The 112,229-nt window shown below is 65.1% G+C and carries 104 protein-coding genes and 2 tRNA genes; 60 read left to right on the forward strand and 46 right to left on the reverse strand.

Features of this window, described 5'->3' with window-relative positions; all coding sequences use genetic code 11:
* Window positions 1-319: XdhC family protein (locus tag U5768_RS16560; protein WP_322031498.1), on the forward strand; the 319-nt coding region annotated here is incomplete at its 5' end.
* A 19-nt stretch (window positions 320-338) separates the two neighbouring features.
* Here the strand turns inward: U5768_RS16560 and U5768_RS16565 are convergent.
* The 3 genes from U5768_RS16565 to U5768_RS16575 form a co-directional block, all read right to left on the reverse strand.
* Window positions 339-1,751 (reverse strand): DUF308 domain-containing protein, encoded by a 1,413-nt coding sequence (locus U5768_RS16565; RefSeq protein ID WP_322031499.1) that lies wholly within the window; start codon window positions 1,749-1,751, stop codon window positions 339-341.
* Window positions 1,752-1,956: 205 nt separating this feature from the next.
* Entirely contained in the window at window positions 1,957-2,085 is a 129-nt protein-coding gene (locus U5768_RS16570; RefSeq protein ID WP_322031500.1) for an MFS transporter small subunit, read from the reverse strand.
* A gap of 13 nt (window positions 2,086-2,098) precedes the next feature.
* Entirely contained in the window at window positions 2,099-3,499 is a 1,401-nt protein-coding gene (locus U5768_RS16575; protein WP_322031501.1) for an OFA family MFS transporter, read from the reverse strand.
* Between the two features lie 450 nt (window positions 3,500-3,949).
* Here U5768_RS16575 and U5768_RS16580 point away from each other — a divergent pair, with 450 nt between their 5' ends.
* Window positions 3,950-5,908, forward strand: coding sequence for a DUF3857 and transglutaminase domain-containing protein (locus U5768_RS16580; protein WP_322031502.1), 1,959 nt, complete (start codon window positions 3,950-3,952; stop codon window positions 5,906-5,908).
* Window positions 5,909-5,923: 15 nt separating this feature from the next.
* On the opposite strand, the gene U5768_RS16585 is transcribed toward U5768_RS16580, so the two are convergent.
* Together U5768_RS16585 and U5768_RS16590 are read right to left on the reverse strand one after the other, a co-directional pair.
* Entirely contained in the window at window positions 5,924-6,955 is a 1,032-nt protein-coding gene (locus U5768_RS16585; protein ID WP_322031766.1) for a serine/threonine protein kinase, read from the reverse strand.
* Between the two features lie 156 nt (window positions 6,956-7,111).
* Window positions 7,112-7,324 carry a hypothetical protein gene (locus U5768_RS16590; RefSeq protein ID WP_042265489.1) on the reverse strand — a complete coding sequence of 71 codons (213 nt, stop codon included), beginning with the start codon at window positions 7,322-7,324 and terminating at the stop codon, window positions 7,112-7,114.
* A gap of 549 nt (window positions 7,325-7,873) precedes the next feature.
* Between U5768_RS16590 and U5768_RS16595 the strand changes: the two genes are divergently transcribed.
* The 5 genes from U5768_RS16595 to U5768_RS16615 all read left to right on the forward strand — a co-directional run bounded on the left by U5768_RS16595 (window position 7,874) and on the right by U5768_RS16615 (window position 15,734).
* The gene (locus tag U5768_RS16595; RefSeq protein WP_322031503.1) at window positions 7,874-11,056 is read left to right on the forward strand and encodes an efflux RND transporter permease subunit; all 3,183 of its coding nucleotides are present in this window, start codon (window positions 7,874-7,876) and stop codon (window positions 11,054-11,056) included.
* A gap of 10 nt (window positions 11,057-11,066) precedes the next feature.
* The gene (locus U5768_RS16600; RefSeq protein WP_322031504.1) at window positions 11,067-12,311 is read left to right on the forward strand and encodes an efflux RND transporter periplasmic adaptor subunit; all 1,245 of its coding nucleotides are present in this window, start codon (window positions 11,067-11,069) and stop codon (window positions 12,309-12,311) included.
* Window positions 12,308-13,837, forward strand: coding sequence for an efflux transporter outer membrane subunit (locus U5768_RS16605; RefSeq protein WP_415913919.1), 1,530 nt, complete (start codon window positions 12,308-12,310; stop codon window positions 13,835-13,837). The genes U5768_RS16600 and U5768_RS16605 overlap by 4 nt, the downstream gene beginning before the upstream one ends.
* 141 nt (window positions 13,838-13,978) lie before the next feature.
* Complete coding sequence (locus U5768_RS16610; RefSeq protein WP_322031505.1) at window positions 13,979-15,220, forward strand: MFS transporter; 1,242 nt, start codon at window positions 13,979-13,981, stop codon at window positions 15,218-15,220.
* A 328-nt stretch (window positions 15,221-15,548) separates the two neighbouring features.
* Window positions 15,549-15,734 (forward strand): hypothetical protein, encoded by a 186-nt coding sequence (locus U5768_RS16615; RefSeq protein ID WP_322031506.1) that lies wholly within the window; start codon window positions 15,549-15,551, stop codon window positions 15,732-15,734.
* Between the two features lie 165 nt (window positions 15,735-15,899).
* Here U5768_RS16615 and mgrA read toward each other — a convergent pair whose 3' ends face one another.
* Entirely contained in the window at window positions 15,900-16,943 is a 1,044-nt protein-coding gene (gene mgrA / locus U5768_RS16620) for an L-glyceraldehyde 3-phosphate reductase (protein ID WP_322031507.1), read from the reverse strand.
* Window positions 16,944-17,208: 265 nt separating this feature from the next.
* On the opposite strand from mgrA, the gene U5768_RS16625 reads away from it, so the two are divergent.
* Window positions 17,209-17,415 (forward strand): DUF3185 family protein, encoded by a 207-nt coding sequence (locus tag U5768_RS16625; protein ID WP_322031508.1) that lies wholly within the window; start codon window positions 17,209-17,211, stop codon window positions 17,413-17,415.
* Between the two features lie 22 nt (window positions 17,416-17,437).
* Here the strand turns inward: U5768_RS16625 and U5768_RS16630 are convergent, their stop codons facing one another.
* Window positions 17,438-18,199 (reverse strand): phytanoyl-CoA dioxygenase family protein, encoded by a 762-nt coding sequence (locus U5768_RS16630; protein WP_322031509.1) that lies wholly within the window; start codon window positions 18,197-18,199, stop codon window positions 17,438-17,440.
* A gap of 462 nt (window positions 18,200-18,661) precedes the next feature.
* Here U5768_RS16630 and U5768_RS16635 point away from each other — a divergent pair, with 462 nt between their 5' ends.
* Entirely contained in the window at window positions 18,662-19,030 is a 369-nt protein-coding gene (locus tag U5768_RS16635) for a hypothetical protein (protein WP_322031510.1), read from the forward strand.
* Window positions 19,031-19,161: 131 nt separating this feature from the next.
* Here U5768_RS16635 and metK read toward each other — a convergent pair whose 3' ends face one another.
* Window positions 19,162-20,352, reverse strand: a complete 1,191-nt coding sequence (metK, locus tag U5768_RS16640) for a methionine adenosyltransferase (protein ID WP_322031511.1) — start codon at window positions 20,350-20,352, stop codon at window positions 19,162-19,164.
* A gap of 261 nt (window positions 20,353-20,613) precedes the next feature.
* Here metK and U5768_RS16645 point away from each other — a divergent pair, with 261 nt between their 5' ends.
* The 9 genes from U5768_RS16645 (at window position 20,614) to hslU (ending at window position 30,096) form a co-directional block, all read left to right on the forward strand.
* Complete coding sequence (locus U5768_RS16645; protein ID WP_322031512.1) at window positions 20,614-21,501, forward strand: lipid A biosynthesis lauroyl acyltransferase; 888 nt, start codon at window positions 20,614-20,616, stop codon at window positions 21,499-21,501.
* Window positions 21,502-21,559: 58 nt separating this feature from the next.
* A complete protein-coding gene (dapF, locus tag U5768_RS16650) occupies window positions 21,560-22,438 on the forward strand; it encodes a diaminopimelate epimerase (RefSeq protein WP_322031513.1) in 879 nt (292 codons plus the stop codon).
* Between the two features lie 121 nt (window positions 22,439-22,559).
* On the forward strand, window positions 22,560-23,243 hold the full coding sequence (locus U5768_RS16655) for a DUF484 family protein (protein ID WP_322031514.1): 684 nt from the start codon (window positions 22,560-22,562) through the stop codon (window positions 23,241-23,243).
* A 56-nt stretch (window positions 23,244-23,299) separates the two neighbouring features.
* Window positions 23,300-24,202, forward strand: coding sequence for a tyrosine recombinase XerC (gene xerC, locus U5768_RS16660; RefSeq protein ID WP_322031768.1), 903 nt, complete (start codon window positions 23,300-23,302; stop codon window positions 24,200-24,202).
* A gap of 60 nt (window positions 24,203-24,262) precedes the next feature.
* Window positions 24,263-25,477: a class I SAM-dependent rRNA methyltransferase gene (locus tag U5768_RS16665; RefSeq protein WP_322031515.1), complete on the forward strand. Its 1,215-nt coding sequence runs from the start codon at window positions 24,263-24,265 to the stop codon at window positions 25,475-25,477.
* 220 nt (window positions 25,478-25,697) lie between these two features.
* Window positions 25,698-26,789 carry a GTP-binding protein gene (locus U5768_RS16670; RefSeq protein WP_322031769.1) on the forward strand — a complete coding sequence of 364 codons (1,092 nt, stop codon included), beginning with the start codon at window positions 25,698-25,700 and terminating at the stop codon, window positions 26,787-26,789.
* 626 nt (window positions 26,790-27,415) lie between these two features.
* Window positions 27,416-27,835, forward strand: a complete 420-nt coding sequence (gene dksA / locus U5768_RS16675; RefSeq protein ID WP_322031516.1) for an RNA polymerase-binding protein DksA — start codon at window positions 27,416-27,418, stop codon at window positions 27,833-27,835.
* Window positions 27,836-28,173: 338 nt separating this feature from the next.
* A complete protein-coding gene (hslV, locus tag U5768_RS16680; protein ID WP_158756664.1) occupies window positions 28,174-28,710 on the forward strand; it encodes an ATP-dependent protease subunit HslV in 537 nt (178 codons plus the stop codon).
* Between the two features lie 36 nt (window positions 28,711-28,746).
* Complete coding sequence (gene hslU / locus U5768_RS16685; RefSeq protein WP_322031517.1) at window positions 28,747-30,096, forward strand: ATP-dependent protease ATPase subunit HslU; 1,350 nt, start codon at window positions 28,747-28,749, stop codon at window positions 30,094-30,096.
* An 87-nt stretch (window positions 30,097-30,183) separates the two neighbouring features.
* Here hslU and U5768_RS16690 read toward each other — a convergent pair whose 3' ends face one another.
* Together U5768_RS16690 and U5768_RS16695 are read right to left on the reverse strand one after the other, a co-directional pair.
* Window positions 30,184-30,726 carry a response regulator transcription factor gene (locus tag U5768_RS16690; protein ID WP_028203192.1) on the reverse strand — a complete coding sequence of 181 codons (543 nt, stop codon included), beginning with the start codon at window positions 30,724-30,726 and terminating at the stop codon, window positions 30,184-30,186.
* Window positions 30,727-30,744: 18 nt separating this feature from the next.
* Entirely contained in the window at window positions 30,745-32,184 is a 1,440-nt protein-coding gene (locus U5768_RS16695; protein ID WP_322031518.1) for an ATP-binding protein, read from the reverse strand.
* 117 nt (window positions 32,185-32,301) lie between these two features.
* Between U5768_RS16695 and U5768_RS16700 the strand changes: the two genes are divergently transcribed.
* Window positions 32,302-33,963, forward strand: a complete 1,662-nt coding sequence (locus tag U5768_RS16700; RefSeq protein ID WP_322031519.1) for a hypothetical protein — start codon at window positions 32,302-32,304, stop codon at window positions 33,961-33,963.
* Here the strand turns inward: U5768_RS16700 and U5768_RS16705 are convergent.
* Complete coding sequence (locus U5768_RS16705; protein WP_322031520.1) at window positions 33,953-34,189, reverse strand: cysteine-rich CWC family protein; 237 nt, start codon at window positions 34,187-34,189, stop codon at window positions 33,953-33,955. The genes U5768_RS16700 and U5768_RS16705 overlap by 11 nt on opposite strands.
* Window positions 34,190-34,546: 357 nt before the next feature.
* Between U5768_RS16705 and argB the strand changes: the two genes are divergently transcribed.
* The 8 genes from argB to U5768_RS16745 all read left to right on the forward strand — a co-directional run bounded on the left by argB (window position 34,547) and on the right by U5768_RS16745 (window position 42,259).
* Window positions 34,547-35,446 carry an acetylglutamate kinase gene (argB, locus tag U5768_RS16710; RefSeq protein ID WP_233878880.1) on the forward strand — a complete coding sequence of 300 codons (900 nt, stop codon included), beginning with the start codon at window positions 34,547-34,549 and terminating at the stop codon, window positions 35,444-35,446.
* A 51-nt stretch (window positions 35,447-35,497) separates the two neighbouring features.
* A complete protein-coding gene (locus U5768_RS16715; protein ID WP_322031521.1) occupies window positions 35,498-36,244 on the forward strand; it encodes a pyrimidine 5'-nucleotidase in 747 nt (248 codons plus the stop codon).
* Between the two features lie 47 nt (window positions 36,245-36,291).
* Entirely contained in the window at window positions 36,292-36,978 is a 687-nt protein-coding gene (gene slmA / locus U5768_RS16720; protein WP_322031522.1) for a nucleoid occlusion factor SlmA, read from the forward strand.
* 61 nt (window positions 36,979-37,039) lie between these two features.
* Window positions 37,040-37,630 (forward strand): HdeD family acid-resistance protein, encoded by a 591-nt coding sequence (locus U5768_RS16725; RefSeq protein WP_322031523.1) that lies wholly within the window; start codon window positions 37,040-37,042, stop codon window positions 37,628-37,630.
* A 297-nt stretch (window positions 37,631-37,927) separates the two neighbouring features.
* Window positions 37,928-39,073, forward strand: a complete 1,146-nt coding sequence (gene metX / locus U5768_RS16730) for a homoserine O-succinyltransferase MetX (RefSeq protein WP_322031524.1) — start codon at window positions 37,928-37,930, stop codon at window positions 39,071-39,073.
* Complete coding sequence (gene metW / locus U5768_RS16735) at window positions 39,070-39,678, forward strand: methionine biosynthesis protein MetW (RefSeq protein ID WP_112170109.1); 609 nt, start codon at window positions 39,070-39,072, stop codon at window positions 39,676-39,678. The genes metX and metW overlap by 4 nt, the downstream gene beginning before the upstream one ends.
* A gap of 80 nt (window positions 39,679-39,758) precedes the next feature.
* Window positions 39,759-41,165 carry an AmpG family muropeptide MFS transporter gene (locus U5768_RS16740; protein WP_322031525.1) on the forward strand — a complete coding sequence of 469 codons (1,407 nt, stop codon included), beginning with the start codon at window positions 39,759-39,761 and terminating at the stop codon, window positions 41,163-41,165.
* Window positions 41,162-42,259, forward strand: coding sequence for a M48 family metallopeptidase (locus U5768_RS16745; RefSeq protein WP_322031526.1), 1,098 nt, complete (start codon window positions 41,162-41,164; stop codon window positions 42,257-42,259). The genes U5768_RS16740 and U5768_RS16745 overlap by 4 nt, the downstream gene beginning before the upstream one ends.
* A 30-nt stretch (window positions 42,260-42,289) precedes the next feature.
* Here the strand turns inward: U5768_RS16745 and U5768_RS16750 are convergent, their stop codons facing one another.
* The 5 genes from U5768_RS16750 to gatC form a co-directional block, all read right to left on the reverse strand.
* The gene (locus tag U5768_RS16750) at window positions 42,290-43,069 is read right to left on the reverse strand and encodes an exodeoxyribonuclease III (protein WP_322031527.1); all 780 of its coding nucleotides are present in this window, start codon (window positions 43,067-43,069) and stop codon (window positions 42,290-42,292) included.
* Between the two features lie 63 nt (window positions 43,070-43,132).
* Window positions 43,133-43,969 carry a PPK2 family polyphosphate kinase gene (locus U5768_RS16755; protein WP_322031528.1) on the reverse strand — a complete coding sequence of 279 codons (837 nt, stop codon included), beginning with the start codon at window positions 43,967-43,969 and terminating at the stop codon, window positions 43,133-43,135.
* Between the two features lie 114 nt (window positions 43,970-44,083).
* Window positions 44,084-45,559: an Asp-tRNA(Asn)/Glu-tRNA(Gln) amidotransferase subunit GatB gene (gatB, locus tag U5768_RS16760; protein ID WP_322031529.1), complete on the reverse strand. Its 1,476-nt coding sequence runs from the start codon at window positions 45,557-45,559 to the stop codon at window positions 44,084-44,086.
* Window positions 45,556-47,070 (reverse strand): Asp-tRNA(Asn)/Glu-tRNA(Gln) amidotransferase subunit GatA, encoded by a 1,515-nt coding sequence (gene gatA / locus U5768_RS16765; RefSeq protein WP_322031530.1) that lies wholly within the window; start codon window positions 47,068-47,070, stop codon window positions 45,556-45,558. Before gatA ends, gatB begins: the two co-directional genes overlap by 4 nt.
* Window positions 47,071-47,264: 194 nt before the next feature.
* On the reverse strand, window positions 47,265-47,564 hold the full coding sequence (gatC, locus tag U5768_RS16770) for an Asp-tRNA(Asn)/Glu-tRNA(Gln) amidotransferase subunit GatC (RefSeq protein ID WP_028203206.1): 300 nt from the start codon (window positions 47,562-47,564) through the stop codon (window positions 47,265-47,267).
* Between the two features lie 430 nt (window positions 47,565-47,994).
* Here gatC and U5768_RS16775 point away from each other — a divergent pair, with 430 nt between their 5' ends.
* The 5 genes from U5768_RS16775 to rodA all read left to right on the forward strand — a co-directional run bounded on the left by U5768_RS16775 (window position 47,995) and on the right by rodA (window position 54,636).
* Window positions 47,995-49,038 (forward strand): rod shape-determining protein, encoded by a 1,044-nt coding sequence (locus tag U5768_RS16775; protein WP_004189550.1) that lies wholly within the window; start codon window positions 47,995-47,997, stop codon window positions 49,036-49,038.
* 191 nt (window positions 49,039-49,229) lie between these two features.
* Window positions 49,230-50,387: a rod shape-determining protein MreC gene (gene mreC, locus U5768_RS16780; protein ID WP_322031531.1), complete on the forward strand. Its 1,158-nt coding sequence runs from the start codon at window positions 49,230-49,232 to the stop codon at window positions 50,385-50,387.
* Window positions 50,387-50,899 carry a rod shape-determining protein MreD gene (gene mreD, locus U5768_RS16785; RefSeq protein ID WP_322031532.1) on the forward strand — a complete coding sequence of 171 codons (513 nt, stop codon included), beginning with the start codon at window positions 50,387-50,389 and terminating at the stop codon, window positions 50,897-50,899. The genes mreC and mreD overlap by 1 nt, the downstream gene beginning before the upstream one ends.
* A gap of 101 nt (window positions 50,900-51,000) precedes the next feature.
* Entirely contained in the window at window positions 51,001-53,460 is a 2,460-nt protein-coding gene (gene mrdA, locus U5768_RS16790) for a penicillin-binding protein 2 (RefSeq protein WP_322031533.1), read from the forward strand.
* A 9-nt stretch (window positions 53,461-53,469) separates the two neighbouring features.
* Window positions 53,470-54,636 (forward strand): rod shape-determining protein RodA, encoded by a 1,167-nt coding sequence (gene rodA / locus U5768_RS16795; protein WP_322031534.1) that lies wholly within the window; start codon window positions 53,470-53,472, stop codon window positions 54,634-54,636.
* A 95-nt stretch (window positions 54,637-54,731) separates the two neighbouring features.
* On the opposite strand, the gene U5768_RS16800 is transcribed toward rodA, so the two are convergent.
* The 10 genes from U5768_RS16800 to rsmB form a co-directional block, all read right to left on the reverse strand.
* Complete coding sequence (locus U5768_RS16800) at window positions 54,732-55,430, reverse strand: tetratricopeptide repeat protein (protein ID WP_415913930.1); 699 nt, start codon at window positions 55,428-55,430, stop codon at window positions 54,732-54,734.
* A 26-nt stretch (window positions 55,431-55,456) separates the two neighbouring features.
* Window positions 55,457-56,239, reverse strand: coding sequence for an HpcH/HpaI aldolase family protein (locus tag U5768_RS16805; RefSeq protein ID WP_322031536.1), 783 nt, complete (start codon window positions 56,237-56,239; stop codon window positions 55,457-55,459).
* Window positions 56,240-56,466: 227 nt separating this feature from the next.
* Window positions 56,467-56,910, reverse strand: coding sequence for a 6-carboxytetrahydropterin synthase QueD (gene queD / locus U5768_RS16810; RefSeq protein ID WP_254319394.1), 444 nt, complete (start codon window positions 56,908-56,910; stop codon window positions 56,467-56,469).
* Between the two features lie 31 nt (window positions 56,911-56,941).
* Window positions 56,942-57,574: a 7-carboxy-7-deazaguanine synthase gene (gene queE / locus U5768_RS16815; RefSeq protein ID WP_322031537.1), complete on the reverse strand. Its 633-nt coding sequence runs from the start codon at window positions 57,572-57,574 to the stop codon at window positions 56,942-56,944.
* A 147-nt stretch (window positions 57,575-57,721) separates the two neighbouring features.
* Entirely contained in the window at window positions 57,722-58,453 is a 732-nt protein-coding gene (gene queC / locus U5768_RS16820) for a 7-cyano-7-deazaguanine synthase QueC (protein WP_322031538.1), read from the reverse strand.
* Between the two features lie 225 nt (window positions 58,454-58,678).
* Window positions 58,679-58,754 (reverse strand) — tRNA-Phe (locus tag U5768_RS16825).
* Window positions 58,755-58,861: 107 nt separating this feature from the next.
* The gene (esaR, locus tag U5768_RS16830) at window positions 58,862-59,566 is read right to left on the reverse strand and encodes a response regulator transcription factor EsaR (RefSeq protein ID WP_322031539.1); all 705 of its coding nucleotides are present in this window, start codon (window positions 59,564-59,566) and stop codon (window positions 58,862-58,864) included.
* Window positions 59,567-61,981, reverse strand: coding sequence for a PAS domain-containing sensor histidine kinase (locus tag U5768_RS16835; RefSeq protein ID WP_322031540.1), 2,415 nt, complete (start codon window positions 61,979-61,981; stop codon window positions 59,567-59,569).
* Window positions 61,971-62,564 carry a DUF4390 domain-containing protein gene (locus U5768_RS16840; RefSeq protein ID WP_322031541.1) on the reverse strand — a complete coding sequence of 198 codons (594 nt, stop codon included), beginning with the start codon at window positions 62,562-62,564 and terminating at the stop codon, window positions 61,971-61,973. The genes U5768_RS16835 and U5768_RS16840 overlap by 11 nt, the downstream gene beginning before the upstream one ends.
* Window positions 62,561-64,078: a 16S rRNA (cytosine(967)-C(5))-methyltransferase RsmB gene (gene rsmB / locus U5768_RS16845; RefSeq protein ID WP_322031542.1), complete on the reverse strand. Its 1,518-nt coding sequence runs from the start codon at window positions 64,076-64,078 to the stop codon at window positions 62,561-62,563. The genes U5768_RS16840 and rsmB overlap by 4 nt, the downstream gene beginning before the upstream one ends.
* A 227-nt stretch (window positions 64,079-64,305) precedes the next feature.
* Here rsmB and U5768_RS16850 point away from each other — a divergent pair, with 227 nt between their 5' ends.
* Window positions 64,306-65,487: a hypothetical protein gene (locus U5768_RS16850; protein WP_322031543.1), complete on the forward strand. Its 1,182-nt coding sequence runs from the start codon at window positions 64,306-64,308 to the stop codon at window positions 65,485-65,487.
* Window positions 65,488-65,532: 45 nt separating this feature from the next.
* On the opposite strand, the gene htpX is transcribed toward U5768_RS16850, so the two are convergent.
* The 4 genes from htpX to def form a co-directional block, all read right to left on the reverse strand.
* Window positions 65,533-66,387, reverse strand: coding sequence for a zinc metalloprotease HtpX (htpX, locus tag U5768_RS16855; protein ID WP_322031544.1), 855 nt, complete (start codon window positions 66,385-66,387; stop codon window positions 65,533-65,535).
* Between the two features lie 130 nt (window positions 66,388-66,517).
* The gene (locus tag U5768_RS16860; protein ID WP_322031545.1) at window positions 66,518-67,168 is read right to left on the reverse strand and encodes a LysE family translocator; all 651 of its coding nucleotides are present in this window, start codon (window positions 67,166-67,168) and stop codon (window positions 66,518-66,520) included.
* 121 nt (window positions 67,169-67,289) lie between these two features.
* Window positions 67,290-68,285, reverse strand: a complete 996-nt coding sequence (fmt, locus tag U5768_RS16865) for a methionyl-tRNA formyltransferase (RefSeq protein ID WP_322031546.1) — start codon at window positions 68,283-68,285, stop codon at window positions 67,290-67,292.
* 65 nt (window positions 68,286-68,350) lie between these two features.
* Window positions 68,351-68,854: a peptide deformylase gene (def, locus tag U5768_RS16870; RefSeq protein WP_322031547.1), complete on the reverse strand. Its 504-nt coding sequence runs from the start codon at window positions 68,852-68,854 to the stop codon at window positions 68,351-68,353.
* Window positions 68,855-69,135: 281 nt separating this feature from the next.
* On the opposite strand from def, the gene dprA reads away from it, so the two are divergent.
* The 3 genes from dprA (at window position 69,136) to U5768_RS16885 (ending at window position 73,785) form a co-directional block, all read left to right on the forward strand.
* Window positions 69,136-70,377: a DNA-processing protein DprA gene (gene dprA / locus U5768_RS16875; RefSeq protein ID WP_322031548.1), complete on the forward strand. Its 1,242-nt coding sequence runs from the start codon at window positions 69,136-69,138 to the stop codon at window positions 70,375-70,377.
* 104 nt (window positions 70,378-70,481) lie between these two features.
* Complete coding sequence (locus U5768_RS16880; protein ID WP_322031549.1) at window positions 70,482-70,859, forward strand: thioredoxin family protein; 378 nt, start codon at window positions 70,482-70,484, stop codon at window positions 70,857-70,859.
* 268 nt (window positions 70,860-71,127) lie between these two features.
* Window positions 71,128-73,785, forward strand: coding sequence for a DNA topoisomerase III (locus tag U5768_RS16885; protein WP_322031550.1), 2,658 nt, complete (start codon window positions 71,128-71,130; stop codon window positions 73,783-73,785).
* A gap of 114 nt (window positions 73,786-73,899) precedes the next feature.
* Here U5768_RS16885 and U5768_RS16890 read toward each other — a convergent pair whose 3' ends face one another.
* On the reverse strand, window positions 73,900-75,009 hold the full coding sequence (locus U5768_RS16890) for a LysR family transcriptional regulator (protein WP_322031551.1): 1,110 nt from the start codon (window positions 75,007-75,009) through the stop codon (window positions 73,900-73,902).
* A gap of 325 nt (window positions 75,010-75,334) precedes the next feature.
* Entirely contained in the window at window positions 75,335-77,185 is a 1,851-nt protein-coding gene (locus U5768_RS16895) for a phosphoenolpyruvate carboxykinase (GTP) (RefSeq protein WP_322031552.1), read from the reverse strand.
* A gap of 438 nt (window positions 77,186-77,623) precedes the next feature.
* Between U5768_RS16895 and U5768_RS16900 the strand changes: the two genes are divergently transcribed.
* The gene (locus U5768_RS16900; RefSeq protein WP_322031553.1) at window positions 77,624-78,637 is read left to right on the forward strand and encodes a D-2-hydroxyacid dehydrogenase family protein; all 1,014 of its coding nucleotides are present in this window, start codon (window positions 77,624-77,626) and stop codon (window positions 78,635-78,637) included.
* Window positions 78,638-78,683: 46 nt separating this feature from the next.
* On the opposite strand, the gene U5768_RS16905 is transcribed toward U5768_RS16900, so the two are convergent.
* Together U5768_RS16905 and U5768_RS16910 are read right to left on the reverse strand one after the other, a co-directional pair.
* Window positions 78,684-79,562 (reverse strand): patatin-like phospholipase family protein, encoded by an 879-nt coding sequence (locus U5768_RS16905; protein ID WP_322031554.1) that lies wholly within the window; start codon window positions 79,560-79,562, stop codon window positions 78,684-78,686.
* A 48-nt stretch (window positions 79,563-79,610) separates the two neighbouring features.
* Window positions 79,611-80,015 carry a PaaI family thioesterase gene (locus tag U5768_RS16910; protein ID WP_322031555.1) on the reverse strand — a complete coding sequence of 135 codons (405 nt, stop codon included), beginning with the start codon at window positions 80,013-80,015 and terminating at the stop codon, window positions 79,611-79,613.
* A 196-nt stretch (window positions 80,016-80,211) separates the two neighbouring features.
* Between U5768_RS16910 and U5768_RS16915 the strand changes: the two genes are divergently transcribed.
* Together U5768_RS16915 and U5768_RS16920 are read left to right on the forward strand one after the other, a co-directional pair.
* Window positions 80,212-80,287, forward strand: a tRNA-Lys gene (locus U5768_RS16915).
* A gap of 163 nt (window positions 80,288-80,450) precedes the next feature.
* The gene (locus U5768_RS16920; protein WP_322031556.1) at window positions 80,451-81,380 is read left to right on the forward strand and encodes a hypothetical protein; all 930 of its coding nucleotides are present in this window, start codon (window positions 80,451-80,453) and stop codon (window positions 81,378-81,380) included.
* A gap of 21 nt (window positions 81,381-81,401) precedes the next feature.
* Here the strand turns inward: U5768_RS16920 and U5768_RS16925 are convergent, their stop codons facing one another.
* Entirely contained in the window at window positions 81,402-81,659 is a 258-nt protein-coding gene (locus tag U5768_RS16925; RefSeq protein WP_322031557.1) for a hypothetical protein, read from the reverse strand.
* A gap of 316 nt (window positions 81,660-81,975) precedes the next feature.
* Between U5768_RS16925 and U5768_RS16930 the strand changes: the two genes are divergently transcribed.
* Window positions 81,976-82,296, forward strand: a complete 321-nt coding sequence (locus U5768_RS16930; RefSeq protein ID WP_322031558.1) for a hypothetical protein — start codon at window positions 81,976-81,978, stop codon at window positions 82,294-82,296.
* A gap of 11 nt (window positions 82,297-82,307) precedes the next feature.
* Here the strand turns inward: U5768_RS16930 and U5768_RS16935 are convergent, their stop codons facing one another.
* On the reverse strand, window positions 82,308-82,502 hold the full coding sequence (locus tag U5768_RS16935) for a hypothetical protein (RefSeq protein WP_322031559.1): 195 nt from the start codon (window positions 82,500-82,502) through the stop codon (window positions 82,308-82,310).
* A gap of 328 nt (window positions 82,503-82,830) precedes the next feature.
* On the opposite strand from U5768_RS16935, the gene adh reads away from it, so the two are divergent.
* The 3 genes from adh (at window position 82,831) to U5768_RS16950 (ending at window position 85,417) form a co-directional block, all read left to right on the forward strand.
* Entirely contained in the window at window positions 82,831-84,351 is a 1,521-nt protein-coding gene (gene adh, locus U5768_RS16940; RefSeq protein ID WP_322031560.1) for an aldehyde dehydrogenase, read from the forward strand.
* A gap of 102 nt (window positions 84,352-84,453) precedes the next feature.
* Window positions 84,454-84,834, forward strand: a complete 381-nt coding sequence (locus U5768_RS16945) for a DUF779 domain-containing protein (protein WP_322031561.1) — start codon at window positions 84,454-84,456, stop codon at window positions 84,832-84,834.
* 103 nt (window positions 84,835-84,937) lie between these two features.
* A complete protein-coding gene (locus U5768_RS16950) occupies window positions 84,938-85,417 on the forward strand; it encodes a GyrI-like domain-containing protein (RefSeq protein WP_322031562.1) in 480 nt (159 codons plus the stop codon).
* 464 nt (window positions 85,418-85,881) lie between these two features.
* Here U5768_RS16950 and gyrB read toward each other — a convergent pair whose 3' ends face one another.
* The 3 genes from gyrB to dnaA all read right to left on the reverse strand — a co-directional run bounded on the left by gyrB (window position 85,882) and on the right by dnaA (window position 91,399).
* Window positions 85,882-88,353, reverse strand: coding sequence for a DNA topoisomerase (ATP-hydrolyzing) subunit B (gyrB, locus tag U5768_RS16955; protein ID WP_322031563.1), 2,472 nt, complete (start codon window positions 88,351-88,353; stop codon window positions 85,882-85,884).
* A gap of 113 nt (window positions 88,354-88,466) precedes the next feature.
* Window positions 88,467-89,570, reverse strand: a complete 1,104-nt coding sequence (gene dnaN, locus U5768_RS16960) for a DNA polymerase III subunit beta (protein WP_028203240.1) — start codon at window positions 89,568-89,570, stop codon at window positions 88,467-88,469.
* Between the two features lie 263 nt (window positions 89,571-89,833).
* Complete coding sequence (dnaA, locus tag U5768_RS16965; RefSeq protein ID WP_322031564.1) at window positions 89,834-91,399, reverse strand: chromosomal replication initiator protein DnaA; 1,566 nt, start codon at window positions 91,397-91,399, stop codon at window positions 89,834-89,836.
* A 425-nt stretch (window positions 91,400-91,824) separates the two neighbouring features.
* Between dnaA and rpmH the strand changes: the two genes are divergently transcribed.
* The 4 genes from rpmH (at window position 91,825) to yidC (ending at window position 94,602) form a co-directional block, all read left to right on the forward strand.
* A complete protein-coding gene (rpmH, locus tag U5768_RS16970) occupies window positions 91,825-91,959 on the forward strand; it encodes a 50S ribosomal protein L34 (protein WP_026120950.1) in 135 nt (44 codons plus the stop codon).
* A gap of 91 nt (window positions 91,960-92,050) precedes the next feature.
* Window positions 92,051-92,572, forward strand: a complete 522-nt coding sequence (gene rnpA / locus U5768_RS16975) for a ribonuclease P protein component (RefSeq protein WP_415913920.1) — start codon at window positions 92,051-92,053, stop codon at window positions 92,570-92,572.
* A 92-nt stretch (window positions 92,573-92,664) separates the two neighbouring features.
* Entirely contained in the window at window positions 92,665-92,895 is a 231-nt protein-coding gene (yidD, locus tag U5768_RS16980) for a membrane protein insertion efficiency factor YidD (protein ID WP_042266160.1), read from the forward strand.
* A gap of 30 nt (window positions 92,896-92,925) precedes the next feature.
* The gene (gene yidC / locus U5768_RS16985; RefSeq protein ID WP_322031565.1) at window positions 92,926-94,602 is read left to right on the forward strand and encodes a membrane protein insertase YidC; all 1,677 of its coding nucleotides are present in this window, start codon (window positions 92,926-92,928) and stop codon (window positions 94,600-94,602) included.
* A 133-nt stretch (window positions 94,603-94,735) separates the two neighbouring features.
* Here yidC and U5768_RS16990 read toward each other — a convergent pair whose 3' ends face one another.
* On the reverse strand, window positions 94,736-95,155 hold the full coding sequence (locus tag U5768_RS16990; RefSeq protein ID WP_322031566.1) for a transcriptional regulator: 420 nt from the start codon (window positions 95,153-95,155) through the stop codon (window positions 94,736-94,738).
* A gap of 376 nt (window positions 95,156-95,531) precedes the next feature.
* Between U5768_RS16990 and mnmE the strand changes: the two genes are divergently transcribed.
* The 5 genes from mnmE (at window position 95,532) to U5768_RS17015 (ending at window position 99,670) form a co-directional block, all read left to right on the forward strand.
* On the forward strand, window positions 95,532-96,932 hold the full coding sequence (gene mnmE / locus U5768_RS16995; RefSeq protein ID WP_322031567.1) for a tRNA uridine-5-carboxymethylaminomethyl(34) synthesis GTPase MnmE: 1,401 nt from the start codon (window positions 95,532-95,534) through the stop codon (window positions 96,930-96,932).
* A 226-nt stretch (window positions 96,933-97,158) separates the two neighbouring features.
* The gene (locus tag U5768_RS17000) at window positions 97,159-97,470 is read left to right on the forward strand and encodes a DUF4148 domain-containing protein (RefSeq protein ID WP_322031568.1); all 312 of its coding nucleotides are present in this window, start codon (window positions 97,159-97,161) and stop codon (window positions 97,468-97,470) included.
* Between the two features lie 368 nt (window positions 97,471-97,838).
* The gene (locus U5768_RS17005) at window positions 97,839-98,033 is read left to right on the forward strand and encodes a hypothetical protein (protein ID WP_322031569.1); all 195 of its coding nucleotides are present in this window, start codon (window positions 97,839-97,841) and stop codon (window positions 98,031-98,033) included.
* Between the two features lie 144 nt (window positions 98,034-98,177).
* Complete coding sequence (locus tag U5768_RS17010; protein WP_322031570.1) at window positions 98,178-98,414, forward strand: hypothetical protein; 237 nt, start codon at window positions 98,178-98,180, stop codon at window positions 98,412-98,414.
* A gap of 230 nt (window positions 98,415-98,644) precedes the next feature.
* The gene (locus tag U5768_RS17015) at window positions 98,645-99,670 is read left to right on the forward strand and encodes a S1C family serine protease (RefSeq protein ID WP_322031571.1); all 1,026 of its coding nucleotides are present in this window, start codon (window positions 98,645-98,647) and stop codon (window positions 99,668-99,670) included.
* Window positions 99,671-99,703: 33 nt separating this feature from the next.
* On the opposite strand, the gene U5768_RS17020 is transcribed toward U5768_RS17015, so the two are convergent.
* From U5768_RS17020 to U5768_RS17030, 3 genes are all read right to left on the reverse strand, one after another.
* Entirely contained in the window at window positions 99,704-100,072 is a 369-nt protein-coding gene (locus tag U5768_RS17020) for an ecotin precursor (RefSeq protein WP_322031572.1), read from the reverse strand.
* 120 nt (window positions 100,073-100,192) lie between these two features.
* Complete coding sequence (locus tag U5768_RS17025) at window positions 100,193-100,357, reverse strand: hypothetical protein (protein ID WP_167334410.1); 165 nt, start codon at window positions 100,355-100,357, stop codon at window positions 100,193-100,195.
* A 194-nt stretch (window positions 100,358-100,551) separates the two neighbouring features.
* Window positions 100,552-101,178 carry a LysE family translocator gene (locus tag U5768_RS17030; RefSeq protein ID WP_322031573.1) on the reverse strand — a complete coding sequence of 209 codons (627 nt, stop codon included), beginning with the start codon at window positions 101,176-101,178 and terminating at the stop codon, window positions 100,552-100,554.
* A gap of 452 nt (window positions 101,179-101,630) precedes the next feature.
* On the opposite strand from U5768_RS17030, the gene sap1 reads away from it, so the two are divergent.
* Window positions 101,631-101,972, forward strand: coding sequence for a surface attachment protein Sap1 (gene sap1 / locus U5768_RS17035; RefSeq protein ID WP_322031574.1), 342 nt, complete (start codon window positions 101,631-101,633; stop codon window positions 101,970-101,972).
* Window positions 101,973-102,246: 274 nt separating this feature from the next.
* Window positions 102,247-102,801 carry a YaeQ family protein gene (locus U5768_RS17040; RefSeq protein WP_322031575.1) on the forward strand — a complete coding sequence of 185 codons (555 nt, stop codon included), beginning with the start codon at window positions 102,247-102,249 and terminating at the stop codon, window positions 102,799-102,801.
* Window positions 102,802-102,826: 25 nt separating this feature from the next.
* Here U5768_RS17040 and U5768_RS17045 read toward each other — a convergent pair whose 3' ends face one another.
* Complete coding sequence (locus U5768_RS17045; protein WP_322031770.1) at window positions 102,827-103,237, reverse strand: VOC family protein; 411 nt, start codon at window positions 103,235-103,237, stop codon at window positions 102,827-102,829.
* A gap of 421 nt (window positions 103,238-103,658) precedes the next feature.
* Here U5768_RS17045 and ada point away from each other — a divergent pair, with 421 nt between their 5' ends.
* The 5 genes from ada (at window position 103,659) to U5768_RS17070 (ending at window position 109,392) form a co-directional block, all read left to right on the forward strand.
* Window positions 103,659-104,846: a bifunctional DNA-binding transcriptional regulator/O6-methylguanine-DNA methyltransferase Ada gene (gene ada / locus U5768_RS17050; RefSeq protein ID WP_322031771.1), complete on the forward strand. Its 1,188-nt coding sequence runs from the start codon at window positions 103,659-103,661 to the stop codon at window positions 104,844-104,846.
* Between the two features lie 5 nt (window positions 104,847-104,851).
* Window positions 104,852-105,862 carry a DNA-3-methyladenine glycosylase family protein gene (locus U5768_RS17055; RefSeq protein WP_322031772.1) on the forward strand — a complete coding sequence of 337 codons (1,011 nt, stop codon included), beginning with the start codon at window positions 104,852-104,854 and terminating at the stop codon, window positions 105,860-105,862.
* A gap of 200 nt (window positions 105,863-106,062) precedes the next feature.
* Entirely contained in the window at window positions 106,063-107,685 is a 1,623-nt protein-coding gene (gshA, locus tag U5768_RS17060) for a glutamate--cysteine ligase (protein WP_322031576.1), read from the forward strand.
* A 241-nt stretch (window positions 107,686-107,926) separates the two neighbouring features.
* Window positions 107,927-108,409, forward strand: coding sequence for a hypothetical protein (locus tag U5768_RS17065; RefSeq protein WP_322031577.1), 483 nt, complete (start codon window positions 107,927-107,929; stop codon window positions 108,407-108,409).
* Between the two features lie 263 nt (window positions 108,410-108,672).
* Window positions 108,673-109,392 (forward strand): OmpA family protein, encoded by a 720-nt coding sequence (locus U5768_RS17070; RefSeq protein WP_322031578.1) that lies wholly within the window; start codon window positions 108,673-108,675, stop codon window positions 109,390-109,392.
* Window positions 109,393-109,468: 76 nt separating this feature from the next.
* Here the strand turns inward: U5768_RS17070 and U5768_RS17075 are convergent, their stop codons facing one another.
* Together U5768_RS17075 and U5768_RS17080 are read right to left on the reverse strand one after the other, a co-directional pair.
* Window positions 109,469-111,025, reverse strand: a complete 1,557-nt coding sequence (locus tag U5768_RS17075) for a DHA2 family efflux MFS transporter permease subunit (RefSeq protein WP_322031579.1) — start codon at window positions 111,023-111,025, stop codon at window positions 109,469-109,471.
* A gap of 120 nt (window positions 111,026-111,145) precedes the next feature.
* Complete coding sequence (locus U5768_RS17080; protein WP_322031580.1) at window positions 111,146-111,670, reverse strand: MarR family transcriptional regulator; 525 nt, start codon at window positions 111,668-111,670, stop codon at window positions 111,146-111,148.
* A 227-nt stretch (window positions 111,671-111,897) separates the two neighbouring features.
* Between U5768_RS17080 and U5768_RS17085 the strand changes: the two genes are divergently transcribed.
* Window positions 111,898-112,101, forward strand: coding sequence for a hypothetical protein (locus U5768_RS17085; RefSeq protein WP_322031787.1), 204 nt, complete (start codon window positions 111,898-111,900; stop codon window positions 112,099-112,101).
* The last annotated feature ends 128 nt before the right edge of the window (window positions 112,102-112,229 follow it).

Here is a 112,229-nt window from a genome sequence, read left to right on the forward strand (position 1 = left end):
GAAGCTCGACGACCTCGCGCTGATGGAAGCGCTCAAGACGCCCGCGTTCTACGTGGGCGCACTGGGCTCGCGGCGCAACAACGCGGCGCGTCGCGAACGGCTCAAGGAGTTCGATCTGAGCGAAGCGGAACTCGCGCGGCTGCACGGGCCGGTGGGCATTTACATCGGCAGCCGCACGCCGCCTGAGATCGCGGTGTCGATTCTCGCGGAAGTCACGGCGGCGAAAAACGGCGTGTCGCTGCCGACCATTCTCCAGGTGGAGGGCGCGAAGGCCGCGCGCGAACAGGCGGCGGGAGCGGGATCGACATGCGATGTGTGAAGACGCTTCGCCGCAGCTTTCACGCGTGAGGCGAGCGCCCGTCGTGGTCGGCCCCGCGCTTGCGTTCCCGCTCGCGCTCGCGCCTGCGCTCCCCTCTTAACATCGACGCGCGCAGCGACCTGAGCATGCGCGTCCATCCCGAAGGACGCGGGTCCGCCAGCATGCTCAGCGCGCGTGCATAGTCGAGCGTGAGCCCCGGCGTCCACGCCATCGTCTGGCCGCGTTTGCGCACCTGCGCCGCCACCCACAGTTCCGGCGTCGTGAGCATGCGCGCGAACGCGAGCCAGCCGTGGCCCCACACACGCGGCGTCGCGCCTTCCAGCGCCGCCTCCAGCGCGTGCGAAACCGTGCTCGAGCAATTGCGATGCGTGAGGTTATAGGTCGTGTCCTCGCGATAACGCTGCCAGAAGCTTTCGAGCCGAAGCGGATCGTAGTTGCGGATGCGCACCTGACGCGTGGAAGGACACCACGCCTGCGACTCCGTCACGTAGTCGGGCTGGAAGTGGCCCGGCACGTCGTTCTCGCGCGTCGCGCGCAGCGTGCGCGTGAATTCGTTGGGAGAACGATCGATTTCCACGGCCGGATAAAGGCTGATGTACACGCGCTCCGGCGATTCGAGCGCCGCGTGACCCGTGGAAATCACGCCGTCGCGATCGACGGCGGCAATATAGCGGTCGATGAGCGGCTGGCGCCGCGCCTCGGCTCTCGAACTGCCCACTGGCGTCCATACGTGCACCGTGAGCGCGCGCTCGTGCGGCGCGGGAGGCCCGTCGAACACGGTTTGCGCGAGCGCGGACGCATGGCCTTTGGCCGAGTTCGCCGCGCCCGCCGCGCTCGCCGCGAGCGCAGCCGCGCCGCCCTGCGCCGCCGCCGGGTTCACGGTGAGCCGGCGCGCTCGCAAGGCGAGCAGCAGCAGGTTCCAGCCCGCGAACATCAAAATGAGTCCGAGGCAGTACGGAACCGTGCCTTTGTAGTGCGTGGGATAAGGCTGGTAGAAAAAAATGGCGATGGCGATCTGCAGCGCGCCGCCCGCCACCGCGAGATGCCACGTGCGATAGCGCACGACCCAGGCCGAGGCGATCTGCAGCAGGCCGTCAGCGAGAAAGAGCGTGGCGAACACCATCGAAAGAATGAACGACGCGTGCCGGTAGCCCGAAAGCACGAGCACCGCCGTCATGCAAAACCCGACACCCTTCACATAGCGCAACGTGCGCTGGCCGCCCATGCCGGTCCATGCCACCGCGAGCGTGGCGAGACCTTCGATCAGCAGCAGCCACGCAAACGGCGCGATAGGGAAATACAGCACGCCGTCCAGCGCGTCGATGAATAGCGCCGCGCCCACGAGCGCGCTCGCCACGCCGGCGGCCATCACGCCGCGCCAGCGCTCGCGCAGATACTCCACACCCAGCAGGATCATCATGATCCGCACCATCGCCCGTCTCCGGCAACCGCGTACGAAACGCATCGTACTGCGGCGCGCCGAGGCTTTGCCCTGAACGTGCGCGGCGGATATCGCTGCGAGCGGGCCAGCAGGCGCGCGCCCAAAAAAACGCGGGCCGCGACTCGCGTCGGCGGCCCGCAGCACGGGTTTGCGATGGGCGGCTCGCGCCGCCTCGCCTCACTTCAACGTCGAGGCGTCAGCTAAACAGCTTCAGCGCCTGCGCGAGCGTGTTGGTCACGCCCCACGCGAGCGGCACCAGCACGTAGAGCCAGAAGACCGCCATCAGCGCCTTGTTCGACGATTTCTGGGCTGCTTGATCAGACATTGCGCGTTCCTCCTTATTTACCGGCGGCGAGTTGCGTCTCGCTCATGTGGTGCTTCGCGTCCACGCGGCGCACGAGCAGATTGCAGATGAAACCGATCACGAGCAGCGAAGCCATGATGTGCACGGTCATCGTGTAGGCGTCGGCCTTCGCCACGCCGTGCGCGACCTGATAGGCGCGCACGTAGTTCACGAGCACGGGGCCCGCCACGCCAGCCGCGGCCCATGCGGTCAGGAGACGGCCGTGAATGCCGCCGACGAACGCCGTGCCGAACATGTCCGCGAGATACGCGGGCACGGTCGCGAAGCCGCCGCCGTACATCGAAAGGATCAGGCAGAACGCGAGCACGAACAGCACGATGTTGCCGCTCTGCGCGAACTGCGGCACCGCGTAGTACAGGAGCGCGCCGAACACGAAGAAGATGAAGTACGTGTTCTTGCGGCCCACCCAGTCGGAAGCCGAAGCCCACACGAAGCGGCCGCCCATGTTGAAGAGCGACAGCAGGCCGACGAAACCGGCTGCGGCGCCCGCAGTCACGGTGTCCTTGAAGCTTTCCTGGATCATCACCGAGGCCTGGCTCAGCACGCCGATGCCCGCCGTCACGTTGAGGAACAGCACGAGCCAGATCAGGTAGAACTGCGGCGTCTTGAGCGCCTGGTCGATGTGCACGTGCTGGTTCGACACGAGCTTCTTCGCCACGACCGGCGGCGTCCAGCCCGCGGGCTTCCAGTCGGGAGCCGGCACGCGGATCGCGATGGCGCCGATCGTCATCGAGATGAAGTACGCCACGCCGAGCACCACGAAGGTTTGCGCGACGCCCACGCTCGTGTCGCTCGCGAAATGCTTCATCAGCATGACGGAGAGCGGCGCGGCGATCATCGCGCCGCCGCCGAAGCCCATGATCGCGAGGCCCGTTGCCATGCCGCGGCGGTCCGGGAACCAGCGGATCAGCGTCGAAACCGGCGACACGTAGCCGAGGCCGAGCCCGATGCCGCCAATCACGCCGTAGCCGAGATAGAGCAGCACGATCTGATGCAGATACACGCCGAGCGCGGAAACGAGGAAACCGCCGCCGAAGCAGCACGCGGCGGTAAACATCGTGCGGCGCGGCCCCACGCGTTCGAGCCACTTGCCGCCGAACGCGGCGGAAAGCCCGAGAAACACGATGGCCAGCGAGAAAATCCAGCCCAGCGTGGTGAGCGACCAGTCATCTGGCGCGGACTGCGTCACGCCGATCACCTTCGTGAGCGGCGCGTTGAACACGGAAAACGCGTAGGCCTGGCCGATGCACAGGTGCACGGCCAGCGCGGCGGGTGGCACCATCCAGCGCGAAAAGCCCGGTGGGGCGACGGTCGCCTCTTTGGAAAAGAAAGGTGCGCTTTGCGCACCGCGCGTCGAATCTGCAACGCTGCTCATGGGATCTCCCGAATCGACCAGAGGTTGAGAGCGTCGGGGAAAACGCTCGCTCTGGTCCCATCCAAAATGGCTGTTGGTAGGCGTGGTCTGACGTGTTCTTTTATGCGTAAACGCAAAGAACACTTATTTGCCGCTTGACGGCTGCACGAACCTTAGACCCCAGACGCCACCTTGGCAATATGATGTAAACATACATATGCCCTTCAGCGGCCCGCGCGCCGCCATTCCCGGTCGATTGTTGCGTGCGCAGCAAAGCGGTGGCGACGCCCCATATCGGCACGAAAAACGGCCCGAGCGGAGGTTCGTTGCGCAGGCCCGCATTTAGACTCAATGCTCCATACAGGGCCTGCCGCGGGCGGTGTGCGGCCCATCCGCTTGACAAGCGGAGAGCATGACTTTTAAGTGGCAGAAGTAGCGCCCATCCGCGACCCGACACCAGCCGAGCCCCCCATGCGCCCCGCCTTCACTCTTTGCCTAGCCGTGCTCGGCCCCGTCACGGGGACCTTCGCCGCCGACCTGCGCCCGGGCGTGGCGCAACTCACGCCGGTGCCTCTCGAAGCGAGCGCGCTCAACCCGGCGGGCAACGCCGCGCAAGCGCCCTACACCAACGAATCGGAAACGCAGACCTTCACCGTCAATGCGGACGGCTCGTACACCAAGCTCGATTCGCTCACGCTGCGCGTGAACACCGAGGCCGGCATCGCGCGCGCGGGGCAGTATTACGTGTGGTTCAACCGTGAGATGGCCCACGTGGACATACTGGAAGCGTGGACCGAAGACGCCCATGGCGGGCGTCACGACGTGCGCCCCGAGCAGATTCGCGACGTGCAGGAAGTGCGCTCGTTCGACGCCCCGATGTTCCAGGACGTGCAGGACAAGGTGATCGTATTCCCGGCCGTGGAGCCGGGCGCGCGCGTGCATCTCACGTGGCGCAAGATCCAGCGTGTGCCGCTCGTGCCCGGCTGGTTCAGCGACTTCACGCCGCCCGACCTCGCGCCCACGCACAACTTCCGCGTGATCTACGACCTGCCCGCGAAAGTGCCGCTCTATGCCGACGCGCGCGGCTTCACCGTACTGCCGCCCGCCACGTTGAACGGCCGCACGCGCTACGAATACCGTTACGACAAGTCGAATTTCCAGCGCCTCGAATACGGCTCGGTGGCCTATGTGAGCTACGGCGACCGGCTGATGGTGTCCACCTTTCCCGATTACGCGGCCTTCGCGAAGGTCTATCGCGAGGCCGCCGAGGACCCGAGCGCGCGCGATGCGGCCATCGTGCGTCTCGCGCAGACGCTCACGGCGCGCGACGACACGCCGCGCGCCAAGGCGCAAACGCTCTACGACTGGGTGCGCCGCAACATCCGCTACGTGGCGATGAACATCGGACGCGGCGAGATCGTGCCGCACCGCGCCACCGACGTGCTCGCGAACCGCTACGGCGACTGCAAGGACCACGTCGCGCTCTACGGCGCGCTGCTCGACGCCGTGGGCATTCGCAGCACGCCCGCGCTCGTGAACAGCGGCACGGTTTACACGCTGCCGGGCGTGCCCGGCTTCGGCGTGATCAATCACGTCATCACCTGGCTGCCCGATCTGCAGATGTTCGCCGACTCCACGGCGAGCAACATCGAATTCGGCTATCTGCCCTCGACGGACATGGACCGCGAGGCCGTGCTCGCCGGCGACGGCACGCAGGTCCGCACGCCCGCCACGGCCACGACCACGCGCGAGAGCGATCTCGACATCACGGTTGCGCCCGACGGCTCGGCGCGCTTCATCTACCGCTTGCAGGCCGAGGGCTGGTCGGCCGAACAGACGCGCAGCGCGCTGCGTCTCCAGACGCCCGCGCAGCGCGAGGAGTCGCTGCAATGGGAACTGCGCAACGCGAACCTGCGCGGCAACGCCACGCTCGCCTCCAGTCCGCTCGACGCCACGGCGGGCCCGCTCGTGCTCACGCTAACGGGCACGTTCGACGGCTTCGTCGATCCCGAAATGACGACGCCGGTGCCCACGCTCACGAGCTTCGTCGGCGGGCTCGACGCGAATCTGCGCTACTGGCTCGGCGAATCGCGGCGCACGCAGCCCTTCGTATGCCGCAACGTGGTCGTGACCGAGCGCACGCGCATCGTGCTGCCGCCGGGCATGCGCGTGCTCGACGTGCCCATGGCGCAGCACGCCGGCAACCGTTTCGTGGATTTCAGTTCGCAGTACGCGCTCGACACGCAGGCGAACGTGCTGCGCGTCACGCGTACGGGTCAAACGCATTTCGCGAGCGACGTGTGCAGCGCCGACGATTTCGCACAGATGCGCCCCGCGTTCGAGACGATGGCGCGCGACCTGCGCGCGCAATTGATCGTCAAGCCGCCGGTGCAGGGCGCGTTGGCGGGTAGTCCGGCAAACGCGCAGTGAACCCGCGCGCGCCGTTCACACCGGCCAGAGCGGCCCTTCCTGCATCGCGCCGATCTGCTCGCGTAGTTCGAGAATGCGCTCTTCCCAGTAGCGCTGCGTGTTGAACCACGGGAAGGCCGCGGGAAACGCGGGGTCGTGCCAGCGGCGCGCGAGCCACGCCGAATAGTGGATGAGGCGCAGCGTGCGCAGCGCTTCGACGAGATGCAGCTCGCGCGGTTCGAATTCGCAGAAGTCCTCGTAACCGGCGAGCAGATCCGCCATCGCACGCGAGGCGCCCGCGCGATCGCCCGGCAGCAGCAGCCATAAATCCTGGATAGCGGGACCCATGCGGCTGTCGTCGAAGTCGACGAAATGCGGGCCCGCATCGGTCCAGAGCACGTTGCTCGGATGGCAGTCGCCGTGCAGGCGCAGCGAACGCACGTCGCCCGCGCGCTCGAATGCCGCCTCCACGCCTTCGAGCGCAAGCGTCACGGCGGCCTGCCACGCCGCGCGCACGTCGGGCGGCACGAAGCCATGTTCGAGCAGATACGCGCGCGGCTCGTAGCCATAGGTCTGGATGTCGAGCGCCGGGCGCGCGCGATAGGGCTCGGTTGCGCCCACCGCATGAATGCGTCCGATGAAGCGGCCCAGCCATTCGAGCGTGTCGCTGCGGTCGAGATCGGGCGCGCGGCCGCCGCGGCGCTCGAAAAGCGAAAAGCGAAAACCGTCGAACTCGTGCAGCGTGCGTCCTTCGAAGGAGAGCACGGGCACGGCCGGAATCTCGCGCGCGGCGAGTTCGGCGACGAAGGTGTGTTCTTCGAGGATGGCCTCGTCGCTCCAGCGCGCGGGGCGATAGAACTTGGCGATGAGCGGCGGCCCGTCTTCCACGCCCACCTGGTACACGCGATTCTCGTAGCTGTTGAGCGCGAGCATGCGGCCGTCCGTGCGGCGGTTGGCGGGGATCAGCACGCCATCGACGGCGTCGAGCACGCACTCGGGCGTGAGGCGCGCGTAGGGCGCGGCTTGCTGCTCGCCGGGATCGCCGGGGCCGGAAAGCTGGCCGCGCATGGGAGAAGGATCGTCGTTCATATCCGCAATTGTGCCTCTTGCGGAGACGGCCTGCGAGCCCGCGGTGCGCGCGACGGACACGACAACGCAAATGCGCCGCGCACAACCGTGCGACGAGACGCGGCGCGCCTCGTCAGCGTATCGAAGCGCCCCGGCTCAGTGGAGCTGCGCGCCGGCCGGCATGACGTGCTCGCCCGTATCGATCAGATCTTCGAGAAAAAAGGGCTCGGTGTTGAGTTGCGCCGACGAGCCAGGCTCCCCGGCATACCAGGTGACCATCGCCATGTCGCCGAGAATGCGCATCACGATGCCGCGCGCGCCCTGTGGCACGGCGATATGAACGGAACGGACGATAGAACCGATTTGCATGATGTTTCCCCGTTACCTCGCTACCTTCGCCGGCTTCCTCGAGGGAAGACCGGTCGGCATGCTGACCAAAAAACCGATGCGCACCGACGGTTGCGCGCGCATCCAAACCCGCCCCGGAAGACCCGCTTTTTTCCGCGCGCTCAAGCACGGCCGGACCGAGGCTTCCCCATTGTTGCCTGTTTGAGCGCGTGAGCAAAGCGAAAAAATAGGGGGGAGTATCAACAGCGTCCCGCTTTGGTTCGCCGCTTGTTCGCTGCTTTTGTTCGCGCTTTTGTTCGTACTGTTCGCGCAACTTACGAAAGGCTGACTGTAACAGATGGTAAACCCCATTCTCCGCGCCATTGCCAGGGCAGTCCCTGAAAAAGTACGCTGATGCATGGTGACTGGCGCTATAGTCCTGTCCGATCCGTGCGGCCATAGACGCCCGGCGCGGCACAGGCGAAGCCCTCAGGCGCGCCGCCACGATACCGATAACCTGAACGCTCGCCACCGCGGCCGGACCAGCCGCGCGAGCCACACTCCGCCACCAGCGAAGGAACCCGCCGTTCCATGTGGATCGTTCGACTCGCGCTCAAGCGCCCGTACACGTTCGTCGTGCTCGCGTTGCTGCTCTTGATCGTCGGGCCGCTGACGATCCTGCGCACGCCCACGGACATCTTCCCGAACATCGACATCCCGGTGCTTTCGGTGATCTGGACCTACACGGGTCTGCCCGCCGACGAGATGGAAAAGCGCATCGTGCTCAACTACGAGCGCGGGCTTTCCGTGGCGGTGAACGATATCGAGCACACCGAATCGACGTCGCTCAACGGCATTGCGGTCGTGAAGATCTTCTTCCAGCCGCACGCCAATATCCAGGAAGCGCTCGCCGAAGTCACGGCGCTTTCGCAGGCGCAGTTGCGCTCGCTGCCGCCCGGCATCCAGCCGCCGTTCATCCTGCGCTACAACGCCTCGACGGTGCCGATCCTGCGCCTGTCGCTCTCCTCGCCGCAGCTTACCGAACAGGAGCTGTTCGACTACGGCAACAACTTCCTGAAGACGCAGCTCGCGACCGTGCCAGGCGCTTCCGCGCCGCTGCCCTATGGCGGCAAGCAGCGGCAGATCATGGTCGACATCAACCAGCGCGCGCTGCAGCAGCACAACCTTTCGCCCATGGACGTGGTGAACGCGATCAGCGCGCAGAACCTCATCCTCCCTTCGGGCACGGCAAAAATAGGCGCGACCGAATATTCGGTGACGATGAACGCGAGCCCCGACAGTCTCGCGGGCCTGAACGACATTCCCGTGAAAACCACGGACAGCGGCACGATCTACATCCGCGACGTGGCGCACGTGCGGGACGGCTACGTGCCGCAAACCAACATCGTGCGCGTGGACGGCCAGCGCGCCTCGCTCCTCACCATCAACAAAAGCGGCAATACGTCCACGCTCGAAATCGTCGATCGCATCAAGGGGATGATGCCCACGCTGCGCAATCTCGTGCCGCCCTCGCTCAATATCGATCCCGTCGCTGACCAGTCGCTGTTCGTGCGCGCCTCCGTGCAGGGCGTGCTGCGCGAAGCGCTCATCGCGGCGGCGCTCACGGCGCTCATGATCCTGCTGTTCCTCGGCAACTGGCGCGCCACGCTCATCATCGCGATCTCCATTCCGCTTTCGATGATCACCTCGGTCATCGTGCTCGCGGCGCTCGGCGAAACCATCAACATCATGACGCTGGGCGGCCTCGCGCTCGCGGTGGGCATTCTCGTTGACGACGCAACGGTCGCCATCGAGAACATCAGCCAGCAACTGGAACAAGGCAAGACGCTGGAGCGGGCGATTCTCGACGGCGCGCACCAGATCGCCATTCCCACGCTCGTTTCCACGCTCTCCATCTGCATTGTGTTCGTGCCGATGTTCCTGCTCACGGGGGTGGCGCATTACCTCTTCATCCCGCTCGCGGAAGCCGTGGTGTTCGCGATGCTCGCGTCGTACTTCTTCTCGCGTACGCTCGTGCCCACGCTCGCGAAGTATCTGATGCGCCATCATCACAAGCCCGGCGATCCGCATCACGCGCGCGGCGCGACGCGCAATCCGTTCATGCGCGCGCACCTCGCGTTCGAGCGCGGATTCGACGGGCTGCGCGAGCGATATCGCACATTTCTTGCGGCGCGCGTGAGGCATCCCGTGTGGTTCGTCGTGGCGTTTCTCGCGTGCTGCGGCGCGTCGCTGCTTTTGATGCCGTTCCTCGGGCGCGACTTCTTTCCGCAAGTCGATGCGGGCACCATCGCGCTGCACGTGCGCGCGAAAACCGGTATGCGCGTGGAAGAAACCGCCGTGCTCGTCGATCGCATCGACAAGCGCGTGCGCACGCTGATTCCCCAGCGCGAGCTGCATTCGATCATCGACAACATCGGCCTGCCGGTCTCGGGCATCAACCTGTCGTACAGCAACACGGGCACCATCGGCACGTCCGACGCCGACGTGCTGATCTCGCTGAACGAGGATCATCATGCCACCGCCGGTTACGTGCGCCAGTTGCGCCGCACGCTCAACGACGAGTTCCCCGGCGTGCAGTTCGCCTTCCTGCCCGCCGATATCGTGAGCCAGACGCTGAACTTCGGCATGCCCTCGCCCATCGACGTGCAGATCGTGGGCCGCGACGGGGCCGGCAACCGCGCCTTCGCGGCGAAACTGCTCGCGCGTCTGCGCGGCGTGCCCGGTTTCGCCGACGCGCGCATCCAGCAGCCCGCGGACCTGCCGCGCATCTTCATCGACGTGGACCGCACGCGCGCGCAGCAGGCAGGCTTCACGCAAAAGGACGTGGCGAGCGATCTGCTCATCACACTTTCGGGCAGCCAGCAGACCACGCCCACGTTCTGGCTCAATCCGATCAACGGCGTGAGCTACAACGTGGTGACCGAGGCGCCGCAATACACGATCGACTCACTCCAGTCGCTCGCCAACATTCCGCTCACCGCGAACGGCCGCAGCAATATTCTCGGCTCGCTCGCGAGCATGCAGCGCATGTCGGGCAACGCGGTGGTCACGCACTACAACGCGCAAACAACCATCGACATTTACGGCACCGCCGACGGCCGCGACCTCGGCGCCGTGTCCGACGACATTGCGAAGATCATCGACCAGACGCGCGGCGAACTGCCGAAAGCTTCGAGCATCAATGTGCGCGGCCAGGTGCAGACGATGAACGATTCGTTCTCCGGATTGTTCGGCGGCCTGATCTTCGCGATCGTGCTCGTGTATCTCCTGATCGTCGTGAATTTCCAGTCGTGGCTCGATCCCTTCATCATCATCACGGCGCTGCCGGGCGCGCTCGCGGGCATTGTCTGGATGCTGTTCCTCACGCACACCACGCTTTCCATTCCCGCGCTCACGGGCGCGATCATGTGTATCGGCATTGCGACGGCGAACTCCATTCTCGTCATCAGCTTCGCGCGCGAACAGTTGAGCCTGCACGGCGACGCGGCGCGCGCCGCGATCGAGGCGGGCTACACGCGATTTCGCCCCGTGCTCATGACGGCGCTCGCCATGGTGATCGGCATGGTGCCGATGGCGATCGGTCTGGGCGAAGGCGGCGAGCAGAACGCGCCGCTCGGGCGCGCCGTGATCGGCGGCCTCGCGGTGGGCACGCTCGCCACGTTGATCTTCGTACCCGTGGTGTTCTCGCTCATCTACCGCAAGCTCAGCGAGCGCCGCCAGCGCGCCAGCGAAAACGTGGTGCCCAAATCATGAATACCCTGTGATGACGACTCATTCGCAAACGCCTTCGCCGCAAGACCCGCCGCCGCATAAAGCGCGGCGCTGGCCCGTCGTGCTCGCCGCGCTCATCGTGCTCGGGCTCGCGGCGCAGGGCATCTGGTCGCGCCACAACGCGCACGCGGCGCTCGAACGCGACGCGAAAACCGCGAGCACGCTTTCCGTGCAAGTGGTCACGCCGCAGCGCTCGGCGCGCGCGCTCGACCTCGTGCTGCCCGGCAACGTGCAGGCGTTTCTCGACACGCCGATCTACGCGCGCACGAACGGCTATCTGCGCAAGTGGTACTTCGATATCGGCGCGCACGTGAAGGCGGGCCAGTTGCTCGCCGAGATCGACGCGCCCGAAGTGGACGACCAGTTGCGCGCCGCGCGCGCCGATCTCGCCAACGCCGAAGCGAACTACGCGCTCGCGAAAACCACCGCCGAGCGCTGGACGCAGATGCTGCAAACGCACTCGGTGGCGAAACAGGACGCCGACGAAAAAGTCGGCGACATGCTCGCGAAAAAGGCCACGCTCGATTCGGCGCGCTTCAACGTCTCGCGGCTTTCGCAACTGCAGTCGTACGAACGCGTGACGGCGCCCTTCGACGGCATCGTGACCGCGCGCAACGTGGACGTAGGCGCGCTCATCGACGCCGGCGGCACCTCGCAAAAGGAGTTGTTCCATCTCGCGCAGGCCGACCGTCTGCGCGTGTACGCGAACGTGCCGCAGGCTTACGCGCAGCAGATACGCGTACAGCAGCACGCGTATCTCACGCTCAACGAGGACCAGGGCAAGCGCTTTCCGGGCATCGTCGCGCGCACGGCGGGCGCGGTGGATGCGCAGCAACGCACGATGCTCGTGGAAGTCGATGTGGACAACCGCAACGGCGAGTTGCTGCCCGGCGCCTACGCGCAGGTGCATTTCGCGCTGAACGGCTCGGCCACGCCGATGACGCTGCCCGGCAACGTCTTCCTGTTCCGACCGGACGGCGTGAAAGTGGCGACCGTCGATGCGCAAAACCGCGTGAAGCTCGTGAAGGTCACGCTCGGCACCGACTTCGGCACGCGCGTGGCGGTGGCGGCGGGACTCACGGGCGACGAACGCGTGATCGTCAATCCGCAGGACGCAATCGTCGACGGTACGCCGGTGCGCATCGTTCAGCCGCGCGGCGAGCACGAGGCGGGTTCGGCGCACGGCGCGGGTGGCGCGGGTGGCGCGGTTGGCAATGAGCAAACGCAGGGCGAATGATGAAGCACGCACGTATTCGAATTCTGGCCTGTGCCACGCTCGCCGCGCTTTCGGCGCTCGGCGGCTGCACGCTCGGCCCCGACTACGTGCGCCCGGACATGCCCGCGCCCGCGACGTTCAAGGAACTCGAAGGCACGGGCTGGACGATCGCGCAGCCCGCCGACAACGCGCCGCGCGGCGCGTGGTGGACGATCTACGAGGACCCCACGCTCGACGCACTCGAAACACAGGTAGAAAGCGCGAACCAGAACGTGCAGGCCGCGCAGGCGCACTTCCGCGCGGCGCGCGCGAACGTCGCGCAGCAGCGCTCGAGCTTTTTCCCGCTCGTGACGGCGAGCGGCGACTTTTCACGCTACCGCACGTCGCAGAACGTGCTGTACACGTCGAAGGCCGGCCAGACGATCAACGACTACTCCGTGGGCATCGACGCCACATGGGAGCCCGACATCTGGGGCCGCGTCGCGCGCAGCGTCGAGGCCGCCCGCGCGAGTGCGCAGGCAAGCGCCGCCGACATGCAGGGCGTGCTGCTCTCGATGCAGGCCGAACTCGCCACCGATTACTTCGAACTACGTGGCATCGACCGCGAACGGCAATTGCTCGACGACACGATCAAGGCCTACCGCGAATCGCTCGAACTCACGCAGAACCGCTACGCGGGCGGCATCGCCACCGACGCCGACGTGGGCCAGGCGCAAACGCAGTTGCAGACCACCGAGGCGCAGGCGCTCGATCTCGGCGTACAGCGCGCGCAGCTCGAACACGCCATCGCGATTCTCATCGGGCAGTCGCCTTCCACGTTCGCGCTCGCGGCCACGCCTAAGGCGACCTACGCCGTGCGCGCGGTCGCGAGCCCGCCGGGCGTGCCATCGACGCTGCTCGAACGGCGCCCCGACATTGCCGCCGCCGAACGGCGCGTAGCCGCCGCGAACGCGCAGGTGGGCGTAGCCACGGCGGCATTCTTCCCGAGCCTGATGCTCGCGGTCACAGGCGGCCTGGAAGCGACCAACTTCAGCCAGTGGCTCGTCGCGCCCGCGCGCTTCTGGTCGCTCGGACCGACGCTCGCGGGCACGCTGCTCGACTTCGGCGGCCGCGAGGCGGTGCGCAACGAAGCGCGCGCCCAATACGACGAGAACGTCGCGCAGTATCGCCAGACCGTGCTCGATGCCTTCGGCGACGTCGAAGACAACCTCGCGGCGCTGCGCATCCTGGAACAGGAAGCGGCGGCCCAGGACCGCGCCGTGGATGCGGCGCAGCGCACGCTCGTCACCATCAACAATCGCTATCTGAGCGGCGCGATCACGTATCTCGACGTGGTCGTCGCGCAAACCACGGCGCTCACCAACGAACGCCAGGCCGTGGCGATCTCGCGCCGGCGCATGGCGGCGAGCGTGGCGCTCGTAAAGGCATTGGGCGGCGGCTGGAGCGCGGCGGACTTGCCGGGCGATGCGGCGCTCTCCCACCCCGACGACGCGCCCAAAGCGCAACCCGCCAGCGCCGCGCAAGACGCGGCGCGCTCGCCGGGCTAAATGGACAAGCGCGGCGGAACGCACGGAACAAACGCGGCGAGCGCCGCCTCTCCTGCGGCGCTCGCCGACGCTGATTGCCCAACAGGCGTATCGTTGCGCCTTTGCAATCTCCGCGCTTTGCGTGGGACAGGAGATCCAGTCGTGACCGCATCACCGGGCGCCTCGCGCAATGCCGCGCCCTCCGCCGTTCCGTACATCGAACGCGGCACTCCCGAATTCTGGCGCGCGAGCCTCGCGCTTCTGTTCGCCGGCTACGCCACCTTTTCGCTTCTCTATTGCGTGCAGCCCCTTCTGCCCGCGTTCTCCGAAACCTTCGGCGTGAGCCCCGCGCAAAGCAGCCTCTCGCTCTCGTTCACCACGGCGGCGCTCGCCGTCGCGATTTTCGTCGCGGGCTTCGTCTCCGAAGGCTGGAGCCGGCGCGGCATGATGACCGCGTCGCTGTGCGCCTCGTCGCTGCTCACGCTCGCCACCGCCTTCGTGCCACACTGGCAGACGTTGCTCGTACTGCGCACGCTCCAGGGCATCGCGCTCGGCGGCGTGCCCGCCGTGGCCATGGCCTGGCTCGCCGAGGAAATGCACCCGGACGGCCTTGGCCTTTCGATGGGTCTCTACGTGGGCGGCACGGCCATCGGCGGCATGGCGGGGCGCGTGATCACGGGCATCGTCACCGACCTGTTCGGCTGGCGCGTGGCGATCGCGGTAATCGGCGTGCTCGGGCTCGCCTCGATGTTCGCGTTCCGCTCGCTGCTGCCGCCCTCGCGCCACTTCGCGCCGAAGAGCGGCCTCGCCTTCTCGCATCACCGCGCGGCGCTGCTGCGCCATTTCGCGCGGCCCGGCCTGCCCATGCTGTTCGTCACGGGTTTCGTGCTGATGGGCAGCTTCGTCACGCTCTACAACTACATTGGCTACCGGCTGATCGCGCCGCCTTATCGCATGAGCCAGGCGGCGATCGGCGCGATCTTCCTCGTCTACCTCACCGGCGTGGTCGCCTCGCCGTGGTCGGGCCGCATGGCCGACGCCTTCGGGCGCGGCCGTGTGCTGATCGCCAGTCTCGCGCTCATGCTCGCGGGCGTCTTGCTCACGCTGTTCGCGCCGCTCGCGGCGATTGCGGCGGGTATCGCCTGCCTGACCATCGGCTTTTTCGCGGGGCACGCCGTGGCGAGCGGCTGGATTGGCCGCCTCGCGCGCGAAGCGAAGGGCCAGGCCGCCGCGCTTTATCTGCTGGCCTATTACCTCGGCTCCAGCGTGATGGGTTCGATCGGCGGGCACTTCTGGACGGCGGCGGGCTGGAGCGGCGTGGCCGGGCTCGTGATCGTGCTGCTGGTCGTGGGGCTCGCGCTGGCGCTCAAGCTGCGCGCACGCGAGCGCGCCGGCGCGGCCTAACGCCCGGCCTCGCAGCGGCACGCGATATGCGTGGGAACATCCTTGTGTACTGTGCGCCGGCCTGAATCGAAAGGCGTCCGTAATACTCAGACGACTGGCGATTTGCCGCGTGCGCGCATCGCGCCGCAACGGCAGGCCGCGTCCGGCGGGCTTTTGCGACGCGGCGTGAGTTTCACGGAAGGCCGAATGACGCACGCGCGTACCGCTGCGCCCTTCGCCCTCACCTATACTCGATTCAGGCCCGGGGCCGCAGCGTCATGCCATTGGCATGACGACAAGAATCACATCCATTGCGAGCCCTCGTCGCCAATACGATAAGGAGACGAGCATGGAAGGTTATTTCACGATCGGCGATTTCGTGATGATCATCCCGATGGCCCTCGCTGGCGCACTCTTTCTCGGCGCCGTGCCGTGCGCAACGGAATTCCGGCACAACACGCTGCGCGTGATCGGCGCGGTGATCGGCGCGCTTGCGGCCGTGGCGCTCGTCGAGACGCTGCCCGCGCTGATGTAGCGGGGCGTTGTAGCGGGCCGTTCGCACGGATTCATAAGCGTGGTGCGTGCGGCATCGTCGCGGTGCCACGCGTCATCGGCACGCGCCGCCGACGCGGCGCGTGCTCATAAAAAAACCGCCTCTCACGCGAGGCGGTTCTTCGTGCCGGCAAGCGCGCGGATTAGCTTAGATGTGCTGATCGGTCGACGGCTTTTCCCAAAGATTCACGCCGCCTTCGGTCGCATAGCGGTCGATCTCCGCGAGTTCCTCCTTCGAAAACTCCAGGTTCTTGAGCGCCGCGACGTTCTCGCGCACCTGCTCCGCGCGGCTCGCGCCGATCAGCGCCGACGTCACGCGGCCGCCGCGCAGCGTCCAGGCAATCGCCATCTGCGCGAGGCTCTGGCCGCGGCGCAGCGCGAGGTCGTTGAGCTTGCGCACGTGCTCGATGTTCTGCGCGCTCAAATGCTCGCTCTTGAGCGAGCCGCCGCCCGGGCGGTTCACGCGCGCGTCTTCGGGCACGCCGTTCAGATATTTGTTCGTGAGCACGCCCTGCGCGAGCGGCGTGAACGCGATGCTGCCCGTGCCCAGGTCTTCGAGCGTGTCGAGCAGTTCTTCCTCGACCCAGCGGTTGAGCATGTTGTACGACGGCTGGTGAATGAGCAGCGGCACCTTGTACTCGGCGAGCAGCCTGGCCATTTCGCGCGTCTTGGCTGGCGAATACGACGAGATGCCGACATACAGCGCCTTGCCCTGCTGCACCGCCGTGGCCAGCGCGCCCGCGGTTTCCTCGAGCGGCGTTTCCACGTCGAAGCGGTGCGAATAGAAGATGTCGACGTAGTCGAGGCCCATGCGCTGCAGGCTCTGGTCGAGGCTCGCGAGCACGTACTTGCGCGAGCCGCCGCCCTGGCCGTACGGGCCCGGCCACATGTCCCAACCGGCCTTCGACGAGATCAGCAGTTCGTCGCGATACGGGCGGAAATCGTCCTTGAAAAGGCGGCCGAAGTTGGTTTCGGCGCTGCCGTACGGCGGCCCGTAATTGTTGGCGAGGTCGAAGTGCGTGATGCCGAGATCGAAGGCGGTGCGCAGGATATCGCGCTGGGTCGAGATCGGCGTGGTGTCGCCGAAGTTGTGCCACAGACCGAGCGAGAGCGCGGGCAGTTTCAGCCCCGACTTGCCGCAAAAGCGGTACTGCATGTCCGAATAACGTTCGGAGGCTGCTTCGTAAGCCATGTCTGAATCCTCGGCGAAAAAGGGCTGTGGGCGGCTAATGGGCGAAGGGACGGACGCAGACGCGCCGATTGCCCATTCGTGATTGCCCATTCGTGTGAGGCAGCTATGTTAGCCAATCCGCCCAAGCCGTGCAGATGCCCACTATGCGGGAAAGGTGATGGACGATGCGTGAGCGCGCCCGCCAGGCAGCCCAAAAAACCGCACCCTGGACGCGCTGCGGCCGCTCGCCTACACTGCGGCGTCCATCCTTTGCGAGAGGTCGTTCATGATCAAAGCGATTTCGATCGCGCTCATCGCCTGCGGCGTCGTGCTGTTGTACTTCGGCGGCCAGTCGCTCCATTCGTTTGCGAACGACATGTCGCGTCTCTTTACCGGCGCGCCCACCAACCGCACGATTCTCCTGATTGGCGGCGGCATCGCCGCGACGCTCGCGGGCATCACAGGGCTCGCGATGTCGGGACGCCGGCGCTAGGCAAAAGCCTGGCCGCGCAGGTTCACAGCTTCACCTCGGGCTTCGAGGCCGAGCGGGTGCCCGGCAACGGCACGTTGCTCGCGCCGTGATACGTGTACACGAGCGAAAACTTCACCTGATCGCTCTGGTTCTGCCCCGCCGAATGCAGCGTGTTGCAGTGGAAAAACACGACGTCGCCCGCGGCGAGCGTCGGGGCGACCGCGAGGTCGATCCACGCCTTGTTCTCGGGCAGATCGGCGCGGAAGAATTTCGCGGCGTCGAACTTTTCCGTGGTGAACGGCGCGTCGTGCGAGCCCGGCACGAGCCACAGGCCGCCGTTTTCCCTCGTCTCCGGCCCGAGCGCGAGCCAGACCGAAACAAGGTCGTCGCGCTCGAACGACCAGTAGCGCGAATCGCGATGCCAGCCCGTGAGACTGCCGTAGTGCGGATGCTTCGTCATCATGCAGTTGTGATGCGCGCGCGAGAGGACAGGCTCCTCGCCGAAATACAGTTCCATCCAGCCCGCGATTTCCGGCGACGTCGCCCACTCGCGATACAGCGCGTGGCGCGAGTAGGCGTCGAGCAGGCGGCGCACCGTATGGCCGCCTGGTGCTTCCTTCGATGGGGGCGCGCCGGGGTAGCGCAAATCGGCCTCGAATTCGAGCGGCGCGGCAGCCGCCAGCAACTGCTCCTGCGCCACCCGCTTGATGGCCTCGCAGCGCTCGGGCGAGACGAGCCCCCGCACGACCACGAAGCCGCGTTCGCGCAGCGCCTGCACCTGTTCTTTCTTTGACTGGACTGACATGGGACTTCCGTTATGCGATCTTGCCGACTCATCGATTGTAAAGCGTGCGGGCGCGGCGGGAAGGACCACGCGCTCACCCGCGATGGCTCCATGCACGGCGTGATCGAGCCGCACGCCAATGGCGCGCCCGCACCGCGATGAGGACAAAGGGCGCGATCGTATGCATCAAAGACGCGCAGGGCCGGGTATTAACGGACTTTCTGCGGTCATGATTCGCGTGTAGCCTGTTGCGCATGTTGTTTTACTTCGCCGAATTCTCCCCGCACCGACGAATCGCCGCGAACGCCTTGCCACACAAGGCGCTCCAACAGAAGAATCCGTCGCGTCGCAACCTGTGCCGCGCCTCGCGGCCCGTCTCCTGTCCGCCTGCATCGTGACACCGTGCAAAACAGGCACGTTTGCTGCACGGCTCGGCGCGAAGCACCGCGCAAGGCGCACCCCGAAACCGATTGCTCAATCGCCATGCATACCCTCGTCGATACTCAACGCATGACCCACGCTGCCCGCACGGCCCTGAAAGCGGCACGCCCTGCCCGCCGTCACCTGGTGCGCGCCTTGCGCCACCACGCCGCCCGCACCCGCGCGCTCGCGCAACAGGTGCGCGAGACGAAGCCCGTCGACAGCATGCGCACCTGGTTCCACTCGTTCTTCGCCGTGCTGCGCATGCGCTCGGGCTCGCGTCACTTCTCGCTGCGCACGCTGCTCTATCGGCCTAACGCGCCGCTGCGCACGCTCGCCGCGCCCGCCACGGTCCACGTGGCGCGCAGCACGCGCAAGCCGCGCCGCATGGGCGCGAGCAGCGCGGGCTGGTTCGGATTCGCGATGCGCTAGGCGTCGCGCGACCGGCGCCACGCCAAAGGCCGCCGAAGTCCGGCATAAAAAAACCCCGCACGGGCTCGCGCCCTGCGGGGTATTTCTTCGCGCCAGTCAGACACCGAGGCGCGATGCCAGCTCGCGAATACTTACGCGACGGCTGCGCTCACCGGCTCCGTGCCGGCGGCTTCGGCCAGTGCGAGCGCCTTGTCGGTAGCTTCCCACGAGAATTCCGGCTCTTCGCGGCCGAAGTGGCCGTAAGCGGCGGTCTTTTCGTAGATCGGGCGCAGCAGGTCGAGCATCTGGATGATGCCCTTCGGACGCAGGTCGAAGTGTTCGCGCACGAGCTTCGTGATGGTCGCGTCCGACACCTTGCCGGTGCCGAACGTGTTGACCATGACCGAAGTCGGCTCGGCCACGCCGATCGCGTACGAAACCTGGATCAGGCAGCGCGACGCGAGGCCCGCGGCCACGATGTTCTTCGCGACGTAACGGCCCGCGTAGGCAGCCGAGCGGTCCACCTTCGACGGGTCCTTGCCCGAGAACGCGCCGCCGCCGTGCGGGGCTGCGCCGCCGTACGTATCGACGATGATCTTGCGGCCCGTGAGACCGCAATCGCCTTGCGGGCCGCCGATCACGAAACGACCGGTCGGGTTCACGAGGAACTTGATGTCGCCCTTGATGAGGTCGGCCGGCAGCACCGGCTTGATGACTTCCTCGATCACGGCTTCGCGCAGCGTGGCCAGATCGATGTCCGGCGAGTGCTGCGTGGAGAGCACGACCGTGTCGATGGCGTGCGGCTTGCCGTCGACATAACGCACCGTGACCTGCGACTTCGCGTCAGGACGCAGCCAGGGCAGACGGCCATCGCGGCGCAGGTTCGACTGGCGCTCGACCAGACGATGCGAAAGGTGGATCGGCAGCGGCATCAGTTCGGGCGTTTCGTCGCACGCATAGCCGAACATCAGACCCTGGTCGCCGGCGCCTTGATCGAGGTTGTTGTCGTGCGCGCGGTCCACGCCCTGGGCGATGTCCGGCGACTGCTTGTCGTACGCGACGAGCACCGCGCAGCCGCGGTAGTCGATGCCGTAGTCGGTGTTGTCGTAGCCGATGCGCTTGATCGTGTCGCGCGCGACCTGGATGTAATCGACGTTGGCCGTGGTGGTGATTTCACCGGCGAGCACGACGAGACCCGTGTTGCACAGCGTTTCCGCTGCAACGCGCGAGTACTTGTCCTGCGTGAGGATGGCGTCGAGGATGGCGTCCGAGATCTGATCCGCGACTTTGTCCGGATGGCCTTCGGAGACGGATTCGGAGGTGAAGAAATAGTCGTTTGCCACGTGTCAGGCTCCTTGTAGCTGGTGACGGTTGAGTTCACGTAGCCAGCTTCGGGAGCTTTGAAGCGGCGACGCTTTAGCGGAATTGCTGCCCGGTTGCCGTGGATCACATGTGGTCCACACCCTTCCGGCTTCGCCCCGCAAGTTGTCTATTAACTCGGCGAAGCCCTTATTATAGCGACTTCCTTAAATTGTCGCAGAGTGCCCCCGCGTGCCGTCCGTCGCCTTCCCCACAGTTCGCAAGCCTTGCCGCGGAGTTGCCGCATGCTAGGCAAACTCGGCTCCCGTTTCGCCATCGGCTTGCTCAAGCTGTTCGCGATCATGCCCTATGGCTTCGTCGCGCGTCTGGGCGACGGCCTCGGCTGGCTGCTCTACAAGATCCCGAGCCGCCGCAAGCGCGTGGTTCATACGAACTTGCGCCTGTGCTTTCCCGAGTGGAGCGAAGAAAAGCGCGAGGAAGTCGCGGGGGAGCATTTCCGTCACGCCATTCGCAGCTACCTGGAGCGCAGCGTGCAATGGTTCGCCTCGGCGGAAAAGCTCGAAAAAATCGTCGAACTGGACAGCGAGATCGATCTCACCGATCCGAACCTGCCGCCTACGCTCTTCCTCGGCCTGCATTTCGTGGGCATCGAGGCGGGCTCCATGTTCCTCAATTATTCGCTGCACCGGCCTTGCGGCTCGCTCTACCAGCCGTTTTCGAACCCCGAATTCGAGGCCGCGGCGAAGGCGGGACGCAGCCGTTTCGGCGCGGAAATGGTAAGCCGCGCGGACAGCGCGCGCGCCGTGCTGCGCTGGCTGCGCGATAAAAAGCCCGTAATGCTCGGCGCCGATATGGACTACGGCATGCGCAATTCCACGTTCGTGCCCTTCTTCGGCGTGCCGGCGTGCACGCTTACCGCCGTCGGCCGTCTGGCGAAAGTGGGTCATGCGCAGGTCGTGCCGTTCATCGGCGAGGTGTTGCCCAATTACAAGGGTTATCGGCTGAAGGTGTTCAAACCTTGGGAAAATTATCCGACCGGCGACGACGACCTCGACGCGCGCCGCATGAACGCTTTTCTCGAAGAACAGATTCCGCGCATTCCCGAGCAGTACTACTGGGTCCACAAGCGCTTCAAGACGCGGCCGCCGGGTGAGCCGAGCGTCTACAGTTGAGCGCTGCGCACACGATCGAGGCCCGGGTTTTCGCCCGGGCCTCGCTTACAATGACGGCATGAAACTCAAATTCACCAAGATGCACGGCGCGGGCAACGACTTCGTCGTGCTCGACGGCTACAGCCAGGACCTCGCGCTCACGCCCGAGCGCGTGCGCGCGCTCGCCGACCGCCACTTCGGCATCGGCGCGGACCAGTTGCTGATCGTTGAGAAGCCGACCGTGGATGGCGTGGACTTCCGTTATCGCATCTTCAATTGCGATGGCGGCGAGGTCGAGCACTGCGGCAATGGCGCGCGCTGCTTCGTGAAATTCGTGCGCGACCGCAAGCTCACCGATTCGAACCGCGTGCGCGTGCAGGTGCAGAAGGGCACGATCACGCTCGTCGTGCAGGAAAACGGTGAAGTCGTCGTCGACATGGACCGCCCCGAGTTCGAACCCGCGCGCGTGCCCTTCGACGCGAACGGTCTGGAAGGCCGCCGCGAAGGCAACGACACGCTTTGGCCGCTCGACCTCAGTGGCGAAATGCGTGGCGCCCGGCGCTGGGTCTCGGTCGTCTCGATGGGCAATCCGCACGCGGTGCAGGTCGTCGAAGACGTCGAAGCGTACCCGGTGAAAGCGGAAGGCCCGCTCATCGAAACGCACGCGCGCTTCCCGAACAAGGTGAACGCCGGCTTCATGCAGATCGTCTCGCGCCGCGAAGTGAAGCTGCGCGTATTCGAGCGCGGCGCGGGCGAAACGCTCGCGTGCGGCACCGGCGCGTGCGCGGCCGTTGCGGCGGGCATTCGCCGCGGCCTGCTCGACACGCCCGTGAAGGTGCATACCCACGGCGGCGTGCTGACCATTGCCTGGGACGGCGCGCGCGACGAATCCGCCGCGCTCACCATGGCGGGCCCGGCCACTACGGTGTTCGAAGGCGAGATCGAACTGGCCGACTAGCGCTCGCGCCTTTAGCCTTGCGACGAGAGAGCGTCGCACCGCACCCGAACGCAAAAGCGCTCAACCGCATGACAGACCGCGCGCCGACGTGCGCGCCTCACAACTACAACGCGTCCACAACATGAACGATCGCGAAGTTGCCGACTATCTGCTAGCCCACCCCGATTTTTTCGTTGAGCACGCCGAACTGCTCGCGACGATCAAGCTGGGCAATCCGCACGGCAAGGCCGCCGTCTCCCTGCAGGAGCGGCAGATGGAAATGCTGCGCGAGAAGAACAAGCATCTCGAACGGCGTCTCTCGGAGCTGCTGCGCTACGGCCACGAGAACGATTCCATCGCCGCGAAGTTCAACCGCTGGACCACGCGCATGATCGCCGAGCGCGATCCGTACGCCCTGCCGCGCTCGATCACGCAAAATCTGCGCGACGTGTTCGACATGCCGCAAGCGGCGCTGCGCGTGTGGGACGTGGCCGAAGGCTACGGGCAGGCCGATTTCGCGCGCCATACCGGCGAGGAAGTGCGCATCTTCGCGAATAGTCTCGACACGCCGTACTGCGGCGCGAACACCGGCTTCGAGGCCGCGCAGTGGCTCGACCCGGCCGACGGCGCCGCCGAATCGGTCGCGATCATCGCGCTGCGCGTGCCCGCCGTGGCCTCGAACGACGCGCCCGGAGGCGACGCCTTCGGCCTGCTGGTGATGGGTTCGCCCGACCCGCGCCGCTTCCACGAAGGCATGGCCACCGACTTTCTCACGCAGATCGGCGCACTCGCGAGCGCGGCGCTCTCGCGCCTGCTGCCGCACTGACGCCGCCCAGGCCGCGCACCGTGAACCCGACCGATCCGATCGCCGACTACCTCGCGATGCTCGAACACGAGCGGCGGCTCTCGGAGCACACGCTGCGCGGCTACACGCATGAACTCGACGAGCTGAAGAAGCTCGCGGGCGGCAAGCCGCTCGAAACCATCACGCCCGCGCAAGTGCGCGGCGCGGTGGCGCGCTCGCATGCGGGCGGCCTCTCGGCGCGCTCCATCGCGCACCGGCTCTCGGCCTGGCGCGCCTTCTACCGCTGGCTCGCGGGCCGTATCGAAATGGATGCGAATCCCGTGGCCGCCGTGCGTGCGCCCAAGCGCGCCAAAACGCTGCCGAAGGCGCTGTCCGTCGACGACGCCGCGCATCTCATGGAAGCGCCCGCCATCGCCGGCGCGCAAGAAGGCGGCCCCGAGGCGTTGCGCGACCGCGCGATGCTCGAGCTGTTCTACTCGTCGGGGCTGCGTCTTGCGGAACTCGTCGGGCTCGACGTGCGCTACGTGAAGCGCGACGGCTACGAATCGGCGGGCTGGCTCAAGCGCGACGCGGCAGAAGTCGAAGTGCTCGGCAAGGGCAACCGCCACCGCATGGTGCCGGTCGGGCGCAAGGCGCTGGACGCGCTCGACGCCTGGCTCGCCGCCCGCGGCGCTTTCGTGAAGCACGACGACGCCCCGCTCTTTCTCTCCGTGCGCGGCAACCGCATGGCGCCGGGCGTGGTGCGCGAGCGCGTGAAGCGCGCCGCCATCGCGGCGGGCATTCCGGCGAACGTCCATCCGCACGTGCTGCGGCACTCGTTCGCCACGCATCTGCTGCAGTCGAGCGGCGACCTGCGCGCGGTGCAGGAACTGCTCGGCCACGCGAGCATCTCGGCCACCCAGGTCTATACGTCGCTCGACTTTCAGCATCTCGCGAAGGTTTACGACACCGCGCATCCGCGCGCGAAGAAGCGCGACTGATACGCCACGGCACGCGCGCAACCTCGCGCGACATACGTGCCGCGACCCATTGAATCCATCATGAATATCGTCACCCTCAAGCCGTCCAAAGAAAAATCCCTGCAGCGCCGCCATCCGTGGGTCTACGCGAATGCGATCGACCGGGTGGAAGGCAAGCCCGCGCCCGGCGCGACCGTCATCGTGCGCGCGGCGGACGGCCGCTTTCTCGCGCGCGCCGCCTACAGCCCGCATTCGCAGATCCGCGCGCGCGTGTGGAGCTTCGACGAGAACGAGCCGATCGACCACGCGTTCTTCAAGCGCCGCGTGCAGCGCGCCGTGGCCGACCGCCGCGCGATGGTGAGCGGCACGGGCGCGGTGCGCCTCATCTTCGGCGAGGCCGACGGCTTGCCGGGACTGATCGTCGATCACTACATCGCGGACGATGGCGAGGGTGCCCAAAGCGGCCGCGGCCAGCTCGTGTGCCAGTTCATGGCGGCGGGCGTCGAGGCATGGAAGGAAGCGATCGTGGCCGCGCTCACCTCGGCGACGGGCTGCCCGAACGTGTACGAGCGCTCGGACGTTTCGATACGCGAGAAGGAAGGGCTCGAACAGATCACCGGCCTGCTCGCCGGCGACGAGCCGCCCGCAACGATCATCACGAGCGAAAACGGCGTGCGCTATCACGTCGACGTGCGCAACGGCCACAAGACCGGCTTTTACGTCGATCAGCGCGACAACCGCGCGCTCGTGCAAACCTGTGCGCGCGAGCGCGAGGTGCTCAACTGCTTCTGCTACACCGGCGGCTTCTCGCTCGCGGCCATGAAGGGCGGCGCGAAGCGCGTGGTGTCGATCGATTCGTCGGGCGAGGCGCTCGCCACGGCGCAGAAGAACGTGGAGGCGAACGGCTTCGACGCGGCGCTCGCCACGTGGCTCGACGCCGATGCGTTCAAGACGCTGCGCCGCCTTTACGACGAAGGCGAGCGCTTCGATCTCATCGTGCTCGATCCGCCCAAATTCGCGGCCTCGCGCGAGCACGTGGACCGCGCCGCGCGCGCCTACAAGGACATCAACCTCACGGGGTTCAAGCTGCTGCGTCCGGGCGGCCTGCTGTTCACGTATTCGTGCTCGGGCGCGATCGATTCGGCGCTGTTCCAGAAGATCGTGGCGGGCGCCGCCGCCGACGCCAGGGTCGATGCGCGCATCCTCAAGCGTCTGGGCGCGGGCGTGGATCATCCGCTGCTCACGGCATTCCCGGAAGGGGAATATCTGAAGGGCCTGCTATTGCAAATCGCCTGAGACGGCCCGATTTGAACCGTTTCGGCGGCGCGGCTCAGCGCCTTCGCGCCCACGCGTTCGCGCCCCGATTCGGCCTCGCGCAGACCGCGCCATGCGGGCGCGGCGCAGATATGCTTCAATAGGAAGTTATGTTGTAACACTCGAAGGCAGCGACAGCACGAAGCGGCGCGCCTGAACGTACCCCTCGAACATCTACCAGGCAGACAGCATGGCAACCAGCATGATTCCCGTCACTATCCTGACCGGCTTTCTCGGCAGCGGCAAAACCACGCTGCTCAAGCGCATCCTGAACGAGAAGCACGGCATGAAGATCGCCGTGATCGAGAACGAGTTCGGCGAAGAGAACATCGACAACGAGATCCTCGTGCAGGACAGCACCGAGCAGATCATCCAGATGAGCAACGGCTGCATCTGCTGCACGATCCGCGGCGACCTCGCGCGCGTGCTCGGCGACCTCGCGCAGCAAAAGCGCGACGGCAAGCTCGACTTCGACCGTGTGGTGATCGAAACCACGGGTCTCGCCAATCCGGGCCCGGTCGCGCAGACCTTCTTCATGGATAACGAGATCGCCGACGAATTCCTGCTCGACGCAATCATCACGCTCGTGGACGCCAAGCACGGCAACCATCAGCTCGACGAGCACGAAGTGGTGCAGCGTCAGGTCGGTTTCGCCGACCGCCTCTTCATCACGAAGGCCGATCTCGTCGACGAAAAGGAACTCGCCGACCTGCGGCATCGGGTGCTGCACATGAACCCGAAGGCGCAGATCCGCCAGGTGAATTTCGGCGAGGCCGACATCAAGGAAGTGTTCGATCTGCGCGGCTTCAACCTGAACGCCAAGCTCGAAATCGACCCGGACTTCCTCGCCGAAGACGAGCACGATCACGATCATCACGACCATGCGCACGGGCACGACCACGCGCATGATCACGACCACGCCGATTGCGATCACGATCATGGCAAGTGCACGCACGAAGGCCACGATCACGGCCACCACCATCACGCGCACCACGACGACAAGATCAAGTCGTTCGTCTACCGCAGCGACCGCCCGTTCGATCCGAACCGCCTGGAAGACTTCCTCGGCGGCATTCTGCAGATCTATGGCGAGCGTCTCTTGCGCTACAAAGGAGTGCTCTACATGAAGGGCGTGGATCGCAAGGTGGTGTTCCAGGGCGTGCACCAGATGATGGGCAGCGATCTGGCCGCCAAGTGGCTGCCCATCGAGAAAAAGAGCAGCAAGATGGTGTTCATCGGCATCGAACTGCCGCAGGACCTCATCACCGACGGCCTCGACGCCTGCCTCGCCTGACGGAATCCTCCCGTTTTTTAGGCACTTTCGCCTATTTTTCAGATAAACGCCCGGCCCGCAGCCGGGCGTTTTTGTCTGCATTTCGTCTGCGCTTTGCGCGCCCGAACGGGCGTTGGTGCTCCGTTTGCGGCCTGCGCCGGGATCTCTTGCCGGTTCGGGCGTCAAATAACGTACCCGACCATCGCTTTTTCACGATTGGCGCGTTATATTTTCTGGATATCGACCGGTTCGCGGACGGCCTGGCGACAGGCGAGCCAAAGCAGGGATTTCCCGCTTGCAGCGCGAGTTTGCGGTTCGGTTACAATACGGCCCCACTGGAAGAGAGGTGCCCCGGATTTCCCCCGCGGGACGCCCCGCCGGCAGCGCAACGGTCGCAGCGCGCAGTCGGTACGATATATGCCTCAGGAGCATCTGAAGACCGGTTTCCAGAGGAGTTCGGCCCCGCAGCGGCGCTTCGGGCGTCACGACAGTTCATCGTCCGTGCCCGCCAGCGCGCAATAACGGCGCGGTAACTGCGCCTGGCAAAGTGGTAAAGGCTGGAATTGGCCACCGCGGCCACTGCGGGCAACACAAAAGTGCAGGCAAGATGTGCCAGTTTTGCCTCACTCATTGAAGAAGCAAGCCAGATGACGACGAAACGACTCTTGACCGAAGCCGAAATCCTGAAGATGGGCGACAAGGATTACATGAACGAGGATCAGCTCGCCTTCTTCAAGAACCGGCTCGAACAGTTGCAGGCGGAAATCCTCCGCAATGCGGGCCAGACCACTGAGAATCTGCGCGAAACCGTGATCGTTCCCGATCCCGCCGACCGCGCGACGATCGAAGAAGAGCATGCGCTCGAACTGCGCACGCGCGACCGAGAGCGCAAGCTGCTCAAGAAGGTCCAGCAATCGCTCGCGCGCATCGATTCCGGCGACTACGGCTGGTGCGAGGAAACGGGCGAGCCGATCGGCATCCCCCGCCTGCTCGCGCGCCCCACCGCCACGCTCTCGCTCGAAGCGCAAGAGCGCCGCGAACTGCGCCAGAAGCTGTTCGGCGATTGAGCTTTTTTCTGGCCGCGAAGCGCAGCATGCGCGGCTAGCGACTTGCCTTCCCTGTCGAAGCGCACGGAGCCCCGTGCGCTTTTTTCTTTTGCGCGCGCCGCTTTTTTCTCCCTTTTTTCTCCTTTACCCGTCCGGCCGCCCCGCCGTTTTCTGCGCCCGCGGCTCTTGATATGCCCCGCGACGCCCTAAACTCCAGGTGATATGCGCTCGCCGCGCGCCCCAAGGCGCGCGCAACGCATCCGGATTCTGGGCAGCGGCGCCCACGCTGCGCCCTCCCGAAAGCGGCAGGCATTCCACCTACGCATCCAACCCGGCATCAACGGTAAAAAGGAACGCACATGGAGCAATTTCACGGCACGACGATCGTATCCGTGCGGCGCGGCGACAAGGTCGCGCTCGGCGGCGACGGCCAGGTCACGCTCGGCAACATCGTCATGAAGGGTGGCGCGAAGAAGGTCCGTCGCATTTACGGCGGCAAGGTCATGGTCGGCTTCGCCGGCGGCACCGCCGACGCGTTCTCGCTGCTCGACCGCTTCGAAGCCAAGCTCGAAAAGCATCAGGGCAACCTCACGCGCGCCGCCGTCGAACTCGCCAAGGACTGGCGCACCGACCGCATGCTGCGCCGCCTCGAAGCCATGCTGATCGCCGCCGACGCGACCACGACGCTCGTGATCACCGGCAACGGCGACGTGCTCGACCCCGAAGGCGGCATCTGCGCGATCGGTTCGGGCGGATCGTACGCCCAGGCCGCAGCGAAAGCGCTCGTCGACAACACCGAACTCTCGCCGCGCGAGATCGTCGAAAAGTCGCTCGAGATCGCGGGCGACATGTGTATCTACACGAATCACAACCGCGTGATCGAAACCATCGAATAACTCGCGAAACCGCCGGACAGACGAGAAGGAATCAGGATGAGCACCATGACCCCCGCCGAGATCGTCTCGGAACTCGACAAGCACATCATCGGCCAGGCGAACGCGAAGAAAGCCGTGGCCGTCGCGCTGCGCAACCGCTGGCGCCGCCAGCAGGTCGCCGAGCCGCTGCGCCAGGAAATCACGCCGAAGAACATTCTCATGATCGGGCCGACGGGCGTCGGCAAGACGGAGATCGCGCGGCGTCTGGCCAAGCTCGCGGACGCACCGTTCATCAAGATCGAAGCGACCAAGTTCACCGAAGTGGGCTACGTGGGCCGCGACGTGGACAGCATCGTGCGCGACCTCATCGAGATCTCGGTGAAGCAGACGCGCGAAACCGAAATGCGCAAGGTGCGCAGCAAGGCCACCGACCAGGCCGAGGACCGCATTCTCGACATCCTGCTGCCCAGCGCGCGTCCCGTGGGCTTCGGTTCGTCGGATGCGTCGAGCCACGCCGAAGGCGCGGACAACGCCACGCGCCAGACCTTCCGCAAGCGCCTGCGCGAAGGCCACCTCGACGACAAGGAAATCGAGCTTGACGTCGAACAGCCGCAGGCGGGCATGGACATCATGGGGCCGCCGGGCATGGAAGACATGACCGAGCAGATCCGCTCGATGTTCGCCAATCTCGGCGGCGGCAAGAAAATGCGCCGCAAGCTCAAGGTGAAGGAAGCGCTCAAGGTCCTCACCGACGAAGAAGCGTCGAAGATGCTCAACGACGAAGAGGTCAAGACCAGGGCCGTGCAGAACGTCGAACAGAACGGCATCGTGTTCCTCGACGAAATCGACAAGATCGCCTCGCGCAACAACGAAGGCAGTGGCGGCGAGGTTTCGCGCCAGGGCGTGCAGCGCGACCTGCTGCCGCTCGTGGAAGGCACGACCATCAACACGAAGTACGGGATGGTGAAGACCGATCACATCCTGTTCATCGCGAGCGGCGCGTTCCATCTCTCGAAACCGAGCGATCTGATCCCCGAACTGCAGGGCCGCTTCCCGATTCGCGTGGAACTCGACTCGCTCTCCGTTAAGGACTTCGAAGCGATTCTGGTCGCAACCGATGCGAGCCTCGTGAAGCAGTATCAGGCGCTGCTCGCGACCGAAGACGTGCAGCTCGATTTCGCCGAAGACGGCATTCGCCGCCTCGCGGAAATCGCCTTCTCCGTGAACGAGAAGACCGAGAACATCGGCGCGCGCCGTCTCTACACGGTGATCGAAAAGCTGCTGGAAGACGTGTCGTTCGCGGCGGGCAATCACGCGGGCAAGAGCGTGACCATTGACGCGGCCTACGTCGACAAGGCGCTCGGCGAAGTGGCGCAGGACGAAGACCTGTCGCGCTACGTGCTTTAAGCGCGGCGCAACACGCAGGAAAAAGGGACCTCGCGAGGTCCCTTTTCTTTTGCCGCGCCGTTCGCGCTTACTGGCGCTTACTGACGCTTACTGGCGCACCGGGCGCTTCGCGAGCTTGCGCTGCAGCGTGCGCCGATGCATGTTGAGCGCGCGCGCCGTGGCCGAGATGTTGCCGTTGTGCTCGGCCAGCACGCGCTGGATGTGCTCCCATTCGAGGCGCGCGACGGAAAGCGGCGCCGGGTGCTCGATGGCCTCTTCGGCCTGCATGGCGCTCGCATCGCTTTGGAGTGCAGAGAGAATCATCTCGACGTTCGCGGGCTTGGCCAGATAATTGTCCGCGCCGTCCTTCACGGCCTGCACCGCCGTGGCGATGCTCGCGTAGCCCGTGAGCACGAGCATGCGCGCGTCGGGCTGCAGTTCGCGAAGCGGCGCGATGAGCGACAGGCCTGAATCGTTGCCGAGATGCAGGTCCACGGTGATCTGCGAGAACTTCTGCTGGTTGGCGAAACGAATCGCCTCTTCCGCATTGTGCGCCTGCTTCACCTCGAAGCCGCGCCGCGTGAGGCCGCGCGTGAGGATGTCGGAGAACACTTCGTCGTCGTCGATGACCAGAAAACTCATATCGCTCATGCCTATTTCTCCGTGTTGTTACGCGGCGTCGGGCCGGCCCGGCCCCTCGCCTGATCCAATCTCCGAACCTGCGGACGCTGCGCCTTCTCGCGCCGCCGCCGCGGGGTTCACCTGACCCGCCTCACCCGCCTTGACCGGCTTCGCCGGCAAGCGCAGCACCGCACGCGTGCCGCGCGCGCGGCGCGTCACGCTGCCGGTTGCATTGCCTGCCGAAGTCTCGTCGTCCGCGCCGCTCACTTCGCCCGACGCGCTGCCGGGCGGCGTGACGTCGTTTAGCTCGATCGAGCCGCCAAGCCGCGCCGCCGACGAAAACGCGAGGTAAAGCCCGACGCCGTGACCGCCCTGCGTGCTGTCCACGGGAGCCGCGCCAAGCGAAGCGCGCAGCGACGACGGAATGCCGGGCCCCGCATCGCAGACTTCGAAATCGACGTAACCCGCCCGCGCGGCCACATAGGCGCGCAAGGTCACGAAATCGCGGCTGGCGCGCGCGGCGTTGTCGAGCAGGATGGTGAGGATCTGACCGACCGCGACGGCGTCGTCGAGGGCGAAGTCGCTCGGTCCATTGCCAAGGAGTTCGAACTTCACGTGCGGATGGCGCAGACGCCATTGCTCGACGAACGGCCCAAGCCATTCGCCCACGGCCTGGCGCGCCCCCGTGGAAGACGCGCGGCTCCTGAGGCGCGCAAGCGCGGAAGTGCAAAGCGAGATCTGCTTGTCGAGCAGTTCGAGGTCGGCGCAATACGGTGCGAGGCCCTTGTCCGTGCGCGCGACGTCGCGCAGTTCCTCGGTGAGCATGGCGATGGTCGAAAGCGGCGTGCCGATCTCGTGGGCCACCGTGGCGGCCTGCACGCCCAGCGCCACGGCGCGCTCGTCGCGCAACAGGCGCTGCTGCGCGTCGCCGAGCGCGGTGTCGCGCTGGCGCAGCGCGCGCGACATACGCGCGACGAACCACACGATCAGGCACACGCTCACCATGAAGTTCACCCACATGCCCGCGCGATAGTAGTCGAACAGGTTGGCGGGGTTGTCGAGATTAAGCGGCACGCTGTCGAAGCCGAGCAGCACGTAGCAGGCCACGGCGAATGCCGCGAGCCACGCGGTGAGATACCACGGCAGCACGGCGGCGGCGATGGCGAGCGAAGGCAGATAAAGCGAGACGAACGGATTGGTCGTGCCGCCGGAAAGAAAGAGTAGCGCGGAAAGCGCGCCGAGATCGACCCAAAGCTGGCCGAACAGTTCGAGATTCGATTCGGGACGATCCTGCGTGACGCGCAGCCAGGTCACGCCGTTGAACGCGACCTCCATGGCGATCACGAACAGCATGGCGGGCAGCGGCAACTGCACGCCGATAAAGAGTTGCACGAACGCGATCGTACAGAGCTGGCCGATGATGGCGAGGCTGCGCAGCCAGAACAGGTGGCTGAGATTGACGCGAGCACTGACGGTTATGCGATGCATGCTGTCAGTTTACCGGTTAAGACTTGTCTGATTCATTATCTTGAAAAGGTTTGCTTCAATCTATGTCATCCGCCGACCACATTTATTTCGGCGCTTTCTGACAAGCTAGAAGGACTCATGCAGACCTCGCTTCCCGGCGCGCTCCAACCCGTGCGCGATCTTTTTCTCCGGTTCATCGACGCGGCGGCCGCCGGCGGGGCCAACGAGACAGCCGATGCGCCCGCACACGCGTTGCTGGCCGCCACGCGCGCTTCGCTACGCAGCGTCGACGACGACACCCTCATGCTCATCGCCGCCTGCGCCAAGGATGGCGCTCTGGCGGAAGAAGCCGTGCGCATAAGCGCCGCGATCGCCCGGCTCGCCCCGAACCGTGCCGCCGCGTGGTTCGCCGCGGGTCTCGCGCTGCAGTTTGCAAACCGTCACGCCGAAGCCGTAGAACCTTACCGCCATGCGCTGACGATCGCGCGCACGTTTCCAAATCTGCGCAACAATCTTGCTACGGCTTTGATCCAAGTCAATTTTGGGAACCCCGAGATTCGGCCGCTGCTCGAAGAAACCGTTGCGGAGGAACCCGGCAACGTCAACGCCTGGATCAACCTGGCCCGCGTGTTCCCCACCGATACCAACGCGACGCGTCCGCTCGAGGCAAGCCGCCGCGCGCTCGAACTCGCGCCGCAAAGCCCGCTCGCCCTCAACAACTATGCGATGGCCTGCAAGGAAGCGCAGCAGTGGGACGAGGTCGAACGCGCCGCGCGCGCCGGCTGCCAGTATGCGCCCAACGACGCATCGCTACGCGTGAACCTGTCGATGACCCAGCTTCTGCGGGGTAACTACGCGCAAGGCTGGCCCGGACACGAACTGCGCTGGAAGGGATCGAGCGAACTTGCCACGGGGCGCCCGGTGTTTCCGAAGCCCGAGTGGCGAGGCGAGCCGCTCGCGGGCCGCACGTTACTGGTATGGGGCGAACAGGGCATGGGCGACCTGCTGCAGTTCTGCCGCTACGTGCCGATGCTTGCGGAGCGCGTGCATCGCGAAGGCGGCCGGCTCGTCTGGAATTCGTTCCCGCAGATGGGCGCGCTGCTCGCGCGCAGCCTGGGCGCCCATTGCGATTTGTACTGCGCGGGCGGCCCGGTCGAAGCGCTGCCGCCGTACGATTGCGAAGTCTCGCTGCTGAGCCTGCCGCTGATCTTCGGCACCGAGGAAGCGACGATCCCGGGTCCCACGGGCTATCTCAAGCCCGATCCCGAGGCGACCGCGCATTGGCGCGAGCGCCTTGCGGGCGAAAAGCGCCTGAAGGTCGGCCTCGCATGGACGGGCAGCCTCACGCACAAACGCAATCCGTTTCGTCGCGTCGGGCTCGACCGGTATGCCACGCATTTCGGCGGCATCGAGGGCGTGGCGTTCTACTCGCTGCAACCAGGCGCGGAGCAGGACGTCGCCGCAGCGCGCGAGGCCGGTTTCGAGGTGAGCGATTTCAGCGCGCAGTGGAAGACCTTCGACGACACCGCCGCGTTCATCGACTCGCTCGATCTGGTGATTTCCGTGTGCACGTCGAGCGCCCATCTTGCGGGCGCACTCGGCAAACGCACCTGGGTCCTGCTCGACGTGAATCCGCACTGGGTCTGGCTGCTCGATCGCCGCGACAGCCCGTGGTATCCGAATACGCGGCTCTACCGGCAAAAGACGTTCAGGCAGTGGGAGCCCGTGCTCGACGAGGTAAGCGCCGATCTCGCGGCGCTCGCGCACGGCGCGCCAGCCGGTGCGCAAGTCAAGGCTTAGCGCGGCTGTTCTTCGGCGCGGCGCCCACGGCGGGCGCCGCCGCCGCTACGAGGCATTCGGGGCAGAGGCACCGCCCGCGCGGGTCGAGTTCGCTCGCGGGCAACGCGGGCAGCGAATTGCACCAGCAATCGAAGGGTTCGGTTTTCCTGCCGCAATCGAAGCTGTTCCCGCATCGCGGGCAGCGGGCGCTCTTCACGCCAGTGGCGGGCACGGCGGAGGCGGTCATGGCGCGCACTCCTCTCGAAGCCATGGGTTGGCGACACAGAGATGATGCCACAGCCCGGGCGCGCAACCCTTCGCTCGGGCTTTTCACGCGGTTCCGCCCGCTTTCCGCCCCCGCATTCCGCCCTGTTTCGGCACGCCGCCGCCGCCCCGGCGCCCTGTTGCGCATGCGCCTCGCCGTCCGTCCGGTACGCGCCGTTTTCGCCGCCGTTTTCCCTGCTGCACTGCGCCAGTCCTGTACAATCCGGCCTGTTTCGACCGTTTTGCAGCCGCGCTTTTCGTCCGCGGATCTTCGTCCACGAGTTTCGTCCGCGAGTTTTTTCCGCGAGTTTTTTCCGATTTACGTCCAGTCTCCGCCGCCATGTCCGAGCCTCTCGACCTTTCGCAGATCGCACCCACCCTGAAAGCCGAAATTCTGGCCGAAGCGCTGCCTTACATTCGCCAGTATCACGGCAAGACCGTCGTCATCAAATACGGCGGCAATGCCATGACCGAAGAGCGGCTCAAGCAGGGCTTCGCGCGCGACGTGATCCTGCTCAAGCTCGTGGGCATCAACCCGGTCATCGTGCACGGCGGCGGCCCGCAGATCGACACGGCGCTCAAGAAGATCGGCAAGCAAGGCACCTTCATCCAGGGCATGCGCGTGACCGACGAGGAAACCATGGAAGTCGTCGAGTGGGTGCTCGGCGGCGAGGTGCAGCAGGACATCGTCACGCTCATCAACCACTTCGGCGGCCACGCGGTCGGCCTGACCGGCAAGGACGGCGGCCTGATCCACGCGCGCAAGCTGATGATGCCGGACCGCGACAACCCCGGTCAGTACATCGACATCGGCCAGGTGGGCGAAGTCGAGGCGATCAACCCGGCGGTCGTGAAGGCGCTCCAGGACGACGCGTTCATTCCGGTGATCTCGCCGATCGGTTTCGGCGAAGACGGCCTCTCGTACAACATCAACGCCGACCTCGTGGCGGGCAAGCTCGCGGTGGTGCTCAACGCCGAAAAGCTCGTGATGATGACGAACATCCCCGGCGTGATGGACAAGGCGGGCAACCTGCTCACAGACCTCTCGGCGCGCGAGATCGACGCCCTCTTCGAAGACGGCACGATCTCGGGCGGCATGCTGCCGAAGATCTCGTCGGCGCTCGACGCGGCCAAGAGCGGCGTGCGTTCGGTGCACATCATCGACGGCCGCATCGAGCACTCGGTGCTGCTGGAAATCCTGACCGAACAGCCGTTCGGCACGATGATCCGCTCGCACTAAATCCCTCTCCCCGGCGGCGGCGCCGTGCCGCCGCCGCGCCCCAGGTTCGCGATGACCGACTCCAGCATCCATGCCAGGCGCGCCCGGCGCCGGCCGCGCCGCGTCGCGCGAACAGCGGGCGCTCCCACCTGGCTGTTCGATCTCGACAACACGCTGCACAACGCGTCGCGCGCGATCTTTCCGGCCATCAACGCCGGCATGACGCAGTACATCATCGACGCGCTCGGCGTGAGCCGCGACGAAGCCAATCACCTGCGCGTGAGCTACACGCAACGCTACGGCGCGACGCTGCTCGGCCTCGCGCGCCATCATCCGATCGATCCGCACGACTTCCTCAAGGTCGTGCACACCTTCGACGACCTGCACGGCATGCTGCACGCCGAGCGCGGCCTCGCCCGCATGCTCGCCGCCCTGCCCGGGCGCCGGATCGTCCTCACCAACGGCCCCGAGGACTATGCGCACGCGGTTCTCGCGGCGCTCGGCATCGAGCGGCTGTTCGAGCGCGTGATCGCCGTCGAGAACATGCGCAGCGCGCGTGGCCACTGGCGCGCCAAACCCGACCGCGCGATGCTGCGCGGCACGCTGCGCCGCGCTGGCGTGGCGCTCGCCGACGCCATCCTGATCGAAGACACGCGCAGCCATCTCAAGCGTTACCGGCGCCTTGGCATCCGCACCGTATGGATCACCGGGCATTTGCCGGCGCATCTGCCGGGCACGGGCCGGCCTCACTATGTCGATCGTCGCATTCGTTCGCTAAAATCCCTGAAACCAGGCCTGCTGTCGGGACGCTCGAAGTAAAAAACGGGGGAGCGTGAACCCAGGGGCCAACGCCAGGGACGATATCCATGCAGCCGACACAAACGCGTAACGCAGTCGAAGCAGCAGAATCGCCGGGCGCGGCCCGCCGCGCCTCCCGCCCGAAGCCGGGCGAACGCCGTATCCACATTCTCCAGACGCTCGCCACCATGCTCGAAGCGCCGCGCGGCGAGAAGATAACCACCGCGGCGCTGGCCGCGCGCCTGGGCGTTTCCGAGGCCGCGCTCTATCGCCATTTCGCGAGCAAGGCCCAGATGTACGAGGGCCTGATCGACTTCATCGAGCAGACGCTTTTCGGGCTCATCAACCAGATCGTCGAAAAAGAGCCCAGCGGCGTTCTGCAGGCGCGCGCCATCGCGCTCATGCTCGTCAACTTTTCCACGCGCAATGCGGGCATGACGCGCGTACTCACGTGCGAAGCCCTCGTGGGCGAGCACGAACGCCTCGCGGAGCGCGTGAACCAGATGCTCGACCGCGTCGAAGCGTCGCTGCGCCAGTGCCTGCGCGTCGATCTCGCGCAAGAGGCCGAGCGCGCCAAACTTTCAGGGTCCGACCATGTCGGCGCGAAGGCCGCCGCCAAGGGATACGATCCAACGGTCCGTGCGAATCTGGTCGTGCGCTATGTGATGGGTTGCTGGCATCGCTATGCGCAAAGCGGTTTCACCCGTTCCCCGAGCGAGCACGCCGACGAGCAGATCCGCATCATTCTTCAATAGCGCGGCCGCGCGGCGTTTTTTCGCGGCGGCCGCTCGCGCCGCTCACAAGGAGAACCGCCGCATGAACCGTCCCGTTCCTCCCTTCGGCCTGCCGCCCATCCTCATGGGCCTTTCCGCCCATTGGGGCTGGCTCGTCGCGCGCGGCATCGCCGCCATCGTTTTCGGCGTGCTCGCCTTCTCGCTGCCCGGCCTCACCGTGCTCACGCTCGCCATCGTCTGGGGCGCTTACGCCATCGTCGACGGCGCATTCGCGCTCATCTACGGCGCGCGCGGCGGCGGCACGCGGCGCTGGACTTACGTGATCATCGGTTTGATCGGCGTGATCGCGGGCCTCGTGGCGTTCTTCTGGCCCGGCGAGACGGCCATCGTCCTCGTGATGATCATCGGCGTGTGGGCGTTCTTCACGGGCATCTTCGAAATCGTCTACGCGATCCAGTACCGGCACGCCATTGCGCATCCGTGGGCGGTCGGGATTTCGGGGCTGCTCTCGGCCACGGTGGGCTTTTTCTTCGCGATGTTCCCGGGCGCCGGCGCGCTCTCGCTGATCTGGGTGATCGCCGCCTACGCCGTGCTCTACGGTCTCCTGATGATCATCGCGGCCTTGCAACTGCGGCGCTGGCGCAACGCACGTTCTTCCGCGCCCGCGACGTGACAAGGCTTCGCGGCCTCGGGCGGCGCGCGCTCACGCGAAGGGAAAGCGCGAGCGCGCCGCCCGGGCCGGCTTTCCCCGCGCGCCGCGTCGCTTTGCACTTTTTCCGATATACTCTGCGTTCCTTTTGCAATACCCACGCGCCGATTTGCTGACTCGATTGCGGGCGCGTGAACTTCCGGGTTTCAAACCAGAAGTTCGATATAAATGCGGCTAAAGAGGTCGTCAGCCGCGCCAACTTTCTCGCACTCCGCGCCCGCCGACACCGTTTAGCCGCCCCGAAAAACCAAGGCGGAACGAATGGAATCGATCGGCATCGTCGCTCCTCAAACACTGCATTTCGACGAGCCCCTGCAACTGCAGAACGGCACGGCGCTGGCTGGGTACGACCTCGTGGTCGAAACCTACGGCACGCTCAACGCCGCGCGCAGCAACGCGGTGCTCGTCTGTCACGCGCTCAACGCCTCGCACCACGTGGCGGGCGTCTACGCGGACGACCCCAAAAACGTGGGCTGGTGGGACAACATGGTCGGCCCGGGCAAGCCGCTCGACACCAACCGCTTCTTCGTGATCGGCGTGAACAACCTCGGCTCGTGCTTCGGCTCGACCGGCCCGATGAGCATCGACCCGGCAACGGGCCAGCCCTATGGCGCGAAGTTTCCGGTCGTGACCGTCGAGGACTGGGTGGACGCCCAGGCGCGCGTGGCCGACCGCTTCGGCATCGGGAAATTCGCCGCGGTGATGGGCGGCAGCCTTGGCGGCATGCAGGCGCTTGCATGGAGCCTGCGCTATCCGGACCGTCTGGGTCATTGCATCGTCGTCGCGTCCACGCCAAAGCTCTCGGCGCAGAACATCGCGTTCAACGAAGTGGCGCGCTCGGCCATTCTCTCGGACCCCGACTTCCACGGCGGCGACTACTACGCGCACGATGTGAAGCCGCGCCGCGGCCTGCGCGTGGCGCGCATGATCGGCCACATCACCTATCTGTCCGACGACGACATGGCCGAAAAATTCGGCCGGGCGCTGCGCCGCGCGGAAGGCGCCGTCGACGAATACAACTTCAATTTCGACGTGGAATTCGAAGTGGAGTCGTATCTGCGTTATCAGGGCGACAAATTCGCGGACTACTTCGACGCGAACACCTACCTGCTGATTACGCGCGCGCTCGATTACTTCGATCCGGCCAAGGCGTACGACGGCGACCTCACGCGCGCGCTCGCGCACACGAAGGCGAAATATCTCGTGGCGAGCTTCGCGACCGACTGGCGTTTCGCGCCCGCGCGCTCGCGCGAACTCGTGAAGGCGCTGCTCGATCACAAGCGCCAGGTGACCTACGCTGAGATCGACGCGCCGCACGGCCACGACGCCTTCCTGCTCGACGACGCGCGCTATCACAACGTGGTGCGCGCCTATTACGAACGTATTGCCGCTGAGGTGGGCGCATGAACCAGAGCGCATTCGACAGTCTTTCCGCCCGTCCCGACTTTCGCACCATCGCGCGCTGGATCGAACCGCGCGCCAAGGTGCTCGACCTCGGTTGCGGCGACGGCTCGCTGCTCTCGCTCCTCACGGAAGAGCTGGAGTGCACGGGCTATGGCATCGAGATCAACGACGCGGGCGTGCTCGCTTCGGTGAAGAACGGCATCAACGTGATCCAGCAGAATCTGGAAGACGGCCTGCGCCTCTTCGAAGACGCGAGCTTCGACTTCGCGATTCTTTCGCAGACGCTGCAGACCATCCACCAGACCGCCGCGATCCTGCGCGAGACGGCGCGCGTGGGCAAGGAGTGCATCGTCTCGTTCCCGAACTTCGGCTACTGGCCGCACCGGCTTTCGGTGCTGCGCGGCCGCATGCCGGTTTCAAAGTCGCTGCCCTACCAGTGGCATAACACGCCTAACGTGCGTGTTCTCACGGTGAAGGACTTCGAGGCGCTCGCGCCCGAGGTGGGTATCGAAATTCTCGACCGCGCCGTGCTTCATGGGGGTCAGACCGTTCGATGGGGTGTGAACTGGCGTGGTAGTCTTGCGGTCTATCGCGTGAGAAAAAAATGACGCCGTGCGCGGCGTCGCGTGTTTTCCGCCCGACCGGTTCGCGAGGAACCGCACCCAACACCGCCGCCGCTAACGACGACATGCAGAATCCGCCCCCCGAGGCACCCGCCCGCAACGATCACCTCGCCGCTCACGAATCCCACCCCGGCTGGCGTGCGTATCTGAATACGCACATGCTGATCTGCGTGTTCCTCGGCTTCACTTCCGGGCTGCCGCTCTTCACGCTCGTCTATCTCGTCCAGGCGTGGCTGCGCTCGGAGGGCGTCAATCTCAAGGAGATCGGCCTCTTCGCGCTGATCCAGTTCCCGTACACGTGGAAGTTCGTCTGGGCGCCGCTCATGGACCGCTACGTGCCGCGCCTGCCGGGCTGGCGCCCGGGGCGGCGGCGCGGCTGGATGCTCGTCACGCAGATTCTCGTGGCGCTCGCCATCGGTACACTTGGCTACCTTTCGCCGAAAGATTCGATTCTCACCGTGGCCGCGCTTACCGCGCTCGTCGCGTTCTTCGGCGCGAGCCAGGACATCTCCATCGACGCGTATCGCCGCGAACTGCTGCGCGACACCGAGCAGGGCCTCGGCAACGCCGTGCATGTGAACGCCTACAAGATCGCGGCGCTCGTGCCGGGTTCGCTCGCGCTGATCCTCTCCGATCATCTGCCGTGGAGCACCGTGTTCGTCGTGACGGCGGCGTTCATGATTCCCGGCATGATCATGACGCTCGTGGTGAAAGAGCCCGAGGTGCATGGCGCGCCGCCGAAGAACCTGCGCGAAGCGATCGTGCAGCCGTTCGCCGAATTCGTGCGCCGCGACGGTCTCGCCGCGGCGCTGTTCGTCCTCGCGTTCATCTTCCTCTACAAGCTCGGCGACACGATGGCGACCACGCTGTCCACGTCGTTCTTCCTCGACATCGGCTATACGCGCACGGAGATCGGCGTGATCGCCAAGATGACGGCGTTCGGCGCGAGCCTCGCGGGAGGCATCATCGGCGGCGTGGCGCTCGTGAAAATCGGCATCGGGCGCGGGCTGTGGATCTTCGGTTTCCTGCAGATGATTTCGACGCTCGGCTTCGCGTGGCTCGCGCAACTCGGCCCGGGCTCGCCCTCGCTCGCGGCCATTTACGACGCGGTGCTCGCCGTGAACCACGCGGTTTCGTCGGCGGCGGAACTCTTCGGCGCCAATGTGCAATTCACGCTCGACCCGCGCGCCGTTGCGCTCGCACTCGTGTACGGTTTCGAGACCTTCGCGACCGGCCTCACGCTCGCCGCGTTCACGGCCTACATTGCGAGCACGACCGATCCGCGTTACACCGCCACGCAGTTCGCGCTCTTCACGAGCCTCGCCTCCGTGCCGCGCACGCTGGCCTCCGCCGCGAGCGGCTACGTGGTCGCGAAGATCGGCTGGTTCGACTACTTCATCGTCTGCACGGTGCTGGCCGTACCGGGTATGCTCCTGCTCATTCGCATTGCCCCGTGGAGAGTCCGGTCGTGAGCACGCATGAGACCGCCGTGCACAGCCGGCGCGCGCCGCAGCGCCGGGGCGTGCGCGCCCGTGCGCTCATGCTGGCGCTTGCCGCGGCGTGGGCCGGCCTTTTTGCATGGCATGCCCGTGGTGCGGAGAATCCCGCCGCCACGAGCGCGTCGGCGGCCGCGCCGGGCAACGTCGCCGCGCCGCCGGCAGGCAGCGTCGCGAGCGCAAGCGCCGCCGCCATCAACCCGACGAATAACGCGAACGCCACGCCGGGCAACGTCGCTCCCGGCGCGCCGAACACGGGCCGCGTGGTGCGCTTCGGCAACGCCGCCGTATACCGCAACCTGATTCCCTCGCCGATGCTCGAAGCGCAGGCCACCGCCGAGTTCAACGAGATCGTGCGCGGCGCGGCCCATTCGAACCGTCTCTATGCCGAAAGCGATCCGCACGTGCAGCGTGTGCGGGCTTTCGTCGACCGGCTCGCGCCTTATGCGCAGAAGTGGAGCGATCGCGTCAAGAACTGGAAGTGGGAAGTGGCGGTGATCCGCTCGAACGACATTCGCATGTACGCGCTGCCGGGCGGCAAGATCATCGTGTATGGCGGCTTGCTCGACCGCGTGAAGCTCAACGACAACGAGTTCGGCATGCTGCTCGGCCACGAGATCGCGCATGCGGTGCGCGAACACGTGCGCGAGCGCCTGGGCGAACAACAGGCCGCGCAGATCGAATCGGGCACCGTGCCGCAGCTATTCGGGCTCGCGGATCTCGGCGTGTTTCCGCTCGGGATCGGCTCGCAGCTCGTGGAGATGCATTACGGCCGCGCCGACGAAACCGAAGCCGACGTGATCGGCAGCGATATCGCCGCGCGCGCGGGCTTCGATCCGCGCGCCGCGCTCACGCTCTGGGACAAGCTCGCGGCGGCGACGCGCGCCGACCGCGACCAGGGCTTCATCTACGTGCATCCTTACACGCCCGCGCGGCGCGCCGACATCGCCAAGCGCCTCGCCGACATGATGCCGCTCTACGCGAAGGCCATCGGCAAGCCGCTCGCCGAACTGCCCGACTACGCGGGCATCCCGGCCATGCAGAAGCGCAAGGTGGTTTCGGCGCCGTGAAAGCGGTTTCGCGGTGCGCCCAAGCGAGCGTCAGCTTTTGACCTTGTAGTCGTAGTCGATCGTCAGCGGCGCGTGATCGCTGAACTTGATGTCCCTGAAGATCGACGTCTTTTTCGCCTTGTGCGCAATGCCGGGCGTCGCGATCTGATAATCGATACGCCACCCCACGTTCTTCGCGTACGCCTGGCCGCGGTTGCTCCACCACGTGTATTGCTCGGGGCGCGGGTCGAGCGTGCGGAACACGTCGACGTAGCCCACTTCGTCGAAGAGGCTCGTGAGCCACGCGCGCTCTTCGGGCAGGCAGCCGGAGTTCTTCTGGTTGCCCTTCCAGTTCTTGATGTCGATTTCCTTGTGGACGATGTTCACGTCGCCGCACAGGATCACTTCGCGCTCGCGCTTGAGTTCGGAGAGATGCGGCATGAATTCGTCCATGAAGCGGTACTTCGCGGCCTGGCGCTCGTCGCCGCTCGAACCCGAAGGTACGTACACCGAAATCACCGAGAGCTTGCCGTAGCGCGTTTCCACATAGCGCCCTTCCGGGTCGAACTCCTTGCTGCCAAAACCGATGATGACGTCATCGGGCTCGTGGCGCGAATACACGCCCGCGCCGCTGTAGCCCTTCTTCTGCGCATGCTGGAAGTAGCCCGTGAAGTCGTGCGGCGCGAGGAATTCCGGCGTCATGTCGTCCTGCGAGCACTTGATTTCCTGCACGCAGAGCACGTCGGCCTTCTGCTCGCCGAACCATTCGAAAAAGCCCTTCTTCGCCGCCGAGCGGATGCCATTCAGATTCGCGGTGATCACACGCAACATGTCTTCTTTCCTCTTGATTGTGCGTTGCCTCGCACGGCGCCGCGCGAGGGGATATGTTCTGTCTCAGTCGATCTTGAGACCCTTGAGTTCGGCCTTGGCCGGCGGGAATTCGAGCTTCATGCTTTCCATGAGGCGCAGCAGCAATTCGCCCACCATGACGTTGCGATGCGACTTCGAATCCGCGGGAATCACGAACCACGGCGCGTATTCCGTGGAGGTGGCCGGGAGCGCGTCCTGATACGAGGCCTGGTAGGCATCCCAGTGCTTGCGCGCTTCCACGTCCGATACGTCGAACTTCCAGTGTTTGGTCGGATCGTCGATGCGCGCCTGGAGGCGGCTGCGCTGCTCGTCCTTCGAGATATGGAGCATGCACTTGATGATCGACGTGCCGCTTTGCGCGAGCAGCGCCTCGAAATCGCGGATCTGCCGGTAACGGCGCTCGCATTCGGCCGAGTCGATCTGGCCGGTCACGCGCGGCACGAGCACGTCTTCGTAGTGACTGCGATTGAAGATGGCCAGCTCCCCCGCGGCGGGCACCTGCAAATGCACGCGCCAGAGAAAGTCGCGCGCGGCCTCCCTGGGCGTGGGCGCGCTAAACGGCACGATGCGCAGGCCGAGCGGATCGACCTCGCGGAATACGCCGCGAATCGTGCCGTCCTTGCCGCTCGTGTCCATGCCTTGCAGCACGAGCAGCACGCGCTGATGACGCTGCGCGTGCAGACGCTCCTGCAGCACGTCGAGCTTCTTGCCGATCGCGGCGACACGGTCGCGGTCGCCTTCCTTGCTGCCGGTCGAAAACGGCTTCGCGGCGGGGTCGAGCGCGCTGAGCGCGAAGGCTTCCGTCTTCTTGTCGCTGAAATACGGCACGCGGTAATCGTCGAGACTCGGGACCTTGGACATGCGTTGTTCTCCTCTCTCGTGAATACGGAAGGCAAAGCGAGCCAAAAGCGGCAAGGCGGCGTCGCACTGCCCAGCACGACGCCGCCTTGCAAGCCTGCCCGGTCGAAGCCGGACTCAGCCCAGCTTCTTCTTGAGCAGCTCGTTGACCTGCTGCGGATTCGCCTTGCCCTTCGTGGCCTTCATCGCCTGGCCGATCAGCGCATTGAACGCCTTTTCCTTGCCGGCGCGGAATTCTTCGACCGACTTCTGGTTCGCGGCGAGCACCTCGTCGATGATCGCTTCGAGCGCGCCCGTGTCCGAGATCTGCTTGAGGCCCTTCGCTTCGATGATGCGGTCCGCCGCGCCTTCGTCCGTCGCCTTCTCGTCCCACATCGCCTGGAACACTTCCTTGGCGATCTTGTTCGAGATGGTGCCGTCGGCGATACGCGCGAGCAGCACGGCGAACTGCGCAGCCGTTACCGGCGAGGCGGCGATGTCGAGGCCTTCGCGGTTCAGTTGCGACGAGAACTCGCCCATCAGCCAGTTGGCCGCGGCCTTGGCTTGCGCGCCGCCCGCCTTCGCGACGACGGCCTCGAAGTACGAAGCCATTGCCTTCGAAGACGTCAACACGTTCGCGTCATACGGCGTCACGCCGTATTGCTCGACGAAGCGCGTTTGCATGGTCGCGGGCAACTCGGACATTTCGCCCTTCACGCGCTCGACCCACGCGGCGTCAATCACGAGCGGCATGAGGTCGGGGTCGGGGAAATAGCGGTAATCGTGCGCGTCTTCCTTGCTGCGCATGGAGCGCGTTTCGCGCTTGTCCGGATCGTAGAGGCGCGTTTCCTGGACCACCGTGCCGCCGTCTTCGATCAGCTCGATCTGGCGGCGCACTTCGTACTGGATCGCCTCTTCGAGGAAGCGGAACGAGTTCAGGTTCTTGATCTCGGCGCGCGTGCCGAATTCCTTCTGGCCGACCGGGCGCACGGAGACGTTCGCGTCGCAGCGGAACGAGCCTTCCTGCATGTTGCCGTCGCAGATGCCGAGCCACACGACGAGCGTGTGCAGCGACTTCGCGTAGGCCACGGCTTCGGCCGCGCTGCGCATTTCGGGTTCCGTAACGATTTCGAGCAGCGGCGTGCCCGCGCGGTTCAGGTCGATGCCCGTCATGCCCGCGAAGTCTTCGTGCAGCGACTTGCCCGCGTCTTCTTCCAGGTGAGCGCGCGTGAGATTGATGGTCTTCTCGTAGGCTTCCTTACCGGCCTTTTCGTTGGCCGGCACCTGGATGGTGATTCTCCCGCCCTGCACGACCGGAATCTCGTACTGGCTGATCTGATAGCCCTTCGGCAGGTCCGGGTAGAAGTAGTTCTTGCGCGCGAAGATGCTGCGCGGCGCGATGGTCGAGCCGATCGCGAGACCGAACTGGATCGCGCGCTCGACGGCGCCGCGGTTCATCACCGGCAGCACGCCGGGCAACGCGAGATCGACGGGACAGGCCTGCGAGTTGGGCGCGGCGCCGAACTGCGTCGATGCGCCCGAGAAGATCTTCGACGCCGTCGACAACTGCGCGTGCGTCTCAAGACCGATAACGACTTCCCATTGTGTGCTCATGCCTGCACCCCTGTCCCTGCCGGCGCCTTGCGATGCCAGTCGGTCGCGCGCTGGAAGGCGTCGGCGACCTGCAGCATGCGGGCCTCGTTGAAATAGTTGCCGACGATCTGCAGACCGACGGGTCGCTGCGCGTTCGCACCCGCGCCGAAGCCGCACGGCACGCTCATGCCGGGCAGGCCCGCGAGGCTCGTGGAGAGCGTGTAGATGTCCGCGAGGTACATCTGCAGCGGATCGTCGCCCTTTGCGCCCAGGTCCCACGCCACGCTCGGGGCCACCGGGCCCATGATGACGTCGCACTGCTTGAACGCTTCCTGGAAATCTTGCGCGATGATGCGGCGGATCTTCTGCGCCTGAAGGTAGTAGGCGTCGTAGTAGCCGTGCGAAAGCACGTACGTGCCCACCAGAATGCGGCGTTTCACCTCAGGCCCGAAGCCTTCGGCGCGCGACTTCTTGTACATGTCGAGCAGATCGCGGTACTCGGCCGCGCGGTGGCCGAAGCGCACGCCGTCGAAGCGCGAGAGGTTCGACGAGGCTTCCGCCGGCGCGATCACGTAGTACACGGGAATCGACAGCTCGGTTTTCGGCAGCGTGACTTCCACGAGCGTCGCGCCGAGCGATTCGTACGTCTTGAGCGCGGCGTCGATGGCCGCGCGCACGTCGTCGGCGAGACCCGCGCCGAAGTATTCCTTCGGCAGGCCGATGCGCAGGCCCGCAAGCGGCTTGTCGGCGCTGGCATCGGCGCTCCCGTTGTTGTCCCACTTCTGGCCGATGAAGCGCGTGTAGTCTTCGTGCGCGTGCGTGAGGCTCGTCGAGTCGCGCTCGTCGAAACCGCCCATGGCGTTCAGGAGCAGCGCGCAATCGGTGGCGTTCTGCGCGAACGGGCCGCCCTGGTCGAGCGACGAGGCAAACGCGATCATGCCGTAGCGCGACACGCGGCCGTAGGTGGGCTTGATGCCCGTCACGCCCGTGAACGACGCGGGCTGCCGGATCGAGCCGCCCGTGTCGGTGCCGGTGGCGGCGGGCGCGAGGCGCGCGGCGACGGCCGCGGCGGACCCGCCCGACGAGCCGCCCGGCACGGCCTTCGTGTCCCACGGGTTCTTCACGGCGCCGAAATGCGAGTTCTCGTTGGACGAGCCCATCGCGAATTCGTCCATGTTGGTCTTGCCGAGGCAGACCATGCCCGCGCGCTCCAGGCGCTCGACGACGGTCGCGTCGAACGGGCTCACATAGTTTGCAAGCATCTTCGAGCCGGCGGTCGAACGCCAGCCGCGCGTGACGAACACGTCCTTGTGCGCGAGCGGAATGCCCGCGAGCGGGCCTGCGTGGCCCGAGTGCAGAAGCGCGTCGGCGGCCTTCGCCTGAGCGAGCGTCAATTCGGGATTGACGTCGACGAAAGCGTTCAAGTCTTGATGTGCCTCAATCCGACCCAGAAAATGCTGGGCCAGCTCGACTGCGGAGCACTCCTTCGCAGCCAGCGCGGCGCGCAGTTCGGTCAAGCTTTTGTCATGCATTGCGTAATTCCTGGAAGAACGTCACGGCGTGGTCGAAGTCAGATCGTTGCGCCGTCCGGAAAGCGGCTCGCCAGACGTTGACAAACGTGCGGGCCGCTTCGCGGAAAACCCGGAAAAACTCGGGAGTCCGTGCCTTTTTCGAACTGTTCCGACAACTCGAAAGGTTTCGAAAATGGCGAAAAAATGCCGCTTGTTTACTCAATCACGCGCGGTACGAGGTAAAGTCCGTCCTGCACCGCGGGCGCGGGACGTTGCAGCGCTTCGCGATCCACGATTTCGGTCACGGCGTCCTCGCGCAGGCGCAGCGCGACGTCCTCGATCTGTTCGATCGGGTGCGCGAGCGGCGCGATGCCGGTCGTATCCACGGCCTGCATCTGCTCGACGAGGCCAAAGAAGTCGTTCAGGCGTTCGAGCGTATTGCCGGCTTCGGCGTCGGCCAGTTCGAGGCGCGCAAGATGCGCGATACGCTTCACATCGTTCAGGGTCAGGGCCATGCGGTCACCGGAAAAAGAAGCTGCGGCAGTGCGGAAATTCGGTGCTGCAACAGCGGTTTATCGCGCCGGATCCGGCTCTTGAAGAAAGCTTCGACGAGGTCAAAAACTGGCTTCCGGATCCTGCAAAACAGGCAAAATTATAAGGTATCATTACGCGTTCGACCCAAACCCGGACCGCCTTGCATCCGCCTTTCGGTTCTGTACGCAACACTATGCGGCCAGACCCGATCAAACGGGCGGCGCAGCGTGGCTGCCTCCGGTAACCATCCCCGCAGTCTCAGGCCCCTCGGGGCGCCCCTTGCGACTCCCTGCGCAGTCCGCTCGTGGTGCTTTCGTGGCGGCGCATGGCGCCCTGAGGCTGTTTATTTTTCCGCTGCCGCCCTCGCCCAAGAAGCTCGAAGGTCGGCCACAAGCGAGACAGGATTTTTGAATGTTCGGTTTTCTGCGTAGCTACTTCTCCAACGACCTGGCGATCGACCTCGGCACCGCCAACACCCTGATCTACATGCGCGGCAAGGGCATCGTCCTCGACGAACCTTCGGTCGTCTCCATTCGCCAGGAAGGCGGCCCGAACGGCAAGAAGACCATTCAGGCAGTCGGCAAGGAAGCCAAGCAGATGCTCGGCAAGGTCCCGGGCAACATCGAAGCCATCCGCCCGATGAAGGACGGCGTGATCGCCGACTTCACCGTCACCGAGCAGATGATCAAGCAGTTCATCAAGACGGCGCACGAGTCGCGCATGTTCTCGCCGTCGCCGCGCATCATCATCTGCGTGCCGTGCGGTTCGACCCAGGTCGAGCGCCGCGCGATCAAGGAAGCCGCGCACGGCGCGGGCGCCTCGCAGGTGTACCTGATCGAAGAGCCGATGGCCGCCGCTATCGGCGCGGGCCTGCCGGTTTCGGAAGCCACGGGCTCGATGGTCGTCGACATCGGCGGCGGCACGACCGAAGTGGGCGTGATCTCGCTCGGCGGCATCGTCTACAAGGGTTCGGTGCGCGTGGGCGGCGACAAGTTCGACGAAGCCATCGTCAACTACATCCGCCGCAACTACGGCATGCTGATCGGCGAGCAAACGGCCGAAGCCATCAAGAAGGAAATCGGTTCGGCGTTCCCCGGCTCCGAAGTCAAGGAAATGGAAGTGAAGGGCCGCAATCTGTCGGAAGGCATTCCGCGCAGCTTCACGATTTCGAGCAACGAAATTCTCGAAGCACTGACCGACCCGCTGAACCAGATCGTCTCGTCGGTGAAGATCGCGCTCGAACAAACGCCGCCGGAACTGGGCGCCGACATTGCCGAGCGCGGCATGATGCTCACGGGCGGCGGCGCGCTGCTGCGCGATCTGGACCGCCTGCTCGCCGAAGAAACCGGTCTGCCGGTGCTCGTGGCCGAAGACCCGCTCACCTGTGTGGTGCGCGGCTCGGGCATGGCGCTCGAGCGCATGGACAAGCTTGGCAGCATCTTCTCGTACGAGTAAGCGCGCCGCGCACTGCTGCGCGCGCCCGCGGCGCGGTTTGAGCGTCGCCCCGCCATTGCTGGCGTGGCGGCGCGCGCGCCATCATGGGGAGCGCAACAGGGCGGCCTTCGGGGCGCCGAAGTCTCACACTTCGTTGCGCCCTTCGTTACACCCTCTGTTTCACCGAACCGCACACGCCCCCGGCGCCGACCATGGAATACAGTCCGCCGCCCCTCTTTAGACAGGGCCCCTCGGCACTCGCACGGCTGATTTTCTTCGTCGTGCTGTCGCTCGCGCTCCTCGTCTCCGATGCGCGCTTCAAGACGCTCGAAGTCGTGCGCGGCGTGCTCGGCGCGGGCCTGTACCCGCTCCAACGCGCGGCCCTCGTGCCGCGCGACTTCTTTATGGGCGCCGCCGATCTGGCCGTGACGAGTTCCACGCTGCGCACCGAGAACACGCAACTGCACGCGCGCAATCTCCAGCTTTCGCAGCAGGCCAACGAAGCCGCAACGCTCGCCGCCGAAAACGCGCACCTGCGCGCGCTGCTGCAGCTTTCGCAGCGCATCGGCGCGCAAACCACGCCCGCGGACATCCAGTACGACACGCGCGACCCGTTCACGCAGAAGGTCGTGATCGGAGGCGGCTCGCAGCAGGGTATCCAGAACGGCTCGCCCGTGTTGAGCGAGGACGGCGTGATCGGCCAGGTCACGCGCGTGTTCCCCATGCAGTCCGAAGTCACGCTCGTCACCGATAAGGACCAGGCCGTGCCGGTCGAAGTCGTGCGCACGGGCCTTCGCAGCGTGATTTACGGCACGGCGAAGGGCGACCTGCTCGACCTGCGCTTCGTGCCGATCAGCGCCGATCTGCAAATCGGCGACGAACTGGTGACGAGCGGCCTCGACGGCGTGTATCCGCAAGGGCTGCCGGTCGCGAAGGTGCTGCGCGTGGACAAGCAGGCCGATACGGCATTCGCACGCGTGGTCTGCCTGCCGCTCGCCGCCGTGCGCGGGGCGCGCCAGGTGCTCGTGCTGCACTATGTCCCGCAGGTGCCGCCCAACCCGGTTGCCGCCGAAGAAGCCGCGGCGGCCGCCGAAGCGAAGGACGCGAAGAAGAAGCCCGCCAGAGCCGCGGACAAGAAGGCCGACAAAAAAGCCGACGACGCGAAGGCGAAGCCCGCAGCCGCAGCTTCGGGCGCGCCGGGCGCCGCCGCGCCGGCCGCCGCCGCGCAGCCGGCAAAGCCCGCGGCGAACGCAGCAACAGCCGCCGAGGCAGCCGACAAGAAGCCGGCGCAGCAGAAGCAACCCGAAAGAAGGCCGAAGGAGAGCCTGCGGGAAGAGGCAGCGAAGGCCGTTGAGAAAGGGGGCCATTGATGCCGCGTCCGCAATACATTCTCCAGCCGGTCAATCCGTACTTCATCGTTTTCAGCCTCGCGGCGGCGTTCCTGCTGAACCTGCTGCCCTGGGGCAAGCTGCCCGGCGTGCCCGATTTCGTCGCGCTCGTGCTGCTGTTCTGGAACATTCACCAGCCGCGCAAGGTCGGCATGGGCGTCGCGTTTTTCCTCGGGCTTCTCATGGACGTCCACAACGCGAACCTGCTCGGCGAGCACGCGCTGGCGTACACGCTGCTTTCGTATGGCGCGATCACCATTCACCGCCGCGTGCTGTGGATGTCGATCGGCCTGCAGATGTTCGCCGTCACGCCCATGCTGGTCGGCGCGCAGGTCGTGCCGTTCGTGATCCGCCTGCTGATGGGCGCATCGTTTCCTGGCTGGGGTTATCTCATCAGCGGCTTCGTCGAGGCCATCCTCTGGCCGGTTGCGAGCGTGCTGCTGCTCCTGCCGCAGCGCCGTCCCGTCGATCACGACGACACCCGGCCCATTTGAGCGGCGCGCCGCGCACCGCTGGAAGACTCGCTTGACTACCTCTTACGCACCCCGGCCCGCTATTCCTCGTGACTGGAACGGCGGAATCCGGGTCTGACAGCATGACCGAATTCAAGGACACCCAGCAGCAGCTCACGAAGTTCCGCCTGCGCGTCGCGGCGGCGGGGCTGTTCGTGTTCGTCTGCTTCGGGCTGATCGCGTTCCGCTTCCTCTACCTGCAGGTCTGGAACCACAGCAAGTATTCGCTGCAGGCGGACGAAAACCGCATTTCCGTCGCGCCGATCGTGCCAAACCGCGGCATCATCACCGACCGCAACGGCGTCGTGCTCGCGAAGAACTATTCGGCGTACACGCTCGAAATCACGCCCTCGAAGCTCACCGACACGCTCGACAACACGATCGACCAGCTCGCGACCGTGATTCCGATCGACCAGCGCGACCGCCGCCGCTTCAAGAAGCTGCTCGAAGACTCGAAGAACTTCGAGAGCCTGCCCATCCGCACGCGTCTCACCGACGACGAAGTCGCGCGCTTCACCGCGCAGCGCTTTCGCTTCCCCGGTGTGGAAGTGCGCGCGCGCCTGTTCCGCCAGTACCCGCTCGGTCCCACGGCTGCCCACGTGATCGGCTATATCGGCCGTATTTCGCAGCGCGACCAGGAGCGCATCGACGATCTCTCCGACAAGAACGACAGCGATCCCGAGCATTACGATCCGCGTCTCGATGCGAACAACTACAACGGCACCGACTACATCGGCAAGATCGGCGTCGAGCAAAGCTACGAAACCGAGCTGCACGGCCTGACCGGTTTCGAGGAAGTGGAAGTGACGGCGGGCGGCCGCCCCGTGCGCACGCTCTCGCGCACGCAGGCCACGCCCGGCAACAATCTCGTGCTCTCGATCGACATCGGCCTGCAGCAGGTGGCCGAGCAGGCGTTCGCGGGCAAGCGCGGCGCGCTCGTGGCGATCGAGCCTTCCACGGGTGACATTCTCGCGTTCGTTTCCGCGCCGAGCTTCGATCCGAATTCGTTCGTCGACGGCATCGACCAGCAGACCTGGGACGACCTGAACAACTCGCCCGATCACCCGCTCCTGAACCGTCCGCTGCACGGCACCTATCCGCCGGGCTCGACCTACAAGCCGTTCATGGCGCTCGCCGCGCTCACGCTGCACAAGCGCACGCCGCAGTGGGGCTTCTCCGACCCCGGCTACTACATGTTCGGCGGCCATCGCTTCAACAACGACGTGCGCTCGGGCCAGGGCTGGGTCGACATGAACCGCGCGATCATGGTGTCCAACGACACCTACTTCTTCATGCTCGCGCACGACCTGGGCGTGGACAACATCGCAAATTTCATGAAGCCGCTCGGCTTCGGCCAGTTGACGGGCATCGACATCGCGGGCGAGGCGCGCGGCATCCTGCCCTCCACCGAATGGAAGCGCAAGGCCTATCGCAAGCCCGAGCAGCAGAAGTGGTACGAGGGCGAGACGATCAGCCTTGGCATCGGGCAGGGCTACAACTCGTTCACGATCCTGCAGCTCGCGCACGCCACGGCCACGATCGCCGACAACGGCGTTCTGATGAAGCCCCACCTCGTGAAGGAGATCGAAAATCCGATCACCAAGCAGGAACGCCTCACGGTGCCGAGCGAAAGCGGCCGCCTGAACGTGAGCCAGAGCGACATCGACGTGGTGAAGCGCGGCATGGAAAACGTGACGATGAACCCGTCGGGCACAGCCTACCAGGTGTTCCGCAACGCGCCCTACACGTCGGCGGGCAAGACCGGCACGGCGCAGGTGTTCTCGCTGCAGGGCGGCAAGTACAAGGCGCACGCGCTGGCCGAAAATCTGCGCGACCACGCGCTCTTCATCGCGTTCGCACCGGCCGAAAAGCCGCAGATCGCCGTCGCGCTGATCGTCGAAAACGGCGGCTGGGGCGCGCAGGCCGCAGGCCCGATCGCGCGTCGCGTGCTCGACTATTACCTTGTCGATCGCCTGAAGCCCGGCGTCGAGCAGGCGGCTGTGACCGCGGCGGCTTCGGCCACCGAGGACGCGTCCGCGCCCGTGATCGGCGCGCCGCCCGCGGCGGCCTCGGGCACGCCATCGGCCACGTCCGCCGCGCAGCCCGTGAGGGTCGCCGCCGGTTTCACGCCGCTGCCGGTTCCCGGCGCGGCATCGGCGGCCGCAGCGGCGTCGGCGGCTGCGGCGGCGGCTTCGGAAGCCTCGGGGGCGGCCACCGCGGGTCCGGCTTCGGCTACCGGCGCGGCGGCGCGGCCCGCGCCTGCCAGCAGCGCCGGGGGCAACACCGTCGGCAACACAGTCGGCAACACCCGCAAGCCGCGCCAGAACGTCAGCCCCGATGCGCCCGCCGCAACCGACGCCGTGAACGGCGGCACCGCCAGCGCGGACGGCTCGCCCGACACGGGCGCCGGCCGCCCCGCGCCCGCCTCCGTGCCCCGCCACTTCGGCCCAGGCCCCCATCGCCCGCGCCGCCCAGCCGGCGCAAGCGACGCGGCCACGCTCGCACCGCCGCCCAAGCCCGCAACGGGCGGCATCGACGAGTAAGGAGTCACCATGCCTTTCTTCCAGCTCGACAAGATCGACAAGCGCGCCGTGCTCGACACGCTGCGCAAGATGTTCCTCGGCTTCGACCGCCCGCTCGCGCTCACCGTATTCCTGCTGCTGTGCGTGGGCATCGTGACGCTGTACAGCGCGAGCCTCGACGTGCCCGGCCGCGTGGAAGACCAGTTGCGCAACATCATGCTCACCTTCGTGCTGATGTGGGCGCTCGCCAACGTGCCGCCCAACACGCTCATGCGCTTCGCGGTGCCGATCTATACCTTCGGCATCGCGCTGCTCGTTGCCGTGGCGCTATTCGGGCTCACGCGCAAGGGCGCGAAGCGCTGGATCAACGTGGGCGTCGTGATTCAGCCCTCCGAGATCCTCAAGATCGCCACGCCGCTCATGCTCGCGTGGTACTACCAGCGCCGGGAAGGCGTGATGCGCTGGTACGACTTCATCGTCGGCTTCGTGATCCTGCTCGTGCCGGTGGGCCTCATCGCCAAGCAGCCCGATCTCGGCACCGCCGTGCTCGTGTTCGCCTCAGGGCTCTTTGTCATCTATTTCGCGGGGCTCTCGTTCAAGCTGATCGTGCCGGTGCTGATTGCGGGCGTGATCGCGGTGGCCTCGATCGCGGCGTTCCAGGACAAGATCTGCCAGCCGCAGGTGAACTGGCCACTCATGCACGACTACCAGAAGCACCGCATCTGCACGCTGCTCGACCCGACTTCCGATCCGCTCGGCAAGGGCTTCCACACCATCCAGGCCGTGATCGCGATCGGCTCGGGCGGCCCGCTCGGCAAGGGCTGGCTGAAGGGCACGCAGTCGCACCTGGAGTTCATCCCCGAGAAACACACCGACTTCATTTTCGCGGTGTTCTCCGAGGAATTCGGCATGGCGGGCGGCCTCGTGCTGCTCACGCTCTACATGTGTCTGATCGCGCGCGGGCTCTATATCGCCGCGAACGGGGCGACGCTCTTCGGGCGATTGCTGGCCGGCTCGCTCACGATGGCGTTCTTCACCTATGCGTTCGTCAACATCGGCATGGTGAGCGGCATCCTGCCCGTGGTGGGCGTGCCGCTGCCGTTCATGAGCTATGGTGGCACGGCGCTCACCACGCTCGGGGTGGCGATCGGGCTCATCATGAGCGTGGGACGCCAGAAGCGGTTGATGCAGAGTTGAGGGCGCGCCGGGCGGGTACGGCCGCTCCCTCGACGTAAAAAAAACGCGCCGGCATTGTCCGGCGCGTTTGCGTTTCGGCACTCGCTTGCTGACGCTTACTGCGCGGGCGCCGACTTCATCAGTTGCGCGCTCAACTGCTGATACTTCAGTCGAGCGACGGGATCGCCCTGCGCCGCCGCCGCCGCATAGTACGCGCGCGCGACGTTGAGATTCTTCGGCACGCCGTCGCCGCCGCGCTCGTAGAAGGAGCCGGTCACGTATTGCGCCGTCATGTCGCCGCCCTCGGCGGCCTTCTTGTACCAGTAGAACGCCTGCTTGTTGTCGCGCGTGGTGCCGCGTCCGTCCAGGTACTGGTTCGCCAGCGCGAGTTCCGCCTGCACGTGGCCCTGCTTCGCCGCCTTGAGAAACCACTGGTGCGCCTGCGCCGGGTCGCGCTCGACGAAGTCGCCGTCGTCGTACATCTTGCCGTACACGTATTGCGCATGCGACATGTTCGCGTCCGCCGCCTTGCGCAGCCACTTGCGGCCCTCGCCAACGTCGGCGGCGCCGCCTTCGCCGTTCACGAGCATCATCGCGTAGTTGAACTCCGCCAGCCGGTTGCCGCGCCCCGCCGCCGCCTGGAACTCGGCGCGCGCCGCGCTGAGATTGCCCGCGTTGTAATCGGCGACGGCGTTGGCGGTTTGCGGATCGGATTGAGCGCCCGCCGTGGCGCTGGCGCCGTCGGCTGCGGCAGCGATGGCGCTTGCGCCGAGCGCCGCGCCCGCCAGGCAGCCTATCGCCGCAGCACGCACCATCCGTTCAACAAGCCCTTTCGGACGCCTCATGATCTCGCCTCCTGGAGCGCCTGGCGCGTCGCGCGCACGAGCCACATCACGTCGGCGGCCAGTGCGATGAAACTGAAACCCATCTCGCGATACTGCTTCGCAGCGGCCGCATCGAGCGCGAAAATGCCCGCCGCCACGCCCGCCTCGCGCGCGGCCGCGACGATCCGCTGCACGGCGGCGACCACGTCCGGATGCTTCGAGTCGCCGAGATGGCCAAGGCTCGCCGCAAGATCGGCGGGGCCCACGAACAGGCAATCGACGCCCGGCACCCTCGCGATCTTCTCGACTTCGGCCAGCGCCGCCGCCGACTCGATCTGCACGATCGTCGCAATCTGCGCGTTCGCGCCCTGCAGGTAGTCGCGCCGCATGCCGTATGCCGCCGCGCGCACCACGCCCGCCACGCCGCGCTGGCCGCCGGGCGTGCGCGCATCGGGGTACTGCGTGAGGCTCACCGCGCGCGCGGCCTCTTCAGCCGACGCCACGTTGGGGAACATCACCGTGCGCGCGCCCGCGTCGAGCACATGCTTTACGAGCCAGGGCTCGCTGCCGGGCAGACGCACCACCGGCTCGGTGGGCAGATGCGCGGCGGCGATGGCGCGTAGCTGCGCGATGGTGTCGGCGCTGTCGTTCGGGGTGTGCTCCATGTCGATCAGCAGCCAGTCGAAGCCGGCGTGCGCTAGCGCCTCGGCGGCGGTTTCGCTGCCCATCGAAAGCCATAGGCCGAATAGCGGTTCCGCCTCCTTGAGGCGTTCCTTGAGGGGATTGGTGAAGGTGCTCATCGCCGTGCTCCCGGCGAGGCCGCGTGGCGCACGCGTGACGCGCGGGCGGTTTCGCCCGGCAGCGCGGCAGCCCGCAGGTCTCGCTCCGTTATGTGTTTGTCGGGCCGCGCGCAGGGATGCGCAGGCCTTGCGGCAACGATCATACCGCGACAAAAACCTGGGCGACGGCACGGAAAACCCGCCTTGCGCGGGTCGTCGGAGCGAGGGTGAGGTGTGTTTTGCGCGTGTCAGCCGCGCGTGACTTCGGCCCAGCAGTTCGGCGTTTCGTACAGCCGCAGCTTGTGCAGGCGCAGATTCACGCCATAGTGCGCGTCGTACACGTTCGCGAGAATGTCGAACGCGATGGCCGCGAGGTTTTCCACCGTCGGAATGCGGTCGATCACGACCGTCTTGTGGCCCGGCAGCGTTTCGAGAAAGCCGCGCACCTGCGTGTCGCCCGCGAAGACGAGGAACGCGTGATCCCACAGATCGACGAGATGCTGGTTCGCGAGCGACTTCACGTCGGCGAAATCCATCACCATGCCGCGGTCGGGCGCGCCTTCGGTTTCGACGAGGTCGCCTTCCAGCGTAATTTCGAGCACGTAGCGGTGGCCGTGCAGGTTACGGCACTGGCTGCGGTGGTCGGGGATGCGGTGGCCCGCGTCGAATTCGAGTTTTCGGGTGATCGTCAGCACGGCGCTTCTTCAGATAAATTCGCGTGAATCAGGGAATGTTCAGGTATTTGTGGGTCTGCATCGACAGCCGCCACTGCGGATGACGCTTGCACCAGTCGATCGCGAGCTTCGTGTTCAGGTCGCGCGACGGGCCATCCATGGGCTGCACGAGAAAATACTCGAAATCGAGCTTCGCGTACTCGGCGAGGCGCTGGTTTTCCTGCGGCACGACCACTTTCAGTTCGTTGCCCTTCGTGACGACGAGCGGCGCGTCGGCCTTCGGGCTCACGCAAATCCAGTCGATGGTGTCGAGCACCGGCAGCGAGCCGTTCGTCTCGATGGCGATTTCGAAGCCGGCGGCGTGCAGCGCGTCGACGAACGGCGCGTCGATCTGCAGCATCGGCTCGCCGCCCGTGCACACCACGAAGCGGTTGCCCTCGCCTTCGGGCCATAGCGAGGCGATCTTCGCGACGAGTTCTTCCGGCGTGCGAAACTTGCCGCCGTTCTCACCATCGGTGCCGACAAAGTCGGTGTCGCAGAAGCGGCAAACGGCTTCTTCGCGATCTTCCTCGCGGCCCGACCAGAGATTGCAGCCGGCGAACCGGCAAAACACGGCCGGGCGCCCGGCGTTCGCGCCTTCGCCCTGCAACGTGTAGAAAATTTCCTTTACCGCGTAAGTCATCGTGCAGCCTGGTTCTGGCTCCTGAGCGCAAGGCGCATGCAAAGCCGGGTTGGTCTCGGGCGCGAAATCGTCGTGTCGGCGGGGCGCGCCGCCCGTGCGCGGCCCTGTGCCTTGTTCAGTTCGGTGCGTGCGGCCCGAGGCTCACGCTCAGACCGGCGCTTCCGTCACGTTCTCGCCGGCGAGGTACGCTTCGTACCCGCGTTTGCGCAACTTGCACGCCGGGCACTCGCCGCAGCCGAAGCCCCACGCGTGAAGCTCGGCGCGCTCGCCCACGTAGCAGGTGTGCGTTTCCACGCGCACCATGTCCACCAGCGCCTCGCCGCCCAGCTTTTCGGCCAGACGCCACGTGTCGGCCTTGTCGAGCCACATGAGCGGCGTTTCCAGGACGAAGCGCGTGTCCATGCCGAGATTGAGCGTCACTTGCAGCGCCTTCATCGTGTCGTCGCGGCAGTCGGGGTAGCCCGAGAAGTCGGTTTCGCACATGCCGCCCACGAGCACCCGGAGCCCCCGGCGATAAGCGATTGCCGCGGCGATCTGCATGAACATCAGGTTGCGGCCCGGCACAAAGGTGTTCGGCAAGCCGCTCGCCGCCGTTTCGATCTCGATCTCGCGCGTCATGGCCGTGTCGCTGATCGAACCGAGCACCGAGAGATCGATCATGTGATCGTCGCCGAGACGCTCGCCCCATGCGGGGAACGTGCTCGCAATCGCCGCGCGAAAGCCCTCGCGGCATTCCAGTTCGACGCGATGACGCTGGCCGTAATCGAAGCCGAGCGTCTCGACGCTCTCGTAGCGGTCGAGCGCCCATGCGAGGCACGTGGCCGAGTCCTGGCCGCCGGAAAACAGTACGAGCGCGCCCTTGGCTTCAGTTCGAGTCACCGTGAAACTCCGTGTATGAGGTTTCCGCGCGAATGCTTTTCGTTGCGTGGCTGCGCTGCTCGATGCGCCCGGGCGGACCGGCAGGAAGGCCCCGCGCCGGCTCATGCAGTATAGGCCGGGGCCCCTGCGCGGGCATCGTGCGCACCCTTATACCCTGGATACCGTCGATGTCTGGAGCACAACGAAAAAGCCCCAGGAATCGAACGATCTCCTGGGGCTGCATTCTGGTGGCCTGGGACGGAATCGAACCATCGACACGCGGATTTTCAATCCGCTGCTCTACCAACTGAGCTACCGGGCCAACGAAGAAGAAAGAGTATAGCGAGGAATGCGCCGTTTGCCAAGTGGCTTTCGCAAAATTGATGGGCCGAACCGCATGGCTCACCCTCGGCGCGCGCTTTCACCTCGTCATTCGCCCTTGCTCTTGCCGAGGTCCACGCCGAGCTGCTTGAGCTTGCGGTACAGGTGCGTACGTTCCAGCCCCGTTTTCTCCGCCACGCGCGTCATGCTGCCGTTTTCGCGCGCGAGGTGGTACTCGAAGTAAGCGCGCTCGAACGCGTCGCGCGCGTCGCGCAGCGGAATGTCGAACGAGATCGAAGCCGTTTGCGTGGCCGGCGCGCCCGATTGCATGCCATGCACGCCGTCGGCGCCGAGCACCGGCAACGCCGCGGCCGACGCCACGACCGCCGGGCCGCCCGCAGCGGTCTTCCCCGCCGCCGCCGATGCGGCCGGCGCGACCGGCGCGGCCGTGCCGCGCGCGAGCCCCTGCTCGACCGCCTTCAACAGCTTTTGCAGCGCGATCGGTTTTTCGAGGAAGTTGAGCGCGCCGATCTTCGTCGCCTCGACGGCGGTGTCGATGGTCGCGTGGCCCGACATCATGATGACCGGCATCGTCAACTGGCCCTGCGCGGCCCATTCCTTGAGCAGCGTCACGCCGTCGGTGTCCGGCATCCAGATATCGAGCAGCACGAGGTCCGGCACCGCGCGCTGCCTGAAGTCGCGCGCCTGCTGCGCATCTTCCGCCAGCTCCACGACGTGCCCTTCGTCGCTGAGGATCTCCGAGAGCAATTCCCGGATGCCCATTTCATCATCTACCACCAGGATGGTTGCCATTTACGCTGCCCTTGTCTGCACTGTTGCTTTTGATCCCTGCTCCGCTTCGGCGCGCGCCTGCCCGTCCCCGGGCGTGGCGGCATCGTCTGCCAACTGGAGAAAGAGAATCGAGATCTGCGCGCCCTCGATCACGTCGCCCGCTCTCATTCGATTGCGGATGTCGATGCGCGCGCCGTGCTCGTCGACGATCTTCTTCACCATCGCAAGCCCGAGTCCTGTTCCCTTGGCCTTGGTCGTCACATAGGGTTCGAACGCGCGCGTGAGGATGCGCGCCGGGAAACCCGGGCCGTTGTCCGACACCGTGAGACGCACCGCCACGCGCGTGCGGCCTTGCGCGTCGGGGTCCCCGTATTCTACGGCGCGGGTCTCGAGCGTCACGCGAGGATTCTGCGTGTCGGCCACCGCGTCCTGCGCGTTTTGCAGCAGGTTGTGGATCACCTGGCGCAATTGCGTGGCGTCGCCGCGTATCACCGGCAATTCGGAAAGCTCGACCTTGATCGCGCTCTTGCCTTCGCCCGCGCCGTAGAGCGTGAGCACTTCGCTCACGAGTTCGTTGAGCTGCAGGCTCGCGAGCACCGCCGGCGGCGTGCGCGCGTAATCGCGGAAGTTGTCGACCATCTGCTTCATCGCCGCGACCTGATTGACGATGGTGGTCGCGCCGCGCTTGAGCACTTCGGCGTCCGTTGGCGCGAGCTTGTCGGAGAGCTTCATCTGCAGACGTTCGGCCGAAAGCTGGATCGGCGTGAGCGGATTCTTGATCTCGTGCGCAAGACGCCGCGCGACCTCGCCCCACGCGACCGAGCGCTGCGCCGAAATCACGTCGGAGATGTCGTCGAACACCACGACGTAGCCCGATGTCTGCATGTCGCCCGCGTCGCGGCCCGTGTCGGAAACGAGGCGCGCGCCGCGCACGAGCAGCGTGAGCGGATCGGTTTCGCCCGGAATCGGCACGGAGAACTGCTGCTGCCAGTGGCCACGATCAGGGTCGCCGGCGTCGCGATCCGGGCGCGAGGCTTCCTGATCGGCGAACGCCTTGCGCACCATCGCGCCGAACTCCGTGAGCGCGCCGATATGATCGAGCGCGACGCCAAGCTGCGTCTGGAACGGCTGACGGAAAATGCGCTCCGCGCCCGGGTTCGCCGTGGTCAAGCGGAACTGCCGGTCGAACACGAACACGCCCGCCGTGAGGTTCGCGAGAATGCTCTCGAGATACGCCTTCGAATGCTCGAGCGCGACGCGGTTCTTCTCCACGGCCTGGCGCGCCTCGGAAAGCTGGCGCGTCATGGCGTTAAACGACTGCGTGAGGAAGCCCAGTTCGTCGCGCGACTTGATCTCGCGTTTGGGCGTGTAATCGCCCTCCGTCACTTCCTTCGTGCCCTGCGCGAGCAGGAAGAGCGGCCTCGCGAGCTGGTTGCCGAGCGCGAGCGCGAGCATCATCGCGACGAAGGTGGCAAGAAATAGCGCGAGCGTGAGCGTGCCGATATACATCTTGCGCAGGCCGGTGCGGCCAAGCGCCTTTTCCTGATACTCGCGATACGCGCGCTGCACGGCGTCGGCGTTACGCGCGAGCGCGGCGGGCACCGGCTGCTCCAGTTGCAGGAAACGCTCGACCGGCTGCAGATCCGTTGTGTTCGCATCGGGAATACGCGTGACCACGCGCAACCGCAGTGCGCCCTTCGAGCCGAGCTGATGCGGGTCGCCGTCCACCTCGCCTTCGATCGCCGCGTAGCCGCGCCCGCGCGCCTGATCGATCATGAGCGCCGTGGGCATATCGGCGGGCATGAGCGACGAGAAGTTGCTCGACGCCTGCGCCACCACGTGCATTTCCGGCGCGGCGCCCGACATGCTGCGCACCGGCTCGACGATCATCGCGTCCTGCACGCCGAACTGGTCGCGCGCGCGCAGCAGCGTGAGCGTGGTGCCCGCCGAGTCGCCGTTCGCGATCTGCTCGGCCATCAGACGGCCCTTGGTTTGCAGATCGGAGAGCGATGCATCGAGCATGCCGCGCCCGAGATTCAGGCCCGCCGTGAGCGCGGTTTCCACGTTCACGTCGAACCACGACTCGATGGAGCGCGAAACGAACTGATACGAAACGATATAGATGATGCCGCCCGGCACCACGCCCACGAGCGCGAAGAAGAACGCGAGCTTTGCGAGCAGCCGCGTGCCGAATTTGCCGCGCCTCAGGCGCACGACGATCACGATCATGAGCGCCGTGACCACCGAGAGGAAGATTAGCGCGACGACGATATTGGCCGCATAGAGCCAGCCGTAGTAGCGGTCGAAGAACTCGGTGTTCGCGCTCGCCGCGGCGAGCAGGACGAGCAGCAGCGTCGCGGTGAACGCGACGGTGGAGACGAGCAGCTTGACGACGACGCTGCTGAAGCTGGTGGCGCGGCGCACTTTATTTAGCACGTTCGGTCACCGTGAAGTTAAAGCGCTTCCAGTCGGAAGCGAGGTTCCAGTCGCGGTTGTTCACGGCGTCGATCTGGAACGGCTTGGGCATCAGCGCGACGTCGAGCTGCATGCGCACCGAGGCCGTGTACGTCTCGCCCGGATGCACGTCGTTGCGGTCGATCACATGCCACGAGGTGACGTGCTTGATGACCGCGAGCGCCTCCGCGAGCGTCGGGAAGCCGAGCTGCAGGCCGCCGCTCGAGACGCGGTACTCGCGCGTGAGCGGCTGGAACGACAGGCGAATGCTTTGCGACACGCTCACCGGCTGTTCGTCGAACCAGTACCAGCGCGCTCGCGTGAGCTGGAAGTCGGTGGTGAAGTAGAGCGGAATGCCCTTGTTGACCGCGTCTTCCAGGCTGCTGTTGAGGTCGAAGTCGAAGCGGGCATCGAGGCTCCAGCCGTTGCCGTCGGCCTGGAGCGACGCGCGCTGCACCGAGATCGAGTCGGCGCGCGCCGGCGTGACGGCCACGAGGCCGACGACGGCAAGCACCAGCCAGATCAAGGCCGCGAACCGCAGCGGGAAGAAGCGTTTGATGGTCACCGTTTCTGAAAGCGCGCGTAGAAGAATCCGTCGTGATCTGCGGTGCGATCGGGAACGGGGCAGCCGGTTGCCGTCACGTCGGATGTTGCATCGACATCGTGCCGCGCCTCGCTGGCCGCGCCGCATTCTGGGCGCCGGGCCGGCGCGCCGGACGCTGCCGCGGGCAGCAGTTGCCCCGGGGCGTCCAATCGTACCGCATCCGCATGGGTGCTTTCAAACCAGCGCGCCTGCGCCTCGCCTTCCTCGGGAAAGATCGAACAGGTCACGTAAAGCAGTTCGCCGCCCGGCTTCACGAGCGGCCACAGCGCATCGACGATGCGGCGCTGTTCGGCGGCGAGCGCCGCGATGTCGCTCTCGCGGCGCAACCAGCGGATGTCGGGATGACGGCGCACGATGCCCGAGGCCGAGCACGGCACGTCGGCGAGAATGCGATCGAACAGTTCGCCCTCGTGCCACGCGGCGGGATTGCCCGCGTCGCCGACCACGATTCCTGCGTGGCGCATCGGGTGAGCGGGATCGTCCTGCGCGAAACCGAGGCGCGCGAAGTTCTCGCCGATGCGCGCGGCGCGTGCGGCGTCGCTTTCGAGCGCGATCAGGTCGATGTCGGCAAGTTCGAGCAGATGGCCGCTCTTGCCGCCGGGCGCCGCGCAGGCGTCGAGCACGCGCATGCCGTCACGCACGTCGAGGATTTGCGCGGCCACTTGCGCACCAGCGTCCTGTACGGACACGTCGCCCGCCAGGAAGCCGGGAATGCGATCCACGGGCAGCGCAACGGCGAGACGCACCGCGTGCTCGCCGATCTGCGTGGCGGCGATGTTTTCGGCGGCGAGCCGTTCGACGTATTCGGCGGCGCTTGTGCGGCGCGCGTTTACGCGCAGCGTGAGCGGGCCCTGCGTGTTGCCGGCGGCGAGAATCGCCTGCCATTGTTCGGGCCACGCGGCGCGCACCGCGTCGATCCACCAGCGCGGATAGTTCCAGCGCGCGGTTTCATCGGCCTGCGCCGCGGCAAGCGCGGTGTCGCGCTCGCGCAGAAAGCCGCGCAACACGGCATTGACCAGCCCCTTCGCAAACGCAGTGTCGCGGCGCGCGCCCACGGCGCGCACGGCCTGATCGACGACCGTAAACGGCGTGTAGGCAGCGCTCGCCTCGTCTTCGGCGAGTAAAGCCAGCGCGCAGGCCAGCAAGTTCGCGACGGGTGGCGGCGGCGCCTTGCTCACGCGTTGACGGATCAGCCAGTCGACGGTGCCGAGCCGCCGCATCGTGCGATACGCAATGTCCTGCACGGCGCCGCGAGCTTGCGGCGCGAAGTCGGCGGGCAACGCGGCGAAGGCGCTCGCGAGCGCGCCGGGCAGCGCCGCACCGGCGCGCACCGCGCCGATCGCATGCGCAGCCTGGTCGAGCGCAAAGCCGAGCGAATCGGGGGCCAGGTGCACGGCGTGGCCGCGCTCGGGCGATGCGGGACTCTTTTTGCCGGGAGAAGGCTTGCCGGGTCGCCGGGATGGGCTGGATGTCATGAAGAAACCGGATGCGGGCCGCGGTGAAGCGCGGCGTCAATAATGCACAAGCGAGCCATTGTAGCGTGGCGAGCGCGCAACACTGCGAGCCTCGTTCGATTCGGGTTGACGCGCCGCGCACGCGAGCCGCGGCGATGAATTCACCGGGATACATATTGGCGGATGCCGACTAACGGCTCGCCGCATGATGGCGACAGAAAACGCCCCCCAGCTTCGTCGCGGCCATCATGAAACCACTCGGGAAGAAACACGACTTCGCGTTCCTGGCCTTCATTGCGCTCTTTTCCGTGTACCAGCAGGGACGGGGCAAGCTGTTCTCGCCGTTCTGGGACGACAAGGTGTATGCGTACGCGCTGGACCAGTTCACGCGTGGCGCGAATCCGTATATCCCGCGCGGATTTCCATTCGTCTATCCGCCCATCTTCCTGAATCTCTTTTCGCGTATTCCGTTTCAGTGGCTTTATCTGGCGTTCGTTTTTGCTTCGCTTATCTACCTCGCGTACAGCATCCGGCATGCGGATTTCGTCGTCGCGGGCGCGTTGGGTTTTCTGACAGGTGGCGCGGGCGTGGGCGGCATCCTCACGGGGAATTTCGCGATCTTCGCTCACCTGCTGATCATTGCGCTTTTTTATGCGGCTTCGCAGGACACTTCACGGCACATCTCGCAGCAGAGCAGGGCGACGGCCAGGTATTGCGCGCTCGCGTTTTTCATCGCGCTTTTCGCGTCCATCAAGATCTATTTTCTGACGTACGCCGTCGTGTTCTTTTTTATCCCCAAGGGCATGCGCTACGTCTTCGCCGTGCCTTTGTGCGTTGCGCTCGCAACCATCGCGCAAGTCGCGCTGGAACCGCGCCTGTGGACCGACTTCGAAACCCTGCTGCGCTGGCAGATGCTCGCCCAGAACGATTCCGGGCTCGTTCTGTTCGGCATGCTCCAACAGCACGTTCGCGCATTGACGACGCTCGAAGACGTGCTGCTCTACGAGCTGGTCGTCGTGGCGCTCTTCGTGTACGCGGTCAATCCATTGCGCGGGCGGCAGCTCATGGTTTCGGAAAACGAAAGCGCGCCCGGCAGGCTGTTTTATATCCTCGCGTTCTGTCTGGCGCTGAATCCGAGAATGAAGGAATATGACATCGCGCCGTTTTTTGCGTGCTGCTACGTTTCGCTATTCCAGAGCAGCGACAGCGGCAACCGCATGGATCGCGTGTTTTTCTACGCCGTACCGCTGGCGTTTATCGCCGCGTGGATCATCGTCAAGTTTGGGCACGTGTATTACGCGCTCGACGTGTCCTGGTTCATCGGCGTCTATTTTGTGTTCTTCGTGGTGTCGCACCGTCAACGGGCGTTGCGGGTTTCGGCTCACGCAGACGCGCGGCACGCGGACGGCGACGCGCCAGCGACAGGGTGAAAAAACGCCTCCGAAGAGGCGTTTTTTCCGTCGCTGCTTACCGCTTTAGCGCCTCGTGCCCGAGGCAATTTCCATCAAGCGGCGAATGCGCTCCTCCGTTGACGGGTGCGTGCTGAATAGATTCTGCAAGCCGCCGCCCGAGAGCGGATTCATGATCATCATCTGCGCCGTAGCCGGATGCTCTTCGGCGGCCGGGAATGGAATGCCCTGCGCGTAGCGGTGAATCTTGTCGAGCGCGGAGGCGAGCGCCTGCGGGTCCCCCGAAATCTCGGCGCCGCCGCGGTCCGCCTCGAATTCGCGCGCACGCGAAATCGCCATCTGGATCAGCGCGCCCGCGATCGGCGCGAGCAGCGCGACGGCAATGCTCGCGATGGGATTCGCTGGGCGGCCGTTTTCGTCGCGGCCACCGAAGATCATCGCGAAGTTCGCGAGCGCCGAAATCGCGCCGGCCATGGTGGCCGAAATAGTCGAGATGAGAATGTCGCGGTGCTTCACGTGCGCCAGTTCGTGCGCCATCACGCCGCGCATTTCGCGCTCGGACAGCACGCGCAGAATGCCCGTGGTCGCCGCGACCGCCGCGTGCTCGGGGTTGCGCCCCGTGGCGAAAGCGTTGGGCGCGTCCTCGTTGATGAGGTAGACGCGCGGCATGGGCAAGCCGGCACGCGTGGCCAGATCGCGCACCATGCGGTAGAACTGCGGCGCCGTGGTCTCGTCGACTTCCTGCGCGTTGTACATGCGCAGAACCATCTTGTCGGAATACCAGTACGAGAAGAAGTTCATGGCGAGCGCGAAGAACAGCGCCAGCATCATCCCGCGATGCCCGCCGATCAGTCCGCCGATCACGATGAAAAGGGCCGTAATCGCGGCCATCAACATCGCGGTTTTGACCCAGTTGAACATGTGCTGTGCTCCTTCACCCACCAGGGGATCAAATCGATCGTTGAACGCCCGCCGCCAGCGAGTCAGCCGTACGCGGGCGAGCGCATTGTAAGCGATTTGTTAGATATGGGCGGACACGAAAAATTCAATGTCAGCGCGTGGCCGTGGCGAGCTTCACGCCCAGGCCGACGAACGCCGAGCCCACCGTGCGGTCGAGCCACTTCTTCACGCCCGGCTTGCCCGAAAAGCGCTGCGTGACGCTGCCCGCCACCCACGCGACGAAGCTGTTCCAGACCGTGCTCATGAGCATGAATACGGCGCCCAGCGTCAGGAAAGCGAGCGCCTTGTGCTCGGTCCCGGTGGTCACGAACTGCGGGAAAAACGAGACGAAGAACAGCACCACCTTCGGATTGAGCACGTTGGTGCAGAAACCCGAAACGAAGAGCTGACGCAGCGGGCGCGGGGCGGCCGCAGCGGGCGTGGCCTGCGCCGCGCCTTCCGCCGGCGCGGCTTCGTGCTTCGTGAGGACGAGGCGCACACCCAGATAGATGAGGTAGATCGCGCCGACGATCTTGATGACCGTGAACGCCGTGGCCGACGCCGCGAGCAGCGCCGTCAGACCGAACGCGCAGGCGAGCGTGTGCACCCCGCAGCCCGCCGAGATACCCAGTGCGGAAACGAGGCCCGCGCCGCGGCCCTGCGCGACGCTGCGGCCGACGATATAAGCCGTATCGGGCCCCGGCGTTACGTTCAGGAGGAACACGGCGACGAGAAAGAAACCGAAATGGGTGATGCCGAGCATGGCAACCTCAAAATCAAAAAAGACGCGCTTCAAACGCCCTCGATTCTAGCGCGCCGGTAACGGGGCGGCAGTTGACCGGATGGCCATTTTCGGGCAATGGCGCGATGGCGCGCGCCAGGGTTCAGGCCGCGGGGGCCTCGGGCAACTGGAAACGCTGCCCAGCCGCCAGCGGCATGCCGGCCAGGAACTCGCGCGCGGGCAAACGCTTGCCGCCCGGCTTTTGCAACTGCGTGAGGCGCAGCGCGCCCTCGCCGCACGCCACCACCACGCCCGCCGGGCTGACATCGAGAATCTCGCCCGGCCCGGCGGTGCCGTCCGTCGAACGGTCCACCGGCTCGGCGGCCCACAGCTTCAGTTGCGCGCCGTCGAGCGTAGCGGCGCCGCCCGGGAACGGATCGAACGCGCGAATCTGGCGCGCGAGCGTCACGGCCGGCCGGCGCCAGTCGAGCGCGGCCTCGTGCTTGCCGATCTTTTCGGCGTAAGTCGCGCCCTCCGCCGGCTGCGGCGTCGTGGGCAGCGCGCCGTCGCGTTCGAGCGCGATGAGCCCCTCCACGATCAGCTTCGCGCCGAGTTGCGCGAGGCGGTCGTGCAGCGTCGCCGTGGTGTCGCCGGGCGCGATGGGCGTGCGCACCTCGGAGATCATCGGGCCGGTGTCGAGACCGGCGTCCATCTGCATGAGCGTGATGCCGGTTTCGTCGTCGCCGGCTTCGATCGCGCGGTGAATCGGCGCGGCGCCGCGCCAGCGCGGCAGGATCGACCCGTGGATGTTGATGCAGCCGTGCGGCGGGATGTCCAGCACTTCCTGCGGCAGCAGCAGCCCGTAGGCGGCGACCACCATCACGTCGTGCGGCGTGGCGCGCAGCAGGTCCAGCGCCGCGGAGGCTTCCTGCGGATACTTGCCCGTGCGGCGCAGCGAAGGCGGCTGGGCGACGGCCATGCCGTGCTCCTGCGCGTAGCGCTTGACCGGGCTTGCCTGGAGCTTCATGCCGCGGCCCGCCGGACGATCCGGCTGGGTCAGCACGAGCGGCACGGCGAAGCCCGCTTCGTGAATCGCCGCGAGCGCCGCGGCGGCGAATTCCGGCGTGCCGGCGAAGATGACGCGAAGGGTATGGCTCATGGGCGCTCGGTGCGTGGCGGGTTGATGAAGCGGCGCAATTCGTTCAAACGGCGATCAAACCGCGATCACATCGCGCGTTCGAGCTTCTTCATCTTGCTGCGGATGCGCGTCTGCTTGAGCGACGAGAGGTATTCGACGAACACCTTGCCCATCAGGTGATCCATTTCGTGCTGGATGCACACGGCTAGCAGCCCTTCGCAGTCCACCTCATAGGTCTCGCCCTTTTCGTTCATCGCGCGCACGCGCACCTTTTCCGCGCGCTCGACTTCGTCGTAAATGCCCGGCACGGAAAGACAGCCTTCCTCGTGCACTTCGCGCTCGTCGCTCGACCAGATGATTTCGGGGTTGATGAACACGCGCAGTTCGTCGTGCGCATCGGAAACGTCGATCACCACGACACGCTCGTGCACGTCGACCTGGGTGGCCGCGAGACCGACGCCAGGCGCGGCGTACATGGTTTCGGCCATGTCGGCGACCAGTTTGCGGATGCGGTCGTTGACCGCCTCGACCGGCTTCGCGACCTTGTGCAGACGCTTGTCCGGGTAATGAAGAATATTCAGCAGAGCCATGATTTGACGGGTTTCTCGTTGGGCGCCTGAACGTGCCAGGAACATTGAACGATGCGCGGCCTGGCCATTCGGCCAGCTTGCGGGTCCCATGCCGGATACGGAGGATATGCACTCATATTCGGACGAAAGGACCGCAATTCAACGTTGAGTACGTTTTCGCCGTGCGAACGCCGCGCCCGAACGCGAGGGCGCGATGCCACGGGTAAAGACGCCACGGTGTATTTCGGATAGTGAAAATTTTATCACGAGGTGCGGCAAACCGTCCGCGCCCGGGGAACGCGATGCCGACGACCTTGCCGCTATCTTCCGAGGAACTGGCCGCCTGGCTGCGCCTCGCCCTCGCGCGCGGCCTCAGGCCCGCTGCGCTGCGGGCGCTGCTCGGCGCGTTCGGCCTGCCTCAGAACGTGCTCGCCCAGCCGTTCGCCGCACTCGCCGCCGTGGCCGGCGCACCAGCCGCCCACGCCGCGCTGGCCGAACCCCGCGCGGACTTCGCAGCGCAACTCGAAGCGCTGCTGCCTTGGCGCGCGGCGCCCGGCAATGCGCTCATCACGCTTGCCGACCCGGCCTACCCCGCGCGCCTGCTCGATATGCCCGATCCGCCGCCGCTGCTCTACGCCAAGGGCCGGCTCGCGCTGCTTCACGCACGGGCGGTGGCGGTCGTGGGCAGCCGCAACGCCACGCCACAGGCCATCGAGGACGCCGCGCGCTTCGCGCGCACACTCGCCGCGTCGGGGCTCACCGTCGTCTCCGGGCTCGCGCTCGGCGTGGACGGCGCCGCGCATCGCGGTGCGCTCCGCGAGAATGGGGGCACCGTCGCCGTAATCGGCACCGGCGCGGATCTGGTCTATCCGGCGGCCCATCACGCGCTCGCCACGGAGATTGCCGCGCACGGTGCGCTCATCTCCGAATGGCCGCTCGGCACGCCCGCGCGCTCGGCGAACTTTCCGCAGCGCAATCGCGTGATTGCCGCGCTCGTGGAAGGCGTGGTGGTGATCGAGGCCGCGCAACGTTCCGGCTCGCTCATCACGGCGCGGCTCGCCAACGAGATGGGCCGCGACGTATTCGCGCTGCCCGGCTCGATCCACGCGCCGCTCACGCGCGGCTGTCACGGGCTCATCAAACAGGGCGCGCTGCTGGTCGAATCGCCCGAAGAGGTGCTCGATGCGCTGAACGTCGGGCAACCCCGCGGTGCAAAGCGCGCCAACGTGTCCGCGCGCGAGCCGCGCCGTCAAAAAGTTTCGGTTCCGTTCGATCGCACGCAGCGCGATGCTTGCGAGGCGCCCGGTAACGGGTCCCTGCGCGAGGATCGCGCCGAACGACAAACGTCCGCCGCCAGCCTTGACGCCGACGCCCGGCGGCTGCTCGACGCGCTTGGTCACGCGCCGGCCACGGTTGAAATCCTCGCGCAGCGCACCGACATGGCGGAATCGGTACTGCAAGGCACGCTGCTGGGGCTCGAACTCGCGGGGCACATCGACGTCCTGCCGGGAGGCTGGTTCGTGCGGGCGACCCGCGGGAAGTGAGGCGCGTCATGCCGGGGATTGGGGGAGCATCACTGGCCGCGCGCCGCCGTGATACATTCGCGCCAAATACCCGCTCTATATATAAGAGAACGCAAGGAACGACCATGCCCGCGCTAGACCTCGACACCGACGCCGACCAGATCGCCGAGCGCGTGAGCAACCAGGACACGCTGTTCGTCGCATGCCTGTGCGCGCAGTGGTGCGGGACGTGCCGCGACTACCGGGCCACGTTCGACCGCATCGCCGAGGCGCATCCCGAAGTCTGCTTCGCGTACATCGACATCGAAACGCATGCCGACCGCTTCGACGATCTCGACGTCGAGAACTTCCCGACGATCCTGATCGAAGACGCTCATGCCACGCGCTTTTTCGGCACGGTCCTGCCGCATGCCGCCGTGGTCGAGCGCATGCTCTCGGACCTCAGGGCGCTGCCGGGCGTGGCCGACGCGCCCAAGCTGCGGCCCGCGCTGACCGCGGCTTGAGGCCGGTTTGAGCGCCCCGGACATCTGACCCCCATCAGGCGCGCCGCTTGCCCCACGGCCTGGCGCGCCCTTATGATTGGGCGCCCTGGCGGGGGCGCGGGCAGGGTCGCGAGATGACGCAAAAATCGACGCCGCCGCGCCATGTGCTATAAAGCGGTCGAGAACGGCCCCCCGAGCGGGGCAGCAAAGCAGGGCATCGCGCCCAAGCGCCCATTCAGGCGGCATCGGCCCCCGGGCGCCAACCGGATACACCCACAAGCAACCAGTCATGTCCAAAGCTCTGATCATCGCCGAGAAGCCATCCGTCGCGAACGACATCGCGCGCGCGCTGGGCGGTTTTACCAAGCATGACGAGTACTACGAGAGCGACGACTACGTGCTCTCGTCGGCGGTCGGCCATCTGCTGGAGATCGCCGCGCCCGAGGAATACGAGGTCAAACGCGGCAAGTGGAGCTTCGCTCACCTGCCCGTGATCCCGCCGCACTTCGACCTGAACCCGATCGCCAAGAGCGAATCGCGGCTCAAGGTGCTCAACAAGCTGATGAAGCGCAAGGATGTCACGCAACTCATCAACGCCTGCGACGCGGGGCGCGAGGGCGAACTGATCTTCCGCCTCATCGCGCAGCACGCGAAGGCGAAGCAGCCGGTCCAGCGCCTGTGGCTGCAGTCCATGACGCCGCAGGCGATTCGCGACGGCTTCGCGAACCTGCGCAGCGACCACGACATGCAGCCGCTCGCCGACGCCGCGCGCTGCCGCTCGGAAGCCGACTGGCTAGTCGGCATCAACGGCACGCGCGCGATGACCGCCTTTAACAGCAAGGGCGGCGGCTTCTTCCTCACGACTGTTGGCCGCGTTCAGACGCCAACGTTGTCGATCGTCGTCGAACGCGAAGAGAAAATTCGTCGATTCATTCCGCGCGATTATTGGGAAGTGCGGGCGGAGTTCGTCTGCGCGGGCGGTTTTTATGAAGGCCGCTGGTACGACCCGAAATTCAAGAAGGACGAGTTCGATCCCGAAAAGCGCGACTCGCGCCTGTGGAGCCTGCCGGCCGCCGAAACCATCGTCGCGGCCTGCCATGGCCGCGAAGGCACGGTCACGGAAGAATCGAAGCCGTCCACGCAGCTTTCGCCCGCGCTCTTCGACCTGACGAGCCTGCAACGCGAAGCCAACGGCCGCTTCGGCTTTTCGGCCAAGAACACGCTCGGCCTCGCCCAGGCGCTGTACGAAAAGCACAAGGTGCTCACCTACCCGCGTACCGACTCGCGCGCGCTGCCCGAGGATTACCTCGGCACCGTGAAAGAGACGCTCGAAATGCTCAAGGAGAGCAACAACTACCTGCCGCACGCGAAGCAGGTGCTCGACAAGGGCTGGGTGAAGCCGAACAAGCGCATTTTCGACAACTCGAAGATCAGCGATCACTTCGCCATCATCCCCACGCTGCAGGCGCCCAAATCGCTCTCGGAGCCCGAGCAGAAGCTGTATGACCTGGTCGTGAAGCGTTTTCTCGCCGTGTTTTTCCCCGCCGCCGAATATCGCGTCACCACGCGTATCACCGAAGTCGTCGGTCATCATTTCAAGACCGAGGGCAAGGTGCTGGTCGAGCCGGGCTGGCTACAGGTCTATGGCCGCGACGCGGGCGGCGCCGACGCCAACCTCGTGCCGGTGCAGAAGGGCGAGAAGGTCAAGACCGACAAGATCGCTGCGCAACAGCTCGTGACGAGGCCGCCTGCGCGCTACAACGAAGCGACGCTGCTTTCGGCGATGGAAGGCGCGGGCAAGCTCGTGGACGACGAAGAGCTGCGCGAGGCGATGGCCGCCAAGGGCCTCGGCACGCCGGCCACGCGCGCGGCGATCATCGAAGGCCTGCTCGGCGAAAAGTATCTCGTACGCGAAGGCCGCGAGCTGATTCCCACGGCGAAGGCGTTCCAGCTCATGACGCTGTTGCGCGGCCTGGGCGTGGAGGAACTCACGGCGCCGGAACTCACCGGAGAGTGGGAGTACAAGCTTTCGCAGATGGAGCGGGGCAAGCTGCCGCGCGACGCGTTCATGCAGGAAATCGCCCGCATGACGCAGACCATCGTGAAACGCGCGAAGGAATACGACTCGGATACGATCCCCGGCGATTACGCGACGCTGACCACGCCGTGCCCGAGTTGCGGCGGCCAGGTGAAGGAAAACTACCGCCGCTTCGCGTGCACGAAGTGCGAGTTCTCGATCTCGAAGATTCCGGGCGGCCGCCAGTTCGAAATTCCCGAAGTGGAAGAACTGCTGCAGAACAAGACGATCGGTCCGCTCTCGGGCTTTCGCAGCAAGATGGGCCGGCCGTTCTCGGCCATCCTCAAGCTCTCCTTCGACGATGAAATCAAGAACTACAAGCTCGAGTTCGATTTCGGCCAGGACGCCGGCACCGAAGATGGCGAAGCGCCCGACTTCTCGCAGCAGGAGCCGGTGGGCGCCTGCCCGAAGTGCAAGGGCCACGTGTTCGAGCACGGCATGAGCTACGTGTGCGAGCACTCGGTTGCGAACCCCAAGACCTGCGACTTCCGTTCGGGCAAGGTGATCCTCCAGCAGGAGATCACGCGCGACCAGATGGCGAAGCTGCTGGCCGAAGGCCGCACCGATTTGCTGACCAGCTTCAAGTCGTCGCGTACGGGCCGCAACTTCAAGGCCTTCCTCGTCAAGCAGCCGGACGGCAAGATCGGCTTCGAGTTTGAAAAGAAGGAGCCGAGCGCGAAAACGGCCGCCAAAACGGCTGCGAAGAAGTCGGCGGCATCGGCTGGGGCGACGAGCGACGCCGCGAACGATGCGGCGGATTCGGCTGACGAAGAGAAGGCCAAGCCCGCACGCAAGACGGCCGCCGCCAAAGCGGCGCCGGCACGCAAGACCGCCGCCCGCAAGACGCCGGCGCGCAAAACGGGCTCGTAAGCGGTCCTTGCTGGGCCATCGTCATCGACGGCCCACACGCAAGCATCAAGCAAAAAGGCGCAGCTTCTCACGAAGCTGCGCCTTTTTTATCGGCTTTAGAGATCGATGCCGGGGTTATAGCGGCGAAATCGCCGAAGTCCGGGTTCGCCCCGCCGAAGCGCGCGCGGTCTTCGGCGCGCGCTCGGTGTCCATGCCGTTGTGCTCGCCGTCGTGCAGGCTGCCACCCGGCGCGGGCTGCACGGCATCGTAATCGTCCGGCGCAACGCCATTGCGGCCAGCCACGGCCGGGCGCGCCAATCCGTCCTTGACCCACTGCTCGCCAAGCTGACTGTTAGGCGTCTGGCTGAAGTGCTCGACGAGATGGTCGATGAACGTACGCACTTTGGCCGGCAGGTGACGGCGGCTCGGATACGCGACGTTGATCTCCACCTGCGGCAACCGGTAATCGCCAAGCAGCCGCACGAGACGACTGCGCGTCATGTCGCGGCCGATCAGATAGCTCGGCAGGATCGCGATGCCCATGCCGAGCAGCGCGAACTGGCGCAGCATCTCGGTATTGTTCGCCACGATCACGTTGGTCGGGCGCACGCGCACCTCGCCCTCCGGCCCCGTGAACACGCGCTCGTCGCCCCAGTACTCCGAGGGCAGCGAGAGGCTCGGATGCTCCATGAGATGCTCGGGACGCGTGGGCGTGCCGTGCTTTTCCAGGTACGCGGGCGTGGCGCACACCGTCATGCAGCCGGTCGTGAGGCGGCGCGTGACGATGCTTGCGCTGCGCATCTGGCGCGCGGTCACGACGCCAAGATCGAAGCCCTCTTCGACGAGATCGACCTGGCGGTCGACCAGCGTGACGTCGGGGATGACCTGCGGATAGCGCTGCGTGTACGTCTGCAGCACTGGCGCGAGATTGTGGAGCCCGAAGACGACCGGCGCGACGATGCGCAGCGTGCCCACAGGTTCGTGATTGCGCGCGACGACCATCTGTTCGACATCCTCGAGTTCATCGAGAATCTGGCGGGCGCGCTCGAGGTAAACCTGACCCGATTCGGTCAGGGAGAGACTGCGGGTCGTGCGATTGAGCAGACGCGTGCCGAGCCGACCTTCCAGGTCGGCAACATGCCGCGTGGCAACCGCGTTGGAGATATCCATCGCGGAAGCGGCCCGGGCGAAACTGCCGAGGTCGGCCACTTTGACGAATACTCGCATCGACTGCAAATGATCCATGAGACAACTCCTGCCTGTTACTACCCCGCTGTTAATCAGCGGAGGAAACCGCGAATTCTCCTACGACAGCGGAAATCGTGCAGAAGTTGCCTCCGAAGCCCCTATTTTCTTTACGAATTCTTCGACTGCGCCCTAAAATGCATCAACCGATGGTCGATTGTTACCTGGAAAGAAACAATTTTGCGCGTTGCAGCGAGATAGCGCGTTGCGTGACGAACAGACGGCCTCCGCAGTGCAGCAATGCATTCGACCCCGTAAAGGAAATGGCCGCCTCGCGGCGGCCATGCGGTTAGTGAGCGCTCACGTCAAATGCTCATAAAAATGCTCACAAACGCGTTTCCAGCGTCTCGCGAGCGTCCTTCAGCACTTTCGGCAGACCGTGCGCTAGCTTGTCGAACAGTTCGGCGTGGAGCGCGAGTTCGGCGCGCCAGGCGTCGGCGTCCACCGAAATGACCTGCTCGAACTGCGCCTGCGTGAAGTCCAGGCCGCTCCAGTCGAGATCGTCGTAGCGCGGCGACAGGCCGAATGCGTGCTCATCGCCCGTGGCCTTCCCTTCGATACGGCGCACCATCCACTCGAGCACGCGCATATTCTCGCCGAAGCCCGGCCACACGAACTTGCCGTCCTGCCCCTTGCGGAACCAGTTCACGCAGAAAATGCGCGGCACCGTTGCGCCTGAGCCGGCGAGGCGCTCGCCCACGTCAAGCCAGTGGCCGAAGTAGTCGGCCATGTTGTAGCCGCAGAACGGCAGCATGGCGAACGGGTCACGGCGCACCACGCCCTGCTGCCCCGCAGCCGCCGCCGTGGTTTCCGAGCCCATGGTCGCGGCCATGTAGACGCCCTCGGTCCAGTCGCGCGCCTCGGTCACGAGCGGCACCGTGGTCGAGCGGCGGCCGCCGAAGATGAACGCGTCGATGGCCACGCCCTTCGGGTTCTCCCATTCCGGGTCGATCGACGGACACTGCGACGCGGGCGCCGTGAAACGCGCATTCGGATGCGCGGCCTTGCGGCCGGTTTCCTTGCCGATGGCCGGCGTCCAATCGTTGCCCAGCCAGTCGATGGCGTGCGCGGGCGGCTCGTCGGTCATGCCTTCCCACCAGACGTCGCCGTCATCGGTGAGCGCGACGTTCGTGAAGATCACGTTCTCCTTGAGCGTCGCCATGGCGTTGAAGTTGGTCTTTTCGCCGGTGCCCGGCGCCACGCCGAAGTAGCCCGCTTCCGGATTGATCGCGTACAGACGGCCATCGGGGCCGGGCTTGATCCACGCAATATCGTCGCCGATCGTAGTGATTTCCCAACCGTTCATGGCGGGCGGCGGAATCAGCATGGCGAAATTGGTCTTGCCGCACGCGGATGGGAACGCCGCCGCGACGTGATACTTGCGGCCTTCGGGCGAGCGCACGCCAAGGATCAGCATGTGTTCGGCGAGCCAGCCTTCGTCGCGACCCATGGTCGAAGCGATGCGCAGCGCGAAACACTTCTTGCCGAGCAGCGCGTTGCCGCCGTAACCCGAGCCGTAGCTCCAGATTTCGCGCGTTTCCGGGAAGTGGACGATGTACTTCGTCTTGTTGCACGGCCACGGCACGTCCTTCTCGCCGGCCGCGAGCGGCGCGCCCACGCTGTGCACGCACGGCACGAACGCGCCGTCCTCGCCGAGCACGTCGTACACGGCGCGGCCCATGCGCGTCATGATGCGCATGTTCACGACCACGTACGGGCTGTCCGATAGCTCCACGCCGATATGCGCGATGGGCGAGCCGAGCGGACCCATGGAAAACGGCACGACGTACATCGTGCGGCCGCGCATCGCACCCGCGAAGAGGCCGTCGAGCGTCGCGCGCATTTCGGCGGGCGCGATCCAGTTGTTGGTGGGACCGGCGTCTTCCTTGGTGGGCGAGCAGATGAAGGTGCGGTCCTCCACGCGCGCGACGTCCGAGGGATCGGAGCACGCGAGATACGAATTCGGACGCTTCTGCGGATTGAGACGGCGCATCGTGCCGGCCTCGACCATCTGCGCACACAAGCGGTCGTATTCCTCCTGCGAGCCGTCGCACCAGACGATGCGATCCGGCTGCGTATGCGCCGCGATTTTTTGCACCCAGTCGATCAGTTTCCGGTGCCGGACCCAGGCGGGCACCTGCGCGGCGGCCTGGGCTTGGTAGTCGGGATGATTCATCGAGCTGTCTCCATTTTTAGGGCTATAAAAAGAGAATTGGCCCTTTTAGACGCTGCACGCGAGAGGCGCAACTCCTGCGAACCAAACGTTGATGGCAGATCAACATCCGAATCGGTTCGCGCAGTTGGGCAGGTCGTCAAGGTCCGCTAGCCTGGGGTTCGAAACCGTCTGTAAAGCGGCTTGCATCGAAGACCGACAAGCTGTTAAAAGTTGCAAAATCGAGTGGCGAAATCGCGGCTAAATCCCGCGACGAAAACCCTGCGTGCGTAGCGTCAGGCTGGCGCATTTGCAATGCCTGCCGCGGCACGCGGAGCGACGTGAAGGCTCCCTATATTCATACCAGCCTTCACGGCGCTGCATAGTGGGATAACCACCAGATGAACACGGAAGTCGCGCCACGAACGGCGCGATGCAAAACACGCACAACAACCCGCTGCCATGAAAATTGCCATCCTTGACGACTACCAGGACGCCGTCCGCAAGCTCGACTGCTTTCAATTGCTCGCTGACCACGAGGTCAAGGTTTTCAACAACACGGTGCGCGGCCTCGGCCAACTCGCCAGCCGCCTCGCCGAAGTCGACGCGCTCGTATTGATCCGCGAACGCACCCGCATCAGCTCGCAACTGCTCGACAAGCTCCCGCATCTGCGCATGATCAGCCAGACCGGTAGGGCCGGTCCGCACATCGACCTCGACTCCTGCACGGAGCGCGGCATTGCCGTGCTCGAAGGCACCGGTTCGCCCGTTGCGCCCGCCGAACTCACGTGGGCGCTCATCATGGCCGCGCAGCGCCGTATTCCGCAGTACGTCGCGAATCTCAAGCAGGGCGCATGGCAGCAGTCTGGCCTGAAGACGTCGGCGATGCCGCCGAACTTCGGCCTCGGCCAGGTGATGCGCGGCCAGACGCTCGGCATCTGGGGCTACGGCAAGATCGGCCGGCTCGTGGCCGGCTACGGGAAGGCGTTCGGCATGCGCGTGCTGGTGTGGGGCCGCGAACATTCGCTCGAAGCGGCGCGCGCGGACGGCTACGAAGCCGCCGCAAGCCGCGAGGCGCTGTTCGAAGAGAGCGACGTGTTGTCGTTGCATCTGCGCCTGCACGACGACACGCGTGGGATCGTGAAGCAGGAAGACCTGCTGCGCATGAAGCCCACGTCGCTGCTCGTCAACACGAGCCGCGCGGAGCTGATGGAAGAGAACGCGCTGCTCGGCGCGCTCTCGCACAACCGCCCCGGCATGGTCGCGATCGACGTGTACGAGAGCGAGCCGATCCTGCAGGGCTACAGCCTGCTGCGCATGGAAAACGTGATTTGCACGCCGCACATCGGCTATGTGGAGCGCGAGAGCTACGAGCTGTACTTCGGCGCGGCGTTCCGCAACATCCTCGCGTTCGATGCGGGCGACCACGCGAGCGTGGCGAATCCCGAAGCGCTGCAGGGCGGCCGCCGCAAGTAAGCGCGGGGCGCACGGGGCGGCGTGTGCCGCCCTGTCTCGCAGGCGTTCAGGCGTTCGCTGCCGCTTCCATGACCTCGGGCAACCGCGCGAGGAAACGCTCGCCGTCCACGCGGCCGAGGTTGTACGCGTGCTGCATCTGCTGCGGGCTCGTGTAGTCCCAGCTCGAGATCGGCACCCTGGCCGAGGGCTGCACGTAAAGGCGCTGCTGCGTGCCCTGCGCTGCCTGATGGCGCACCACGAACATCTGCGGACGCGGATAGAGCCGCGTCACCATCACCAGCACGTTGCCAGGCGTGTCGTCGAGCGCGCCGACGGGCACGTTGTCGACCATGCCGCCGTCGAGCACCGGACGGCCGTCGCGCCGCAGCACCGGCGTGAACGGCGGCGTACATGACGACTGCAAAATGAGATCGGCCAGATCCTCCACGCTCGCGCACTCCTGCGCCGTCACGAACTCCGGATGAAAGCCGAGCTTACGCCCGAGCGTGGGGTGCAGCGTCTTGCGGATGTGCTTTTCGATGTTGTACGCGATGAGACCTGCCGCCACGGCGCCGCGCGGGCCGAGCCAACGCGGCACATGCGACACGCCGATGCGGATCTCGGGCGCGTCCTGGATCTGCGCGAACGGTTCGCCGTAGATGTCGAGGAGCGCCTGGCGATAGATGCGGTAATGGGGAAACACCGACTCGCCGCGCAGCAGATTGCCCCAGTAGGCGTTGCGCTTGTTATGGCGCAGCGCGTCCTCGTAATAGCGCATGACCCAGTCGGCGTTGCGCGTGTAGAGCATGCACGCGGTGGCCGCGCCCGCCGAAATGCCCGTAATGACGCGCGGGCGAATGCGCAGTTCGGGCTGGACGATGTCCCAGAAGCCCGCCTGCCACCAGCAGCGATTGCCGCCGCCGGCGAAAACCACCTGATCGAACATGCCTTCTACGTCCTTCGAAGCGACCGAAAACGATCGGAAGCGCCAAGCTTAATCGAGCAACGCGTAAGTCGAGGTGGCGTGCACCGCCATCCGGCCGTCTTCGTCGTAGAGTTCTATTTCGCCGAACACCAGATTGCGGCCCATGCGCAGCACGCGCGCCGTCACGGTCACGTCGCCCTTGCGCACGGCGCGCATGAAGCTGGTGTTCAGCGCAACGGTCGTCATGGGCTTGAAACCGCCGAGCGCCGCCGTGATCGCGACGATCATGGCCGTATCCGCCGCGGCCATGAACACCTGGCCGCAGATCACGCCGCCCGAGTGGCGCAGTTCGCCCGAAAACGGCAGGCGCAGCGTGGCGCTGTCTTCCGAGACCTCGACAGGTTTCATCCCGAGCGCGCGCACCCACGGAGCCAGCACGCGCGCAAGCAGCGCGTCGATTGCGTTGTCGTCCATCGTTTGCCTCTGTGGATGCTTGAATCTGGATTGACGCAGGGGTGGCGACATCATACCGGGACAGCCGGGCATTCGCGGTTAATGCGCAAACGCCTGCGCGCGCAGGGTTCGCGCGGCGTCGATACGCTATTTTCAGGAAATTTGCGAAAGGGGCTTGCCAAGTCCCAAAAAGTCCTGCATAATTTCGCTTCTGTTGGGGGCGTTAGCTCAGTTGGTAGAGCAGCGGACTCTTAATCCGTAGGTCGAGTGTTCGAGTCACTCACGCCCCACCAGCCAATTCAGCCAGAAAGCCCGATCCGTGTGATCGGGCTTTTTGCATTTCCCGCCGTGCCGGCTCCCCTGCGCTAACGCCATCTTTCGTCCGCGTCCGATTGATGCGTCAGCGCGTCAGCGAAAGACTTGGCAGCTACATCCGCACAAGCCAGGGACATACCGATGCAGCTCGCCAATCCGCGCGCCTACGTCATCGTCAGCGCGGCGAACAGTCAATTCTTCCCGCTTCTCTCTCAGACGATTGCCTCGATCCGCGATAAACGCGAGGGTGCCCACGCCAACATCATCATTCTCGACGTCGGCCTAACCGAAGACGAAAAAGCAGCGCTCGCGCTTCAAAACGTTGAGACCGTGGCGCCAGGGTGGGACTACAGTTTGTCTGGCACGCTGCCGGACTGGTTCAAATCGATGACGGCGCGCGCACATCTGCCTCGCTGGGTGCCCGGGTACGACCATTACTTCTGGGTAGACGCCGATGCGTGGATTCAGCACTGGAGCAGCGTCGAACTATTTCTCGCTGGAGCGCGCCGCCACGGTTTCGCGATAGCAAGCGAGGCGGATCGAGCCTACACCGAACGCGCAGGCGGCCACCCAGGCGAGCGACTGGATTCCATCATCGAATTGCGCTTTACCCTTTACGAGGCCTTCTTCGGCCACGCCACGGCAGTTCGCCTGAGCGGCTATCCCGTCCTCAATTGCGGCGTATTTGCCGCCAGTGCGCAGTCGCCCGTCTGGGGTCTATGGGACAAACACCTCCTCACCGCGCTCGAAAGCGGGAACGGCAAATACGGGGGCCTGTTCCAGGCGGAGCAGTACGCATTGAACGTTGCGCTATACAGCGAAGGTATCGCGTTCGCGAAGCTCCCGGCGGCGCACAACTGGATGTCGCATCGCGCGTGGCCTGTCGTCGGCCGCGAAGGCTCGCTCGTTCACCCTGATTTTCCGCACGAGCCGATCGGCATCGTACATCGCACCGCAAAGACAAAAAACCTCGGCACGCGGCTCAAGACTATCGACGGAGCGCCCACCGACCGGGGACTCGAATATTGCACGCCCGCCACGTCGGCAACGGCGGCGCACGCCGCTTCATAGCCCTCCGGGCGGAGCTGCCCCCTATTTCACGCGCCTCACATGCCGCGACGCCTGTTTCGGACGCGGCAGCCAGCGGCCGAGCGCCTCGAAGCCGTCGAGCTGGCGCAGCAGCGTGTCGACGGTCGAAAGCTGAACGTGAGTCAAATGGTTTTGCTTCAGAAGCGCGTACAGACGCTTGCGCCAGTACGCGACACCCATCACCGGCATCTCAAAATCGCCGGCCAGCGACGGTGGCATCACACGCGCGATGTGCGCGATTTCCTGTTCGACGAATGTCATGGCCTTCCCCGGTGTTCCTGCCGTGGTTTCTTATCGTATGAAGTACTGTAGAACGCTCCGGGGCCTGCGCCAGCCTACCCGTATGGATAGGTAAAACACGCTCGCCAGAAATTGGGGAAGGAAGCCGGCAGAACCGTCGCCCCGTTGCCCCACTTCGCGCTTCGTCCTTCGTGGGTACCAACGATTCACGCGCCAATCACTTCGGAATCCGAATGAGTGACTCCGAACAAGCTGTCTTACTTTTCGGACTGATCCTATAGGGTTTTTCTGACTAGATGTTGATCATAGTCAGGTCAACTGTTCAACGAGGTAAATCATGATGCACGGTCATCCTGTCGACCGGCTGGTGACAGGCGCAATCGTCGGTGCGCTCGTCACAACGCTTCTGGTCCTGCTTCTGGTCTGGCTGGATATTCCGCCCGAGAAGCATGTCAGCCTGCCGCTCCGGCTTGCCGTGCCGGTCGTAATAGCCGCATGCGCGCTTCTGATCCGGCCCTTGCTGCACAAAACGGTGCTGCGCGACCGGCGCGACCCGATGATGCTGGACGAGGATCTGAACCAGCTACTGGTCGGCCGCGCGCTCGGCGTGGTCGGCGGCTTCTTCTTCGGCATTACGCTCGCAACCCAGATCCTCTAACCGCCCAGCGCTCAGAGGAACGGCTTGCCGTCCACCTGTTCATAGACGACGTTGCCATCGTCGTCTTCGAACTGCTCCAGGTAATTGCGTGCGCCGCACAGCGGGCACCGGAACAAGGGCCCCTGCCCTTCGTTCTTGATCACGACCTCGCTCTGTTCCCACGGGCTGCCGCACGACTGGTTGCGGCAAACGAATGTACTCGACATGCAGACTCTCCTCACTGTTACGGGTGCAAAGCCTACCGCAAGTGCGGCCCGCGCGCCGCAAATCTCCGACTCCCGCCGATATTGCGCTTCTTCGCTGTTCAATTCTTGAGCAGTTGAAGGCGCCCGCTGTTCCGGCGCGGCGCAATCCGCTAATGCCTGCATGGGCCTCGCACCACGCATTTCCGCGACATGTCTGCTCCGTGTGCCGCCCCCGCCCGGCACAAGGCTGCGCTGGCATGGTTCTCGCTTTAGCGAGCCGCGGTAGCGCGGCCACGCCACGCCGCGCGTTCCGTCCATATCGAGATCGAGAACATAGAGGAGCACGGAGATGAATCATGCGGACATGCAATTCCTGACCACCGAATTCCCGTACAAGAAGCAGTATGGCAACTTCATCGGCGGCGAGTGGGTGGCGCCGCTCGGCGGCGAGTATTTCGACGACATCTCGCCCATCACGGGCCACGCGTTCACCTCCATTCCGCGCTCGCGCGAAGCCGACGTCGAACTCGCACTCGACGCCGCACACAAAGCCAAGGCCGCTTGGGGCAAGACGTCGCCAACCGAGCGCGCCAACATTCTCAACCGCATTGCCGATCGCATCGAGCAGAACCTGCACAAACTCGCCGTGGCCGAGACCATCGACAACGGCAAGCCGCTGCGCGAAACGCTCGCCGCCGATATACCGCTCGCCGCCGATCACTTCCGCTACTTCGCGGGCTGCGTGCGCGCGCAGGAAGGCGGCATCTCCGAGATCGATCACGACACGGTCGCCTATCACTTCCATGAGCCGCTCGGCGTGGTCGGCCAGATCATTCCGTGGAACTTCCCGATTCTCATGGCCGCCTGGAAGCTCGCCCCCGCGCTCGCCGCCGGCAACTGCGTGGTGCTCAAGCCCGCCGAGCAGACGCCCGCTTCGTTCCTCGTGCTCGTCGAGTTGATTCAGGACCTGCTGCCGGCCGGCGTGCTCAATGTGGTGAACGGCTTCGGCCTTGAAGCCGGCAAGCCGCTCGCCTCGAACAAGCGCATCGCGAAGATCGCCTTCACGGGAGAGACGACCACGGGCCGCCTCATCATGCAGTACGCGAGCCAGAACATCATTCCCGTGACGCTGGAGTTAGGCGGCAAGAGCCCGAACATCTTCTTCGCCGACGTGCTCGATCACGACGACAGCTATTTCGACAAGGCGCTCGAAGGCTTCGCGATGTTCGCGCTCAATCAGGGCGAAGTGTGCACGTGCCCATCGCGAGTGCTCATCGACGAGAAGATCTACGACCGCTTCATGGAGCGCGCGCTCAAGCGCGTGGCGGCGATCCAGCAAGGCCACCCGCTCGACACGAAAACGATGATCGGCGCGCAGGCCTCGCAGGAGCAGCTCGAAAAAATCCTCTCGTATATCGACCTCGGCAAGCAGGAAGGCGCGCAATGCCTGACGGGCGGCGAGCGCAACGTACTCGCCGGCGAACTCGGCGATGGCTATTACGTGAAGCCCACCGTCTTCCGCGGCCACAACAAGATGCGGATCTTCCAGGAGGAAATTTTCGGGCCCGTGGTTTCGGTCACGACCTTCAAGAGCGAGGAGGAAGCGCTGGAAATCGCCAACGACACGCTCTACGGCCTCGGCGCCGGCGTATGGACGCGCGACGGCACGCGGGCGTATCGCATGGGCCGCGCGATCCAGGCGGGGCGCGTGTGGACCAACTGCTACCACGCCTACCCGGCGCATGCGGCATTTGGCGGCTACAAGCAGTCCGGCATCGGGCGCGAGAACCACAAGATGATGCTCGACCACTACCAGCAGACGAAGAACCTGCTTGTGAGCTATAGCGAGAAGCCGCTCGGGTTCTTCTGATCGCGCTGTTTGCCCTGCGCGTTGCGCGCGGTGTTTTGCGGTCGCGGAACGGCCGCCGCGCGCGACGCTTGTTTCGTTTCATCCTGAGAGGAGCGTCACGAGATGGTCGAACGCGTTACCGCCACGCCCGCCGCGCTCGCGCTGATCGAACGCCTGGTGCGCGAACATGGGCCGGTGCTCTTTCACCAGTCGGGCGGCTGCTGCGACGGCAGCGCGCCCATGTGCTTTCCCGTCGGCGAGTTCATGGTCGGCAACGTCGACGTGCAGTTGGGAGAGATCGGTGGCATGCCGTTCTATATGACCGAGGCGCAATTCGAATACTGGCAACATACACAGCTCATCATCGACGTCGTGCCGGGCAACGGAGGCATGTTTTCGCTCGAACGACCCACGGGCCTGCGCTTTCTCACGCGCTCGCGGCTCTATGACGACGAAGAGAACGCATGGCTGGCGACGCATCCGGTGACGCGTGTGAGTTTGTGACGCTTGAGCGCCCGGCACGTCAAGGGCGTTTCCCGGAGCGCGGTGCTATCTTGGACCGCCTGTAGCCGCGCATTCGCGCGGCAATCGCCCCGGAGACGCCACCATGCAGAACTACGACGTAAAGCTCATCACCCTCGAGCCGATGGACCTGCTCGCCGTCAGCCACGTGGGCCCGTACATGAAGATCGGCGACGCGTTCTACACGCTTGCGCAGTGGCTCAGTGAGCGCAACGTGCGCACGTCGGGCGCGAAGATGGTCGGCATCTACTATGACGATCCCAATACGGTCGAAGAATCGAAGCTGCGCTCGAAGGCGGCGTTGCATCCAGCGCACGAAACCGACGTGGAGATCGTGGCGCCGGTCGAGAAGTTTCAGTTGCGCGGCGGGGAGCACGCGATGGTGCTGCACCAGGGGCCGTATCAGGGGCTGCAACAAGCGTGGATGTGGTTCTACAACGATGGATTGCAGAAGCTAGGCCGCCAGCCGGATTTTTCGGCGCCTTCGTTCGAGGTCTATCTGAATACGCCGGATGAAGCCGCGCCGGACGACCTGAAGACGGAGCTGTATATTCCGCTGGCGTGAGGCGCGATCTGGATCGATTGAAGAGGCCGCCGTGCCGTTTTACGGCGGCATTTTCATTTCCGATGCGAGGGTTCTAAGGTTTTAATAATGTATGTATACGTAAACGTAGTAATAGTTAACAAGTGCCTCGGTATTCTGTGGATAACCCGAGAAAACCATTGAGTAAACAAGGCTGTGGAAAAAACATAACCTTGCGGGCGTTTATGGGACAACACCAGGAAGCTGCTGGCAACTTTTCCACAGTTTGCGCACCGCCGAAGTTATCCCCGATTCATGTACAGTGATTTCCAGGGGTTTTCCGGGGGTTATCCGCTGGAGGCTGTGGATAGTGACGGAGCAAGTAAGAGCGGCCGGGGGTGTGTAGTGAAATGAAAAGGACCCATAGGTTGGAAAACCTATGGGTCCTTTTTCAGCTTGTGCGGCTATGGATAGCGACTGGTAGCTAGCGTTAGCTACTCTACCGATTAAACATCAATATTCCCCGCCCGCAGCGCATTGCTCTCGATAAACGCACGACGCGGCTCGACATCATCACCCATGAGCGTGGTAAAGATGCCATCGGCGGCAATCGCGTCCTCGATCTGCACGCGCAGCAAACGCCGCACAGTCGGGTCCATCGTCGTTTCCCAAAGCTGCCCGGGGTTCATCTCGCCCAAGCCCTTATAGCGCTGCTTCGACACGTTGCGCTCGGCGTCGGCGATCAGCCACTTCATCGCGCTCTTGAAGTCGTTCACGGCCATGCTGCGCTCGCCGCGCTTGATCACGGCGTTCTTGCCGATCAAGCCCTTGAACGTATTGGCCGTGTTCACGAGCTGCTGATAGTCGGCGGTGAGCTGGAACTCCTCGTCGATCACCGACACCTTCACGTTGCCGTGATGGCGGCGCTCCACGCGCAGCGAACGTTGCTCGCGCACCTGGTCGTACATCGGCACCACGGACACTTCGGGCTTCAAAGGATCGTCGCGCAACTGGGCTTCGAGCGCGCGGGCCGAAGTCCCGGTCGACGCCTCGCTAGACAGGTCGATCGCCACGCCGTCCATGATCGCTTCGAGCGCGCGTTCGTCGTACAGGCGCGACAGACGATCCACCACGCCGCGCGCAAGCTGGTACGAGCGCGCGAGTTCGCCAAGCGCGTCGCCGGAAATCGGCGTCGCCCCTTCGTTCGGCACGAGTTCGGAGCCTTGCAGCGCGAGACGCAGCATATGCGCGTTCAGTTCCGAATCGTCCTTGAGATAGCGCTCGTCCTTGCCCGCCTTGAGCTTGTACAGCGGCGGCTGCGCGATATACACGTAGCCGCGCTCGATCATCTCGGGCATCTGGCGATAAAAGAACGTGAGCAGCAGCGTGCGGATGTGCGCGCCGTCCACGTCCGCGTCGGTCATGATGATGATGCGGTGATAGCGCAGCTTCTCGAGGTTGTAGTCGTCCTTGCCGATGCCGCAGCCCAGCGCGGTGATCAGCGTGACGATCTGCTCGGAAGAGAGCAGCTTGTCGTAGCGCGCCTTTTCGACGTTCAGCACCTTGCCGCGCAGCGGCAGGATGGCCTGGAACTTGCGATCGCGGCCTTGCTTGGCCGAGCCGCCTGCCGAGTCGCCCTCGACGATGTACACCTCCGACTTCGCCGGATCCTTTTCCTGGCAGTCCGCAAGCTTGCCCGGCAGCCCCACGCCGTCGAGCACGCCCTTGCGGCGCGTCATCTCGCGCGCCTTGCGCGCGGCGTCGCGCGCACGCGCGGCATCGACGATCTTGCCGCAAATGGTCTTCGCGTCGTTCGGCGTTTCGAGCAGGAACTCTTCGAGCGCCTTCGCCACGACGTCCTCGACCGGCGCACGCACTTCCGAGGAAACCAGCTTGTCCTTCGTCTGCGAGCTGAACTTCGGCTCCGGCACCTTCACGGAGAGCACGCACGAAAGCCCTTCGCGCATGTCGTCGCCCGAGGTTTCCACCTTGGCCTTCTTGGCGATTTCGTTGTCGGCGATGTACTTGTTGATCACGCGCGTCATGGCCGCGCGCAAGCCCGTCAGGTGCGTGCCGCCGTCGCGCTGCGGAATGTTGTTCGTGAAGCACAGCACGCTTTCGTTGTAGCTGTCGTTCCACTGCATGGCCACTTCCACGCCCACGCCGTCTTTCTCGCCGGAGATGTAGAAGATGGTCGGATGCAGGACCGTCTTCGCCTTGTTGATGTACTCGACGAAGCCCTTCACGCCGCCCGCGAACGCGAAATCGTCTTCCTTGCCCGTGCGCTGGTCGGTCAGGCGAATACGCACGCCGTTGTTCAGGAACGAGAGTTCGCGAATACGCTTGGCGAGAATGTCGTAGTGATATTCGACGCTGCCGAAGATGGTTTCGTCGGCCATGAAGTGCACTTCGGTGCCGCGATTTTCCGTGTCGCCGAGCAGTTGCATGGGCGAAACCGTGTGGCCGTCGCGCTCTTCGAGCACGCGGTTCTGCGGCACGCCACGGTGGAATTCCATGAAGTGCTTCTTGCCGTCGCGGCGCACGGTGAGACGCAAAAAGCTCGAGAGCGCGTTCACGCACGACACGCCCACGCCATGCAGACCGCCCGACACCTTGTAGCTGTTCTGGTCGAACTTGCCGCCCGCGTGCAACTCCGTCATCACGATTTCGGCGGCGCTGCGCTTCGGATCGTGCTTGTCGTCCATCTTCACGTCCGTGGGAATGCCGCGGCCGTTGTCGGTGATCGAGATGGAGTTGTCCGCGTGAATCACCACGTGGATGTCGTTACAGTAGCCGGCGAGGGCTTCGTCGATCGAGTTGTCCAGCACTTCGAAGACGAGATGGTGCAGACCGGTGCCGTCCGACGTGTCGCCGATGTACATCCCGGGCCGCTTGCGCACTGCCTCCAGTCCTTCGAGGATCTGGATCGACGAGGCGCCGTAGCTGTTGTCGGGTTGCGAGTTGTTCGTATCAGTCATGGAATTTTCCGGTTCTGCGTACTGCCTGTGTTACTGCTCGAGACTTTTTCAAAAAGCCATAAAAACGCCAAAGGGGCGCAGCGCCCCCTGGTGTTCTTCTTCTGTCGCGCTTTTTAGATGCGCATCGGCATCACCACGTACTTGAATTCCTCGTTCTCGGGAATCGTGATGAGCGCGCTGGAACTGGCGTCGCCAAGGCTCACTTCCAGCGTGTCGACCTTCAGGTTCGCGAGGACGTCGAGCAGATACGTGACGTTGAACCCGATGTCGATGGTGTCGCCCTGGTAGGCGATTTCCAGCTCTTCCTGCGCCTCTTCCTGATCGGCGTTGGTCGACATGATCTTGAGCTGGCCTGGCTCGATGATGCAGCGCACGCCCTTGAACTTGTCGGACGTGAGAATCGCCGCGCGTTGCAGCGAGCGTTGCAGTTCTTCGCGGCCGATCTGGAAGGTGTTCTTGTGCGCCTTGGGGATCACGCGCTGGAAGTCGGGGAACTTGCCTTCCACGAGCTTCGAAACCAGTTCGACCTGGCCGAACGTGAACTTCACCTGCGTCGAACCGATGTCGATCTTCAGCACGTCGTCGATGTCTTCGAGCAGGCGCTGGAGTTCGAGAATGGTCTTGCGCGGGATGATGACTTCCTGGCGCGCGAACGAGCCCTCGATCTTCATCGAGGAGAACGCGAGGCGGTGGCCGTCGGTCGCGACCGCCATGAGCTGGTCGCCGTCCACGACGAGCAGCATGCCGTTCAGGTAGTAACGGATGTCCTGCTGCGCCATGGCGAAATACACCATGCCGAGCAACTGGCGGAACGTCTTCTGCGGCACCGCGAGATTCGCGCCGAAGTCCTTCGCCTGCGCCACCGTGGGGAACTCGTCCGCGGCGAGCGTTTGCAGGGCGAAGCGGCTCTTGCCCGACTGCACGGTGAGGCGCTTGTCGGCGAGCGTGAGCGTGACCTGGCCGTCGGGCATGGCGCGCAGGATGTCGAGCAGCTTGCGCGCGGCGACCGTCGTGGCGACCTGGTCGTTGCCGACGCCGAAGTCGGCGGTCGTGGTGATCTGCAACTCGAGGTCGGTTGACAGGAACGAGACGTCGGAACCGGTTTTGGTGATCAGCAGATTGGCGAGGATCGGCAACGTATGGCGGCGTTCGACAATGCCGCTCACCGTTTGCAGCGGCCTCAGCAGGTTATCGCGTTCGGTCTTGACCAGTTGCATAGAGTTCCTTCGTTGATGTGACGGTCTGCGCGAGCGCCTGGCGCCGGTTTTACCGACGCGACCCACGAATCTGCATGTGGGGTCGGCGGCGTTGGCGCCGCTCAGGCGGTGGATTCAGCACAGGCCGCGGCGTGGTTCCCGCCCCGGACCGCCGGGCGGTTAAACCCATATTGTGCCTGAAAACGGACCACTTCCCTAAATTGGGGGCGATCCGCGAAATAAACAGGGCAAACCCTTTGGGGATATGACGGTTACCCCGCGCATTACCCCTTCAGCGTCTGTTCGAGCACGTGCAGCTCGTGGTTGAGCTGGGCGTCCTTGGTGCGTTCGTCGGCGATCTTGCGCACGGCGTGCAGCACCGTGGTGTGATCGCGGCCGCCGAACAGCTCGCCGATTTCCGGCAGGCTCTTCTGCGTCAGCTCCTTGGCCAGATACATGGCGATCTGGCGCGGCCGCGCGATGTTGGCCGGACGCTTCTTCGAATACATGTCGGCGACCTTGATGCTGTAGAAGTCCGCCACCGTCTTCTGGATGTTCTCGACCGAAATCTGGCGGTTCTGCACCGTCAGCAGGTCCTTGAGCGCTTCCCTCGTCAGCTCGATGGAAATGTCGCGGCCGTGGAACTTCGAATACGCGAGGATCTTGCGCAGCGCGCCTTCGAGTTCGCGCACGTTCGAGCGCAGGTGTTTCGCGACGAAGAACGCCACATCCTCGTTCAGGCTCACGCCTTCCGACTGCGCCTTGCGCATCAGAATGGCCACGCGCATTTCCAGCTCGGGCGGCTCGATCGCCACGGTCAGGCCCGAGTCGAAGCGCGAGATCAGACGGTCGTCGATACCCGAGATTTCCTTCGGATACGTGTCGCTCGTGATGATCACCTGCGCCTTGTTGGCGACGAGCGCCTCGAACGCGTAGAAGAACTCCTCCTGCGTGCGCGACTTGCCGGAGAAAAACTGGATATCGTCGATCAGCAGCAGGTCGAGCGAGTGGTAGTAGCGCTTGAAGTCGTCGAACGCCTTGCGCTGGTAGGCCTTCACCACGTCGGACACGTACTGTTCGGCGTGGATGTAGCGAATGCGTGCGCCCGGCTTGTCGAGCAGGAGCTGGTTGCCGATTGCGTGGATCAGGTGGGTCTTGCCGAGGCCCACGCCGCCGTACAGGAACAGCGGGTTGTACGAGATGCCGGGGTTGTCGGCCACCTGAATGGCCGCCGCGCGCGCGAGCTGGTTCGCCTTACCCGTCACGAAATTGTCGAACGTGAGCACCGGGTTGAGCTTCGAGCGCTCGTAGGTCGGGTCGGGTTCGCCGCTCGATGCGGCCGCGGCCGCGCCCTGGCCCGGGCGCCACGTGCGGCGGCCGGCGGCGGCTTCGTTGGCGTCGAGGCTCGGCAGGTCGAGGTCGGCGGCGTCTTCAACGGTGGCCTGCGCGGCGGCGGTCGACGCCGCTTGCACCATGCCCGCGAGGCCCCTGGCGCCCGACGCGGCCGCCGGTTGCGGCGCGGCGGCAACGGCCGGTGCGGGGGCGCCAGCCAGAGGCGCCCGCGGCGCGGGAGCAGGCGCGACGTTAGGCGCGCGCACGCCGGCCTTGGGGTCGAGGACGAATTGCACGTCGACGGGCGTTTGCCAGAAGTCGCGCGCCAGATCGGTGATCCGGCCCGAAAACTGGCTCTTGACCCAGTCGAGCTTGAAACGGTTGGGAGCGGCTATCTGCAGCGTGTTCGCCGCAGCATCGAAGGCAACCGGGGCCAACGGTTTAATCCACGTCACGTACTGCTGGGGCGTCAGCTCGCGCTCCAGTAGTGCGGAACAGTGTTGCCAGAATTCGTTCATCGAGTTGCTGTGGTCGTTTTGTTTGCATACGTTGCGGTCGCTTCGCTCTTGCCGCGCACACACGCGACAAGGCCCTGACGAGGCGACGGCAAAGGCTCCGGAAGCCCGCGCGGCAAGGGTCTTGCGGCAAGCAGGCGGGCCGGAGCGGCATGCAGGATTCTTGGGATAGGCGAGATTCTAACGCCGAAATACCCTTGCCAGGAAGTTATCCACAGGGACGGATCAACGCACGTTCGTTCGTGCCCCCTCTGCCGTCAACACGGGCGCCGCGCCGCCGTGCCAGAAGGTTCGATGGCCTAACCTATTGACGGCCAACGAAAAAGCGGCTTAAATAGCGGGTTCCTCGAAAACCAATCCCTAGTACCACCGGCCATTGCCTTTTTCCGCGATGCTCGCCGCGGTCGAAACTCAACAGTGAGAGCAACATGAAACGTACTTTCCAACCTTCCGTTACCCGTCGCAAGCGTACCCACGGTTTCCGCGTGCGCATGAAGACCGCTGGTGGCCGCAAAGTGATCAACGCACGCCGTGCGAAGGGTCGCAAGCGCCTCGCCGTCTAAGCCGGGCAGCATCGCTATCAGCGAAATCACGGGTAGCGGCCCGCTCGCGAACACGGCGAACAGGACGACCCCGGTAACTGATCGGGGCGTCATGCCGTCGCGAACGCAAGCCGCTTTTCCGAAAGCCGCAAGGCTACTGAAAACGGATGAGTTCTCATCCGTTTTTCGTTTGCGTCCCTGGCGCCGCACCGGGCACTTCGTCGTGTACGGCCGGCCCACGGGCAACGAGGCGCGGCTCGGACTCGTGATCGGCAAGAAATACGCACCGCGCGCGGTCACGCGCAACCTGGTGCGCCGTATCGCGCGCGAAGCGTTTCGTGTGCGCCGCGCGCAGTTCGAGGGTTTCGACCTGCTGCTGCGCCTGCATACGAAGTTCGACCGCAAGGCGCTGCCGGGCGCGTCTTCGCCGGGACTCAAGGCTTTGTGCCGCGGCGAAATCGAGACGTTGCTCGAAAAGGCCGCGCGCGAAGTCATGCGGCGCGGTGGCGCTGCGCCTGCGGCATCTGCGCGCACGCCTTGCGCAACGCAGGCCGCAACACCAGGTGGGGAAACGGCGCGTGCCCAGGCCGGTCCTGATTTGCCGCCGGACCACGGCAGTTCCCGCGCGTCATGAGCGCGGCGCGAGAGTCCGGCCTGTCCGGCGCAGACGCCGCGCAAGCGGCACGTGGTTCGTCATCGAGCGCGGCGCAGCCAGGCCGCAACGCCATGCAAACGGTATTGATCGCACTGCTGCGTTTCTACAAGCTTGCCGTGAGTCCCCTCCTCGGCAGCCGGTGCCGTTTTTATCCTTCCTGTTCGGATTACGCGCGCGAGGCAATCCAGTATCATGGCGCCGCGCGTGGGACTTACCTCGCCGCGCGGCGGCTGTGCCGCTGCCATCCGTTTTCGGCGGGCGGTATCGATCTCGTCCCGCCTGCATCTCCGAAAAAGCGCTGACGCGCCATTCCATCGACACTGAGACAACGCATGGATATCAAACGCACCGTCCTATGGGTCATCTTCTTCATGTCGGCTGTCATGCTGTACGACAACTGGCAGCGCGACCATGGACGCCAGTCGATGTTCTTCCCGAACGCGACGCAAACGCAGACGCAAACCGCCGCCAACGGCCCGGCGCCCGGTAGCGCCGCCAATGGCGCGTCCGACCTGCCGGCGGCTGCGCCCGCCGCGGGCCAGGCGCCGACGAACACCGCCCAGCCGGCTGCAGCCGCGGCGCAGCTCGTCCATTTCCGCACCGACGTCTACGACGGCGTGATCGACACGCGCGGCGGCACGCTCGTGAAGCTTTCGCTCGTCAAGGAAAGCGCCGACGGCAAGGGTCCCGACCAGTACATCACGTTGTTCGATCACACGAACGACCACACGTACCTGGCGCGCTCGGGCCTGCTCGGCGGCGACTTCCCGAACCACAACGACGTGTTCACGGCCACCGACGGCCCGCGCGAGCTGACCGGCGACGCCAGCTCGTTCCAGATCGCGCTCCAGTCGCCCGAGAAAGGCGGCGTGAAGGTCACGAAGACCTACACGTTCACGCGCGGCAGCTACGTGATCGGCGTGGACTGGAAGGTGCAGAACGTCAGCGGCGCACCCGTTTCGCCGACGCTCTACATGGAAATCGTGCGTGACAGCGAGCCGGTCGAAACGCCGCGCTTCTCGCACACGTTCATCGGGCCGGCGGTGTACTCGAACGAGCATCACTTCCAGAAGATCACGTTCGGCGACATCGACAAGAACAAGGCGGACTTCGTCACCCAGGCCGACAACGGCTGGATCGCGATGGTGCAGCACTACTTCGCGACCGCGTGGATTCCGCAGCAAGGCGCCAAACGCAGCATCTACGTCGAGAAGTTCGACAACTCGCTCTACCGCGTGGGCGTGAAGCAGCCGCTCGGCACGATCGCGCCGGGTGCGACCGACAACGTGCAGGCACGCCTCTTCGCGGGTCCGCAGGAAGAGCGCATGCTCGAAGGCATCGCGCCGGGTCTGGAACTCGTGAAGGACTACGGCTGGGTGACGATCATCGCCAAGCCGCTCTTCTGGCTGCTGGAGAAGATCCACAGCTACGTGGGCAACTGGGGCTGGTCGATCGTGCTGCTCACGCTGCTCATCAAGGCCGTGTTCTTCCCGCTTTCCGCCGCCAGCTACAAGTCGATGGCACGCATGAAGGAAATCACGCCGCGCATGCAGGCGCTGCGCGAGCGCTTCAAGAGCGACCCGCAGAAGATGAACGCGGCGCTCATGGAGCTGTACAAGACGGAGAAGGTGAATCCGTTCGGCGGCTGTCTGCCGGTGGTGATCCAGATTCCGGTGTTCATCTCGCTGTACTGGGTGCTGCTCTCGTCGGTGGAAATGCGCGGCGCGCCATGGATTCTCTGGATTCACGACCTTTCGCAGCAGGACCCGTTCTTCATCCTGCCGGTGCTGATGGCCGTCTCGATGTTCCTGCAGACGCGTCTGAACCCGACGCCGCCGGACCCCGTCCAGGCCAAGATGATGATGTTCATGCCGATCGCGTTCTCGGTCATGTTCTTCTTCTTCCCGGCGGGCCTCGTGCTGTACTACGTCGTGAACAACGTGCTCTCGATCGCGCAGCAGTACTACATCACGCGCATGATGGGCAAACGCAAGACGAAAGCAGCCTGAGCGCCGTGGCGGCAGTCGCGCCGCCACGTGAATCAAGGCTCAAGAAAAGCCGCCCGGTGTGAACCGGGCGGCTTTTTTCATGTTGGGAGCGCCATTCCTTGACGGCGCAGAGCGCGGCGTTCGTGCGCGCGCGCTAATTCTTGTCCGCGTCGCCGTAGAATTGGGCGACCAGCTCTTGCACGAGATAGCGGTGATGCGCGCTGAGCGACTCGATCTTCGAGGCCAGTTCGAGCGTTTCCTCGGAAACCGGATATTTTTCGTCAGGCTTGCGCGGCCGCGGTACGGCTGAACCCGAATTCCCCGGCGGACCGTAGTGGAGCCAATGAATGTCCACGTCGAACCATTTCGCGAGCGTCTCAAGCTTGTCGTGCGTGGGAATGGTGCGACCGCTCAGCCATTTGTGCGCGGTTTGCGGCGAAACCGGATGCTCACCGTGGTGGCGCAGGTTGAAGCGGTTAGCCAGATCGGTACTGCCGCGCAGTTTTTCGGGCGCGCGCTTCATCGCGAACTTAAGACGTTCTGCGAAGGCGGCTTTTTCGTTGGAGGTCGGCATGGGCCAGATTGTGCAGCCCGAATTTGCCGAAGATGACAACCAATTAGGCTACATATAGCGTATTTAAGTGATAATTCGCTTGCAATTGGCCGTCTTATGACCTCGGTCGAGGTCCCCGCAACTTCCCTTATGCGCGGGATGTTACCGGAATCACATACTCCTGAATCCCGAATTCCAACGGCCTTCAATAGGACCAATCTTATCTAATTCAAGATAAAGCAAGACAAGTCCGACGGCGTACCCAGCGGGAAAACGCCTGGGCTGGCGCGTTACAATGCCTCGCGTTTTACGACTGCTCACGCGACATCTGTCGGTCCCTATACTCGCCGCCGCAGTCGATCCCCATTCCAGCCTTGCTCCACGGTCCAGGTCCATCATGCTCGCCACCGATTCCGATCCCATCGTCGCCATCGCCACTGCGCCCGGACGCGGCGGGATCGGGGTCGTGCGCGTTTCGGCCGGGCGCGCCGGCGCGGCGGCCACCGTTGCGTTGATGCAGGCTCTCACGGGCCAGCACCTGGTGGCGCGCCACGCGAGTTACGTGCCCTTCCTCGACGGTGCGGGCACGGTGCTCGACCGGGGAATCGCGTTGTCCTTCCCCGCTCCGCATTCGTACACCGGCGAGCACGTGCTCGAACTCCAGGGTCACGGCGGCCCGATCGTGCTGCAACTCGTTTTGCAACGCTGTATCGAAGCCGGCCGCGACTTCGGGCTGCGCCTCGCCGAGCCTGGCGAATTTACGCGGCGCGCGTTCCTCAACGACAAACTCGATCTGGCCCAGGCGGAAGCCGTGGCCGACTTGATCGAGGCGAGCACGGAAGCGGCGGCGCGCTCGGCCGGCCGCTCGCTCGACGGCGCGTTCTCGCGTGACATCCACGCGCTCGTGGACGACGTCGTCACGCTGCGCATGCTCGTCGAAGCAACGCTCGATTTCCCCGAAGAAGAGATCGACTTTCTGGAGGCCGCGGACGCACGCGGCAAGCTCGCGCGCATTCGCGAACAACTCGACCACGTGCTCTCCGAGGCGCGCCAGGGCGCGCTGCTGCGCGAGGGACTTTCGGTCGTGCTCGCGGGACAGCCCAACGTGGGCAAATCGTCGTTGCTGAACGCACTGGCAGGCGCGGAACTCGCGATCGTGACGCCCGTTGCCGGCACCACACGCGACAAGATTTCCCAAACTATCCAGATCGAAGGCATTCCGCTGCATGTGATCGATACGGCGGGTTTGCGCGACACGGAGGACGAGGTCGAGAAGATCGGCATCGAGCGCACGTGGAGCGAAATCGGCCGCGCGGACGTCGTGTTGCACCTGCTCGATGCGCGTACGGGCATGAACGCCGAAGACGAAGCGATTGCCGCGCGCTTTCCCGCTGGCGTGCCGGTGGTACGCGTGCTCAACAAGACCGACCTGACCGGCGCGGCGCCCGAAGTGGCAAAGCATCGAGCCGGGAACGGCAGCGAAATCTGCGAGTTGCGTCTTTCGGCGAAACAAGGCGACGGCGTGGGGCTGCTGCGCGCCGAGCTGCTGCGCATTGCGGGCTGGCAGGCGGACGCGCAGAGCGTCTATCTCGCGCGCGAGCGGCATCTCATCGCGCTGCGCGCCGCACGCGAGCATCTCGCGCATGCGGCGGCCCACGCCGACCAGAACTCGCAATTGCTCGATCTGTTCGCCGAAGAACTGCGTCTCGCACAAGAATCGCTGAATTCGATTACCGGCGAGTTCACTTCGGATGACCTGCTTGGGGTGATTTTTAGCCGGTTTTGTATTGGGAAATAACGGGGAAGTCGATAGCCGCCGATCTAAGTGTTGGCACTCTCCGCGCGGAAGTCGCCGAAACCGATCTTGCGCTTAGAGAACTCGGCGACCCGCTCCATTCTCCCACCCCCTGGAACAATCCCTTCGACGTGCGAGGGTTAACCCTCGCAAGCAATCCTCCTAGACTTTCGCTCATCGGATGCAGACACCTTGTCGCGCCGAACCAAAAGCCAAGGAGGTAGTTAGCATGAAGTCCCTGATCCAGACCGTTGCCGTTGCCGTTGCTCTCATCGTGCCGGTGGCATCGTTCGCGCAATCGAGCGCGCCCGTCACCCGCGCCCAGGTGCGCGCCGAACTCGCGCAGCTCGAGAAGGCGGGCTGGCGTCCGGGCGCGGGAGCAGACCCGCACTATCCCGACGATCTTCTCGCCGCCGAAGCCCGGGTCGCGGCCGCGAACGGCGCCACGAGCGGCTATGGCGGCGCGGCAACCGGCAACTCCGACGCGGGCCGCCCCGCGGTAGCCAAGGCCGACTGGAACGCAATGTATAACCATCCGTAACACGCGATATCGCTGAAACGCCTGCGATGATTTACTCGGGGCGATTCGCATACCTAAACGAATACCTCCGCCGTCGTTCACTCGATGGCTTCGCCCGGGCCTGACGGCCCGGGCGCTTTTTTCGGCGCCTTTGCGCACCACGAGGTAAATGCAACATCATTTAGTTCGTAGTGCGACATATTAAAATAATAATCTGACATTGCATTCAGGAGCGCTTCGACTGTTCGAAACGCTAACGCCAGTTTCTCTGCATCCAGGCCGCACAACATTCACTGCAGGCCGCTGTAATTTGCGGACACACATCGTTGCTTTTCCAAACCCTGGCCTCGCTATGGCTCGCCGACAATCAGCGATATAGGAGAACGACGATGAAAACACTCTTCTGCGCGATTGCCCTTGTTGCCTTGTCGGCAGGCCTCACCGGTTGTGTGGTGGCGCCGCCATACGCGTACGCGCCCGCGCCTGCGCCGGCCTATGGCTATGCGCCGGGTTACTACGCAGCGCCGGCTGTCGATATTGGTGTTGGCGTTGGCGGCTATTACGGGCACGGCTGGCGACATTAAGGGGACCGTAACAAGCCGCTTGAAAGGTTAAGGTTTCCTGAAAACTTGACCTATCCGATGTGATAGCTGTACACGCGCCACCGTCGAACTAAAGTGGCGACACAGGCTTTCACAAAACGTTGTGGCCGGCGCACGGGGGGAACCATGAAATTCATCGACGACGAGATCGCGCATATCACGCGCGCAATGGCGCCCTCATTATCCGTTGGCAGGACTCCTGCGGTTTTTTCATTCGATTACTGGTACGAGCGCCTTTCGGCGCTGCTCGACCTCGCCCAGATCACGCCATCGCAGTTCCGTACCGTCGATGCGCTCATGGTCGACCTCGAAGCGCGTCAGGCTGTCATCGGCGCAAACGCGCGAGAAGCGCTGGCCGCGTGATTCATCGATTTTCGATTTGCTTTCGCGAGTGCCCTGTACCGCGAACTCCCGATTAACCTCGCCATGTCACCCGAGCATGGATTAGCCCGCGCAAGCGGGCTTTTTTCTGCTTTTCAGGGAGCCGCTCGTCACCAGCCTCTCCCGGGCAAAAAAGGGCCGATCCGCGTCTGGTCTTGAAAACGCCGCTCACTCCCTGCATGTAAAGCCCACTTTTTTCGGAGATTCAGATCGTGGGCAGACGACCTTCCTTCATTGACGATCTGGCTCGCGGCGTCTCTCCCGACGGCGCGGGCCAGCGGGCCGGCATCGACGACGGCGCGCTCCTCGACGCCTATTCGCGTACCGTGATCGGCGCGCTGGAGCGCGTGCAGCCAGCCGTCGCGCACATCGCTGTCGAGCGCCGCGCATCGGGTCCAGCGAGCGCACGCGGCGGCAGCGGTTCGGGCTTCCTTTTCACGCCGGACGGCTACTTGCTGACAAACAGCCACGTGGTGCACGGCGCCAGCAAGCTGAGCGTGACGCTAGCGGACGGCTCCACGCAATCCGCCGATCTCGTCGGCGACGACCCCAGCACGGATCTCGCCGTGCTGCGTATCGGCGCGTCGGAGGCGCTGCCGCACGCGCAGCTCGGCGATTCGGCCGGCCTGCGCGTCGGGCAGATCGCGGTTGCCGTGGGCAGCCCGCTTGGTCTCGCGCAAACGGTCACGGCGGGCGTGGTGTCGGCGCTCGGCCGCTCGCTGCGCTCCGAATCCGGCCGCATGATCTACGACGTGATCCAGACCGATGCCGCGCTCAATCCCGGCAACTCGGGCGGTCCGCTCATCAATTCGGCGGGTCAGGTGATCGGTGTGAACACGGCGATCATTCCCGGCGCGCAGGCCATCTGCTTCGCCACCGCCATCGATACGGCAAAGTGGGTCATCACGCAGCTCTTCGCGCACGGACGCGTGCGCCGGGCCTACATCGGCATTGCGGGTACCACGGTGCCGATTGCGCGCAAGGTGCAGCGCTATTTCGAATTAAGCGCGATAAGCGGCGTGCGGGTGATGGAGATCGTCAAAGGCAGTCCCGCGGCGCTCGGCGGGCTGCGCGTGCACGACACGATCGTGACGATCGACGGCACGACGGTCGACGGTATCGACACGCTGCAGCGACTGTTCGATGTGTCGCGTATCGATCGTGAGGTGGAAATCGGTGTGGTCCGCTTGACGCAGCGGCTTAACCTGAAGGTGACGCCCGTCGAGCAGACGGGCTAAGTGGTTAAGCGGGGTTAAGCGGCGCTGCATGAATTACCAGCCACCACCGGGCTGTGCATATACCGGCTGCTGACCATAGTAGCCAGGCTGCTCGTAACCGTCCTGATATTGCGGCGGCGGTGCGGGCTGCGCAGGCGCGCAGGGCACGTACCGGCCGGAGTATTGGTCGTAGCACGCCGCGCCAGCGGGGGCGGCGGCATAAACCGGCGCGGGCTGCGCATAAACGGGCTGAGCCGGATACGCCACCGCAGGCCCGCTATTGAGCACGGCGCCCACCGCAGCGCCAATCAAGGCGCCACCCACCAGCGCACCCACCACGTCACCACCGTGATCGTGCGCGCTCGCGGGGCCTGCCGCCACTGCACATCCCGCCAGCACCAATATGGCTGCCATCTTTCGCATGTCGTTCTCCTTGAGAACCTTTGAAAACATGCGGCCGATTGTCGGCGCGATTGCCGGATACAGGTGCTGCAAGTGGTAACGACGAATTACGGCAGGCAGCGGCTTGCTGCGCGCTCTCGCTTAATGATGCAGGAAGCTGCGCAGCGGATGACGCCAGTCCATATGATGTCCGTCTCCCGCTTCTACGCGCTGTCGATGCTCCTCGAGGATTTCGTCGGAAAACAGGAAGACGACAATGACGAGGGGAATCACCAGAAACGCGCCCAGTATTACGTGTTCGATCACGATTACCTCCTGGCTGTCAAGCGGTTTGCAAGTGCATTGTAGCTGGGACGCGACAGTTTGCCCATCCATCACGCACTCAAGCTCGAAAACAATGTTCGCCAACCACCACAAGCCACGCTGAGCAGCTTACGTGCCCGGTTCGCGCATCCCGCGATGCGCCTCCCTGGCCGTCGTCATCGACGTAATTAAGGCGCCTAGCTCGCCGACTTTCGCCACGCCGCCGCGAAGAGCCCCGCGCCGATGAGCAGCGTGCCCCCCGTGCGATTGATCGCGCGCTGCGCGCGCGGGCTGCGCACGACCTTGCGCGCGGCCGCTGCAAGGAGCGCGTAGGCGAAGGCGTTGAGCGTCGCGAGCATGAGGAAGGTGGCTTCGAACACGACGATCTGCGGCGTCATGCCCATATGCGGATCGATGAACTGCGGCACGAAGGCGACGAAGAAAATGATGCTCTTCGGGTTGAGCGCGGTGACCGCATAGGCATGCGCGAAGATGCGGCCGGTGCGCGTCTCCGAGGTGTCCGGCGCGTCGCCTTCGCCAACGGGCGCGCGCCAGAGCTTCACGCCCAGATAGATCAGGTAAGCCGCGCCAACCCATTTCAGCACCGAGAACAGTGTGGCGGACGCCGCGAGGATCACGCCGAGCCCGAGCATGGATGCGGTCATCGCGGTGAAATCGCCGAGCGCGACACCGGCGGTGGTGGCGAGCGCATAGCGGCGGCCATGGCCAAGCGCATAGGAAACAACGAGCAGAACGGTCGGGCCTGGAATGGCGACGAGAATAGCCGATGCAATCGCGAACGGCAGCCAGTGAGCAAAAGTCATGGGGTTCCTCCATTGGGAAGCCCGATTTATCCACGAACTTTTGCAGGATGCAAGCGCGGCGCGCAGCTTGTTTTCGATATCGGGTGAAGCGCCCTGGCATCGATTTTATTCAGTCGCCAATCCATTAATGCGCTTGTTTCGTGACCACGCCGGAGCGAGCTTCGGTGCGTTGCGTCATCGGCAGAACTGCCCGTTGATTCACGGTTTAAATCCCAACCTGCTCACGTGCGTATGCCGGCTATAAACGAGGGCGGCTTGTCGGATATAGAGCGAGGCTTTGTAATCGATTCTTCGGAGTGCTCTTGAACGCTTACGGCGATCGCCGGCCCGTGTTGCAACCGCACACAAGTCGGGGTTGCAGTCTTTCAGGAGTTTTCTATGTTTAAAGACGCGGCTTCGGCATGAAAGTTAAATACATAGCTAACCTGAATAAAAAGCCGCAGGAGGCAATCATGAAAATGCTGTCCGGTATGGTCGTTGTGGCGGCAGGGCTGGCTTGCGCCGTTGCGGTTCAAGCCCAGGACGTCGGCGTGAAGCCGCAGCAAACGGTGCAACTCAAGCCGGGTTCCTATGGCTGCCTCACCAAGGACAAGCTCGACGCCGTCGCACTTCACGAGCAGGCGGGCGAGCATCAGCAGATGCAGGAATACTTCACAGGATTCCAGTGTCTGTCCACGCCCGACAACCAGTCGTTCCGTGTCGTACAGGTAGTGGGCCACGACGTCGAATTCGTCAACGCTGCGAACGGCGACGAGCAAGGCCTCTGGACCACGGATCGCTTCATCAAGCAATAAGGCCGCCCGCATCGGCCGCAGATGACGTAAAACAAAAACGCGCCCCTCGCCATATGGCCCGACGCACCCGCGCCGGGCCATCGTGTTTTGCGGGCGCACGGGCGCGTCGTGATGCGACGGGTCGCGCGCCGCTGTCAAACCGCCGTCATTTTCTCCTCACACCATCCGCATTGCGCCGCGCGCCCGTCACACGCGCGGCGCGTCAACTCGACTGGCACATGGCTTGCTGGAAATTTCGCTATCATGTGCGGCTTTCGCGCGCCCGGAATTCGGTATGGCACTCAAATCGACCATTTACAAAGCAGAACTGCAGATCGCGGACATGGACCGGCATTACTACGCCGACCATTCGCTGACGATCGCGCGCCATCCGTCCGAGACCGATGACCGCATGATGGTTCGCATCGCGGCATTTGCGCTGTTCGCGGGCGAGCGGCTCGAATTCTGCAAGGGCCTTTCCGATACCGACGAACCCGATCTCTGGTGCAAGGACTACACGGGCGCGATCGAAACGTGGATCGAGGTTGGCCAGCCCGACGAGCGCCGCATTGCCAAGGCGAGCGGCCGCGCGGGCGAAGTCGTCGTGATCGCCTACGGCGGCCGCACCTCCGACATCTGGTGGCAAGGCGTGCGCAACAAGGTGGAACGCCTGCGCAACGTCACCGTGTGGTCGCTGGGCGACGGCGTTGCCGCGTCGCTTGGCGCGCTGGCCGAGCGCACCATGCGTTTGCAATGCACGGTGCAGGACGGCGCAGCGTGGATCGGCAATGCGAGCGCCGAGCCCGTCGCAGTCGAATGGAGCGTCTTCAAGGCGCCCGAAAACGTGTGATAGCAGGGCCGCGCGCGTGCAGCGTTCAGGCGCGCGGTGGCCCCTTGAGTTCCACCATGTTGCCTTCGGGGTCGAACAGATACAGCGACGGCCCCAAACCCTCCGCCCCATAGCGCTCCACCGCCTTGCCGGGACGCGCTCCGTGCTGCGTCAGATGCGAGATAAGCGCGTCGGCGTCGAAGGGCTCCACGCGCAGGCAAAGATGATCCATGTTGCCGCTTGCGCCCGCAGGCGCCGCGTTAGCGCCCCGGTCGAGCGGGCCGCCGACCGTCACGAGGTCGATGAGCGAGCGTCCCGCGCGTAATTGCATGAGCCCGATGTCGCGCTGTTCGCGCTCCGGCTCGCAACCCAGCACCTCGCAATAGAAGCGCGTCATCGCGGCCATGTCGGCTGTTCGAATGACGACGTGATCGATCTCACGAATCTTGATCCGCATGGCGTTCTCGGGGTCGCGCAGGGCTTTCATGATGAACCCGTGGACGCGATGTTGCGCAGAAAGCGCGCATTCGGCGGAAAATCGAGGGTGGGGTGGAAAAACGCTGGACGAAAAAAAGCCCGCTGCTGTGAGCGGGCTTAATCCATATCAGGAGGAGACATGGAGGAGACAGGAACCACTATAGCGAGTCAGCTGACGCGACGCAACAACTTTTTAAGGGAAAACCCGCAAAGTTGCCATTTTGTCGCACGGGAAAACGGAAGGCGCCACCAGGGATTCACCGAACGTCATAGAAGTGCCAGATAAGGGCCGGCCCAATGACAGCGCAAGATCCGGCGCGCGACCGTCGGTACGCGAAGTTAGAGTAAGGGCCATACAGACAGGTACTTCAAGGAGCCCTCAAATGAGCGCCGTCCCGGAAATGAACCGAGCGATGAAACCCGCAAAACCCAAGGCAGCACCCGATAGCCGGTGGACGAACGAAGCCGAACGCTGGCAAGCCGTCACGTCGCGCGACGCCAGTGCCGACGGCGCGTTCTTCTATGCCGTGCGCACGACCGGCGTGTTTTGCCGCCCTTCGTGCGCCTCCCGGCAGCCGCGGCGCGAAAACATCGAGTTCTTCGGCCGCGCCGAGGACGCGCGCGCCGCCGGCTATCGCGAATGCAAGCGCTGCCGCCCCGGCGGCCTGCCGCGCGAGCTGGAAATCGTGCGGCGCGCCTGCGCGGCGCTCGACGCCGACCCGCAAGAGCGGCTCACGCTCGCGCAGTTGGGCCAAGCCGTGCATCTGAGCCCGTTTCACCTGCAGCGCCTTTTCAAGCGCGTGCTGGGCGTCTCCCCGCGCCAATATCAGGCGGCGCGGCGCGGAGCCGTGCTGCGCGACGCGCTCGGCGAGGGCGCCGACGTCACGCGAGCCAGTGCCGACGCCGGCTTCGGCTCGTCGTCGCGGCTCTATCACAGCGTGCCGGGCGAGCTGGGCATGGCGCCTTCCGCGTATCGGCGCAAGGGGGCGGGGCTGACGATCCGCTACGCCGTCACGCCCACACCGATCGGACTGGTGCTTATCGCGGCGACGGAAAAGGGCATCTGCAGAATCGCGTTCGGCGACGAAGCCGCGACGCTCACCGCCGCGCTCACGGCCGATTTCGCGAATGCCCGCTGCATCGAGGACGAAGCCGCGGTCGCGCCGTTCGCCGCGCAAATCGACGCCTATCTGCACGGCCGGCGCGAGCGTTTCGATCTGCCGCTGGACATCGCCGCGACGGCGTTCCAGCAGCGCGTCTGGGACGCGCTCCAGCGCATTCCCTATGGGCAGACACGCAGCTACACGCAGATCGCCGAAACGCTCGGCTCGCCGCGCGCGGTGCGCGCCGTAGCGAGCGCGTGCGCATCGAACCCGGTGGCGCTGGCCATTCCGTGCCATCGCGTCGTGCAGAAAGGCGGCTCGCTCGCGGGTTATCGCTGGGGCCTGGAGCGCAAGGCCGCGCTGATCGACGCCGAAGCGCGCGCGGGCGAGATCCGCGCGTCGCGTGGGGCGAAAGGCGGCGAAGAAAACGCGAAAGACGCGCGCTCGTCCCCGAACCGCGCCAACACGCCGGAGACCGCTGCTTGAGCGCCATCGCCCCGCAACCCGAAGCCCACAATGAGGCGCCGACACCAGGTGCCACGCGTGCCACGCTCGAACTGCCATTTCGCGCGCCCTACGACTGGCCACGCGTGCTGCGCTTCTTCGGCGGCCGCGCGACGCCGGGCGTCGAGGCGGTGGAGGACGGCGCGTGGCTGCGCGCGATCGACTTCAACGGCGCGAGCGGCACGCTCGCCGTGCGCCGCCACGCGCGCAGGCATTGTCTCGTCGTGCAGATCGACGGGCCCGTGAGCGCGCACGCGGCCGCGCTCGCCGCGCCGCTCTCGCGCATGTTCGACCTGCACGCCGATCCCGCCGCCGTCGCCGCGCATCTGCGCAGCGATCCGTGGCTCGCGCCGCTCGTCGCGGCCGTGCCGGGGCTGCGCGTACCCGGCGCGTGGTCGGGCTTCGAACTCGTGGTGCGGGCGATTGTTGGCCAGCAAGTCAGCGTGAAGGCGGCAACGACGATCATCGGGCGTCTTGTCGAGCGCGTGGGCAAGCGCATCGACGACCACGCGCACGCACGCACCGCGTGGCGTTTTCCCACACCCGCCGCGCTCGCCGCCGCCGATCTCGCGGGCATCGGCATGCCGGGCAAGCGCGTGGCTGCGCTGCAAGGCTTCGCGCAAGCCGTGGCGAGCGGCGCCGTGATCGTCGAACGCGACTACGCAGAAGAAGAACAGAGCAAGCTGCGCAGCAGGCGCCAAAGCAGACCAATCGACGCTATCCCCGACCTCGACGCGATGCGTGCCGCGCTGCTCGCATTGCCCGGCATCGGCCCGTGGACCGTGGAGTACGTCGCGATGCGCGCGTGGCGCGACGCGAACGCGTGGCCCGCGAGCGATCTCGTGCTCATGCAGGCCATCGCGGCGCGCGACCCGGCGCTCGTGCGCGCGGCCCAACAGCGCGCCCGCACCGACATGTGGAGCCCCTGGCGCGCGTACGCGGCCATGCATTTGTGGAACGAAATCGCCGATCGCGCGGGCGCGGCGCGCGGCGGCTAGCGCAACCGAAGGCAACGCAGGGAAGAGGGTGCCGCGCCGCGCGAAGCGCGTGGCGAGGCCAAAACCCGAGGCCAAAACCGCGCCCGAGGCAGGCCCAAGCAGGTCTTTCGGCGAGATGTTAAAGTGCCCGCTACCGAAAAGAATCCCGGCCGGCGAGCGCTCGCAGCACTGCGCCGCCGGCCCGAGCCCGACTTGCCTCAATGTCAGACACGACCTCTACACGCACGAACGACGTTCTCGCACAGCGCCTTTCCGTGCTGGGCGACGGGCCGCATCGCGACGCGCTCACGCGCGGTCTGCGCGGCATCGAGAAGGAAAGCCTTCGCGTGACGCGCGACGGCCGTCTCGCCATAACGCCGCACTCGCTGGCGCTCGGTTCCGCGCTCACGCATCCGTCGCTCACCACCGATTACTCCGAAGCGTTGATAGAGATCATCACGCCCGCCGAGCCCGATGCGTCGATCACGCTGGCGAAGCTCGACGAGCTGCATCGCTACGTCTACGCCGTACTCGCGCGCGACGGCGAAATGCTCTGGAACGAGTCGATGCCCGGTCTCTTGCCCGACACCGACGACGGCATTCCCATCGCGCGCTATGGCAACTCGAACATCGGCCGCCTCAAGTACGTGTACCGCATGGGCCTCGCGCTGCGCTACGGGCGCACGATGCAGTGCATCGCCGGCATTCACTACAACTATTCGCTGAGCGAGGAAGTGTGGCGCGTGCTGCACGCGCATCATCAGTCCACGGCCACGCTCACCGACTATCAGTCGGAGCGCTATCTCGCGCTGATCCGCAATTTCCGCCGCACGAGCTGGCTGCTCATGTACCTGTTCGGCGCTTCGCCCGCGCTCGATGCGCGCTTCCTGCGCGGCCGCGAGCACAAGCTCGAAGCGTTCGACGCCGACACGCTCTATCTGCCGTACGCCACGAGCCTGCGCATGAGCGATCTCGGCTACTCGAACACGACGGGCCAGTCCGCCTTGCGCGCCGACTACGACACGCTGGCAGGCTACCTCGACGCGCTCGCCCAGGCCGTGAGCCAGCCGTATCCGCCGTATGAGGCGATCGGCACGCACCGCGAAGGCGAGTGGGTGCAGATCAACACGAACGTATTGCAGATCGAAAACGAGTTCTATTCGACGATCCGCCCCAAGCGCGTGACGCATCCGGGCGAGCGTCCCCTGCATGCGCTCGCCGCGCGCGGCGTGCAGTACGTCGAAGTGCGCTGCATGGACATCGACCCGTTCGAGCCAACCGGCATCGCGCTCGAAACCGCAAGGTTTCTGGACGCCTATCTGCTCGCCTGCGCGCTCGACGACAGCCCCTTCCTGCCCGCCGAGGCCTACGCCGAATCGAACGAAAACTTCGGCCTCGTGACGAAAGAAGGGCGCCGACCCGGCCTCGTGCTCAAGCGCGAAGGAAAGGACGTGCCGATGCGCGCGTGGGCCGAAACGCTGTTCGAGAAGATCGGCCACGCGGCCGCCGTACTCGACGCCGCGCACGGCAGCGACGAACATGCGCGCTCGCTCGCGGCACAACGCGCGAAGCTGGCCGATCCGTCGCTCACATCATCGGCTCGCGTGCTGCAAACCATGCGCGATAACAAGCAGTCCTTCCTGCAATTTGCGCTCGCGCAAAGTGAGCGCCACGCCGCGCAGTTCCTCGCGCAGCCGCTCGACGCAGCGGCCACGGCTGAATTCGAAACGCTCGCGCGCGAGTCGCTCGCGGAGCAGGCGCAACTCGAGCGCGACGAAGTCGGATCGTTCGACTCGTTCGTCGCCGCGTATCGCGCTTATACGCTCAATCGCTTCAGCGTCTGAGTCCTGCACCCGGGGCCGTGGGGCCATCCGGGCCGCAGGACGCGCGGCGCACACACTCCATCGAGATTTGCCCCAGGCACCGCATTTGCTCGAAACGCCTGCGTGCAGATGCGGTCCAACCAGGGGCAGGCGTCGCGTTGCGGAACTGCGCGGAGGACGTCCGCGCCGTGCGAACGAAACTGACAACACCAAAAAGCACGGGCCGCGCGCCATGCGGCTCACTCTGGGAGGAATCCACGCGATGAAACGAACTCTTGCGATCCTGCTCTGCGCGACGGCTGCGGCCTGCGCGTCGCGCGGGCAAGTCAATCCCGACGTCATGCAGATCGCGACCGCGCCGCTTACGTGCTCAGACCAGGCGCAATGCGATCTCTGGTGGCAGCGCGCGCAAGGCTGGGTGCGCAGTCATTCGAAGTACGAATTGCAGACCGTCACCGACACGCTGATCCAGACGTCGGGCCCGGGCGGCGGCCGGCGCCTGCTCGCCTATGAAATCACGAAGTCCGCCAACGCCGATGGCACGGCCACGATCGGCTTTGCCGCGCACTGCGACAGCTCGCTCGGCTGCAAGCCCAACCCCTGGTCGGCGGGCGCGGCGTTCAAGCAGTACGTTCGCACGGGCGTCGATGCGCCCATCCCCGGCGACACGACTACAGGCGCTGGCGGCGACACGGCTGGCGTAAGCGGCGCGGCAGTGGCCGAGCCGGCTTCGAGCGCGCATTGATCGCGGCGCCCTGAACCCCTGGATCTTTGAACCTCTGACCTTTGACCTTTAGGCCGTCGCCGCACATCGCTCTGACCGCGCTGGCATGCCTGGCGCTGGCGCGCGTTCAGAGCGGCGGCTTGCGAATAACGACCTTCGAGTGACTTATATTGCCGATTTAGGCATTGTCTGATTGAGGGAGTGATTGGGGAACCCGTATCTTGGGCTGGTTTCGGCCTGTGTGGTCCGGGCCGTTCATCCTCAACCAACAACTCAAATCGACAATGAAACTGCGCCTTCTGTCCGCCAGTGTCGCGGCTGTAGTAATCGTCGCCGCCGCGGGCTGTACCACCGCCTCGGGCCCCGCTCACAATCTCGACGTCGTCACGCTGGCTAACGGCTCGCAAGCGTATCGCGTGCAATGCCTCGGCTTGCTCGAAACCTCCAAGACCTGTATGGCCAAGGTCAACGAGATATGCGGCAGCAAGACGCCGCTGCGCGTCTCGTCGGTGGATCGGGCCGCTTCCGGGTTCAAGCCGGAAGACGATCCGCGTGAAATCACGTTCATCTGCCAGACGCCGCAGCCGCCGGCGCCGCCGCCCGCGGCCGTCCAGCCGCCGCCTCCGCCGCCCGTCGCTCTTCAGCCGCGCACGATCACGCTGAACGCCGACGCCAACTTCGCGTTCGACAAGGCCGATCTGCTGCCGGCAGGCAAGCAGTCGCTCGACCAGTTCGTCCGTGAAAGCGACGGCGTGAACATCGGTACCGTCGTAATCGACGGCCATACCGACTCGGTCGGCTCGAAGGCGTATAACGATCGCCTCTCGCTGCGCCGCGCTCAGGCCGTTCGCAACTATCTCCAGTCGCGCGGCCTCCACGCCGGCCAGTACGAAGTGCACGGTTATGGCTTCTCGAAGCCCGTCGCGTCGAATTCCACGGCTGAGGGCCGTGCGAAGAACCGTCGCGTCGAGATCGAAACGAGCGGTATCACGCAGCGCCAATAAGCAGCGTTAATCACGCAGCGCGCAACGCGCACCCGGTCGCCCGCGGCTTTGCCAGGGCGGCCTTTTCGCGGGACCGTTAATGACCCATTGACGGTCCCGCGCCTTTTTTCGGCTTCGTCACCCACACCAGCAACGCCAGCGCGACGAACATCACGCAGGAAATGCGGAAAAAGTCGTTGGTGGCCATCATGTAGCCCTGCGCGGTGACAACCTCATTGAGCCTGGCGGTCAGGCTTTCACCTGTGAGACCGAGGCTCGACAGCGCGTCCTTATAGGCAATGGTATTCGGCGAATACTGGCTCACCGATTCCGACAGCACCGCATGGTGATAGATCGCGGCGTCCTCCCAGAACGTCGTGCTCACCGCCGTGCCGATCGCACCTGAAAGCGTGCGCAGAAAGTTCGAGAGGCCCGAGGCGCTCGCGAGCCGCTCGTCGGGAATGCTCGAAAGCGTGATGGTCGTCATCGGCACGAAGAAGCAGGCCACGCCGATACCCTGCACGAGACGCGGCAGGATCACATGGTTGAACGGCACGTCGAGCGTGAACGTCGAGTTCCAGAGCGAGACGATCGCGAACACCACGAACGCGAAGCTCGCGACCATGCGCAAATCGAGCCGGTGCATGTTGCGCCCGATGAGCGGCGAAAGCACGAGCGCGAGCAGACCCACTGGCGCGGTGGCCAGGCCCGCGAGTCCCGCCGTATAGCCCATGACCGTCTGCAGCCAGAGCGGGAAGATCACCACCGAGCCGAAGAAAGCCATGAAGCCGAACGAGATGATCATCGCGCCCAGTGCGAAATTGCGGTCGCGAAAGAGCGACAGGTCGACTACGGGATCCTTTTCCGTCGCCTCCCAAGCCAGCATGAATGCGAGCGCAACCACGGCGATGATGGCGAGCGTGACGATGAACGTCGAGTTGAACCAGTCGCGGTCCTTGCCGAGGTCGAGCACCATCTGCAGGCACGACACACCGATCACGAGGAGCGCGAGGCCCACGGCGTCGATGCGCTGCTTCGTCGTCTTCGTCTCGCGTCCACGCAGCAGCAGATACGCGCAGATGCCCGAAAAAAGACCAATCGGCACGTTGATGTAGAAGATCCACGGCCACGTGTAGTTGTCGGTGATCCAGCCGCCCATCACCGGTCCGAAGATGGGCGCGACGATCACGGTCATCGCCCAGAGCCCGAGTGCGAGCCCGCGCTTGGCGATCGGGTAGGAGCGCATGAGGATGGTCTGCGAAAGCGGAACCATCGGCCCGGAAACGAGCCCTTGCACGAGGCGGAACGCAATGAGCATCTCGAAGTTCGTCGCGAAGCCGCACGCCGCCGAGGCCAGCGTGAACAGCAGCACCGAGAGCGTGAAGAGGCGCACTTCGCCCACGCGGCGGGCGAGCCATCCGGTGAGCGGCACGGCAATCGCGGACGCCACCGAATACGACGAGATCACCCACGTGCCTTCGCTGTTGGCGACGCCCAGGTTGCCGGAGATGGTCGGCACCGCCACGTTCGCGATGGAGGTGTCGAGCACTTCCATGAAAGTCCCGAGCGCGAGCCCGACTGTGAGGAGCGCAAGGGTGCCGCCGGAGAACGGTGCGGGTTCGGCCTGCGCGGGCACCGCGGGAGAAGCTGCCATGTTCCGTGTCCTTAAAGGGTTGGCCTTTGTCGATGCACACTGGCCATTTCATGTCTGTGCACTTTCTGCCCAGACAGTGATTTATTCGAAATACGTTCGGTGCTGTGGAGCGCCGCGGTTCTAGACGTCGTCTTCCTGCGCCGGCGGTTCGGAGTCGGTGGCGTCGGGTTCCATCGATCCGCACAGCGGCGTGGTCGAGCCGTCATTGGCAATAAAGCGCTGAAGCAAATGAACGAGCGTCGCGACTTCGTCGGGTGTGAAGCCGCGTAACTGCTCGGACATCTCCGCGGCGATCAGGTCGGGCAACTGCTGCGCCGCCGCGCGTCCCTGATCCGTCAGCGCGAGTTCCACGACCCGGCGGTCCGCCTGGCTGCGCCGCCGCTCCAGAAAGCCCTTCTTCTCCAGCCGGTCGAGCATCCGCGTCATGGAGCCGGTGTCGTACGAGAGAGCGCGCGACATCTCGTTCGGCGTGCTCGCGCGCTCGAACCACAACAACAGGATCACCCCGATTTGCGACGATGTAAGTCCGAGCGGCGCGACCGCACGGTCGATACGTCCGGCCAGCACGTTACGCGCGGTCGAAAGGAAATAGCCGAGACTTGGCTCGACGCCCAGCCTGGCCGGGACGAAAGGACCATCGCTCATGGCAGTGCGCTTTTCAGCATCTCAAAAGACGAACGGATTATAGCGGGATCGTTCGCTGCTCAGGCAGATAAATCTGCCGGGCGCCCGCAACGCTCCTGCTGCTCTGGGCTGCGCGTAAAAACAACAGTTGCGTTGATGCGCTGCAAAGTATGTTGTGATTTGATTGCATAGTCAATATTATGATAGGCAACCAGTTTCACTTTTCTACATTCACCCTTTTGGGCATCATGCTTTACCTGATCAACGCGCTTGGCGGCCTGGGCCGCTCCTTAACCGACTCGGCTCGCCTCGCTTTCGCGAACGCCAGCGCGGGTTCGAGGTGGGAGCGCTGGCGCAAGCTCGCGTTGTACGCGGCCATGTTTGCGCTGCCGGGCGGCTCGATCGCCGTCGTGGCCATGGTGTGGGCGCGGCGCCGCCGTAACGACGCGTAACCTGCGCGCGTCACTCCGTAACACCCGCCAACCCTTCCAACGCGTAAGCTTTCGGATTCCGCGTAATGGCCAGCGCGTGCGCTACCATTGCCGCAACGCGACAACCCCGTGCGCGCCCGGCCGCCTGA

It is taken from the genome of Paraburkholderia sp. J76 (assembly GCF_905220295.1).
Taxonomy (GTDB): Bacteria; Pseudomonadota; Gammaproteobacteria; order Burkholderiales; family Burkholderiaceae; genus Paraburkholderia.

What these genes read in the sequence shown, in the direction of transcription:
- U5768_RS16565 (WP_322031499.1), bottom strand. Translation starts at nt 1,751, where the DNA reads ATGGTGCGGATCATGATGATCCTGCTGGGTGTGGAGTATCTGCGCGAG.
- U5768_RS16570 (WP_322031500.1), bottom strand. Translation starts at nt 2,085, where the DNA reads ATGTCTGATCAAGCAGCCCAGAAATCGTCGAACAAGGCGCTGATGGCG.
- U5768_RS16575 (WP_322031501.1), bottom strand. Translation starts at nt 3,499, where the DNA reads ATGAGCAGCGTTGCAGATTCGACGCGCGGTGCGCAAAGCGCACCTTTC.
- U5768_RS16580 (WP_322031502.1), top strand. Translation starts at nt 3,950, where the DNA reads ATGCGCCCCGCCTTCACTCTTTGCCTAGCCGTGCTCGGCCCCGTCACG.
- U5768_RS16585 (WP_322031766.1), bottom strand. Translation starts at nt 6,955, where the DNA reads ATGCGCGGCCAGCTTTCCGGCCCCGGCGATCCCGGCGAGCAGCAAGCC.
- U5768_RS16590 (WP_042265489.1), bottom strand. Translation starts at nt 7,324, where the DNA reads ATGCAAATCGGTTCTATCGTCCGTTCCGTTCATATCGCCGTGCCACAG.
- U5768_RS16595 (WP_322031503.1), top strand. Translation starts at nt 7,874, where the DNA reads ATGTGGATCGTTCGACTCGCGCTCAAGCGCCCGTACACGTTCGTCGTG.
- U5768_RS16600 (WP_322031504.1), top strand. Translation starts at nt 11,067, where the DNA reads ATGACGACTCATTCGCAAACGCCTTCGCCGCAAGACCCGCCGCCGCAT.
- U5768_RS16605 (WP_415913919.1), top strand. Translation starts at nt 12,308, where the DNA reads ATGATGAAGCACGCACGTATTCGAATTCTGGCCTGTGCCACGCTCGCC.
- U5768_RS16615 (WP_322031506.1), top strand. Translation starts at nt 15,549, where the DNA reads ATGGAAGGTTATTTCACGATCGGCGATTTCGTGATGATCATCCCGATG.
- mgrA (WP_322031507.1), bottom strand. Translation starts at nt 16,943, where the DNA reads ATGGCTTACGAAGCAGCCTCCGAACGTTATTCGGACATGCAGTACCGC.
- U5768_RS16625 (WP_322031508.1), top strand. Translation starts at nt 17,209, where the DNA reads ATGATCAAAGCGATTTCGATCGCGCTCATCGCCTGCGGCGTCGTGCTG.
- U5768_RS16630 (WP_322031509.1), bottom strand. Translation starts at nt 18,199, where the DNA reads ATGTCAGTCCAGTCAAAGAAAGAACAGGTGCAGGCGCTGCGCGAACGC.
- U5768_RS16635 (WP_322031510.1), top strand. Translation starts at nt 18,662, where the DNA reads ATGCATACCCTCGTCGATACTCAACGCATGACCCACGCTGCCCGCACG.
- U5768_RS16645 (WP_322031512.1), top strand. Translation starts at nt 20,614, where the DNA reads ATGCTAGGCAAACTCGGCTCCCGTTTCGCCATCGGCTTGCTCAAGCTG.
- dapF (WP_322031513.1), top strand. Translation starts at nt 21,560, where the DNA reads ATGAAACTCAAATTCACCAAGATGCACGGCGCGGGCAACGACTTCGTC.
- U5768_RS16655 (WP_322031514.1), top strand. Translation starts at nt 22,560, where the DNA reads ATGAACGATCGCGAAGTTGCCGACTATCTGCTAGCCCACCCCGATTTT.
- xerC (WP_322031768.1), top strand. Translation starts at nt 23,300, where the DNA reads ATGCTCGAACACGAGCGGCGGCTCTCGGAGCACACGCTGCGCGGCTAC.
- U5768_RS16665 (WP_322031515.1), top strand. Translation starts at nt 24,263, where the DNA reads ATGAATATCGTCACCCTCAAGCCGTCCAAAGAAAAATCCCTGCAGCGC.
- U5768_RS16670 (WP_322031769.1), top strand. Translation starts at nt 25,698, where the DNA reads ATGATTCCCGTCACTATCCTGACCGGCTTTCTCGGCAGCGGCAAAACC.
- dksA (WP_322031516.1), top strand. Translation starts at nt 27,416, where the DNA reads ATGACGACGAAACGACTCTTGACCGAAGCCGAAATCCTGAAGATGGGC.
- hslV (WP_158756664.1), top strand. Translation starts at nt 28,174, where the DNA reads ATGGAGCAATTTCACGGCACGACGATCGTATCCGTGCGGCGCGGCGAC.
- hslU (WP_322031517.1), top strand. Translation starts at nt 28,747, where the DNA reads ATGAGCACCATGACCCCCGCCGAGATCGTCTCGGAACTCGACAAGCAC.
- U5768_RS16690 (WP_028203192.1), bottom strand. Translation starts at nt 30,726, where the DNA reads ATGAGCGATATGAGTTTTCTGGTCATCGACGACGACGAAGTGTTCTCC.
- U5768_RS16695 (WP_322031518.1), bottom strand. Translation starts at nt 32,184, where the DNA reads ATGCATCGCATAACCGTCAGTGCTCGCGTCAATCTCAGCCACCTGTTC.
- U5768_RS16700 (WP_322031519.1), top strand. Translation starts at nt 32,302, where the DNA reads ATGCAGACCTCGCTTCCCGGCGCGCTCCAACCCGTGCGCGATCTTTTT.
- U5768_RS16705 (WP_322031520.1), bottom strand. Translation starts at nt 34,189, where the DNA reads ATGACCGCCTCCGCCGTGCCCGCCACTGGCGTGAAGAGCGCCCGCTGC.
- argB (WP_233878880.1), top strand. Translation starts at nt 34,547, where the DNA reads ATGTCCGAGCCTCTCGACCTTTCGCAGATCGCACCCACCCTGAAAGCC.
- U5768_RS16715 (WP_322031521.1), top strand. Translation starts at nt 35,498, where the DNA reads ATGACCGACTCCAGCATCCATGCCAGGCGCGCCCGGCGCCGGCCGCGC.
- slmA (WP_322031522.1), top strand. Translation starts at nt 36,292, where the DNA reads ATGCAGCCGACACAAACGCGTAACGCAGTCGAAGCAGCAGAATCGCCG.
- U5768_RS16725 (WP_322031523.1), top strand. Translation starts at nt 37,040, where the DNA reads ATGAACCGTCCCGTTCCTCCCTTCGGCCTGCCGCCCATCCTCATGGGC.
- metX (WP_322031524.1), top strand. Translation starts at nt 37,928, where the DNA reads ATGGAATCGATCGGCATCGTCGCTCCTCAAACACTGCATTTCGACGAG.
- metW (WP_112170109.1), top strand. Translation starts at nt 39,070, where the DNA reads ATGAACCAGAGCGCATTCGACAGTCTTTCCGCCCGTCCCGACTTTCGC.
- U5768_RS16740 (WP_322031525.1), top strand. Translation starts at nt 39,759, where the DNA reads ATGCAGAATCCGCCCCCCGAGGCACCCGCCCGCAACGATCACCTCGCC.
- U5768_RS16750 (WP_322031527.1), bottom strand. Translation starts at nt 43,069, where the DNA reads ATGTTGCGTGTGATCACCGCGAATCTGAATGGCATCCGCTCGGCGGCG.
- U5768_RS16755 (WP_322031528.1), bottom strand. Translation starts at nt 43,969, where the DNA reads ATGTCCAAGGTCCCGAGTCTCGACGATTACCGCGTGCCGTATTTCAGC.
- gatB (WP_322031529.1), bottom strand. Translation starts at nt 45,559, where the DNA reads ATGAGCACACAATGGGAAGTCGTTATCGGTCTTGAGACGCACGCGCAG.
- gatA (WP_322031530.1), bottom strand. Translation starts at nt 47,070, where the DNA reads ATGCATGACAAAAGCTTGACCGAACTGCGCGCCGCGCTGGCTGCGAAG.
- gatC (WP_028203206.1), bottom strand. Translation starts at nt 47,564, where the DNA reads ATGGCCCTGACCCTGAACGATGTGAAGCGTATCGCGCATCTTGCGCGC.
- U5768_RS16775 (WP_004189550.1), top strand. Translation starts at nt 47,995, where the DNA reads ATGTTCGGTTTTCTGCGTAGCTACTTCTCCAACGACCTGGCGATCGAC.
- mreC (WP_322031531.1), top strand. Translation starts at nt 49,230, where the DNA reads ATGGAATACAGTCCGCCGCCCCTCTTTAGACAGGGCCCCTCGGCACTC.
- mreD (WP_322031532.1), top strand. Translation starts at nt 50,387, where the DNA reads ATGCCGCGTCCGCAATACATTCTCCAGCCGGTCAATCCGTACTTCATC.
- mrdA (WP_322031533.1), top strand. Translation starts at nt 51,001, where the DNA reads ATGACCGAATTCAAGGACACCCAGCAGCAGCTCACGAAGTTCCGCCTG.
- rodA (WP_322031534.1), top strand. Translation starts at nt 53,470, where the DNA reads ATGCCTTTCTTCCAGCTCGACAAGATCGACAAGCGCGCCGTGCTCGAC.
- U5768_RS16800 (WP_415913930.1), bottom strand. Translation starts at nt 55,430, where the DNA reads ATGGTGCGTGCTGCGGCGATAGGCTGCCTGGCGGGCGCGGCGCTCGGC.
- U5768_RS16805 (WP_322031536.1), bottom strand. Translation starts at nt 56,239, where the DNA reads ATGAGCACCTTCACCAATCCCCTCAAGGAACGCCTCAAGGAGGCGGAA.
- queE (WP_322031537.1), bottom strand. Translation starts at nt 57,574, where the DNA reads ATGACTTACGCGGTAAAGGAAATTTTCTACACGTTGCAGGGCGAAGGC.
- esaR (WP_322031539.1), bottom strand. Translation starts at nt 59,566, where the DNA reads ATGGCAACCATCCTGGTGGTAGATGATGAAATGGGCATCCGGGAATTG.
- rsmB (WP_322031542.1), bottom strand. Translation starts at nt 64,078, where the DNA reads ATGACATCCAGCCCATCCCGGCGACCCGGCAAGCCTTCTCCCGGCAAA.
- U5768_RS16850 (WP_322031543.1), top strand. Translation starts at nt 64,306, where the DNA reads ATGAAACCACTCGGGAAGAAACACGACTTCGCGTTCCTGGCCTTCATT.
- htpX (WP_322031544.1), bottom strand. Translation starts at nt 66,387, where the DNA reads ATGTTCAACTGGGTCAAAACCGCGATGTTGATGGCCGCGATTACGGCC.
- U5768_RS16860 (WP_322031545.1), bottom strand. Translation starts at nt 67,168, where the DNA reads ATGCTCGGCATCACCCATTTCGGTTTCTTTCTCGTCGCCGTGTTCCTC.
- fmt (WP_322031546.1), bottom strand. Translation starts at nt 68,285, where the DNA reads ATGAGCCATACCCTTCGCGTCATCTTCGCCGGCACGCCGGAATTCGCC.
- def (WP_322031547.1), bottom strand. Translation starts at nt 68,854, where the DNA reads ATGGCTCTGCTGAATATTCTTCATTACCCGGACAAGCGTCTGCACAAG.
- dprA (WP_322031548.1), top strand. Translation starts at nt 69,136, where the DNA reads ATGCCGACGACCTTGCCGCTATCTTCCGAGGAACTGGCCGCCTGGCTG.
- U5768_RS16880 (WP_322031549.1), top strand. Translation starts at nt 70,482, where the DNA reads ATGCCCGCGCTAGACCTCGACACCGACGCCGACCAGATCGCCGAGCGC.
- U5768_RS16885 (WP_322031550.1), top strand. Translation starts at nt 71,128, where the DNA reads ATGTCCAAAGCTCTGATCATCGCCGAGAAGCCATCCGTCGCGAACGAC.
- U5768_RS16890 (WP_322031551.1), bottom strand. Translation starts at nt 75,009, where the DNA reads ATGGATCATTTGCAGTCGATGCGAGTATTCGTCAAAGTGGCCGACCTC.
- U5768_RS16895 (WP_322031552.1), bottom strand. Translation starts at nt 77,185, where the DNA reads ATGAATCATCCCGACTACCAAGCCCAGGCCGCCGCGCAGGTGCCCGCC.
- U5768_RS16900 (WP_322031553.1), top strand. Translation starts at nt 77,624, where the DNA reads ATGAAAATTGCCATCCTTGACGACTACCAGGACGCCGTCCGCAAGCTC.
- U5768_RS16905 (WP_322031554.1), bottom strand. Translation starts at nt 79,562, where the DNA reads ATGTTCGATCAGGTGGTTTTCGCCGGCGGCGGCAATCGCTGCTGGTGG.
- U5768_RS16910 (WP_322031555.1), bottom strand. Translation starts at nt 80,015, where the DNA reads ATGGACGACAACGCAATCGACGCGCTGCTTGCGCGCGTGCTGGCTCCG.
- U5768_RS16920 (WP_322031556.1), top strand. Translation starts at nt 80,451, where the DNA reads ATGCAGCTCGCCAATCCGCGCGCCTACGTCATCGTCAGCGCGGCGAAC.
- U5768_RS16925 (WP_322031557.1), bottom strand. Translation starts at nt 81,659, where the DNA reads ATGACATTCGTCGAACAGGAAATCGCGCACATCGCGCGTGTGATGCCA.
- U5768_RS16930 (WP_322031558.1), top strand. Translation starts at nt 81,976, where the DNA reads ATGATGCACGGTCATCCTGTCGACCGGCTGGTGACAGGCGCAATCGTC.
- U5768_RS16935 (WP_322031559.1), bottom strand. Translation starts at nt 82,502, where the DNA reads ATGTCGAGTACATTCGTTTGCCGCAACCAGTCGTGCGGCAGCCCGTGG.
- adh (WP_322031560.1), top strand. Translation starts at nt 82,831, where the DNA reads ATGAATCATGCGGACATGCAATTCCTGACCACCGAATTCCCGTACAAG.
- U5768_RS16945 (WP_322031561.1), top strand. Translation starts at nt 84,454, where the DNA reads ATGGTCGAACGCGTTACCGCCACGCCCGCCGCGCTCGCGCTGATCGAA.
- U5768_RS16950 (WP_322031562.1), top strand. Translation starts at nt 84,938, where the DNA reads ATGCAGAACTACGACGTAAAGCTCATCACCCTCGAGCCGATGGACCTG.
- gyrB (WP_322031563.1), bottom strand. Translation starts at nt 88,353, where the DNA reads ATGACTGATACGAACAACTCGCAACCCGACAACAGCTACGGCGCCTCG.
- dnaN (WP_028203240.1), bottom strand. Translation starts at nt 89,570, where the DNA reads ATGCAACTGGTCAAGACCGAACGCGATAACCTGCTGAGGCCGCTGCAA.
- dnaA (WP_322031564.1), bottom strand. Translation starts at nt 91,399, where the DNA reads ATGAACGAATTCTGGCAACACTGTTCCGCACTACTGGAGCGCGAGCTG.
- rpmH (WP_026120950.1), top strand. Translation starts at nt 91,825, where the DNA reads ATGAAACGTACTTTCCAACCTTCCGTTACCCGTCGCAAGCGTACCCAC.
- rnpA (WP_415913920.1), top strand. Translation starts at nt 92,051, where the DNA reads ATGCCGTCGCGAACGCAAGCCGCTTTTCCGAAAGCCGCAAGGCTACTG.
- yidD (WP_042266160.1), top strand. Translation starts at nt 92,665, where the DNA reads ATGCAAACGGTATTGATCGCACTGCTGCGTTTCTACAAGCTTGCCGTG.
- yidC (WP_322031565.1), top strand. Translation starts at nt 92,926, where the DNA reads ATGGATATCAAACGCACCGTCCTATGGGTCATCTTCTTCATGTCGGCT.
- U5768_RS16990 (WP_322031566.1), bottom strand. Translation starts at nt 95,155, where the DNA reads ATGCCGACCTCCAACGAAAAAGCCGCCTTCGCAGAACGTCTTAAGTTC.
- mnmE (WP_322031567.1), top strand. Translation starts at nt 95,532, where the DNA reads ATGCTCGCCACCGATTCCGATCCCATCGTCGCCATCGCCACTGCGCCC.
- U5768_RS17000 (WP_322031568.1), top strand. Translation starts at nt 97,159, where the DNA reads ATGAAGTCCCTGATCCAGACCGTTGCCGTTGCCGTTGCTCTCATCGTG.
- U5768_RS17005 (WP_322031569.1), top strand. Translation starts at nt 97,839, where the DNA reads ATGAAAACACTCTTCTGCGCGATTGCCCTTGTTGCCTTGTCGGCAGGC.
- U5768_RS17010 (WP_322031570.1), top strand. Translation starts at nt 98,178, where the DNA reads ATGAAATTCATCGACGACGAGATCGCGCATATCACGCGCGCAATGGCG.
- U5768_RS17020 (WP_322031572.1), bottom strand. Translation starts at nt 100,072, where the DNA reads ATGCGAAAGATGGCAGCCATATTGGTGCTGGCGGGATGTGCAGTGGCG.
- U5768_RS17030 (WP_322031573.1), bottom strand. Translation starts at nt 101,178, where the DNA reads ATGACTTTTGCTCACTGGCTGCCGTTCGCGATTGCATCGGCTATTCTC.
- sap1 (WP_322031574.1), top strand. Translation starts at nt 101,631, where the DNA reads ATGAAAATGCTGTCCGGTATGGTCGTTGTGGCGGCAGGGCTGGCTTGC.
- U5768_RS17040 (WP_322031575.1), top strand. Translation starts at nt 102,247, where the DNA reads ATGGCACTCAAATCGACCATTTACAAAGCAGAACTGCAGATCGCGGAC.
- U5768_RS17045 (WP_322031770.1), bottom strand. Translation starts at nt 103,237, where the DNA reads ATGCGGATCAAGATTCGTGAGATCGATCACGTCGTCATTCGAACAGCC.
- ada (WP_322031771.1), top strand. Translation starts at nt 103,659, where the DNA reads ATGAACCGAGCGATGAAACCCGCAAAACCCAAGGCAGCACCCGATAGC.
- gshA (WP_322031576.1), top strand. Translation starts at nt 106,063, where the DNA reads ATGTCAGACACGACCTCTACACGCACGAACGACGTTCTCGCACAGCGC.
- U5768_RS17065 (WP_322031577.1), top strand. Translation starts at nt 107,927, where the DNA reads ATGAAACGAACTCTTGCGATCCTGCTCTGCGCGACGGCTGCGGCCTGC.
- U5768_RS17070 (WP_322031578.1), top strand. Translation starts at nt 108,673, where the DNA reads ATGAAACTGCGCCTTCTGTCCGCCAGTGTCGCGGCTGTAGTAATCGTC.
- U5768_RS17075 (WP_322031579.1), bottom strand. Translation starts at nt 111,025, where the DNA reads ATGGCAGCTTCTCCCGCGGTGCCCGCGCAGGCCGAACCCGCACCGTTC.
- U5768_RS17080 (WP_322031580.1), bottom strand. Translation starts at nt 111,670, where the DNA reads ATGAGCGATGGTCCTTTCGTCCCGGCCAGGCTGGGCGTCGAGCCAAGT.
- U5768_RS17085 (WP_322031787.1), top strand. Translation starts at nt 111,898, where the DNA reads ATGCTTTACCTGATCAACGCGCTTGGCGGCCTGGGCCGCTCCTTAACC.